Genomic DNA, 115,343 nt, shown 5'->3' with positions numbered 1-115,343 from the left:
GGTCGCCCGCGAGATCGTCCGCATCACCGGCGGCCAGCCGGTCTGGCGCGACGACGTGGTCACCGACAACGGCAACTGGATCCTCGACGTGCACGGCCTGGCGATCACCGACCCAGTCGGCATGGAGCGTGACCTGAACCAGATCCCGGGCGTGGTCAGCGTCGGCCTGTTCGCCCGCCGCCCCGCCGACGTGGTCATCGTCGGCGGCGAGCCGCCGGTGGTGCTGTAACCCGTTGATTCACCGTAGAGCGGAGCTTGCTCCGCTCAAATGCATTGCGCCGTAGAGCGGAGCTTGCTCCGCTCCCTTCTCCCGGGAAGGCATGAGCGGAGCAAGCTCCGCTCTACAGGAACGGCAGCAGCGGAGCCTGCTCCGCTCGAACCTTCGGACGAACGGAGCGGAGCAAGCTCCGCTCTACGAAAACCGGGGTGCCATAATCCCTGTCAGGCCCGTTCCGGCGAGCGGGCCCGCAAGATCGATCCTCCGAACACCCGCATGCCCGTTGGGGCGGACATGCCGCAGACCTGCCGTCTTCCTGCGAGCCGCCCCGTGACCCTGCGTTGCCTCTTCGTCGATTTCAATTCGTATTTCGCCTCGGTCGAACAGGAAGACGACCCGCGCCTGCGCGGCCGCCCGGTCGGCGTGGTGCCGGTGATGGCCGAAACCACCTGCTGCATCGCCGCCAGCGCCGAGGCCAAGGCGTTCGGCGTCTCGACCGGTACGCCTGTGTACGAAGCGCGCGAACGATGCCCCGACATCGTGCTGATCCAGGCGCGTCCGGCGCGCTACGTCGAAGTGCACCACCGGCTGATGGACGCGATCAACGATTGCATCCCGCGCGATCCAAAACCGCCCTCGATCGACGAAGTCCCGTGCTGGCTGATCGGCCGCGAGCGCAAGCGCGAGAACGCCGAGGCCATCGCCCTCAACATCAAGCGCACGATCGTCGAGCGCGGCTTCGAAGCGATCAAGTGCTCGATCGGCATCGCGCCGAACGAGTTCCTCGCCAAGACGGCATCCGACATGCAGAAGCCGGACGGGCTGACGGTGCTGGAGCTGTCCGACCTGCCGCACAAGCTGCACGACCTGAAATTGCGCGACTTCTGCGGCATCGGCCCATCGATGGAAAAGCGCCTGTGGCGCGCCGGCATCTACACCGTCGAGCAGCTGTGCAGCGCCACCCGCGAGCACCTGCGCGCCGCCTGGGGCAGCGTCGAGGGCGACCGCTACTGGCTGCAGCTGCGCGGCCACCATCTGCCCCGCCGCGAAAGCCCGCGCGCCTCGGTCGGGCATTCGCACGTGCTGGGCCCGGAGCTGCGTACCTATTCCGGCGCGCGCTCGGTGCTGTTCAAACTGCTCGCGAAAGCCGCGATGCGCCTGCGCCACGAGAAATTCCTCGCCGGCGGCCTGGCGATCCGCATGCGCTTCGTCGGCATGGACAAGCGCTTCGAGCGCGACCTCAGCTTCGCGCCGCTCGACGACACGCCCACCTTCCTGAAGCTGCTCGGCCACGAACTCGAAGCCCTGGAACGCGCCCTCGCCTCAGGCCGCTGGAACCCGAAGCGTCACCCGCCACTGTCGGTGTCGGTGACCCTGGTGCACCTCGAACCGCGCGGCAGCGTCACCGCCGAACTCATCCCCGAGCGCCGGCGCAGCCAGGAGATGAGCGCCGTGCTCGACCAGATCAACAAGCGCTACGGCAACAACGCCCTGTATTTCGGCGCGATGCAGGACGCGCTGTCGCAGCGCGCAGCGCCCATGCGCATCGCCTTCGGCCAGATCCCCGAGACCGCGCTGGAAGACGAAGCCACCGACACACCCGCACACGAGCTGTGGCTCAAGCGCGAACGCCAGTTCAAGGTCATGGCCGAAACCGCGCACCGCGAATCGCGCGACAAGCGCAAACCGCAAGCCCGATAGGGTGAACGTGAGCGCAGACGGGCACCTGATCCCACCGCATCCACCCGCGTCGCAACACAAGCACCGGCCGTGCAAGCGGCCGGTGTTTTGCATGCACAAGCGCGCGACGGCGACGCCATGCGGCCGCGCTGCGGTTGCACGCTGGTATCGCATGCGGCGCGGACTGGAACGATTTGGGTTCAGGCCCGCTCGTCGTGCGCCGCTTTTGCTATTGCTTCGGCGACGCGACAGCCCCGTCGCGTCCCTCCCCTTCATGGAGCCAGTCATGACGCGCCCCGAAGCCTCATCCGGCGAAGCACCGCCGCAACCTCTTCCGACAATGCATGTCGACGCGACCTTCGATGCATTCCCCGATCCAGCCCTGTACTGGAATCTCGTCGCACTGGACGTCAATCGCCTCGCACAAAGCCTGCGCGGCGCCCGCCAGGGCGGGCCGCCGATGAGCGCACGCGCGCTGGGGATCGTCCACCTGGCGATGCACGATGCCTGGTTCGGGATGGCAAAGAACCCCGCGCACTCCACCTGGCTCGATGCCGGGCCGACCATCCCCGAGAACCCGTTCGTGCTGCCCACGCCGCCCACCACCGGCGATGCCCGGATGGCCATCGCAGCAGCGGCCTACGCCGCGTTGACGCATCTGTACACCGTCGAGCCGGACGACGACTGTCCCGCTAGGACCAACGCGTCCACGCACATCGCCGGCTACCTGCGCGGCCGGCTCGCCGCCTTCGTTCCCCGGCCGGACATCGCCGATGCCGGCTTCCGTTTCGGCGAAAAGGTGGGGCGTCGCATCGCGGAACTGCTGGAAGTACGCGCCGACGAACCGGGCGTCGATGACGACTGCTACGCTCCGCAACAGGGCCACGGAAAGTACCGCGCGGATCCGCTCAATCCCATCGCGCCACCCAAGCCCTGCCCGAACGCGCAACCCAAGCCCTGCCCGAGCGCGCCACGGAAACTTGAGGAACACCACGGTCCCTTCTACGGCAGCAGCGCCGCGCGCATGTGCACGCAGACGACGCACCAGCTGGCCGATCCGCCGGCACCGCTGCGCACCGATCCGCAGTACGCACAGGCGTATGCGGCGGTCTACGGACTCGGTGGCGCGAAGACCCTGAACACCACGATCCGCACGCCGGACCAGACCGCCAGCGCCCTGTTCTGGGCCTACGACGGCGCCAACCTGCTGGGCACGCCACCACGCCTGTACAACCAGATCCTTCGCGTGGTCATCGCATCGAGGCGCGTCGGCACGACCTGGACACCGGCGCACACCGACGAGTCCCTGCGCCTGCTGACACTGGCCAACGTGGCCATGGCCGACGCCGGCATCTTCGCCTGGGCCGAGAAGTATCACTTCGAATACTGGCGTCCGCTGTCCGGCGTGCGCGAAGACGATGTGCGCACCGGCCCGGCAGGCACCGCCGGCACCAGCGCCGCGCTGTCGGGCGATCCCTTCTGGGAAACCCTCGGCGCACCGCGCACCAACACCAACGGCATTTCGTTCAAGCCGCCGTTCCCCGCCTATCCCTCCGGCCATGCCACCTTCGGCGCCGCCGCGATGCAGGTGGCGCGCCGGTTCTACGCCGACCGCGACGGCAAACCGCTCGACCCACGCGATGTCGACGACATCGCGTTCGACATGGTCTCGGACGAGCTCGACGGCATCAGCCGCGACCTCTACCAGCCCTACGACGAACGCCTGCCCATCAACGAACAACCGGGCGCCATCCGCACCCGCGTCGTGCGCCACTACGACAGCCTGTGGGAAGCCATTCGCGAGAACGCGCTGTCGCGAGTGTATCTCGGCGTCCACTGGCTGTTCGACAGCTTCGCGCAGGCCGATGGCATCGACGGGACGATCGCAGGCGACGGCCGCCTCGCGCTCAAGCCGATCGCCGACGTGCACTACGCAATCACGGGACCTCGCACCGATGCCGATGGCAACGTGATCGCGACGGGCTTGCCCATCGGCGGCGTGCCTCTGGGCCTCGATATCGGCGACGACATCTACGACAGCGGCCTGGTGCGCACGCCGCTCGCGCAGCAACCGGAAGAGATCCAGCGCCGCTGGGCCGAAGCAAGGCCCGCCTCGAAGATGACATCGGCGTTCGGCGCGATGGCTGCCGACTCACTGGAAGCCGTCGAAACGCGCGCACGCGGCAGCCGCAGGGGCAAGGCCAACGACACCCACATCCGCTGATTCCGGGAAGGGGCGGTGTCGCGCGATGTCCGAGCGCGCCGCCCCTCAAGCTCAGGGTGGACGCGCACCGGACAGGCGCTGTCGGGCAGTTGACTCGACTGCGCACCCCATTGCGTTGATACAGACACCGGTCGTGCAAGCGGCCGGTGTTTTTGTTCATACGACGCCGTATGGATCGGTACTGGGTAGAATCGCAAAACGGATGCACAACCCACGATGGCCGCACAACATCGCGTGGTCCTCAGACTGCAGATGGACCACTGCGGCCAATCACCGCCTCAGCCCCCCATCGAACACGTCCGCCCCCAGGCCAGAGACAAGTCCCATGACGCCACAACAACCCATCAGCCCCGAACTCCGGGCCAGGATCGATGCGCTGACCGACGATCGGCTGAAAGCCAACATCCTGAGAGTACTGAACAGCCCGGGCAACCAGTCGATCACCAACGAGCAGATATTCGAGAACATGGTGTCCAACCATGCACGCGTCGTGTCTGAGCGCGCGAAATGGCGTCAATGGGAAGATGATGAGGTTCGGGCATTTGCCGAGTACTTCAAGAAGGAAGCTCCCGAGGATTTCGCCGAATATCTCCGTCAGGAAAAGAACAATGGCGAGATCGAAAGCCTCCTCTCATGGAGAGTCCGTCACCTATCAAGCCAATGGATCGAAGACTTGGACTTCCATGACCGAACATTGTTGCTGGGGAAGCTTCGTGACCACATGCAAGCATTAACTCGTGCGCACCCGGAAGATCCGTCATGAATAACGGATATCTGCTTGCGGACACCAACAGCCTTGTTTACACATATCGTGCAGGCGGAACCGAACTGCTCGACTTGTATTTGAACTATGCTGCGAAGCAAGGCCGCAGAGTCGCAGTGACAGGCATCGTCTGGCATGAAGTCGACGAAGGACCGCTCAAGCACGAATTGATCGATTACATGTCAAGCAGGGGTATTGCTGTACTCCCCACCCCGTTGACCGAACAGAAATTTGGCACCACGCCAGTCTCGGCCAAAAGCGCCGGCGAGGAATCCATGCTGGAAGTCGCCAGACAGGAAGGCGAAGCGGGACGTGCCACGCGCATCTGGTCTGATGACAAGTTCTTCGATTCACCACAGATCGCAAACCAAAACCTCGACGCCCACCGCTCGATGAGCTCGGAGCTTCTGGACGAGGCCTACGACCAGAAATTCATCGATGCCGCCGACTACGAGAAGTATCGCGCGGGCTACACGGCGCAGCAGGTCTTCATCGACAGCCAGCGTCTGAATGGGTTTCGTTACGACCTCTCGTCGCGTGACATCGACGCGCCGCATGGTCCGCGCTTGCGCGGCGCGGCGGCCGGCATCGCCATCGAAGCGGCGATCACCGCGCATGAATGGGACGAGACGCGCCAGCGCGCACAGGTCTTCCGCGACACCCTGCATAACGACACAGCGTCGACGGATGCGTACCTGCAGCAGGGCGCGCAGATCACGGGCGCGCTGGCGGGAACTGCGGCTGGGGGCGCGACGGCGGTGGCGCTGGGCACGGGGACCGGCGGGACGGCGCTGCTGGTGGCGGGCGAAGGTTACCTGTTCGGCAAGGCGGCCGAGCGCGGCGTCGAGCTGTGGCAGCAGCACAGCGTCTACAACATCTCCAGCGAAGGCGTGGACTGGTCGTACAACGGCCGGCAGTGGATTCGCGATGACCTGCGCGCCGATCTCGTCGACGATGCGCGCGACCTGCCGCAACGCCAGGACTTCGCGGCGCCGCTGGACAAGGCGCGCGAACTGAGCGCGATGGCCAGCGTCGTGGCAGTGGAGCGTGCACTGGGCCAAGTGCCGACACCGCGCGACCCGTTCGTGCAGCCTGCAGGCGATGGCGGCGAGCCGTGGCGCTATCGACCGGATCGCGGCGCATGGGCGCGCGAGGTCGTGACCGCCTACGACATCAACAACCAGCCGAGCGCCAGGGACACCGTGGACGCGAACGGCGAGCAGGCCGCGCGGCTGAGCGCGGAGGCAATGCGGATCATCGATCGCAACCTCGCCGCCGGCCCGGCCGGGATCGCCGCGCAGTACCAGATCGGCCACAAGGCGCATGGCTACGACCAGACCCCTGCCGGCACGATGCCCGAGGCCGTCACCACGGCATTGAACCCCGACCTGCTGCAGGCCTCGGACGGCAGGCATTACCGACGCGATGCGCAGGGCGCGTGGACGCATGCAGGCAAGACCGCCGACGCCACGCGCGCGCTGGAACTCGAACTCACTCGCGAACGCCTGCTCCCGGCGCTGCAGGACCACCAGCAGCAGCTCGACCGCATGCCCACGTGGCAACCGCCGACACCGGAAGCACAGGACAAGGCCCTGCTGCGCGAGGCGTATCGCCACCACGGCATCGAACGCGAGACGCGCCAGGAGTACTTCGACGCGAGCTATCTCGCCGTGCAGCGCACGCGCGCCGAAACAGGCCTCACTGCGGCGACGACGTCGCTGGTGCTGGGCCAGGATGCCAGCGGGCGATTCACGCCCGACAGCCCGATCCATCATCTCCGCATGGATGGCGATGGCACTGTGCGCATAGCCGAGATCACGACGCCCGAGGACATCGCACGCGCGCTGGCCGACGTGCGGGCACGCGATCGCAGCGAGCACATCGCGCCCACGGACGACGCAGCGATCCGCGCCCGTCCCTCGACCGAACAGGCCGAGCCGGCGGCGCGCGCGCAACATGCGCCGCTGATCAACGCGCCCACGCATCCCGATGCCCGCATGTACCAGTCGATCCTGCATCACGTGCAGACCGAGGATCGTCGGCGCGGACGCGAGCCGGACGACATCAGCGAGCGACTGGCCGCAGGCCTGACCGTGGACGCCAAGGCGCGCGGCCTGCAGACGATCGGATTCTTCCGCATGAGCGACGACGGCACGCGTGCCTTCATGGCCGATACGCCGGACCCGAACACCCCCTGGGCCAGGACGGCCGTCAGCGACATCGCAGCCGCCGTGCGCCAGGACCTGCAGGCCAGCAGCGAAAAGGTGGCGGACATCAATCTGCAGCAAGGCATGCACCCGGCCCAACAGCAGAGCATTCAGGCGCAGGAAGCCGCAGGCGCAGGCCGGCCGCGCATGGCCTGAGCATGGCGACACAGAGGGCATTCGCGCCGGCCTTCGGCAAAAGCCGGCGCCCCGCTAGTTGCAAGCCCCCAAGTCACCCCCCAAGTCACTCCAACCCTCGCCTGTTGCCGGCGGCGCCCGGCCCGCCTCGCCAGCCCGGGCGCAGGCAGCACCTGCGCCCGGGCGGCGGTCATGCGGTGGTCTGGGGAAGCGGGTGGAGGCGGTCGTTTTCGTCGTAGCGCAGGCCGCAGACCATGGCGGCCATGCCGCGCAGGGCGACCTGCGGGCTGGCGCCGCTGTCTTCGCAGAGGGCGATGAACTGTGGGGGGACTTCGACAAGCAGGACGCAGGGCGCTTGCAGCTTCGACTTGGCGTTGGCTTTGGACATGGCGGAACTCCGTTTCGCCCGACGCCCGGAGTGGGCGCCGTTGGCGATTCAATTCCGCATCGCGCGCAGGCGCGTCAAGGTTTGCACAGCAATTCACCTCGACCTTGACGCGCCGAGCACGGTGCGACACTGGGACGACAACGGTGGGCACATCCTCGAATGACGCTCCGCAGTCGTAGGCTGGGGCATCGACCCAGCCTGCGGCGTTTGATTACCCACTCTTCGGCAGCGCAGCCGCGACATCACGGAACGCGGCCAGCGCCGCTTCCAGGTGATCGATGATCTCCTGCTGCAGCACATCCGGAGGCGGCAGGTTGTCGAGATTGTCGAGGCTGTCGTCCTTCAGCCAGAAGATGTCGAGGCTGGCCTTGTCGCGCGCGACCAGCGTCTTGAAGTCGAAGTATTTGAACCGCTCGGATTCCTTGCGCTTGTGGCGGTTGTCCGGGTTGTAGGCGGCGACGAAGTCCTGCAGGTCTTCGCGGCGCAGCGGCCGGGTCTTGAGCGTGAAATGCTTGTTGGTGCGCAGGTCGTAGATCCACACGCCCTTGGTCTGCACCTTGGGCGACTTGGGCTTGGCGTCGAAGAACAGCACGTTCGCCTTCACGCCCTGGGCATAGAAGATGCCGGTCGGCAGGCGCAGCAGGGTGTGCACGTCGCAGGTCTCCAGCAGCTTGCGGCGGATCTTCTCGCCGGCGCCGCCTTCGAACAGCACATTGTCGGGCAGCACAACAGCCGCCTGCCCGGTGGTGTTGAGCATCGAGACGATGTGCTGCAGGAAATTAAGCTGCTTGTTCGAGGTGGTCTGCCAGAAGTCGGTGCGCTCGTAGGTCAGCGCATCGCGGTCCTCTTCGCCGTCCTCGTTGGTGATGGTCATGCTGCTCTTCTTGCCGAAGGGCGGATTAGCCAGCACGTAATCGAAGGTGCGCGTCGGTTCGGAAATCAAGGCGTCCGAACGGTCCACGGTCGGTTCGCCGTCGAGGTCGCCGATGTTGTGCAGGAACAGATTCATCAGGCACATGCGGCGCGTGGAAGGAACGATCTCGTTGCCGAAGAAGGTCTTGTGCTTCAGGAACTTCTGCTGCTTCCTGTCCAGTTGTACGCCTTCACGCGTCAGCCAGTTGTAGACACCCAGGAAGAAACCACCGGTGCCGCAGGCCGGGTCGGCGATGGTCTTGCCCGGCTCGGGCCGCACGCATTCGACGATCGCGTCGATCAGCACGCGCGGCGTGAAATACTGGCCGGCGCCGCTCTTGGTGTCTTCCGCGTTCTTCTGCAGCAGTCCTTCGTACAGATCGCCCTTGGTGTCTTCATCGAGGCTGATCCAGTTCTCGGCGTCGATCATCTGCACCAGCCGGGCCAGCTTGGCCGGGTCCTGGATTTTGTTCTGCGCCTTGAAGAAGATCGCACCCAGCATGTCCGGCTCTTCGCCGAGCTTGTGCAGGACCTTCAGGTAATGCGCTTCCAGCGGCGCACCCGTTTTGCTGCGCAGACTCGTCCAGTCGCAGCTCTTGGGGATGTGGGTGTCGCGGTTGTAGGGCGGCTGCGAATACTCGTGCGCAAGCTTCAGGAACAACAGATAGGTCAGCTGCTCCAGGTAATCGCCATAGCCCACGCCGTCGTCGCGCAGGGTGTGGCAGAAATTCCAGATCTTCTGGACGAGGGTGCTGCTGTTCATTCTTCAATGTGCCCAGTATTGACCGAGGTATATGCCTGTCGGGGGTCGGTGACAGCCGGGTGGGCCTGCTTCAGCAGATTCGCCGCCACCATCGACTTGAGTACGCGCTGACCCAGATCATCGGCATTTCTGTCCAATAGGTGGGCGATCACATAGCGTCCCAGATAACGTCCAGCACAGAGCTGGACAATGATGTTCTGCAGGTCTCCCAAGGGGAGGCGGGCCTGGAGGCGTGCTGGGGCCGCAATCTGGAGCAGCTCAGCCTGTAAAAGCGGCGGAACATCTTTCCATTGCCTGAATGACGGAACCTCGGAAGCTCCATCGAACCCCTGTAGTTCACCAGGGAGCTCCTGAGGTTGGCTCAGGAGCTCCCGAGGTTCGCTGGCAAGCTCTACAGGTTCCTTGGTTGGGTCCCGGGCATCGAACAGGGAATCGCTCATGGGCCGCTGCCAGGGTAGGAAATAAACCGTCCCACGGCCGGCGCCATCAGGCACCAGTAGTCCCTCCTGAACCAAGGCACGAAGCCTCTTCGTCAGATCCGCCGGATGATCGGTCGTGATCTCCTTCAAGCGATCATGGCTGACGACGCCTTCTACTTGGGCTGTAATCAACGCCAGACGGTCCGTCTGCGGCAAGGCATTGAATCGCGGGCCAAGGTGCTCCTCAAGTGCGCGTACCGCATCGTCCGGCACAAGGCTGCTCATGCTGAGCTCCATCAGGGTTTGTTCGGGGTCGGCCAGCTCATAGAGCCTCGGCCGACGCCAGTGCTGACCAGCCCAATTCTTGTAGATTTTGGGAATGCCGGAACCCGCATGGTCGCCGTAACCCACCAGGGTGAACATGGTCTGCAAGCGTCGGTTGCGGCAATCGCTGTGACTGCCCTGAACCGCGAGCTCAAGAGGAATGCGCATCCGTCCTGGATTGCGAAAACCGAACATGTCTGGTCGTTTGACGACAAGTACCGATACTCGCCCCGAATAGTCCGCGTGGATCAGCGTGTTGACGAGCGCCTCCCGCAATGCTTCATGCACAGGCGTGTCGTCGACACGTTGCCCCTCCTGAAGCTGGAAGGGAACCTTCAGATTTGCGGTCAATCTGGGATAGACCTTGCGGAAGAAATCGTAGACGTTGCCGGACCACATGCCGTCAGGGACGATTCGATCGATCCAGCGCGGCTCCGCCTTGGGTTCCGGTCGCTCTTGATAGTCCACCATGTAGTGCGGGAAGGCATCGCGTATCGCATCCGCATGACCGAACATCAGCAAACCCGCCAGCCGCAAGCCACTGAAGCCTTCCTCGCGATCCTTGCCCCATGCCCCGATCTGCGTCAGAAATTCAGGTAAAGGCAGGTCCGTCCAGACATGCCCCGGCTTCACTGCCGAGAATCTGTTGCGGTAAGCCGCCACGGTCTCCATGTCGAGGTCGCTGAAATCGTAGCCCTTGAGGACACGATCATCGCGGGATTCCTCGACGCGTTCCGCCATCATTCGCCGTACGGATTCGTCGTCTGCCTGATAGTCGCCTTCATGACGGCGCAGGTAGCTGCCGCCGAATGGATTTCTGCCCAGATGCACCGGGCGAACCTGTCTCTGCGCGCGTGGAACGCGAACGCGCAGGACGCTTTTACCATCGATCTCGACCGGCACGACATCGCGCTCGGCAAGCAGATTGGCGCTGACCTTGTGCCGATCATGCAGCGAATCCCAGAGGGATTTTCGAACGCGTTCGATATCCCGGATTCCGAGCGCATGGAACACGCCGCGCGGCTTCTCCTGAACACCCAGCAGGATGACGCCGCCATCCGAATTCGCCATCGCGCAGTAGCTCTTCCAGAAATCCTCTGGCAGCTCCCCCTGACCATCCCGTCCCTGTGCGGATTTGCACTCAAGCTCACAGCCCTCCGCGAGCGTGACCAGGTCAATGACATCGAGTGTGTTGTTCATGGGTGATCCGCCTGCATGCAGTTTGATGGCGCCAGCACCGGGAATGATAAGCGGGCCCCAACCTGTAAGCAGCGCTTACAGGTTGGTACCTGCCCGCGACGTGCGGCCTTGTCGGCGCTGTAGATGCTCAGTTCGCCTTGGGTCTCGCTCATGCCATGGCCTTCGCCTTGCGGCCACGCTTGCGTGCGGGTGCGTCCGCGTTCGCCTCGCGCTGCGCGCGGATGCGCGCGAGCAGTTCACTGGCGGGTTCGTCGCTCGGGTCCTGTGGGACCAGCTGGCCTGAGAAGGCGGCTTTGAGGATGTTTTTGCGTTGGGCTGCGGCTTGTCTCAATCCACAGTCGATAGCATCTTCTTGCGTCGAAACTGCATTCATCATAGAGAATACAGCTGAGAGCAATTCTGAAATTTCCCCGCTGCTTGGGATAGGGATGACGACATTTTGTACCTGCTGGAGATTTAGCCCTGGCTTGCCAGCTCCATAGGCCGCCTTATCGAGCTGGCCGCGGCCACCGGCCTTACAAGTAAGAAACAAATGCAGGTAGTTGCTGTGTTCAAGCACCACAGGACGAATAAGAGCAACATGTTGACTTACATAAGCCTCTTCTAGCTCGACTTCTACGACAGCTGACTTGCCAACATTTGCTCCGGTAATCGTCAACAATAAATCGCCTTTTTGCACTCGAGTGCGCGCACCCTCAGTATTTCGCGGTGGATCGACGTGCGCAACATCAGAGAGATCAAGCCAATCGCGATTGATATTCTGCGAACGAATGAAGATAGCGCCACGTTTCGAATAGTGCTCGGCCCAACCACGGGATCCACTTGTTATGAATTCAACAAGTTGGTCAACACTCGCCCACACCCACCCCTCCGGCAGCGGCGGCAAATCGGTGAGATCCGGGGCTACAGGCTCCGGATACTTCTCCTGCCAGCCCTTGGGCGGCGTCTTGCCCTGCTCGGCGAACTTCCCGAGCTGCTTCTGTTCCCAGCGCGCGCGGCGCTCGCGCAGGATGCGCTGCAGCAGTTCGGCACCGGTCTCCTTTCCTTCGTCATCCCGGCGCAGGCCGGGATCCCGCTGTTGAGGTTGATCGTCATGGGAACGGCTGGGTCCCGGCCTGCGCCGGGACGACGTGCTTTGGGCCGCGCGCCAGTCAGCGGTCAGGGCACCTTCCACCGCCGCCTTCAGCAGCGACTGGCGGTACTGGGCCAGCTTGCGCTGCGCGGTCTTCAGTTCGGCGACGCCGGCATCGAGGTCGGAGAGCAGCTCTTCGAGTCTTTCGACGATGCGGGTTTGTTCTGCACGAGGAGCAACGGGAACGACATGAGCTGCTAGATCAGTGCTCTTGATGTTATTGATACTTGAGCCAGCCGAGATATCGGAGATCGCATCCCGATACTCTGGCGACTCGAAGTAATAGCCCAGATATCTCGAATCAATCTCTGTGACAGGTCGGATCCCAGTGCAGAACGCACCGAATGAATACCGTTCTCGCGCGGCTATGAGCTGGCCCGCCTTTCCGACTACGTCCTTGCTTCCACTAGATGATGCGATAACTATGTCGCCTTGCTGTAAGTGTTGCTCAGCGGAAACATAGTGACTCGGCACATAGACAAGGCTATCGAACGTCAACGAACTCCCTGTTACGTTTGTCGCACGTAGCAGGGGTATCGAATTGGTGAATTGAGACGTCGAGGAATCTTCCTTCTTGTAGGAAACGCCTCTGACCAGATCGGCCAATGCATAGAGTTCTGACCTCGACCAACTTGCGGGAAGGTCAGTTGCGGGATTACCACTCAAGCCACCAACTCCTCATTCATCTCATCCAGCAGCGCATCGAGCTGCCCGTCGAACACGGTCCACGCCTTCTGCAGGCCGCCCTTGCCAGCCAGCTGCGCGTAGTCGAAGTCATCGCGCTCGATGCGGCAGCTGGTGGCGATGTGGTCCTTGATCAGGCGCAGCCAGTCCATCTGCTCCGGCGTGAAGGCCGTGGCGCGGCGCGCATTATGCCGGAAGACCCAGTCGGCGAAGCGTTTGTCCACGCTGTCGGCGAAGGGGCGCAGTTCCTCGTCCTGCCCCAGCGCGAAGCGCACCAGCGACACCAGGTCGGTCAATTGCCGGCGCAGGCTGTTGCCGCGCACCTTGGTCTCCTGCACGCGGGCGTAGGCCGACCACAGCTTTTCGGTGGTCAACATCAGCGGCGGGCGCTGCAGGGCTTCGTGCAGTTCCTCGATCATCTCCAGGGTGAGCGCGCGGCGCTGATAGGGCTGGGCGTAGAAGAAGCCCAGCGCGGCGATCTCGTCACGGTGCTCTTCCAGGAACGTGCGGAAGCGACTGACCGCCTCTCCGGCGTTGGCCTGCGCCTGCGCGGCGAATTCGCTGCGGACCACGGTGTCCGGGTTGAGGGTGTCGATGACCTGCTCGCGGTCGCGGCGCGCGGACTCGATCAGATCGCGCAACGCCGGGTCGTCGAACGGCCGACACGCAGCTTCGACGCGCTTGCGCCGTGTGGCGTCGAGTTCGGATTCGGTGAGCGTGTCTTCGCTGCGGGTGATGCCTGCGGCCTTGGCCGTGTCCAGCGCATCGGCGACGACACGGTCGGGATCGAGCGCCTGCACCAGGCCGCGCGCGAGATCCTGCAGACCGATGCCGCCGCTGGCCTGCTTGATCTTCGCCAGGGCCTTGTCGTCGAGCCGCTTCGCCAGCCGGATCAACCGATTGCCGAGGCTGAGCACGGTGTCGTCGTCCTGCGACCCCATCGCAACGCCCTTGAGCAGGCTGTCAAGGCTCCACATGGGCTTGCGTTCCAGCGGCCGACTCTCGGTCTTCAGCGTTTTCTCTACGCCGACCGCATCGATCAGCACGAAATGGCTCTTGGCGCCCACGGCCGAGCCGGTGACCTTCTTCAGCGCTTCCGCGCCAAGGCTGCGCACGCCACGGCCCTTCATCTGTTCGTAGTAGCCCCGACTGCGCACGTCGCGCATGAACAGCAGCACTTCCAGCGGCTTCACATCGGTGCCGGTGGCGATCATGTCCACGGTGACGGCGATGCGCGGGTAGTAGTCGTTGCGGAAGCTGGTGAGGACGCTGTCGGCGTCGTCGCCGGCCACGGCCTTGCCGGTCTCGGGATCGGTGCCGGCGCGGTAGGTCACCTTCTTGCAGAAGGCATTGCCTTCGCCGTAGACCTCGCGCACGGTGCGGATGATGTCGTCGGCATGGCTGTCGGTCTTCGCGAAGATCAGGGTCTTGGGCGTTTCCTCGCGCTGCGGATAGATTTTCGTCTCCACGGCGGTCTTCATGGCCTGGATGACCTGACGGATCTGACTGGGGTTGACCACCGACCGGTCGAGCTGGGCGCTGCCGTAGACGATGTCTTCCTCGGTCTGCGCCCAGCGCTTGGCGCGGGTTTCGCGGTCGCGGTGGTCGACCCATTCCTTCGCCTTCACCTCAGCGCCCTTGGCGGTGATCTCGGTCTCGATCTCGTAGACGTCGTAGCCGACGTTCACACCATCGACAACGGACTGCTCGTAGCTGTACTCGGCGACGACGTTCTCGTTGAAGAAACCGTAGGTACGCTTGTCGGGCGTGGCGGTCAGGCCGATCAGGAAGGCATCGAAGTAATCGAGCACCTGCTTCCACAGGTTGTAGATGCTGCGATGGCATTCGTCGATGATGATGAAATCGAACTGCTCGATCGGCACCTGCGGGTTGTACTGCACCAGCTTCGCCTGCGTATCGCCCTGCCCGACTTCGTTGAGCGAAATGTCTTCGCTGGTTTCGGCCAGCTCGGTGCCGGAGAGGATCGAATACATGCGCTGGATGGTGCTGATGCACACCTGCGCATGCGGATCGATATGGCTGGAGCTGAGCCGCTGTACGTTGTAGAGCTCGGTGAAGGTACGGCCGTCGTCCGGCGGCGTGTAGGCCATGAATTCCTGATGCGCCTGCTTGCCAAGGTTGCGGGTATCGACCAGGAAGAGAATGCGCTTGGCGCCGGCGAACTTGAGCAGCCGGTAGACGGCGGTGATAGCGGTGAAGGTCTTGCCGGCGCCGGTGGCCATGTGGATCAGCGCGCGCGGCTTGTTCTTGGCGAGCGACTTCTCCAGCCCGGTCACGGCGCTGATCTGGCAGTCGCGCAGGTTGCGCTCGGGCAGCGGCGGCATGTGCTGGAGCCGACTGCGCAAAGTGTCGGGCTGCGCAGCCCAGTCAGCCAGCGTCTGTGGACGGAAGAAATGGAACAACTCGCGGGCGCGCGGCGCGGGATCGGCGCCATCGGTGAAATAGATGAGCTGCCCGGTGCCCTCGTAGAGAAAACGCAGCGGGGCCCCGGCCTTGCGCCATTTCAGGGTGGCGTTGGCGTAGCGCTGGGTCTGGGTTTCGTGAACGCTGAGGTTGTGGCCGGCATCGTCGCGCTTGGCTTCGATCACGCCGACCGGGTTTCGATCGACGAACAGCACGTAGTCGGCGGGACCGCTGTCGGTCGGGTACTCGCGGACCGCGACACCGGGTCCAGCGCTGAGATTCACTTGCTTGGTGTCCTGCACGATCCAGCCCGCAAGCACCAGCTTGCGGTCGATCTGTTCACGCGCCCTGGCTTCTGGTGTCATCCGTGTCGCCCCTGTTCGACGGTCTGGCTATGCCCTGCTGACTGTCTTCGGATGATAGGCGCTGGGACGGGCCGGGGCACCTGCCTGGCTGGTATCAAAAGCGCGAGATCGAACCGGATCGCGACCAACAAAAAACCCAGCCTTCGCAGGCTGGGTTTTTCGGTTTGGTGGAGCCAGGGAGGATCGAACTCCCGACCTCGTCATTGCGAACGACGCGCTCTCCCAGCTGAGCTATGACCCCGTGAAACTGGCTGCGAGGGGTGGGTTCCCTTGCGGCTGCGGGCCGTGGCCCGCGTCGGGGCGAAGTATAAGCCCGTGCCTCAGCGCTTGCCAATCGTGGCGAGGACGGGGGCGAGGGCGGGTTCGAGCTGGGTGCGGCGCCAGCCGGAGAGGGCGCCGGGCCAGTCTTCGCCGTCCTGCAGGGCTTCGAGCCAGCGGCGGGAGGCGAGTACGCCGTCGGGGAGGCCGAGTTCGGCGCTGCGGGCGGCGACGGCCTGCTGCAGCTGCTTGTAGGTGGCGCGGTCGCGGTCGTCGCCCTTGGCGGGGGGCATGTCGGCTTCGTCGGGCAGCGGGGTCTGGATGGCGGCGAGGATGAGGCTGGCGAGCTTGCGCGGGGCCTTGGGCGAGGCGTCGAAGGCGCGCTGCAGGTCGGCGAGGTCGCGCGGCGGGGTGCGGGCGAGACCGGCGGCGAGTTCGTTGTCGAGGATCCAGCTGCGCGGGCGATCGTGGTCGCGGGCGTAGGCGTCGCGCCAGCGCAGCAGGCGCAGCAGGCGGACCTGGCCGTCGCGGTCGAGGAACTGGGCGGTGCGCATGCCGAGGTGCGGCCAGCGGTCGCCCTCGTCCTGAGCGGCGTTGGCGAGCATGCGGGCGCAGTCTTCCTGCAGCCAGGGCATGCGGTCGAACAGGTCGAGCTTGTCGACGAGTTCGCGATGCAGGGCGTGGAGGTGGCGCACGTCGTCGGCGGCGTAGTGCAGCTGGGAGTCGGACAGCGGGCGGCGCAGCCAGTCGGAGCGGGTCTCGCCCTTGTCGACGTTCACGCCCAGCAGCTCCAGCAGGATGCGCTGGTAGCCCAGCCCTGCCCCGACGCCGGTCAGCGCGGCGGCGACCTGGGTGTCGAACAGGGGTTCGGGCAGGGCCTTGCAGGCGTGCTTGAAGGCGACGAGGTCCTCGCCGGCGCTGTGCATGACCTTGAGGATGCGGGTGTCGGCGAGGATCGCGGCCAGGGCCTCGGGCACGCCGGGGCACAGGGGGTCGACGAGGAGGATGTCGCCGTCGCTGGTGCTGATCTGCACGAGGGCGAGCTGCGGCCAGTAGGTGCGCTCGCGGACGAACTCGGTGTCGAGGCCGATGATCGGGGCTGTGCCGGCGGACGCGGCGGCGATGAGCGTGTCGTGCAGCGCGTTCAGCGGTGCGGGGGTGTCGATCCAGCGCGGCACGGGCTCGGTCCGGAAGTGAGGGGCCGTTATGCTACCGGAGTGCGGTCCGGGTCAGGCGTGACCCGCTACGGTGGCCGCCGGGCACGGGAGCAACGATTGAACGCGGGCACGAATCGACGGGCGAAGGCGGTGGCATGGCGGGGGCTGGCGTTGTCGGCCGCGCTGGGGCTGCTGGCCGCCTGCGGTGGCGACCGCGCGGACGGGGCGAAAACGCCCGACGGCGAGCCCCGGCGCGAGGGCCAGGTGACGATCGACGGCGACCATGCGATCGCCGAGCAGCTGACCTGGCGACGGCCGATCGCGGTGTTCGACCCGGCCAATCCGCAGGCCGCCCACCGCCGCGCAGCGGCGGCGCTGGCGCGGGACCATCTGTTCGAGGATGGCGAGGCGGCCATTCCGCTCTATCTCGCCCTGCTCGACTTCAACCACGAAGACGGCCAGGCGGCGCTGGGCCTGGAACGGGCGCTGGAGCGCCTGCGCGAGGCCGGTGACGAGGCGCTGGCGCAGGCCGGCGACGAGGAGGCGGCGCTGCGCCGGGCGCATGCGATCGCGGCGGTGATGCGCGCGGTGGAGATGCAGCGGACCGAGGACGGCGCGGCCTACCTGCAGCGCGTGGACCTGGCCGACGAGCTGTGGGCACTGAACGAGGCCGGCGAGCGCGCGCTGGCGGAAGACAAGCTGGGCGAACAGGGCGGCGATGGCGCGCTGCCGCTGTTCCGCAAGGCGCTGGCCCTGCAACCGGGGCAGCCGCGCGCGATGCAGGGCGTGGCGGCGGTGGAGAGCGGGCTGATCCGGCGCGCCGAGGAGGCGGCGGTGCGCGCGGACTTCGCGGCGGCCGAGCGCTGGCTGGCCGAGGCGGCGAAGGTGCGGCCGGGCTTCGGCGCGGTGCAGGCCGGGCGCGAGCAGGTCGAGGAGATCCGCCGCTTCCAGATCGCGCTGCTGCGCGACGAGGGTCTGGCGCTGCTGGCGCGGCCCGGGCAACGCAACAACCTCGAAAAGGCGCGCGAGCTGCTGGCGGTGATGCTGCGCATCGCGCCACCGGGTGATGCCTCGGCGAAGGAACTGCGCACGCGCATCGACATGGCCACGCACTACGGCCTGATGCGCCCGGGCCAGCGCTTCACCGATGCGCTGCAGAGCGGCGGGCGCGGGCCGCGCATGGTGGTGGTGCCGCATGGCGGTTTCCGCATGGGCGCGCGCGATGCCGAGCCGGATGCGAGCGGGTCGGAGCGGCCGTCGCGCTACGTGCGCTTCGACCGGGGCTTCGCGATCTCGGTCACCGAGACGACGGTGGGCGAATTCCGCCGCTTCCTGCAGGCGACCGGTCACAAGCCGCGCGCGGAACGGCGCGGGCATTCGCTGGTGTACGACGAACGCGGCGGCACCTTCGTGCGGCGCAGCGGCGTGGACTGGCGCCACGACCACATGGGCCGGCCGGCCGCGGACGACATGCCGGTGCTGCACGTCAGCGCGAAGGACGCCGAGGCCTACGCACGCTGGCTGTCGGAACGCAGCGGCCAACGCTATCGCCTGCCGAGCGAGGCGGAGTTCGAATACGTGCTGCGCGCGGGCCAGCCGGGGCGCTATCCGTGGGGCGACCTGCCGCCGACGCCGGGCACCGGCAACCTCACCGGCGGCGGCGACCGCTCGCCGGCAGGGCGCAGCTGGGGCAATGCCTTCGTGAGCTATCGCGACGGTTTCTGGGGGCCCGCGCCGGTGGCGCGCTTCCGTGCGAACGCGTTCGGTGCGTACGACATGGAAGGCAACGTGAGCGAGTGGGTCGCCGATTGCTGGCATGATGGCTACCGCCGCGCGCCCACCAACGGCGAGGCCTGGGTCAACCCGGGCTGCCGCACGCGCGTGGTGCGCGGCGGCGCATGGTCGAACGCACCGGCGCAGACGCGCGCGGCGTGGCGACGCCATGCGGAGTACGACAGCACCAACGCGGTGGTGGGTTTCCGCGTGGTGCGCGACATCTGAATCAATACGCGCCATCTATACGCGCCAAGCCGACAGGCCAAAACGAGGACGACACGATGCGACAGAACCCTTTCGGCGGCGGACAGCAGCATGGCGGACAGCGCCGCGGCGGGATCAACCCGCGCTTCATCATCCTCATCGGCTTCCTGCTGTACGGCGCGTACTACTGGTTCTCGAACCGCACCGAGGACCCGTATACCGGCGAGCAGGTGCTGATCGACAGCAGCATCTCGGTGAACGAGGAGAAGGCGCTGGGCCTGCAGGCGTACGAGGACATCCTGTCGAAGGAACGCCCGGTCGACCCGAACTCGCAGGTCGCACGACAGGTGCGCGAGATCGCGCGGCGGCTGATCGCGAAGGTGCCGGAAGTGGAAGCGGCGCTGGCAGCGGAGAACGGCAAGCAGCCGAACGGGTTCTGGCGCGAGTTCGAGTGGGACGTGAACGTGATCGAGTCGGAGCAGGCGAATGCGTTCTGCCTGCCCGGCGGCAAGATGGCGGTGTACACCGGCCTGCTGCCGGTGGCGCAGAACGCCGATGCGGTGGCGGTGGTGATGGGCCACGAGATCGCGCATGCCCTGCTCCGCCACGGCGCGCAGCGGATGTCGCAGCAGAAGCTCAGCCAGATCGGCCAGATGGCCGGCAGCATGAGCGGCATGGACCCGCAGCAGCAGCAGATGATCCAGGCGGCGATGGGCTACGGCTACCTGCTGCCCTACGCGCGCAAGCACGAAACGCAGGCGGACGAAGTGGGCCTGATGCTGGCCGCCGCCGCCTGCTTCGATCCGCAAGAATCGGTGCCGCTGTGGGAGCGCATGAGCCAGGCCAGCGGTGGCAAGGCCCCGCCGGAGTTCTCGTCCACGCATCCGAACCCCGGCACGCGCATCCAGAACCTGCAGTCGCTGATGCCGAAGGCGATGGAGTACCGGAAGAAGTTCTGCCGGGACGCGCAGACGCCTTGACCCGTAGCCCGGGTAAGCGCAACGCGCGCACCCGGGATGAATGTATCCGCGTATGCCGTTCATCCCGGGTGCGCGCGTTGCGCTTACCCGGGCTACGAATTCAAATCGGCGCACCCGGCGGAATCGTGGGCAGCGGGCGCAGCTTCACCGAGGCGGGATCGTCAAGATAGCGGCGCACGTGTGCAGCGGCGGCCTGGCGATCGGCGTCCTTCGCGCCGGAATGCGCATCGGCGAAGGCGCGCAGCGATGCGCGCCACTGCGCGGCGACGCCGGGATGCAGTCCGCCGCCGTCGAGCGCGAGCAGCGCGGCATCGAGCATCGTCCAGTTGCGCGAGGACTGCAGCAGCGCGCCCTGCCCCGCCGCCGGCGCTTCGCGCCATGGCCGTGCGACCAGCGCATCGAACACCTGCGCGGGTGACGGCACGGCGGCCTCCTGACCGTGCTGCCATGCGAGGCGATTGAGTCGCGCGGGATGGAAGCCCTGCTCCGCGACCAGCGCGGAGGCCACGGCGGCGGCCTGCACGGGATCGAACACCGGCGCCATGCGCGTACCGATGTATTCGACGCTGCGCGCGTATTCATTCGACGGCGGCGCCAGCACCGCGAGCACCGATGGCGGGAGCGCGAGCACGTCGAGCGAGAGCAGCGACGACGCGGCAGCCAGCGCCTTCGCCTGTCGGGTGCCGTCGGTGGCGCGCACGCCGCCGGGCTTGTCGCCGATCAATCCGTAACGATATTCGCCGCCGCCGAGCAGGCGCATCGCGGCTTCGGTCTGGTAGCGGTGCAGCAGGTAGATCGGCACCAGTCGGCGTTCGGCGTCGCCGGCCTGGCGATCCGGCGGCAGCGCGCCTTCGGCGAAGCGCGCGAGCGCGGCCTTGCGCACGCGCAGCAGGTGGTCGAGACCGTCGAACGGATCGCCGGGGATGTCCCACAGCACGCCCTCGGCATGCACGTCGCCACCGACGCGCGCATCGGGATCGGAGACGTAGGCGTAGCCCTTCGCCGCGATGTCGGCGCGCAGCCGCGCCAGCTCCGCCACTTCGCGGTCCGGCGGGAAGTCGCCATAGCCATGCGCGACGAGGAAGTGGTCCCAGTCGCTGGTGCCGGTGCGATAGGCCGAAGCGAGTCGCGGCTGGCCATCGGCGCCGAGCGCGATCATCGGATGCGGGTAGTCCAGCACCGAGCCCTCGCCGGTGCGGCTGGCGGCGAAGTTGTGCGCGAAACCGAGCGCATGCCCGACCTCGTGCGCGGACAGCTGCTTCAGGCGATCGAGCGCCATCCGCTTTGCTTCGTCCATCAGCGCGGGATCGGCACCCGGGCGATGCGGCGCGAGCAGGCCTTCGGCGATCAGCAGGTCCTGGCGCACGCGCTGCGAGCCGAGGTTGACGTAGCCCTTGATGATCTCGCCGGTGCGCGGATCGACGAGACCGCCGCCGTAGGACCAGCCGCGCGTGGCGCGATGCGTCCAGGTGATGGTGTTGTAGCGCACATCGCTCATCGACAGGCCTTCGGGCGCGAGTTCGGCGCGGAAGGCATCGATGAAGCCGGCGGACTCGAACGCGGCCTTCCACCAGTTCGCGCCTTCGAGCAGCGCGCTGCGGATCGGCTCGGGCGTGCCGCGATCGAGGTAGAACACGATCGGCTTCTTCACCCGGCTGCGCGGCGCAGTGGGATCGAGCTTTTCCAGTCGGAATCGAGGCTGCAGACGCACTTCGAGGTTGCGATCGATCGGCTGCGCGAAATCGAAGAACGCATGGCTGTAGGCACCGGAGCCGGGATGGTAGGCGCGCGGACGGTAACGTGCATCGGGCAGGCGCACGAAGCCCACGCGCTGTTTGACGGTGAGGCGCCGCGCGTCGGCAGCGGCCTGGCGCGCGAACGCGCCCTGCCCGTCACCGGTGAAGGTGAGCAGCGCGGCGAATTCGACGTTGTCGGGAAACACGCGGGTGTCTTCGGCGAGCACGGCGCTGCGTTCGGCGGACAGCGCATGCTTGCCCTGCTTCGTCGCGTCGAGGCGATCGGCGACGCCGATCAGGTCGCTGGCGAGCAGGCCGCCGATGTCGAGCCACTGCCGGCCGGCGGCATCGGTCGCGATCTCGCCGGACCAGATGACCGATTCGGCGAAGGCGTCGCGCGTTGCCGCAGCTTCGTCGGCATCGGCAGAGCGCGCGACGAAGCGCATGTTCTTCTGCACCAGCAGCGCGCGCTTGCCGGCGCGGCGGAATTCGACCAGCACCGGATCGACGTTCTGCGCGCGATCCAGGCCGATGTCATTGGAGCCGATGGCGCGCTCCAGCGTGGCGACCATGAGGAATTCGCCGGGCACGGTGGCGAGATCGATGCGGACGCGACCATTGGCGCGATCGGCATCGACGGCGGCGAAGCTGCCGGCGGCTTTCGATGCGGATGTCGTGGACGGGGCGGCCGGCGATGCGGCGAGGATCGGCGTCGCGGCGAGCAGGCCGGTGGCGCAGCACAGGGCGAGGAGCAGGCGATGCATCACGTTCTCGTTGTTCCGGGGCGACCCGGCGCACCGTAGCGCGGGGGTCTTCGACAAATCAAGGCCGGGGCATGGCGGGGCATCCCGGTGCATTCGCTTCAAGGGGATGTCGCGACTTGCGTCGCTCCCACAAGAGCGGCATGACCCTTGTGGGAGCGACGCAAGTCGCGAACGCTTTTGATCGGCAGCCAGCCAGGCAAAAAGCAACGTCGACCTCGCGCAAGCGAGGACCCATGCATGACTGCGGCGAGAGGTTGGGTCCTCGCTTGCGCGAGGATGACAATGGTGTTTCTCATGGAGTGAACCGCATCGGTTGGGTGTCGCGACTTGCGTCGCTCCCACGAGTGGGATGAGCGCTCTTGTGGAAGCGACGCAAGTCGCGACCGCATTCAAACAAATCACGCTTCACATCGCACGCACGCAAAAACGGGGCGGACGCGTCGTGCGCATCCGCCCCGGCCGCGAATCCGGCGCCCCGGGGGCGGTTAGCCGGCACCACATGGCGGCAAGACCGGCGGGCGTTGCCCGCCGGCGGAGTGAGTACTGCAGGAGGATCAGTACTCGGCACTCACCTTGACGCCGCTGAAGGTCGTGGCGGCGTGCAGCGATACGTACAGGTAACCCGAGGGCGGGTTGGCGATGACGATCGACTCGCCGTTGCCCGCGTTGCGCGACACGTAGCTCGACGAGGTGGTCGCCCACGACACCGTGCTCGCGTACAGGTCGGCATTGCCGGTGCCGCCCGACGCGGTCAGGCGCAGCTGCGACGTGCCCGGCGGGACCAGCAGGTACATGTAGACGTAGTTGCCCTGGGTCGCCGACAGGTTGCTGCGGCTGCAGTTCCTGCCCAGCTCGTCCGCGCGCGCAGCGGTGCACTCGGGCAGCGCGGTGCTTGCGGTGTAGCTGCCGGTGAGGCTGACGCCCGAGAACGTGCTGTACGCATTGACCATCACGTAGTAGCGACCGGCCTGCACGTTGGCGATGCTGCAGGTTTCGCCGTTGCCGCTGAGGTACGGACGGCAATCGTAGGCCGTGCTGGTCGGCGCCGAGCCGTAACGCACGTACAGGTCGGCATCACCGGTGCCGCCGGCCATCGTGAACTTCAGATTGGTCGCGCCGGCCGGCACGTCCATCACGAAGGCGAGCTTCTGCCCGGTCGCGGCAGCCAGGCCGGTCCGGGCGACGCCGTTGGCGAGCACGGTCTCGGTCGGCGGCGTCACTGCGGTGACCGTGACCGACTGCGTGCGCGTGGCAGTGGCACCGTTGTTGTCGGTGACCGTCAGCACGACGCTGTAGGTGCCGGCCGTGGCGTAGGTCTTGCTCGGGCTGGTCGCGGTGGAGGTGGTGCCGTCACCGAAGTTCCACGAACGCGAGGCGATGCTGCCGTCGGGATCGCTGGAGCCGTCGGTGAAGCTGGCCACCAGACCATTGGTCGTCACGCTGAAGTTCGCGACCGGCGGCGTGTTGACCGTGCCGCCGCAGCCGCTGGCGTTCGGGTTCGCGACGCAGGGCAGCCAGGCCTTGAAATCGGCGTTGTACTGCGTGCCGATGCCGTTCATGAAGCTTTCGTAGCCGTTGTAGTTGCCCGGGCGCACGAAGCCGAGGATCGACGTCACCTGCGGGCGACGCTTCTCGAACATGTAGCGCACCGCCAGGTAGCCCCAGTTGTAGACCCGGGTCTGGCCGCTGTTGTAGTCGTTCTGGAAGATCGTGCTGAGCGAGTACGTTCCGTTCGCCGCCTGCTGCTGCGCAGCGGTGTAGGTAAGGTTGCGGTACGAGTAGGACATGTACTCGGCCAGGCCTTCGATCCACCACACGGTCTTCTTGGCGATGGACGCGCCGAAGTCGCCGTAGAGGTTGAAGCGACCGTCGAGGTAGTGCACGTACTCGTGCGTGAGGTTCCAGATCTCGAAGCTCGGCAGCACCCACTCGGCCTCGTAGGCGATGAAGCGCGCCTGGTTGCCGACCGTGGCGGGATTGCCTTCCAAGTACATGCCGCCGTTGTTGGTGTCGATGCCGAAGATCGCGCCGGCATAGGTGCCGTAGTCGGTGCTGCTGTTGAAGACCACCATTTCCAGCGCGGTATTGTTGTCGTTCGCCACCGGGGTGCGGCCGGTGGCCAGCTGGTTGTGGAAGTAGTTTTCCTGACCGGCAACGATGCTGCAGGTGCTGGACAGCTCCGAGGCAGTCATCGACTGCGCGCGGATCTTCAGGGTCGGACTGCAGGTGTGCGTGATCGGCAGGGCCGCGGCCTCGACGCGCGCCTGGAAGTTGCACATGCTGTAGTAGCTGCAGTTGGCGGCGTCGTAGTAATTCACCAAGTCGCCGAGCCCGACCCACAGCGGCGCCGAGACACCGGTGATCGAGGAACGATCGCCCAGCGCCTTCACCCGCGAGCTGGCCAGCGTCTTCAGGCTGCCGGTGTACTGCAGGAAGCGCGCGGCTTCGCGACCCGCGTTCACCACCATGTAGTCCTCGGCGGTACCGAGCCGCGAGAAGTTGGCGTTGGCGAAGTTGTACAGGCTGTCGACGATGGAGGTATCGCTCTGCACCAGCGTGCGGAAGTCCGCGTTCTGGTGGCCGCGGAACATCACCGTGAAGGTGTTGTTCACCGCGACCTTCATCCAGTAGTAGGCGTTGTGGCCACTGCCGTAGGACGACAGCAGGCGCTTGACCGCCGGCAGCATCCGCGCGTTCTCGGTCGAACTGTCGATCAGGGTCACGTACTCGGCGAGGATTTCGCCGTGCGTGTCATTGACCAGACCGAAATTCGCGTTGTTGTAGAAGGCATCCAGCGCCGGACCGATGGCGCTCTTCAGCGGTTGGCCGTAGCTGCCCACCGCCGGGTCGTAGAACTGCACGTAGTAGCCCGCGCGCAGGAACACGATCAGCTGCAGCGTGCTGTCGGCATTGGTGCCGTTGTAGGCGCTTGCCGAGCCGCGCAGCGCGTTGGCGATCGTCACCATCTGCGATTCGCGGAAGGTGTTGAACGCAGTGCTGCCCGAGAGGCTGAACAGCTCGTTGATGCAGGTGACGTCGGCGGACTTCACCGCCGACACCAGCGCCGAACCGCTGAGGCTCTGGAACGAGGTGGGGCTGCACACTGCCGCGATCGATGCGGCGCGGCCAGTGCGCAGGCGATAGGCGTGGGGCGTGCGGAACGAGGGCCGGCGCAGCATGTCCTTGCGCGAATGGCCATGGTCGTAGCTGGTGTGCTCGCGCGCGACCGCCGGCTGGCGGGGCATGCGCGCGTTCGCGCTCAGCGGCCTGGTCTGGATGTGGCCGCCGACGATCTGGTCTTCGAGGCTGGGCATGCGCCGCGATGCCGATGCGACGAACGGCGAGCCCGGCATGCGTGCGTGTTCATTGGCGTGCGCCGCAGGGGCAGCATGCGCGGCGCCTGCATGCTGCACGCTGGCGTGCATCGCCCCGCCCTGCCCCGCGCGGGTCTCAGCCGCGAACCACTGTCCCGTGGTCGCGGCATAGCTCAATACCGCTACTGCGGCGGCCGAAGCCCCCAGCAGCAGCGCCTTGCGTTTGTTCTGTACGAAAGACATCGGTCTCCCCTCTTTTCTGTCGAGAAATTGGAACAACGAGAGAGACGTCGGCGCACCCGATGCGCCCGGAGCTGCGCCTGCGGCGCGCCCTCTTGTGGTGTCGTCCGGCGCGTGGCGCGCCGTCGCGGTGTGTCGCACGGGTTGTCGACGTCGATGAACGGAACCCGTGGAGGCGTTCCGCGACTGCCGCACCGGGTCATGCGTCTTCGCACGGCCCGATGCATCGGCACGAGGCTGCAAGGCCCCATTCCGGCGGTCGTCGACGCAACGGCTGCCCCCAGCCCCGTGCGACGGCCTGATGCGTGTCCGTGCCGTGCGATCCGCGCTTGCTCTTCGGCATTCGCGCGCATCACGGCATCGGTGGATCAGTTCGGCGTGCGCATCACCCCCGCAATCCGAAGGGATCGACGAACGAGGTCGCAGGCGGCGTGAACCAGCGCGCACCGTCGTCGGTGACATGGAAATGGTCTTCGAGGCGGATGCCGAAACGCTCCGGCACCACGATCATCGGTTCGTTGCTGAAGCACATGCCGCGCCCCAGCGGACGCGTGTCGCCCTGCACCAGATAGGCCGGCTCGTGGATCGACAGACCGAGGCCGTGGCCGGTGCGATGCGGCAGACCCGGAAGACGATAGGCGGGTCCGTAGCCGTTGCGCGCCAGCGTGCGACGCGCCACCGCATCGACCTCCTCGCACGGCACGCCCGGACGCACGGCATCGAACGCCGCCTGCTGCGCCTCGCGCTCGTGCGCCCACGCTTCCGCGTGCTGGGCCTGCGGTCGGCCGAACGCGTAGGTGCGTGTGATGTCGGAGTGGTAGCCGTCGACGGTGCAGCCGGTGTCGATCAGCACCAGATCGTCGGCCTGCAGCGTCTGTTCGCTAGGCAGGCCGTGCGGATAGGCGGTGGCGACGCCGAACTGCACCGCGCAGAAAGTGCTGCCGCCATCGGCACCGAGCGCGCGATGTGCCTCGTCGATGAAGCGCTTCACCTCACCGGTGGTGATGCCCGGTCGCAGCAGCATCGCCGCCTGGCGATGCACTTCCAGCGTCATCGCCATCGCCTGGCGGATCAGTGCGAGTTCCGCTTCGGACTTGTACATCCGGCAGCCGTCGATTAGCGGCGCACCGTCGAGCAGGCGCACCGCCGGGGCATGACGCTGCATGCCCTGCACCAGCCGCCACGGCAGCTCCGGATCGAGCGCCAGCGACGCGACGCCCCGCTCGCGCAGCGCGGCGGCGAGGACCGCACAGGGATCCTCGTGCTCCTCCCAGCCGAGCTGCGCCAGCGGCAGCTGGCTGGCCGCGACCAGCGAACCCCGCTCGAATTCCGGGCCGATCAGGAACGGCGCACCGCTCTGCGGCACCAGCAATGCGACCAGGCGCTCGGTCGCACCCCACGGAATCCCGATGAAATAACGCAGGCTGGCCCCGGCATGGACCAGCAGCGCATCCACGCCGGTCCCCGCCATCGACGCCTGCACCCGGGCGATGCGGCCTTCACGCTCGGCCGGACCGATGCGCTCGGCGCGCTCGCGCCAGGGACGCAGCGCCACCAGCAGGCGCTGGCCGTCGGCGTGGGATTGCGGCACCTTGGCTGTCATCAAACGGACCCTGAATGATCGTATACGATATATTTTCTATACGACGACTCAGACCATTGCAAGCCTTGGACGCGGTTTCGATGCCGCTGTCACGGTTTTCCCTGCAGCGTCAGGGATACCCATCATGCAGATCGCTGGATTCCTGCCGCATCGCAGCATGCGCGCGCGCTGACTGCCGATAACGCGGCGTCTCTTCACGGCCCACGATCACGAGAGTGAGCGCGCGAGGGCGGGAAATCCTTCCCGGGAAGCAATATGGGGAGTGGTGGGCCGTGAAGGGCGAAGCGGCGCGCCTGCGAGCCACTGCCTCGCGCGCCGGCGAGCGCCCGAGCGCTGCGCGCGAGGGCCGGAAATCCTTCACTGGGAATGCTTCTGGAGAAGTGGTGGGCCGTGAAGGGCGAAACGGCGCGCCTGCGAGGCACTGCCTCGCGCGCCGATGAGCGCCCGAGCGCTGTGCGCGAGGGCCGGAAATCCTTCACTGGGAATGCTTCTGGGGAAGTGGTGGGCCGTGAAGGATTCGAACCTTCGACCAAAAGATTAAAAGTCTTCTGCTCTACCGACTGAGCTAACGGCCCATTGTCCGGACATGCCGGCCCGGCCTTGCACCGGGGCGCGCATTCTAGCTCAAACCTGCGGGATGGTCAGCAGGGGCCATTCCATTCAGACATAACGCGTGGGATCGGCCACGCCGGCTGCGGCGAAACCCTCGGCGCGCAGGCGGCAGGCATCGCAATGCCCGCAGGCCCGGCCGTCGGCATCGGCCTGGTAGCAGGAGACGGTCTCGCTGAAATCCACGCCCAGACGCAGGCCCTCGCGGACGATGTCGGCCTTGCTCATGCGCAGCAGCGGCGCGTGGACGCGGAAGCCCGCACCTTCGACGCCGGCCTTGGTCGCGAGGTTGGCCAGCGCCTGGAAGCCGTCGATGAACTCCGGCCGGCAGTCGGGATAGCCCGAATAGTCGACCGCGTTGACGCCGCAGAACAGGTCGGTCGCGCCCAGCACCTCGGCCCAGCCCAGCGCGACTGACAGCATGATCGTGTTGCGCGCTGGCACGTAGGTCACCGGGATGTCCGCGCCGATCACGTGGCCATCGGAATCCACAGGTACGTCGATGTGCTCGTCGGTCAGCGCCGAGCCGCCGATGCTGCGCAGGTCGACATGCACGGTCTTGTGCGCGGCGGCACCGAGGCTCGCGGCGACACGCGCGGCGGCATCCAGTTCGGACGTGTGACGCTGGCCGTAGCGCACGCTCAGCGCATGCGGCGCGAAGCCCAATTCGCGGGCGATGGCGAGCACGACGGCGGAATCCATGCCTCCGGAGACGAGGACGACGGCGGGTTTCATGCGGGCATTCCTTCTTTTTCTTCGTTCAACGACCGGGCTCGTCGTTCCACAGGATCTTGTGCAGCTGCATCTGGAACTTCACCGGCAGGCGATCCTGGACGATCCAGTCGGCGAGGTCGCGGGCGGAGAGCTCGCTCTTGCTCGGCGAGAACAGCACGTCGCAGCGCTCGTGCAGGCGATGCTCGCGCAACACGTCGCGCGACCATTCGTAGTCCTCGCGACCACAGATGACAAACTTCACCTGGTCGTGCGCGGTGAGCAGAGGCAGGTTTTCCCAGCGGTTGCGCGCCACTTCGGCGGAACCGGGCGTCTTGATGTCGAGCACGCGCGAGACGCGCGGATCGACGTCGGCGATGTCGATCGCGCCTGAGGTTTCCAGCGAGACGACGTAGCCGGCATCGCAGAGTCGACGCAGCAGGTCGAGGCAGCGCTTCTGCGACAGGGGCTCGCCGCCGGTCACGCAGACGTGGCGCACGCCATGCGAGGCGACCTCGGCGAGCAGGTCGTCGATCGACCGCCATTCGCCGCCGAAGAAGGAATAGGTGGTGTCGCAGTACTGGCAGCGCAGCGGGCAGCCGGTCAGGCGGACGAAGACCGTCGGCCAGCCGGCGTCGCGGGCCTCGCCCTGCAGCGAGAGGAAGACTTCGGTGATCTTGAGGCGGTCCGCCGGTACGGCGGGCGCGGCGGGCGCGTCGTTCATCGGCGCATTTTACCGTCCGCCACCGCATTGCGCCGGGCTTTCCACCCGGCGCGGTCCCGGCGGGTGCGCTCAGCGCACCTTCAACAGCTGGATCGCGCGCAGGCGGTCGTCGGCGACGCGGGCGGCCTCGGTGCCCGGATAGCGGCCGAGCACCTGGTTGTAGCTGGCTTCGGCGGCATCGAGCTGACGCAGACCCTGCTGGCACAGGCCGACCTTGAGCAGCGCGCCGGCCGCCTTGTCGTGGGTCGGATACCGGTCGAGCAGGCCCTGGAACTGTTCCTGGGCCAGCGCGTAGTTCTGGGTGACGTAGTAGCTCTCGCCCAGCCAGTACATCGCGTTCGGCGCGTAGGTGCCGGCGGGATGACGGTCGAGGAAGGCCTGGAACTGGCGCGCGGCATCGGCGTAGCGACCGCCCTTGAGCGTCTCGAAAGCAGCGTTGTAGGCGTTGCGCTCGTCGACGCCCGTGCCGAGCGTGGCGGCATCGCCGTACACACGCGGCGGAGTGTCCTGATAGGCCGGCACTGCAGGCGCCGGCGAGGCCGGGGCTGCGGCAGGTCGCGCAGGCGTGGCGGGCGTGGCACCGATGGCCGGCGTGTCGGTCGTCGGCGTGGACGGACCGGCGGCACCGCTTTCCAGCCGTTCCAGGCGGCTGTCGAGATCGAGGTACTGCGACCGGCCGCTCTGGGTCTGCTGTTCGAGCTTTTGCTGCAGTTCCTCGATCTGCGCGCGCTGCGCCTGCACTTCGGACTTCAGTTCGCCGATCTGGTTGAGCAGGTCGAGATTGCCCGAACGCATCGCTGACAGCTGCTGTTCGAGCGCGGCGAGGCGGTCGGCGGTGCTCACGCGCTGCGCATGGGCAGGCGCGACCAGCAGGCAGGCGAACAGGAATGCGGCGATCAGAGGAATGCGTCGGAGGTTCACGTCGGGCACGGCTCGTTGCAGTGGGAACACGTGGTTGCGGGCGTCACGGGGGCATCGTCACCGATGCCCCCGCGCGGTGCGCATCACTTCGCGGTGTAGACGATCTCGACGCGACGGTTGCGGCCCCAGCAGTCTTCGTTCGAATCGGTGCAGGTCGGGCGCTCTTCGCCGTAGCTGACGACGGTCATCTGGCTGCCCGAACCGCCGTTGGCCTGCACGGCGGAGGAGACGGCATTGCCGCGGCGCTCGCCGAGGCCGAGGTTGTATTCGCGGCTGCCGCGTTCGTCGGCATTGCCTTCGAGGGTCATGCGCGCGCTCGGACGATCGCGCAGGTACTTGGCATGGCAGGCGACGATGTTCTGGAATTCCGGCTTCAGCGCATCCTGGTCGAGGTCGAAGTAGACCACGCGCTGGCGCAGGCAGGCGTCGGTGTCGAGGTCGCCCGGGCCGTAGGCGCCGCTGGCGGTCGGGCCGGTGTCGCGCACGGTGCCGGCGGAGGTCGACGGGCCGCTGCTCGGCGTGCCGGCATCGGGGGTTTCCTTCACCTTCTTGGAACAGGCGGCGGCCGTCACGCACAGGATCGCGGTCAGCAGGAGTTTGGTCGTCGTGTTCATCGTGTCCTCGTCAGGTCTGTCGGGTGTCGCGGGAAGTTGGTGCCCGATGGGCGATGGAAATGCGTTCGGATCGTGGATTCGGATCTTGGATTCGGATCAGCGCGGCAGGCGGTACGGCCCCCAGGCCGGTTCGCGCACGTCGCCACCGGACACCACCAGGCGCTGGCGCACGCGCGCGTCGGCGGACACCGCATACAGCACGCCGCGCCCGCCTTCGCTGGCAGCGTACAGGACCATCGCGGCGTTCGGCGCGAAGCTCGGCGACTCGTCCTGGCTGCCCGGCGAGAGCATCGACCAGCGCGCCGTACCGAGGGTGCTGTCCATCAGTGCAATGCGGTAGGTGTTGCCGCTGCCCTGCGCCATCGCGATCTTCCTGCCGTCGGAAGACACCGTCGGGCGTGCGTTGTAGCTGCCCTGGAAACTCACGCGCGTCGCCGAACCGCCTGTCGATGCGACCTGGTAGATCTGCGGGCGACCGCCACGGTCCGAGGTGAAATAGATGCGGCTGCCGTCGGCGCTCCAGGTCGGTTCGGTGTCGATGCCGAACTGGTTGGTGAGCTGGGTCAGCGCGCGGCTGCCGAGGTCCATCACGTAGATCTCGGGATTGCCGCTGCGTGACAGCGCCATCGCGAGCTTGCGGCCATCCGGCGAGAAGCTCGGCGCGCCGTTGATGCCCTTGAAGCTGGCCACGGTCTCGCGCGCGCCGGTGGCGATGTCCTGCACCACGATCGAGGAATTGCCGCGCTCGAAGCTTACGTAGGCGAGCTTGCGACCGTCGGGGCTCCACGCCGGGGACATCAGCGGCTTGTCGGAACGCACCACGGTCTGCGGGTTGTAGCCGTCGGCGTCGGCGACATAGAGCGCGTACTGCGCGCCCTTGCCGACACCGGTCTGCACGACGTAGGCGATGCGCGTCCAGAACGCGCCGCGCACGCCGGTGATCTTCTCGTAGATCGCGTCGGCGATCTGGTGGGCGACGTCGCGCATCGCATTGGCGCGCGCGGTGAGCGCGAAGGCGAGCATGCGGTTCTTCGCGATGTCGTACAGCTCGTACTCGACGCGGTAGCTGCCGTCGGCGGCATCGAGCACGCGGCCGACGACGATGTAGCTCTGCTTGGCCTGCTGGAAGAAACCGAAGTCGATCTCGCTGCCCCGGGTCGGACGCTGCGTGCCCAGACCGCTGCCGGTGAGCGTGCGGAACTGGCCGGAGCGCGCCAGGTCGGCGGCGACGACCTCGGCGATGTCGGTCTGCGGGGCCGCAGCGGCGCCCTGGTAGGGCATCGGCACCACGGCGATCGGCAGGGCTGCGGCATTGCCGCCGACGATGTCGATCTCCAGCCCGCGGCTCTGGGCGAAGGCGAAGAGCGGCGCCAGGAGGCACAGCAGCGCCAGCAGGGCGGCCGGGAAAGCGGGACGGAACGCAGCGGGGGATGGGGTCATCATGGGTCCAGGCGAAACGGCGCAGTCGTGGGAACGGTCATTCGGAGGACTCGCCGGAGCCCGTGCCTCGGGTCGCCGACGAGGGGACAGCTTGGCCGCGAACGCGGTCAGAAAGATGAACGAAAACGGACTTGTATGAACCGCCGAGGCACATCACGGGTCTTCGGCGCGGAAATTCAGGGTGACGGTGCGGCTGAACACGCTCTCGAAGCCCTTGTACGGCAAGGGCTGGGCCAGCAGCACGGCGCGTTCGACCGAGCGCCGGCCGGGTTCGTCGAAGGGGCAGCTCGGGTCGACCTGGGCCTCGATCACCTGCCCGCCCGGGATCTGCCGGATCACGATCTTGCAGCGCTGGCCGAGGGGAACGCTCTCGGGACGGGTCCAGTTGGCGAGGATCGCCTGCTGCAGCGCCTGCTGATAGGCCGCGAGGAGATTCGGCCCCGCCCCGCCCTGCCCCGGTGGCGGGCTGGCGTTGCTGTTCGCCGCCGATGAAGCCTGCCGCGCGCGCGCATCGGCGAGCTGCTGCAGCTTGGCCTGGGCCAGTTCGGCTTCCCGCTGCGCCTGCGCGCGCTGGCGACGGATGTCCTCCAGCTGCTGTTCGCGCTGGCGTTGCATCTCGTTCTTCGCGCGCTGCTCGGCCTGCTGCTGCCGCTCGCGCTCGGTCAGGTCGACCTGGCCCTGGCGACGCTTGGCCTCCTGCTCGCGCTGCGCGGTCTCGGCGGAGGTCGCGTCGGCCTTCACTTCCTGCTGATCGACGGTGTCGGGATCGACCAGTTGCTCCTGCGGCTTGAGCTGCTCTTCGACGACCGCTTCCGGCAGAGGATCGGGCAGCGGCGCCTCCGGCAACGGCTCCTCGACTGGCTCGGGCTCGGCCGGCTCGGGCAGCGGGACGGGGTCGGCGCGCAGCGCGGCGCGCATGCGGGCCGAAAGCGTGTTGGGATCGACGACATCGGCGCTGATCGGCTCGCCTGCGGCCAGCGACGAGGCCGGACGGAACCACGAACCGACGACCAGCAGCAACAGCAGCACGCCATGCAGGAGCACGGCGATGACCACGGCGAGGACGGTGTCGGCGCGGTTTTCCCGCATTTACTTGCCGTCCTTCGGCAGGCTGACCAGGCTGACCTTGGCGATGCCCGCGTCCTTGATGAGGTCGATGCCGGACATCACGGTCTGGTAGCTGGCGTCGCTGGCGCCATTGACCAGGACCACGGCGTCCTTGTTCTGCGCGTGGATCGCCTTGAGTTCGGCGACCACGTCGGCGGCGGCCAGTTCTCGGTTCTTGCCGCGCTCGAGCATCAGCGCGTAGCGGCCGTCGGCATAGATGCTGACGACGATCGGGTCCTTCGGGGTTTCCAGCGACTTGGCGCGCGACTGCGGCAGGTTGATGTCGGTACCGAGGTTCAGCAGCGGCGCGGTGACCATGAAGATGATCAGCAGCACCAGCATCACGTCGATGTAGGGCACGACGTTGATCTCGGCCTTCAGCTTGCGCTTGCGGTGGCGGCGCGCGGTGGTGAGTGCCATGGAAAGTTCTCGGAAGTCTGGGCGTCAACGGATCGTCGGCGGTGACGGGGTCGCGGCGATCAGGCGTCCTCGATATGCGCCTGGCGCTGCAGGATCGAGGAGAACTCCTCGGCGAAGGTGTCGTAGCGCGAAGCGATGCGCTCGACCCGCGTGGCAAAGCGGTTGTAGGCCCACACCGCCGGGATCGCGGCGAACAGGCCCATCGCGGTGGCCAGCAGCGCTTCGGAAATGCCCGGTGCGACGGTGGCGATGGTCGCTTCCTTCATGGTCGCCAGGCCGTGGAACGACATCAGGATGCCGAGCACGGTGCCGAACAAGCCGACGTAGGGGCTGATCGAGCCGACGTTGGCGAGGAATTCGAGGTTGTGTTCGAGCGCATCGAGTTCGCGCGAGGACGCGGCGCGCATCGCGCGCTGGGCACCTTCGAGCTGCGAACGCGCATCGATGCCGCGACGCTGGCGGACGCGGTTGAACTCGCGCAGGCCGCCTTCGAAGATCGCCTCCAGGCCACCGATCTCGCCCTTGCGCTGCGCGGCTTCGTTATAGAGGCGACCGAGGTCGCCGCCAGCCCAGAAGCGCTCTTCGAACAGGTCGGCTTCCTTCTGCGCCCGGTCGAGCACGCGCTTCTTGCGGAAGATGATGACCCAGGACGCGAACGAGGCCAGCAGCAGCAGCGCCATCACCACCTGCACCGGCAGGCTGGCCGCGGCGATCAGTTCGAGATAGTTCAGTCCACCGCCGTGAAGGGTCGCGGCCTGCGCGGCGACCGGTGCGGCCGCCGAAGCCGCATCCGCCGCTTCGGGCAGCGGTTCGATGGCGGTGGCCTGCAGGGACATGCTCGGAAGAAGCGTGAGGCTCGGCAAGAGCGTGGGCAGAAGGGACATCCGGTGACTCCGCGTTCGATTCGAGGTGGGGCTATTCGGTGGAGGACGAAGGCGCGCGCGTTTCGAGCGCCTTCAGCCGGGCATGCATCGCGTCGGGCATCGGCCGGGGCCGGAAGTCGCTGGCGCGCAGCACCGCGCAACGGACTTCCGCATCCAGCAGACGCTCGCCGTCGCGCTCGATCGACTGCACCAGCACCAGGCTGGCGCCACGACACGCGGTCAGGGCGACGGAAACGCGCAGCGCGTCGTCCAGTCGCGCAGGCCGGCGGAAGTCGATCGACATCGCGCGCACTGCGAACACGAGATCGTATTCGCGGCGCAGCAGTTCCTGGTCGTAGCCGAGATCGCGCAGCCATTCGGTGCGCGCGCGTTCGAGGAACGCCAGGTACTGCGCGTGGTAGACCACGCCGCCAGCATCGGTATCTTCCCAGTAAACCCGGACGGGATGGGTGAACATGGCATTCATCTTCTGGGTTGGGCTCCGTGGTCCATGGCGCGGGATCCGCTGCGCGTGCACGATGCGCCGCGTCGGGCGCAGGCGAACGATGCGCGGTCACGCATCCGGCGCATCCGCTGCATCCGCGAAGAGGTCGGCCGGGCCGCTGGTGCCGGGCTTCGGCTTGAGTCCGAGATGCAGGTAGGCCTTGCGCGTGGCCATGCGACCGCGTGCGGTGCGCACGAGATAGCCCTGCTGGATGAGATACGGCTCGATGACATCTTCCAGCGTGCCGCGCTCCTCGCTCAGCGCTGCGGCCAGCGATTCGACGCCGACCGGGCCGCCGTCGAAGTTGTCGATGATCTGGTGCAGCAGGCGGCGGTCGAGGTCGTCGAAGCCTTCCGGATCGACCTTGAGCATCTTCATCGAGGCCGCGGCAACGTCGCGATCGATGCGGCCGTCGGCCTTGACCTGGGCGAAGTCGCGCACGCGGCGCAGCAGGCGGTTGGCGATGCGCGGGGTGCCGCGCGCGCGGCGGGCAATCTCGCCGGCGCCCTCGGGCTCGCAGGCGATGCCGAGGATCTGCGCGGAGCGGCGCACGATGCGGGTCAGCTCCTCGGCGCTGTAGAACTCCAGGCGCTGGACGATGCCGAAGCGGTCGCGCAGCGGCGCGGTGAGCAGGCCGGCGCGGGTGGTGGCACCGATCAGGGTGAACGGCGGCAGGTCGAGCTTGATCGAACGCGCGGCCGGGCCCTCGCCGATCATGATGTCGATCTGGAAATCCTCCATCGCCGGGTACAGCACTTCCTCGACCATCGGCGAGAGGCGGTGGATCTCGTCGACGAACAGCACGTCGTGCGGCTGCAGGTTGGTCAGCAGCGCGGCAAGGTCGCCGGCCTTCTCGATCACCGGGCCGGAGGTGACGCGCAGGTTCACGCCCAGTTCGTTGGCGATGACATGGCTGAGGGTGGTCTTGCCCAGGCCCGGCGGGCCGAAGATCAGCACGTGATCGAGCGCTTCGCCGCGTCGCTTCGCGGCCTCGATGTAGATCGACATCTGCTCGCGGACCGGCACCTGGCCGAGGTATTCGTCGAGGCGCTTCGGGCGGATGCTGGCGTCGACGACGTCGTCTTCGCGGGTGGCGCCGGAGGCGATGATGCGGTCTGTGCTCATCCGCGCATTATGCATCGCCCGGCGGAGGAGCGGCCCGAGGCCGGCCCTCCGCCGGGCGGACCGGCATCAGATCTGCACCTGCGCGCCCAGTTCGACCAGGCGGTTGCCCGGGATGCGGAAGAACCCGGTCGCCGGCGCGGCATTGCGGTGCATCAGCGCGAACAGCTTGTCGCGCCAGATCGGCATGCCGCGATGGGCGCTGGCGACAATGGTCTCGCGGCTGGCGAAATAGGTCGTGTCCATCGGGTCGAAATGGATCCCGCCCTTGTCGCAGCTGCGCATCAGCGCCAGCGGCACGTCGGGCGTTTCCATGAAACCGAAGCGAATGATGACGCGGTAGAAGTCGTTGCCGATCGACTCGATCTTCAGGCGCTTGTCCTTCGGCGCGTACGGCACGTTGAGCGTGTCCACCGTCAGGAACACGTTGCGCTCGTGCAGCACCTTGTTGTGCTTGAGGTTGTGCATCAGCGCATGCGGCACGACGGTCTTGTCGGCGGTCATGAACACCGCGGTCCCGGGCACGCGCACCGGCGGCGCCAGCATCAGGCCGGGCAGGAAGCTGTCGAGCTGGATGCCTTCCTTGCGGATCTCGGCATGCAGCAGTTCGCGGCCGCGGCGCCAGGTGCGCATCATCGTGAAGGCGGTGATGCCGATGAACAGCGGCACCCAGGCGCCGATGCCGCTGAGCAGCTTGGCGCCGTTGGCGAACAGGAAGGCCAGGTCGATGAAGAGGAACAGCGCGCACAGCGGCAGCACCCAGCGCCGGGTGTCCGGCCAGCGGGTGTAGGCGACGATCGCCAGCAGCAGGGTGTCGATCAGCATGGTGCCGGTGACCGACAGGCCGTAGGCCGTGGCCAGCGCGGTGGAGCTGCGGAAGCTGAAGACCAGCAGGATGACCGCGCCGAACAGCATCCAGTTGACCGAGGGCACGTAGATCTGGCCGATCGTGTCCTTCGAGGTGTACTTGATCGCCAGGCGCGGCATGTAGCCGAGCTGGATGGCCTGGCGGGTGACCGAAAATGCGCCGGTGATCACCGCCTGCGAGGCCACCGCCGCCGCCGTGGTGGCCAGCACCAGCATCGGGATCTGTGCCCAGCCGGGGATCGACATGTAGAAGGGATTGGCCACGGCGGCCGGGTTTTCCAGGAGCACTGCACCCTGGCCGAAGTAGTTGAGCGTCAACGCGGGCAGCACGAACCCGAACCAGCCCCAGCGGATCGGCGCCTTGCCGAAGTGGCCGAGGTCGGCGTACAGCGCCTCGCCGCCGGTCACGGTCAGCACGACCGCACCGAGGATCAGCACCGCATGCCAGTTGTGCGTGGCGAAGAAATGCCAGGCCCAGTAGGGGTTCATCGCCTTCAGCACGATCGGGTTCTGGGCGATGTTCCACAGGCCGAACGCGGCGATGACCACGAACCACGTGATCATGATCGGACCGAAGGCCTTGCCGACCTTCGCCGTGCCGAAGCGCTGGAACGCGAACAGCCCGGTGAGGATGACCACGCTGATCGGCAGCACCCATTCCTTGAAGACCGGCGAGATCACTTCCAGGCCCTCGACCGCGCCGAGCACGGTGATCGGCGGGGTGATCATCCCGTCGCCGAAGAACAGCGCGGCACCGAAGATGCCGAGGATGCCGACCGTGTAGCTGAGTCGCGACCCGGGTTTCAGGCTGCGCTGTGCCAGCGCCGTGAGCGACATGATGCCGCCCTCGCCTTCGTTGTCGGCGCGCATGATCACGATCACGTACTTCAGCGTGACCACCAGCAGCAGCGACCAGAAGCCCAGGGACAGCAGGCCTTTGACCGTTTCGGCATCGGGCGTGAGGCCGAAGTGCGGGTGGAACATTTCCTTGATCGTGTAGAGCGGGCTGGTGCCGATGTCGCCGAACACCACGCCGACCGCACCGGCGACGAGCGCCGCCATGCCTGCCGCGCCGTGACCGCCATGGCCATGGCCTGGATTGGCGGTTTCCTGGGAAGAAGAAGTACTCATCGGAGAAAGCCGGAAGGCCCTCGGTCAGGATGGAATGCGGGAGGCGTCAGCGCAGTGCGGACTGCAGCGCCTTGCGGATGATGGTCGCGGTGTCGTCGCCGGCGGCCGTGGCGTCGCGCGCCATGCGCGCGGCCTCGGCGGGCTTGTAGCCCAGCTGCTGCAGCGCGATCACGGCTTCGGACTGCGCATCGGCGGGCACGCCCGACATGGGCGTGCTGTTGCCGGTTGCGAAGTCGGTGGCGCGGTCGCGCAGCTCGACGATGATGCGCTCGGCGGTCTTCTTGCCGATGCCGGGGATGCGGGTGAGCGCGGCGACGTCGCCGGTCTGCACCAAGCGCGCGAATTCGTCGACGCTGGCGCCGGACAGCACCGCCAGCGCGATCTTCGCGCCGATGCCGCTGACCTTCTGCACTTCGCGGAAGAGGCGACGCTCGGATTCGCGCAGGAAGCCGTACAGCGACACGCTGTCTTCCTTCTGCGCGTAGTGCGTGAACAGCACGACTTCGCGGCCCACTTCGGGCAGATCGAAGATCGTGCTCATCGGCGCTTCGAGTTCGTAGCCGACGCCGTGGACGTCGACCATCAGCCAGGGCGGCTGCTTGTGGACCAGGATGCCTTTCAGGCGGCCGATCATGGATTCACTTCCTCCACGCCTGGCGCGCGCTGACGCCCAGGCGTTGCGCGGTCGCGCGGACATGCGCATGGGTGATGGCGACGGCGAGGGCGTCGGCGGCGTCGGACTGCAGCTTGCCCTTGAGGTTGAGCATCATCCCGACCATGTGCTGGATCTGGGATTTCTCAGCGCCGCCGGTGCCGACCACGGCCAGCTTGATTTCCTTGGCGGCGTATTCGTGCACCGGCAGGTCGCGCAGCACTACCGCGCAGAGCGCTGCGCCGCGGGCCTGGCCGAGTTTCAGCGCGGAGTCGGGGTTGCGCGCCATGAAGACTTTCTCGATCGCCACTTCGTCGGGGCGGTGGGTGTCGAGGATATCCCCCAGCGCGTCGAGCAAACGCTTCAACCGCAGCGGGAACTGTTCCTTGGTCTCGTCGGCGGCCAGCAGGTTCAGCGGCGCGTGGAAGACGTGGGTGGCGCGGCCGGCGGCGTCGACATCGATGATCCCCACGCCGGTGCGCTGCGAGCCCGGGTCGATGCCGAGGATACGCACGCTGCCCGCGCCGGTGCCGGACCCGGCGCCGGGAAGGGTGAATCGTGCAGCGAGGGTGGCCAAGGGGCTGGGCTCGGCGATTCAGGGGCGGGAGGCGATCCGGGGGCGAGGCGGCGGGCGCATGGCGTCCGCGTCCCTGCGCCCGCATCCGGCCTCACGCATAGGCGTCCGCGCCGAGTTCGGCGTTCGAATACACGTTCTGCACGTCGTCCAGATCCTCCAGCCAGCGCAGCAGCTTGACCACCTGCTGCGCGGTGTCGCCGGCGACCGGGCTGTCGTTGTCGGCGCGATAGGTGACCTCGGCGATGTCGGCCTTGAGGCCGGCGGCCTCCATGGCGGCCTTCACGTCAGCGAAGGCCTCGGGGGCGGTCAGCACGTCGATGGCGCCATCCTCGGGGTAGACGACCACGTCGTCGGCACCGGCCTCGATGGCGACTTCGGTGACCTTCTCTTCGTCCGCGCCGCCGGCGAAGGACAGCACGCCGAGCTTGCGGAACATGAAGGAGACCGAGCCTTCCGTACCCATGTTGCCGCCGCACTTGCTGAAGGCATGGCGCACGTCGGCGACGGTGCGGACCTTGTTGTCGGTCAGGCAGTCGACGATCACCGCGACGCCGCCGGGGGCGTAGCCCTCGTAGCGCACTTCCTCGTAGACCACGCCTTCCAGCTCGCCGGTCGCCTTCTTGATGGCGCGCTCGATCACGTCCTTGGACATGTTGACCGACAGCGCCTTGTCGATGGCGGTGCGCAGGCGCGGGTTGCCGGCGGGATCGCCGCCCCCGGCGCGCGCGGCGACGCCGATCTCGCGAATGATCTTGGTGAAGATCTTGCCGCGCTGCGCGTCGACCGCGTTCTTGCGGGCTTCGATGGAAGGACCTCTACCCATGCCGCACCTGTAGACCTGTTGCGAATGCCGAGCCCGGCATTTTACCCCAAGCGCCGCCGCCGCCCGCCATCCCCGTGCATATCCAGATGGATCAGCCTGCGAACCGTCCGTGGCGGAGGAATCGTGCCGCCCGGCGCGCGGCCTCGGCGGACAGCACCAGGCCCGTGTGGCTGGCCGGCACGACGCAGTGGTCGGCGATGCCCGGCAGGCGGGTCTCGGACACGGCCACGGTGCCATCGGACGGGCCGTCCATCCGCGTGAACAGGCCGCCGACGCCGCGGGCATGGCCGCCGGCGACCACGCCGACCTCGGCCCGCCCGTCCCAGGGCGCGCAACCCCGCACCAGCAGGTCGCGGCTGCGGCCCAGGGCCCAGGACAGGCCGGGCCGGTCGCCCAGCGCGGCCGCCACGCCGCTGCCGTTGAGCGGCGAGCCGAGGCAGACCACCCGTTCCACCGGCAGGTCCGGCGCGCGACGCAGGGCCTCAAGGATGACCAGGCCGCCCAGGCTGTGGCCGACCAGCCATGCCGTGGGCTTCCGCCGGAGGTGCTCGACCAGGCGCTCGGCGCCGGTCTCCGCGCCAGCGAGGATGCTGGCGTAGCCGAACAGCTCGGGGGCGAGGCCCTCGCGGCGCAGGCGCAGGGCGAACGGCGCCAGCCAATGACGGGCATTCCAGATGCCGTGGACGAGCAGGACGTTCTGGGCAGCAGGGGATGTCGGCATGCGGGAGGCCTGCGTCGCATGGGCGGGTGCGACCAGGGACCGACATGGGCCCCGGCGCGCCCGTTCGCAAGTGCGCCCCGCCCTCAGGCTTGGCGGCGGAAGATGAATTCGTGGTCGCGGGTCGCGCCGACCGGGAACAGGTACTCGCCCGCCTTGTCGAAGCCGTAGCGCGCGTAGAAGCGCTGCGCGCCGAAATTCTCGCTCCACACGCCGACCCACAGCGTGCGCGGACCGTCGCGCAGCAGCCAGTCCATCGCGGTCTGCATCAATTTCGCGCCCCAGCCGCCGTTGTGGGCGTGACTGAGAATGTAGAGCCGCTTGATCTCGCCGTGCGCCTCGTCCGCCTCGGGATGCGGCAGGCCGCAGGGACCGACGTAGACATGCCCGATCGCCTCGTCGCCGTCCTCCAGCAGCCAGATCGCGCTGCGCGGGTCCTCCAGCGCCTCGCGCTGGGTGTCGGGCGTGTAGCAGGTGCGCAGGAAGTAGTCGAGATCCTCCGGCGGATACATGTGGCCGAAGGTCTCGGTGAAACAGCGACAGGCGAGATCGGCGACGCGCTCGGCATCGGCGGGGGTGGCGCGGCGGATGGCGTACGACATCACGGATGATCCTGTCTTGTAGAGCGGAGCTTGCTCCGCTCACGCTGTTCGCGGGAAATGCGAGCGGAGCAAGCTCCGCTCTACAACAGCGTGGCGATCAGGCCTCCGTCGGACGCACCTGCACATGCACCTCGGCCAGCTGCGCATCGGGGATCGGTGACGGCGCGCCGGTCATCAGGCACTGCGCGGTGGTGGTCTTCGGGAAAGCGATGACGTCGCGGATCGATTCGCTGCCGGCCATCAGCGCGGCGATGCGGTCGATGCCGAAGGCGATGCCGCCGTGCGGCGGCGCGCCGTACTTCAGCGCGTCGAGCAGGAAGCCGAACTTCAGCTCCGCCTCTTCCTTGCCGATGCCCAGCAGGTCGAACACCGCGCTCTGCATCGCCGAGTTGTGGATGCGGATCGAACCGCCGCCGATCTCGTTACCGTTGAGCACCATGTCGTAGCCGCGCGACACCGCAGTCTTCGCGTTCGCGCGCAGGTCGCCGATGTCGTCCACCGCAGGCGCGGTGAAGGGATGATGCAGCGCGACGTAGCGCTGGGCCTCGGCATCCCACTCGAACATCGGGAAATCGACGACCCACAGCGGCTTCCAGCCGTCCTCGACGAGACCGAGGTCCTTGCCGAGCTTCAGGCGCAGCGCGCCCATGAAGTCGCTGGCGGTCTTGTAGTCGGCGGCGCCGAAGAAGATCGCGTCGCCGGTCTGCGCGCCGGTGGCCTGCACGATCGCGGCGAGCGTGGCGTCGTCGAGGAACTTGGCGATCGGCGAGGTGATGCCCTCGCGGCCCTTCGACGCGTCGTCGATCTTCATCCACGCCAGGCCCTTGGCGCCGTACTTGGCGGCATGCGCACCGCACTCGTCGATCTGCTTGCGCGAGAACGCGGCGGCGCCCGGCGCGCGCAGCGCGATCACGCGGCCGTCTTCATGGTTCGCCCAATCAGTGAAGACCTTGAACTCGCAGGTCTTCACCAGGTCGGCGATGTCGACGAACTCCAGCGCGATGCGCAGGTCCGGCTTGTCCGAGCCATAGCGGCGCATCGCTTCGGCATAGGTCATGCGCGGGAACTCGCCGAGGTCGACGTCCATCACTTCCTGGAACACTTCGCGGATCATCGCTTCGGTGGCGTCCTGCACGTCGCGCTCGCCGACCCAGGCGAACTCCATGTCGAGCTGGGTGAATTCCAACTGGCGATCGGCGCGCAGCGCTTCGTCGCGGAAGCAGCGGGCGATCTGGTAATAGCGGTCGAAGCCCGCCATCATCAGGATCTGCTTGAACAGCTGCGGCGACTGCGGCAGCGCGTAGAACTCGCCCGGATGCATGCGCGCCGGCACGAGGAAGTCGCGCGCGCCCTCGGGCGTGGCCTTGGTGAGGATCGGCGTTTCGATGTCCTGGAAACCGCGCGCGTCCAGCCAGCGGCGCAGCGCCTGCACCAGGCGGATGCGCGTGCGCATCGCCTGCTGCATCTCCGGACGGCGCAGGTCGAGGTAGCGGTACTTCAGGCGTACGTCCTCGCCCGGGTTCTCGTGGGCGTGGAACGGCAGGGCCTCGGCCTTGTTGAGGACTTCGATGGCGGTCGGCACGATCTCGATCTTGCCGGTCCGGATCTTGTCGTTCGGCGCGTAGCGCGCGCGGACGGTGCCGGTCACGCGTACCGCATCCTCGGCGCCCAGCGTCCCGGCGATCGCGAACAGCTCGGGCTGGTCGCTTTCCACCAGCACCTGCACGATGCCTTCATGGTCGCGCACGTCGACGAAGGCCTGGTGGCTCTGGACGCGGGCCTTGTTGACCCAGCCGCAAACGGTGACGGTCTGGCCGATGAGGGTCTCGTGAACGAGACCGCAGAAATGGGTGCGCATGGGGGAAGCTCCGGGGTAGGATCGCCCGGCAGAGGCCGGAGGGACCCGACATTTTAGCGGTTGCGCCGGCCGCGTGCCTTGGCCTCGCCCACCGGGCGGGCGGCACGATCCCCCAACCCATCCAAGGATCCCCCATGACGACCCTCTTCCGGACCCTCACCCTGTGCGCGATGGCCGGCCTTGCCTGGTCGGCCGCACCCGAGGCCCACGCCCAGTTCGGCAGCAAGGACAGCGTGCGCTGCGAGAGCAAGGACAACCGCCGCGAGACCTGCGACACCAAGTGGCCGGGCCAGACCGAGCTGACCCGCCAGCTGTCCGACACCCGCTGCGTGAAGGGCAGTACCTGGGGTGCTAGCCCGGGCAAGGTCTGGGTGTCCGGTGGCTGCCGCGCCGAATTCGGCCCGCAGTACAGCGGCAAGGTCATCAAGTGCGAGAGTTCGGACGGCAAGTACAAGACCTGCGGCAGCAACCTCTACGGCAATCCCGACCTGATCCGCCAGCTCTCGGGCACGCCGTGCCAGCAGGGCGTCAGCTGGGGCCTGCGCAACGGTTCGATCTGGGTCGACAAGGGCTGCCGCGGCGAATTCCGCATCGGCGAGAGCAGCGGCCGCTACAGCGTCACCTGCGCCAGCGAGAACGGCCGCCGCGCCAGCTGTGCCTGGGACGCGCGCAAGGGCCAGCCCAGCCTGCTGGAAACCCTGTCGAAGTCGCCCTGCGTGCAGGGCCGCAGCTGGGGCTACGACAAGAAGGCCGGCCTCTGGGTCGACGAAGGCTGCCGCGGCCGTTTCGGAGTACGCTGAACTACCGGCTGAACACTGATCGGCGCCCCGGCGACCGCAGGGGCGCCACCTTTCCGATCCATCGATGGGAGACGCACGCATGACACGGTTCACGATCCCGTTGTTGCTGTCCGCAACCTTGGCTGGCGCCGTCGTCGCGGCCCTGCCGATCACCTCCGCCCATGCCCAGATCGGCGCGCGCGCCTACGCGCCGGAACGTCTCTGGGAACTGTCGCCTGCCGAGCAGCGGCGGGTGATTTCGCTGGAGTATTCGGAACAGTCCGGCGGGCGGCGCATCCCCGAAGACCAGATGCGCTTCTACCTCGACCAGGTCCGGCTCTCACGCTGGACCTTCAGCCGCGTGAAGGCCGACATCGCCGAATCGCTGGGCTATCAGGGCGGAGGCAGCTACCCGCCCGGCCAGGGCAACGGCAACACCATCCGCTGCGAAAGCCGCGACAACCGCCAGCAGACCTGTCGCACCCCGTGGCGCGGCCGCTCGGAGCTGGTGCGCCAGCTGTCGGGCACCCCCTGCAATGAAGGCCAGAACTGGTCCAGCAGCAATGGCCAGGTCTGGGTGCGCGGCGGGTGCCGGGCGGAATTCCGCGAAGCGCGCTGGGACAACGGCGGTGGCGGCATCGGCACCGACATCCGCTGCGAAAGCGCCGATGGACGCTATCGGCAGTGCGGCGGCAATCTCTACGGCACGCCGCGCCTGGTCCGCCAGCTGTCCGACACGGCCTGCCGCGAAGGCCAGAACTGGGGCCTGCGCAACGGCTACCTGTGGGTCGACAACGGCTGCCGCGGCATCTTCCGCGTCGACCGCAACGGCGGCGGTGGCGGCGACTACAGCGTGACCTGCACCAGCGAGAACAACCGCTACACCACCTGCGCCTGGGATCGGAATCGCGGCGTGCCGCGCCTGATCCAGCAGCTGTCGGACAGCCCCTGCATCGAAGGCAGCAGCTGGGGCTACGACTGGCGCAACGGCCTGTGGGTCAACCGCGGCTGCCGGGCCCGCTTCGGCGCGCGCTGACCGAAGCCTTCCCTGCAAACGCACGAGCCCCGCTTCGGCGGGGCTCGTCGTTGATGCGGACCGTCAAGGCACGATGTCGCTGGCGCCCCAGGGCGGTGGCGGTGCCGGCACGGGCCGATCGAGGTCGAAAACGACCCGGAACAGGCGTCCGCCCGGACGCGACAGCTCGTAGACGAAGCGGTTGTCGGACAGCTCCACCGCCCAGGTATTGGTCGTCGACACCGCGCGACCGCCGGCCTGGAACATGGCGATCGACTCGGCATCCACCGGGAAGGCGATCCGCAGCGAGGACGGTGCCGGAGCACGCGCCACGGCCGCATCGCCGCCGTACATCGTCAGCGCATCCGGGCTGCCGTCGGCGTGGCGGTGATCGTGCTTGAACCGCAGCCCGGACGGCGTACGCGTGAACACCCAGGTCCGGGAACGATCCTCGCCGACATGGAACGGCACCCGCACGGCCCCGGTCCCGCATTCGCGGACATGCATCACCAGCGGCTTGCCCGCGAAAGTCGAGTCGGTGCTCGCGGGCACGTCGATCTCGACGACACCGGCGTACGCCTGTCCGCAGCGGCGCGACAGGCCCGCCAGGAAGGCATCGATCGACGCCTGGAGTGGCAGATCCGCATGGCCGGCCAGGGCCGGCGACGGCACGCCCGCCTCTGCGAGGGCCTGCGGCGGTGCAGGCGTCGACGCACACCCCGCGAGCAGAGCGACCAGCAGGCCGCCGCATGCCCCGCGCCGCAGGTGGCGGCCGCTCATGTCGACGAGGAGGAGGACGACGCCGGAGCAGGCGCGGGGGCCGCCGCCGGCGCGGCCGGGGCGTCAGACTTGCCGCCGCCCGAGGACGACTCGGCCAGGTTGCGCTTCTTGTCGCCGTCCTTCTTGAAATCGGTCTCGTACCAGCCACCGCCGGCCAGCCGGAACGACGGCGCGGTCAGCTGGCGCTTGACCCGCAGCGCACCGCAGGACGGGCACTCGGCCGGATCGGGGTCGGACATCTTCTGGAGGCGGTCGAAGGCGTGACCGCAGGCTTCGCATTCGAAGGCGTAGATGGGCATGGGTGTGCTTGGCTCGTTGTGGGCCGCCGGGAATCCGCCGGTGGCCGCCATTCTGGGGCCCAGCGCCCCGGATTCAAGCCCCGCGCATCCACCGAACGGGCATGCGCAGGCATCGACGCCGGATCGATGCAAAACCTCGCGATCATCCAGTCCACCTATCGAACCGACACGGACGACCACATCCTGCCGCGCAAATCGCACGATGCGGCCCGTGCCGATGTCGCTGCGGCCGCAATCTGCCCTGTCGCGTCACTCCGGAGGTGGACCACACCGGAAACACATTGCCTGAGACGCCGAACACGCTGTCCGGCATCGCCGCAGGGGCTGGGCGTACAGCAAAAGGGGCTTCGATCGCGACGCATCGGCCTGATCGTGCGCAGTCGCGAGAGGCGGATACGGCGCCATCGACGCGACGCATGCTCCGATATGCGACGACACCCACAGATTCCGGGCCATGTATGGCATCGCGCTTGCGCAAGCGTTCGCAGGGAGCGCCGAAAGACGCTTCGCACATCGCGGGCACGGAGCTGGAGCGCATCGACGCCGTGCACGCCATGAACGACATCGACGCGCACAGACGGCCGGGCAGGCAGCCCAAGGAACCAGATCCATGCTTTCGCTCCACATCCGCGACACCGAAGACGCCTCCCTCCACGCGCCTCAGGCCAACAGCCCCGATCCGCGCTTCGCGTACGACCCCGACCTAGTCAAGCACCTGGCAGCGGACCACGCCACGCTGCAGGCCACGCTGGCCCGGCTGGAGGACCATGCGCGCCATCGCCAGTTCGCGAAGATCCCGGCGGCGCTGGAGCGTTTCCGCATCGATCTGCTGCGTCACATCGAAGACGAGGACATGCATTTCTACGCCTACGTCGAACGCGCCCTGCGCGACGACCCTCTGGTATCCGAACGCCTGGAGCGCGCCCGCGCGCGCATGGCGGGGATCGCGCGGATGGTCGCGCTGTTCGCGCGTCGCTATACCGAACTGCGGGTCACGCCGTCCACGCGCGAGGCCTTCCTGCGCGACCTGGACGTGATCGCTTCGCTGCTGGGCGACCGGATCGCGCTGGAAGAAACCGTGCTCTACGCGCTGTACCAGCCACCGCACCGGGCCGGCGAACTGCCCGACGAAGACTGCCTGCTCAGCCTGGAATCCTCGTCAGCCTGAAAGAGCGGTGGTCGCGCTCAGCCGTACAGCGCCAGCAGCTCCGCTTCGGCCGATTCGAGCTGTGCGCGCAGCGTCTGCTGTTCGCGGCCGAGGTCGTTGGCACGCTTGCCGCCGTCGGCGTAGGCGGCGGGATCGGCCAGCGCGGTCTCTATGTCGGCGAGCTTCGCTTCGATCTCGGCCACGCGCGCCTCGGCCTTGGCCAGCTTGTGCGGGTTGATCTTCTTCGTGGGCACGGTGGGCGCAGCGGGCGCCGGCGCGGGTGCAGGCGGAGCCGCCGCTGCCTTCGCCTGCGCCTTGGCTTCGCCCTTCTTCTGCTCGCTGCCGCTGCGCGAGCGTAGCCAGGCCGCGTATTCGTCGAGATCGCCGTCGAAGGGTTCGACCACGCCATCGGCGACGCGCACGAACTTGTCGCACACCAGGCCGATCAGATGCCGGTCATGCGACACCATGACGATCGCGCCGTCGAAGTCGCTCAGCGCTTCCGCCAGGGCCTCGCGCATGTCGAGGTCGAGGTGGTTGGTCGGTTCGTCGAGCAGCAGCACGTTCGGCTGGCGCCAGGCGATGAGGGCCAGCGCGAGTCGCGCCTTCTCTCCGCCGGAAAAGCCGTCGATCACCTCGAACGCGCGATCGCCCGGGAAATACCACTTGCCGAGGAAATCGCGGAACGCCTGCGTCGGTGAATCGGGCGAAAGCTCGCGCAAATGGTCGATCGGCGACGTGCCTTCGACCAGGGATTCGACCGTGTGCTGCGCGAAATAGCCGATGCGCAGGTCCGGATGCGCATAGCGCTCGCCGGACAGCAATGACAGCTCGCCGACCAGCGATTTCACCAGCGTCGACTTGCCGGCGCCGTTCGGGCCGAGCAGGCCGATGCGGTCGCCAGCCTCCAGGCCGAAGCCGACGTTGTGGAGGATCGTTGTGGGAGCGACGCCAGTCGCGACTCGCGTCGCTCCCACAGAAGCAGTCCCATCGGCTGCCGATCCGCCATAACCGCAGTCGGCATCGTTCAGGCGCATCAGCGCGAACGGCATCCTCGCCGGTGCCGGGAATTCGATGCGGAACTCGCGCTCGGCGCGCACCGCCTCGGTGCCGGCCAGCTTTTCCAGGCGCTTCATGCGCGATTGCGCCTGCTTGGCCTTGCTCGCCTTGGCCTTGAAGCGATCGATGAACTTCTGCAGGTGCGCGCGCTCGGCCTGCTCCTTCTCGAACGCGATGTTCTGCTGACGCAGGTGCTCGGCGCGCTGGCGTTCGAACTGGGTGTAGTTGCCGGTGTACAGCTTGGCCTTGCCGTCGTGCAGGTGCAGGGTGTGGGTGGTGACGTTGTCGAGGAACTCGCGGTCGTGCGAGATCACCAGCAGCGTCCCGGGATAGCGACGCAGCCACTCTTCCATCCACACCACGGCATCGAGGTCGAGGTGATTGGTCGGTTCGTCGAGCAGCAGCAGGTCGCTAGGCGTCATCAGCGCGCGCGCGACGTTCAGGCGCACGCGCCAGCCGCCGGAGAAATCCGACACGGCCTTGGGATGGGTCTCGGCCGGAAAGCCCAGGCCGTGCAACAGGCGTCCGGCGCGCGCGCTGGCGTCGTAGCCGTTCACTTCCTCAAGCCGCTGGTGGGCCTCGGCCACCGCTTCCCAGTCCTCGGCGGCGAAGGCGTTCGCCTCGGCCTGCACCGCCGCGTGCACCTCGGCATCGCCGCTGAGCACGAAGTCCAGGGCCGGATCGGGCAGCGACGGGGTTTCCTGGGCCACGCTGGCGACGCGCGCCTTGCCGGGCAGGTCCAGATCGCCCTTGTCGGGTTCGATCTCGCGCATCAGCGCGGCGAACAGGGAGGACTTGCCGGTGCCGTTGCGGCCCACCACACCCACGCGCCAACCGGCGTGCAGGGCGAGGTCGACATCGGACAGGAGCAGGCGCTCGCCCCGGCGGAGGGCGAAATTGCGGAAGGAAATCATGGGGATGGCGGGATGCGGTGCCGGAGAGGCCGGCCGGTCGGCGATTTTACGCTGGTCACCGCCCGGACGGGGCATCGATCAGCCGCAGATCGACCGCAGCCCCGGCGTGACCGCCATCGCTTCATGCGGATATGTGGATTGACCCCTCTCCGAAGCCCGTGCTACACCCGGTTGGACAGGATTTCCCCACATGGATGCATTGACGATGAAACGACACCCCCTTTCGTTCGGTCTGCTCGTGGCCCTCGCGGCCGGTCCCGCCCTCGCCCAGTCCCCGCCGCCCGCCGAAAACGACCCGGACACCGGCGCCCTCGACACCATCGTCGTCACCGGCACACGCACCTCGAACCGTACGGTCGCGGAGTCCAGCTCGCCGATCGACGTGATTACCCCGCAGGCGCTGGAAGCCACCGGCACGACGGAACTGGCCACCGCCCTGTCCCGCGCCCTGCCCTCGCTGAATTTCCCCCGCCCGGCCATCACCGACGGCACCGATGCCGTCCGCCCGGCGCAGCTGCGCGGCCTGGCCCCGGACCAGGTGCTGGTGCTGGTCAACGGCAAGCGCCGCCACACCACCGCGCTCATCAACCTCAACGGCAGCCAGGGCCGCGGCGCCTCGCCCGTGGACCTCAACGCGATCCCCGTGTCCGCCATCCAGCGCGTCGAAGTGCTGCGCGACGGCGCCTCGGCACAGTACGGCTCCGACGCCATCGCCGGCGTCATCAACATCGTCCTCAAGGGCAGCGACAGCGGCGGCTCGGCCTCGCTGACCGGCGGCCAGTACAGCGCCGGCGACGGCCGCACCGTCCAGGCCTCGGGCGATGTCGGCTTCGCGCTGGGCGAGCGCGGCGCATTGCACCTGGCCGCCGAAGTCCGGGACCAGGACCAGACCGATCGCGCGCAGCCGTACGTGCTGACGCCGGGCACGACCGTGCGCCCGGCGACGGCGCCGCCGCCGGGCCAGGTGGTGCAGCGCTATGGCGACCCCGAGATCGAACAGTACGCGGTCTCGGCGAACGCCTCGTTCGAGGTCAACGAAGCGCTGAGCTTCTACGGCTTCGCCAACGCCAGCCGCCGCGACGCGCTGTCGAACGGCTTCTTCCGCACCGCGCTCGACACGCGGAACATCCAGGCGATCTACCCGGACGGCTTCCTGCCGCAGATCCGCAACATCGCCGAAGATCGCGCGCTGGTCGCCGGCCTGCGCGGCCTGACCGTGCTCGGATGGGACGTCGACCTCAGCTATAACTACGGCGAAAACGACCTGAGCTTCGGCGTCGAGAACAGCCTCAACCGCAGCCTCGGCCCGACCTCGCAGCGCAACTTCCATGCCGGCGACCTGGAAATCTCCCAGCACCTGCTGAACGTCGACGTGACGCGTTCGTTCGACCTCGGCTGGCTGTCGTCGCCGCTCAACGTCGCCTGGGGCCTGGAATGGCGCGGCGAGAACTTCCGCCAGCGCGCCGGCGAAACCGCGTCCTGGATCAACGGCGGCGCGCTGCTGCCGGGCGGCGTGCCGGCGCCCTCGGGTTCGCAGGTCTTCCCGGGTTTCCGCCCGTCCGACGCCGGCGATTTCAATCGCGAGAGCTACGCGGCCTACCTCGACCTGGAAGCCGACATCACCGACCGATTCAACCTCGGCGTCGCCGTGCGCAGCGAGGAATACAGCGACTTCGGCAGCACAACTTCGGGCAAGGTCTCCGGCCGATTCGCCTTCAACGACAAGGCCGCGCTGCGCGGCACCGTCGCCACCGGCTTCCGTGCGCCGTCGCTGCAGCAGCAGTTCTTCCGCTCGACCGCCACCAACTTCATCGGTGGCGTGCCGTTCGACATCCGCACGTTCCGCGTCAACGACCCGGCCGCGATCGCGCTCGGCGCCGAACCGCTGAAGGCCGAGGAATCGACCAACCTCAGCCTCGGCCTGGTGCTGCAGCCGGTCGAGAACCTGTACATCACGCTCGACGCGTACCGCATCGACATCGACGACCGCATCATGCTGTCGGAAAACCTCACCTCGACCGCGGTGCGCAACTTCCTCAACGCCACCGTCGATCCGGCGCTGGGCGGCGGCCGCTACTTCACCAACGCCATCGACACCCGCACCCGCGGCGTCGACCTGATCGGCACCTACCGCTGGGACATCGGCGACGGCAAGCTCGACATGACGCTCGGCTACAACTGGAACAAGACTACCGTCGAACGCATCGCGCCGAATCCCGCCGCGCTGTCCGCCATCGATCCCACGGCGGTGCGCATCGGCCGCGTCGAAGTCGGCCGCCTCACCGTGGGCGCGCCGCGCGACAAGTTCCAGTTGGGCGGCAACTACAGCCACGGCAACTGGCGCTTCGGTGCGAACGCCACGCGCTACGGCGAGTTCAGCGTGCTGTTCGGCAACAACCCGGCCGACACCTCGCGCGACCAGACCTTCGACGCGCAGTGGACGCTGGACCTGTCCGGCAGCTACAGCCTCGGCAACTGGGACTTCACGCTCGGCGCCGACAACGTGCTGGATTCGTATCCGGACGAGGTGCTGTTCGCGAACTCGACCAACGGCCAGCTGCCCTACAGCGCAAGCTCGCCGAACGGCTTCAATGGTGCCTACGTCTATGCGCGCATCGGCTACGCGTGGTGATGCTGCGGTGACCCCGCACTGAGGACGCAGCGAGGCCCCGGCGACCCCGGGGCCTCGTTCGTCGGGTCGGCCGCCGTGACTGAACGGGCAGACAGGAAGCGCGCGTCCGATCCCGTATATTCGCTGAATGCCGCATCACACCTCACTCATCGCCATGCTGTGCGTGGGCTTCGTGCTCGCGTTCGTCTTCGGCCTGCTCGCCACCCGCCTGCGCCTGTCGCCGATCGTCGGCTACCTGTTCGCCGGCGTGCTGGTGGGCCCGCACACCCCCGGCTTCGTCGGCGACCAGACCCTCGCGCCGCAGCTCGCCGAAATCGGCGTGATCCTGCTGATGTTCGGCGTCGGCCTGCATTTCTCGATGCGCGACCTGATCTCGGTGCGCAAGATCGCCGTGCCCGGCGCGCTGGTGCAGATGGCAGCGGCCACGGCGATGGGCTGGTTCCTCGGCACCCGGCTGGGCTGGTCCGACGCGGAAGGCCTGCTGTTCGGGCTGTCGCTGTCGGTGGCGAGCACGGTGGTCCTGCTCGCGCGCTCGACAGCGCCCGCCTCCTCGACAGCGAACGCGGCCGCATCGCGGTCGGCTGGCTGGTCGTGGAGGATCTGGCGATGGTGCTCGCCCTGGTGCTGGTACCGGCGATGGCCGCGAGCGCCGGTCCCGATACCGGCAGCTCCCTGGGCGCCGCACTGTTCGCGACCCTGCTGAAGGTCGGCGGCTTCATCGCACTGATGCTGATCGTCGGTCGCCGCGTGCTGCCGTGGATGCTGGAACGCGTGGCCGGCACCGGCTCGCGCGAGCTGTTCACCCTGTTCGTGCTGGCCTGCGCGATGGGCGTGGCCTTCGGCGCCGCCGAGCTGTTCGGCGTGTCGTTCGCCCTCGGTGCGTTCTTCGCCGGCATGCTGCTCAACGAGTCGCCGTTCGGGCACAAGGCCGCCGAGGATTCGCTGCCGCTGCGCGATGCCTTCGCGGTACTGTTCTTCGTCTCGGTGGGCATGTTGTTCGATCCGACGATCCTGGTCGAGCAGCCGCTCGAAGTCCTCGAAACCCTCGCGATCATCGTCGTCGGCAAGTCGCTGGCGGCCTGGGCGGTAGTCCGAATGCTGGGCAGGACCAACGAGATCGCGCTGACCATCGCCGCCAGCCTGGCGCAGATCGGGGAGTTCTCCTTCATCCTGATCGGTCTGGGCGTGTCGCTCGGCGTGATGGGCGAGGACGCGCGCGACCTGGTGCTGGCCGGCGCGATCCTGTCGATCATGCTCAACCCGCTGCTGTTCGCCCTGCTCGCCCGGCGCCAGCAGCGCAAGGCCGTGGCGCCGCAGCCTTCGATCATCGATGCCCCGCCGCCGCTCGAATACGTGCTGCTGATCGGCTACGGCCGGGTCGGCATCAAGCTCGCGGAGCTGCTGGCCCGCGACGGCGTGCCGTTCGTGGTCGTGGATACGGACGCGGATCGCATCGAAGCCGCCCGCAGCGCCGGCCACCAGGCGGTGCGCGGCAACGCGGCGGACGACGATGTGCTGGCCGAAGCCTCGCCGGAACACGCGGCGCTTGCGGTGATCACCGTGCCCGACCCGCTGGAGGCCGGCAAGGTGGTCCAGCAGATCAAGTCCGGACCGACGCCGATCCCGGTGCTGGCGCGCGCGCACAGCGACGCGGGCGTGAAGCACCTGCTGGAACGCGGCGCCGATGCCGCGATCCTGGCCGAGCATGCGCTGGCGCATTCGCTCAGCGAGATGGTGATGTCGGCGCCGCCGTATCGGAAGATGCGGACGGTGCCCCAGGGATGAGCGCGGGGACCGGGCTCAGTTCGCTTCGATGGTGAACTTGCTGAAGGCCACGCCCAGCGACCAGCCCTTGCCCTTGCCCGACAGCGCCAGCGACACCTCGCCGTTGGTCATCGCCTGCGCCGAGGCGCTCTTTTCCGCAGCGGCATGGGCTTCGGCGGTGGCGTAGCTGCCGAGCACGTCGCGAATGTCGCCGACGTTGGCGAACTCGCCGAAGCCGTTGACGATCTTGTACTTGCCGAAAGTGACGCCGCCGCCCTTGGTGCGGATCTTCACGGCCAGGCTCTGGCCGTTGCTGCAGCTCACGGTGCCGGTGCCGGAGGCGGTCTTGTAGAACGCGGACCAGCCGGAGAGGCTGTAGTTCATCTTGCAGGTGAGGTCACCGCCGGCCATCGCGGCCGGACTGAGGATCAGGGCCGCGCACAGCGCGAGGCCACGGGGGATCGCATGACGCATGGAGGTGTCTCCTGTGGAGGCGGGTCCAGCCCGCGACCGCGCCAGCTTGCCCCATCCGGGATGAATCGTTCATCAAGCCGGCTAGAATCCCCGGCCAGTCTTCCGCCGAGCCCCGCATGGACACTTCCCCGGACACCGCACAGGACACCGCCCCCGCCGCACCGGCGCTGACGCCCGTCGAGGCGCGCATCCTCGGCAGCCTGGCCGAGAAGGCGGCGACGACGCCCGACGTCTATCCGCTGACGCTGAACAATCTGGTCATGGCCTGCAACCAGAAGACCGCGCGCGAGCCGGTGACGAACCTGTCTTCCGGCGAGATCGGCCATGCGCTGCGCCAGCTGGAGCCGCGCGGCCTGGTGAAGTCCGAGTACGGCGCGCGCGCCGAGCGCTACCACCACCGCATCGACCGCGTCTTCGACCTGACCTCGGCGCAGACCAGCCTGATGGCGCTGCTGTTCCTGCGCGGCCCGCAGACCCTGCACGAACTGCTGGCGCGCAGCGAGCGGATGCACCGCTTCGCCGACGCAGACGACGTGCGCCACGCCCTGGAACGACTGGCCGAACGCGATAAACCCCTGGTCCGTCGCCTGCCGCGCGGCGCGGGACAGCGCGAGGATCGCTACGCGCACCTGCTCTGCGGCGAGCCGGTGATGCCGGAACGCGACGACGACGGCCCGGCCGGTCGCGCGCACGACGCCCGCCCCGACACCGATGCCCTGCTGGCCCGCATCGAGGCGCTGGAAGCCCGTGTCACGGCACTGGAAGCGGCGGCGGCCGGCCAGGACGGCTGAGCCTGATTCTCAGCGCGGGGTCGCATCGTCTTCCATCTCAGGGGATGGCGCGCCTCGTCAGGGGACTCACCGGGCGCCGCCGTATGGTCCGGCGCGCGCCCGGCGTCGGCGAACTCAGTCCTTGCCGAACACCAGCCGTCCGCCCTCGGCGCCGACGCGGACCGTGTCGCCCTGGCCGTAGTCGCCTCCGAGGATCTTCTGCGCCAGCGGATTTTCGAGCTGCTGCTGGATCGCGCGCTTCAGCGGCCGCGCGCCATAGACCGGGTCGAAGCCGACATTGCCGAGGAAATCCAGCGCGGTCTCGGCCAGCGACAGACGGATGCCGCGCTCGGCGAGGCGCTTCTCCAGCCCGCGCAGCTGGATCCTGGCGATCTCGCGGATCTGCGCCTTGTCCAGCGGGTGGAACACCACGATGTCGTCGAGGCGGTTGATGAACTCCGGACGGAAGTGCGCCTGCACCACGCCCATCACCATCGCCTTCATCTTGGTGTAGCCCTCGGGCGTGTCGTCGACGGAATGCTCCTGGATCATCTGCGAACCGAGGTTCGAGGTCATCACGATCACGGTGTTGCGGAAGTCCACGGTGCGACCCTGGCCGTCGGTCAGGCGGCCGTCGTCGAGCACCTGCAGCAGGATGTTGAACACGTCCGGATGCGCCTTCTCGACCTCGTCGAGCAGGATCACGCTGTACGGACGACGACGCACGGCTTCGGTGAGATAACCGCCTTCCTCGTACCCGACATAGCCCGGAGGCGCGCCGACCAGGCGGCTCACCGAGTGCTTCTCCATGAATTCGCTCATGTCGATGCGCACCATGGCGTCCTGGCTGTCGAACAGGAACTCGGCCAGCGCCTTGCACAGTTCGGTCTTGCCCACGCCGGTCGGGCCGAGGAACAGGAACGAACCGCTCGGGCGGTTGGGATCGCTCAGGCCCGCTCGAGAGCGACGCACGGCATCCGAGACGACCTTGATCGCCTCTTCCTGGCCGACCACGCGGCCATGCAGCGCGCCTTCCATCTTCAGCAGCTTCTCGCGCTCGCCTTCCAGCATCTTGCTGACCGGGATGCCGGTCCAGCGCGACACCACTTCCGCGATCTCCTCGTCGGTGACCTTGTCCTGCAGCAGCTGGAAGCCCTGCGTCTCGGCCTGCTGCGCGGCGTGCAGCTGCTTCTCCAGCTCGGGAATCCGCCCGTACTGGATCTCGCTCATCTTCGCGTAGTCCTGGCGGCGCTGCGCGGACTCGAGTTCGAGCTTCGCGGCCTCGATCTGCTCTTTCACCTTGGTCGTGCCCTGCACCGCCGCCTTCTCGGCCTTCCAGATCTCTTCGAGGTCGTTGAAGGCGCGTTCGAGCACGGCGATCTCGGCTTCGAGATCGGCCAGGCGCTGCTTCGAGGCCTCGTCCTTTTCCTTCTTGAGCGCCTCGCGCTGGATCTTCAGCTGGATCAGCCGGCGCTCCTTGCGATCGAGCTCCTCCGGCTTGCTGTCGATCTCCATGCGGATGCGCGACGCCGCCTCGTCCATCAGGTCGATGGCCTTGTCGGGCAGCTGGCGGTCGGCGATGTAGCGATGCGACAGCGTGGCCGCAGCGACGATCGCCGGGTCGGTGATCTCCACGCCATGGTGCACGGCGTACTTTTCCTTCAGGCCGCGCAGGATCGCGATCGTGTCCTCGACACTGGGCTCGCCGACGAAGACCTTCTGGAAGCGGCGTTCGAGCGCGGCGTCCTTCTCGACGTACTTGCGGTATTCGTCGAGCGTTGTCGCACCGATGCAGTGCAGCTCGCCGCGCGCGAGCGCAGGTTTCAGCATGTTGCCGGCGTCCATCGAACCCTCGGCCTTGCCCGCACCGACCATCGTGTGCAGTTCGTCGATGAACAGGATGATCTGGCCTTCGTTCTTGGCCAGGTCGTTGAGGACCGCCTTCAGGCGCTCCTCGAATTCGCCGCGAAACTTCGCGCCGGCGATCAGCGCGCCCATATCGAGCGACAGCACGCGCTTGCCGCGCAGGCCTTCGGGCACTTCACCGTTGACGATGCGCTGCGCCAGGCCTTCGACGATCGCGGTCTTGCCGACGCCGGGTTCGCCGATCAGCACCGGGTTGTTCTTGGTGCGACGCTGCAGCACCTGCACGGTGCGGCGGATTTCCTCGTCGCGGCCGATGACCGGGTCGAGCTTGCCCGACTCGGCGCGCGCGGTGAGGTCGATCGTGTACTTCTCGAGCGCCTGCCGGCTCTCCTCGGCGTTTTCGCTCTGCACCTTCTCGCCGCCGCGCACGGCGTCGATGGCGGCTTCGAGCTTCGCCTTGTTCGCACCGGCGGCCTTGAACGCGCGGCCGGCGTCGCCACCGTCTTCGAGCAGGGCGAGCAGGAACAGTTCGCTGGCGATGAACGCATCGCCGCGCTGCTGCGCCAGCTTGTCGGTGAGGTTGAGCATGCGGGCCAGGTCGTTGCCGACGCCGACGCTGCCGGCCTGACCGGAGACCTTCGGCAGCTTGTCCAGCGCTTCGCCGACGCGTTCGCGCAGCACGGGGACGTTGACGCCGGCCTGTGCGAGCAGCGGGCGCGTGCCGCCGCCTTGCTGGTCGAGCAGCGCCGCGAGCAGATGCACGGGTTCGATGACGTTGTGGTCGCGCCCAACGGCCAGCGACTGTGCGTCGGCGATGGCCTGCTGGAACCGCGAGGTGAGTTTGTCCATGCGCATGGCGGGGACTCCACGAAGAGAAAGGGCGGCCGGGCCGCGATGCCCATGACATAGGGGCCCGCGACACGATTCCAAGGCCTGACCAGCCCAGCGGTCTTGACGCCGGTCAAACGGTCGATCAACCGGTGCGCATGCGATCGATGCTTACAGCTCGGCCAGGGCTGCCTTGGCTTCCTTGAACTTCGGATCGATCTTCAGCGCCGCCTGCATGTTCGCACGGGCCTCGTCCTTGCGCCCCGCCTTGGCCAGCACCAATCCGAGGCGGTAGTAGGCATGCTGGCTGGCCGGATCGTCCTTCCCGCGCGGCAGCTTGAGATAGGCGCGCAGCGCGGCCTCGCCTTCCTGCAGGTATTGCCCGGACAGCGAGGCCATGCGGCCGAGCTGGTATTTCGGCTTCACCGCATTCGGGCTCTCGGTGCTCCACTTGCGGATCGCGTTGTAGGCATCGGCCCAGCGCTTTTCCTGCTGGTACAGCAGGATCAGTCCCAGGCGCAGGCCGTCGTCGCCGGGCTTCGAGGCAGCGGCGGACTCGTAGGCCTTGATCGCCTGGTCGAATTTCTTCTCCTGCATGGCGATCTGCGCCTGCGCCAGGAAGCCCTTCGCACGGTCGTACTTCGCGATGGCAGCGGCTTGCGCGCGGGCCTTGTCGACGCCGCCACCCATGGCACTCGGCGCCTGCAGGTAGAACAGGACCAGCGCATTGCGCGCATCGACCAGGGTCGGATCGAGTGCGACGGCCTGCTCGAAGGCATCGCGCAGCTTCGGCGCCATGGCCATCTTCGACAGCATCCCGACTTCGCCGATGCGGTTGCCGTAGGCATTGCCCAGCCAGAGGAAGGCCTGCGCGTTCTTCGGCCCTGCTTCGGTCGCCCGCTCGCCGGACTCGATCGCCGCCTCGGCCTTGCCCGCCTGCAGGCGCGCGCGGGTCAGCGCGATCCATGCCCCCGCATCCTTCGGCGTCGCCTTCGCCAGCGCTTCGGCGGCCTTCAGCGCCGACGGGTTCCGCGCCTCCAGCAGGGACTGGACTTCGGACAGGGTGGCGGCCTCCGCGCCGGGCGCAACGGAGGCGAGCAGCAGGGACAGGCTGAGCAGTGCGGGGGCGATACGCATTCGGAGGCAGACCGTGGATGGCGGGAACACGGACTCTACCGGCCGTGCCGCCAAGCTCGGCAATGCCGGACGTCATCCGCACGAGATCGGTTCAGCCGTGGGCCGTGTTCGCCCACCGGCTACCATGGGGTCATGCGCATCCTCGTCCTCGGCGGCTACGGCCTGTTCGGCAGCCGCATTTCCCGCACGCTCGCCCGCGATGCCGGCCTGACCGTGATCGTCGCAGGCCGCGACCGCGCGCGCGCCGAACGCCTGGTCACCAGCATCGACGCGCCGCAGGCACGGCTCGAGACGGCGGAGATCGACACTGCCGCCCCGGACTTCGGCGCGCGCCTCGCCGCCTTGCGCCCGGATCTGGTGATCGACACCGCCGGACCGTTCCAGGGTCGCGACTACCGCGTGGCCGAGGCCGCGCTGAACGTCGGCGCGCACTGCGTCGACCTCGCCGACGGTCGCGCCTTCGTGGGCGGCATCGGCACGCTCGACGAACGGGCGCGCGCAGCGGGCTGCTGGGTTGTGTCGGGCGCGAGCAGCGTGCCGGGGCTGCATGCGGCAGTGATCGCTGCGCACCAGCATCGTTTCTCCCGACTCGAACACATCGAGACCGCGATCGCGCCCGGCAACCGCACGCCGCGCGGCTGGGCGACGACGCTGTCGATCCTCGGTTACGTCGGCCACCCGTTCCGCATCCTGCGCGACGGCGTCTGGCGCACCGCATACGGCTGGCAGTCGCTGCGACGCCTGAAGGTCGACGGCGTCGGCGCGCGCTGGGCCGCACGCTGCGAGGTGCCCGACCTCGACGTGCTGCCCGCACGCTACCCGGATCTGCGCACGCTGGACTTCCGCGCAGGCCTGGAACTACGGCGCATGCATTTCGGCCTGTGGCTGGCGAGTTGGGCGGTGCGCGCGCGCCTGCTGCGCAGCATGCTGCCCTTCGCGAAACCGCTGTTCGCGATGAGCGAGTTCTGGCAGGACATCGGCAGCGACACCGGCTTCATGCAGGTCTCGATGCACGGCGCCGGCCGCGACGGCGCACCTCTGCGCCTCGACTGGACGCTCGTCGCGCGCGCAGGCGACGGCCCGCAGATCCCCGCCACCGCCGCCATTGTCCTCGCGCGCAAGCTCGCGCGCGGCGAGCTGCCCGGCGGCGGCGCGCGGCCCTGCCTCGACCTGTTCACGCTAGAGGAGTTCATGGCGGCGCTGGAGGGGTTCGCGATGACGGCGACGCTGCGAGAAACAACCCGAGGAGCGTGACTTCCCTTGTAGAGCGGATCGAAGATCCGCTGCGCACCTTCCGCAAACCGCCGAACCTGCCGTCGCGGTGGCGGTACAGGCGTCGGCGAGGGTGCAGCGGAGCTGCGCTCTGCTCTACAAACGCGGGTTGCTTTCCATAGAGCGGATCGAAGATCCGCTGCAGCATCGGAATACACCGCTTAACAAGGCGAGGCAGCGGGTCTTCGACCCGCTCTACAACAACCGCTTCTAGAGAAAACGCGCGCGCTCTTCGGGTGTCGGCACCATGCAGACGTCACGCCGCCCGAACAGGCGATAGCGGTTGCGCGCGATGAGGCGATACAGCGGATCGCGCACGAACCCCGGCAGCACGGCGGCGAGATGCGCGACACGCCAGAGGCCACCGAGCCCGGCGAGCACGCGGCGGATCGCGGTGCTGTCGGTCGAGACACGCGGCGCTGCGGCGTATCCCGGCGCGAGGTCGTATTCGACGAGCAGGAACGAGACCGGATCGTCCGGATCGAGGCCGTGGCGCGCGAGCAGCGCACGCCCGGCCTCGCCCTGCATCGCCGCGAAGCGGTAGCGCTGCCGGCGATCGTGGCGCAGCAGGAAGCGCACCCAGCCATTGCAGAGCACGCAGACGCCGTCGAAGACGATGACCGCGCCCGTGTCGGGTGGCCGCACGGGATCGCTCATGCGACTTCCAGCCAGCCCCGGTAGTGCACAAGCGGTCCCGCCAGCGGCAGCGCGGCGACTACTTCGAAGCGATAACGCTCGCCGTCGGCGAATTCCCGCGCACGCACCTGCGAGAACCACGCGACCGGCAGCGGCAGCAGGCCGAACACGCGCACGCCGGCGACGGTCCACACGATGTCGTGATCGAGGCTGGCCAGGCGGAAGCGGAAATCGACCAGGCCCAGGCGCTCGTTGAGCAACCCGTCGCCGGCCCACAGTCGGGAACGCATCGCGTGGCCGGCGACATGGCGTGTCCACTGCTCGCGGCCCTGCGCGGCGATGATCTCCACCTCGATCGGGCCAGTACCCGCTGGCGGCAGGCGCGTGGCCCAGGCGCAGAAGCGCGACAGCAGGCTGCGACCGCGGATCACCTCGACCTCGCCGCGCCACAGCGCGCGACCATCGCGCAGGTGAAGGATGCGCAGCGGCGCCGGCAATGCATCGAAGGCTGGGCCGAGTAGAGAAGCGAAAAGCGATGTATGCGGAATCACGTGCGTCGACATGCGTGCCCCCCTTGCCTGCGAGCCAACATCATCCAGCATCTCGATGCATCCTGCACGATCTGTCGTGCAGAATGCCGTGCGCACGGTCGTTTTCGGCCCCGTTTTCCAGCGCCATGCGTGCAGGAATCACATCATGCGGGCACGATGCGCACAGTTGACGATTCCGTAACGCTTATGCCATTAGTCTGATCATCATGGATGGTCTGGATGCAACACGACCACCTCCGCCCGCGCTGCATCGCGACCACGCACTGTTCCTCGACATCGATGGCAGCCTGGTTGAATTCGCATCGCGTCCGGAGTCGATAGTCGTTCCCGCAGCGCTTCGATCGACACTATCGCGACTGAGCGAATGGCTCGATGGTGCGCTCGCCCTGGTGAGCGGGCGCGAGGTGCACACGATCGACACCCTGTTCGCGCCCCTGCGCCTGCCTGTAGCCGCGTTGCATGGACACGCGCTGCGCACCGCCGACGGCGTGCTGCGGCAGACCACGCCCATCGCGGCCATGCCGGCGGTAGTCGCCGATGCGGCCACGCTGTGTCGCCAGCATGCCGGTGCGCTGGTCGAGGACAAGGGGGTATCGATCGCCCTGCACTGGCGCAACACCCCCGCCGCCGAGATCCCACTGCGCGCGTTCGCCGAAGCCGCACTGGCGCGCCTGCCGGGCTATCGACTGCAACCGGGCCATTGCGTGATCGAACTGGTCCCGGCGTGCGCGGACAAGGGAAGCGCCATCGCCGCACTGCTCGAAGAACCGCCCTTCCACGGCCGTCGACCGGTGTTCGTCGGCGACGATCTCACCGACGAACCCGGGTTCCGCACAGTCAACGCGCGTGGCGGCATCAGCGTCCTGGTCGGTGTACGCGCGGACAGCGCGGCCCGTCACGCCCTGCCCGATCCGGCGTCGGTACGCGACTGGCTGGGTTCGCTCACACACGGAGAATCCGCATGACCGACGCCACTGGCGCTGCATCGGAACGTGCCACGCTCGACCTCGGCATCATCGGCAACTGCAGCATCAGCGCCCTGATCGACGCGCGCGGGCGCGTGGTCTGGTCGTGCCTGCCGGCCTTCGATGGCGACCCCGTGTTCTGTGCCCTGCTCTCCCCGAAGATCGGCGGCGGCGTGCATGCCGTCGAGATCGAGGGGTTCTCGCATGCAGAACAGGCCTATCTCGGCAACACCGCCGTGCTGCGCACGGTGCTGTACGACGAGGATGGCGGGGCGCTGGAGATCATCGACTTCGCGCCGCGCTGGCGCGAGCACGAGCGGTTCTATCGCCCGGTGATGCTGGTGCGGCGCATCCGTCCGCTGCAGGGCCGCCCGCGGATCCGCCTCCGCGTCGAACCGCTGACCGGCTGGGGCGAACGCGTACCCGAACGCACCTGGGGCAGCAACCACGTGCGTTTCCTGCTCGACGGCATGACCGTGCGACTGAACAGCGATGCGCCGGTGCGGATGCTGCTGGACGCGCTGCCGTTCGTGCTGGATCGCGAATTGAACCTGATCCTCGGTCCCGACGAGACGCTGACGCAGCCGATCGCGCGCTTCGCGCAGGATGCCGAAAGACGCACGCGCGACTACTGGCACGAATGGGCGCGCACGCTGTCGATTCCGTTCGAATGGCAGGACGCGGTGATCCGCAGCGCGATCACGCTGAAGCTGTGCCAGTACGAGGACACCGGCGGCATCGTCGCGGCGATGACGACCTCGATCCCGGAAGCGCCGGACAGCACGCGCAACTGGGATTACCGCTATTGCTGGCTGCGCGATGCCGCGTTCGTTGTGCGCGCGCTGAACCGGCTGGGTGCGACGCGCACCATGGAAGACTACCTGCGCTACCTCTCCAACCTCGCGGTCAGCGAGGACGGCGACCTGCAGCCGGTGTTCGGCATCGCCTTCGAGCGGGAACTGCACGAGGACACGGTCGACGCCCTGGCCGGATATCGCAGCATGGGCCCGGTCCGGCGCGGCAACCTCGCCTGGATCCAGCCGCAGCACGATGCGTACGGCAGCGTGGCGATGACCTCGACCCAGCTGTTCTTCGACCAGCGGCTGAGCGCGCCGGGCGACGAGGCGCTGTTCAACCGTCTGGAAGGCCTGGGCGAGCGCGCATGGGCGCTGCACGACCAGCCGGATGCCGGACTGTGGGAGTTCCGCGGGCGCGCCGAGGTACACACCTATTCCACGGCGATGTGCTGGGCCGCCTGCGACCGTCTGGCGAAGATCGCGGGGCGGCTCGGCCGCGTCGAACGACAGGGCTTCTGGCGCACGCGCGCGGATGCGATCCGCGCACTGGTGCTCTCGCGCGGCTGGAACGCGGAACGCGGCCACTTCGTCGACGTGCTAGGCGGCGAGCGGCTCGATGCGAGCCTGCTGCTGCTCGAAGACATCGGCCTGGTCGCGGGCGACGACCCGCGCTATGTCGCGACGGTCGACGCCATCGGCCGCGAACTGAAGCGCGGCGATGCGCTGTTCCGCTATGTCGCCCCCGACGACTTCGGCGCGCCTGAAACCAGCTTCACCATCTGCACCTTCTGGTACATCGACGCGCTCGCGGCGATCGGCCGCATGGACGAGGCGCGCGCCCTGTTCGAACGCGTACTGCAGCGGCGCAACCCGCTGGGCCTGCTCTCCGAGGACCAGTCGTTCGAGGACGGCGAGGCCTGGGGCAATTTCCCGCAGACCTATTCGCACGTCGGCCTGATCATCGCAGCGATGCGCCTGAGCCGGCCCTGGCGGGAGATGGTATGAGCCGTCTGGTCATCGTCTCGAACCGGGTCGCGCTGCCGCAGGAAAGCCGGGCCGGCGGCCTCGCCGTGGCCCTGAACGCCGCGCTGCGCGAAGGCGGCGGACTGTGGTTCGGCTGGAGCGGGCGGCGCATGCGCGAGGCGTCCGGCACGCTGCACGAGGTGCGCGATGGCGATCTGCGCTTCGTCACCATGGACCTGTCCAACGAGGACCACGACGCCTACTACAGCAACTTCGCCAACCGCAGCCTGTGGCCGATGCTGCATTTCCGGCCGGACCTGGTCGACTACACCCGCGAGACCCACGCCGGCTACCAGCGCGTCAACGCCCTGTTCGCCGAGCGGCTGGCACCCCTGCTGCGCGAGGACGATACGCTCTGGGTGCACGATTACCACCTGATCCCGCTGGGCCGCTACCTGCGCGAGCGCGGCATCGGCTGCCGCATGGGCTTCTTCCTGCATGTGCCGCTGCCTTCGTCCGACCTGGTGTCGGCGCTGCCAGGGCATCGCGAGCTGTTCGGCGCGCTGGGGGCCTACGACCTCGTCGGCTTCCAGACGCGGCGCGACGTTGAGCGCTTCCGCGACTATGTGCGCCTGTTCGGCGAAGGGCATGCGCTGGAAGGCGACTGGCTGGCGAATTCCGACGGCCGCCGCTTCCGTGCCCGCCACTTCCCGATCAGCATCGACACCGCCGGCATCGCCGCGCAGTCCGCAGCCGGCGTGCGGCGCACCAGCGTGCGCCGGCTCCGCGCCAGCCTCGGCGATCGCGCGCTGGCGATCAGCGTCGATCGCCTCGACTATTCCAAGGGGCTGCCCGACCGCTTCCGCGCGGTGTCGCGACTGCTCGAACGGCACCCGCAGCATCGCGGACGGCTCACCTGCCTGCAGATCGCGCCGGCCTCGCGCAGCGACGTGCCCGAGTACCAGACGCTGCGCCGCGAACTGGCGGAACTGACCGGCCACATCAACGGCCGCCATGCCGAGCCGGACTGGACGCCGCTGCGCTACGTCAACCGCAATTTCTCCCACGACGTGCTGACCGGCTACTACCGCATCGCCCGACTGGGCCTGGTCACCCCGCTGCGCGACGGCATGAACCTGGTCGCGAAGGAATTCGTCGCCGCGCAGGATCCGCAGGATCCCGGCGTACTGGTGCTCTCGCGCTTCGCCGGTGCCGCGAACGAGCTGGGCGGCGCGCTGATCGTCAATCCCTACGACCTCGACGGCGTCGCCGATGCCATCGATACCGGCCTGGGCATGCCGCAGGCCGAACGCATCCAGCGCTGGCGCGCGATGATGGACACGCTCGAACACCACGACATCACCCGCTGGCGGCGCAGCTTCCTCGACGCACTGGCGGCGACGGACGGCTGAGCGACCGTGTCCTCACGAGGCGGGGGACGGATCGATCCAGACCAGCGTCACCATCCGCCCGGTGCGGGCGTCGCGACGATGCGAGAAGAATCGCTGCGGATCTGACAGCGTGCATACGTCGCCGCCGTACACCCGCGCCACGCCGGCACGAGCGAGGCGCATGCGCGCGATGGCGAACAGGTCCACGCGCCAGTGACCCGGACGGGTCGGCACGAAAGCGGTGTCGACGCAGGCATCCCAGGCGAGGAAGCGGTCGCGGACCTCGGCGCCGATCTCGTAGCGCTCCGGCCCGGCGGCGGGGCCGATCCAGGCGACCAGCCGATCCGGCGGCGTGCGCATCGCTGCGACCGTGGCTTCGAGCATGCCGGCGGACAGGCCCGGCCAGCCGGCGTGCGCAGCCGCGACCTCGCTGCCATCGTCGGCAGCGAAGACCACCGGCAGACAGTCGGCGGTGAGGATGGCGAGCACGGTGCCGGGCGTCGAGGTGACCGAGGCATCGGCGGCGGGTTCGGCGCCCTGCCCCGGGCCGTCGACGCGGACCACGTCGATGCCGTGCACCTGGCGCAGCCAGTGCGGCTCGGCCGGCAGGCCCGCGATCCGCACCAGTTCGGCGCGGTTGCGCTCGACCACCGCCGGCGCGTCGCCCTCGGCGGCGTAGCGGTTGCCGAGGTTGAAGGTGTGGAACGGCGCCTGCGAAGCACCCGCGCCGTGACGCAGCGTGGTGAAGGCGTGGATGCCGGGCGGCGCCGGCCAGTCGGCGTGGAGGAACGGACCCGGCCGCAGCGCCTCGCTCACCGCGCGCGCTCCTCGGCTTCGGCGGTGTCCTGGCGCAGGGTCGCGACCAGGGCCTGCATGTCGGCCGGCATCGGCGCGGAGCAGCGGATCGGCTCGCCGCTGACCGGGTGGGCGAATTCCAGCGTCTCGGCATGCAGGGCCTGGCGCTTGAAGCCGCGCAGGGTTTCGACCAGTTCGGTGGTCGCGCCCTTGGGCAGCTTCAGCGGCCCGCCGTACAGCGGGTCGCCGATGATCGGATGCTTGATGTGCGCCATGTGCACGCGGATCTGGTGCGTGCGCCCGGTCTCCAGCCGGCATTCCAGCAGGGTGTGGGCGCGGAAGCGTTCGCGCAGGCGGTAGTGCGTGATCGCCTCGCGGCCGTCCTCGCGCACCGCCTGGCGCAGGCGGTCACGGGGGTGGCGATCGATCGGCGCGTTGACCGTGCCGCCGGAGACCAGCGCGCCCAGCACCACGGCCAGGTACTGGCGGTGGACCTCGCGCGCCGAGAGTTGCTCGACCAGCGCGGTGTGCGCCGGCAGGGTGCGGGCGACGACCATGACCCCGGAGGTGTCCTTGTCGAGACGGTGGACGATGCCGGCACGCGGCAGCGTGGCCAAGGCCGGGTCGCGGTGCAGCAGCGCGTTGACCAGGGTGCCGGCCGGGTTGCCGGCGCCGGGATGGACTACCAGGCCGGCCGGCTTGTTCAGCACGAAGACGTCGGCGTCCTCGTGGAGGATGTCCAGCGCGATGTCCTCGGGCTCGGAATGGGTCTGGATCTCCAGGACCACGGTCAGGGTGACGGTCTCGCCGCCGCGCACCGGGTCGCGTGGCCGGGCCTCGCGGCCGTCGAGCCGGGCGTCGCCGGACTTGATCCACTCCGCCAGCCGCGACCGCGAGTATTCCGGGAACAGTTCGGCCAGGACGGCATCGAAGCGTCGGCCGGACGCGGCATCGGGCACGACAGCCGTGCGCGGCGTGGACTCCGGGATGGCAGCGGCAAGGGGGGAGGTGGTCATCGGAACTCCAGGCGAGCGGCGGTCGAACGGCGGGGCGGACGCCGCGGGCAGCGCGCGGCGGTCGGGACGGGGCCCGGGCGGCCGGTTGGGCCGGGTTAACGGGTCGCACCCGCCGGGGCTGGTATTATCGCCCGCTCACCCGTCCAGCAGCAGCCCGCATGCCCCACCTCCGCCTGTCCCTGTCCGCCCTCCTGCGTCCGTCCCTGCTGCTGGTCCTCGCCCTCGCCGTGGGCACCTCCGGTTGCGCCAAGCTCAAGGGCGCGTTCAAGGACGAGAAGGAAAACGAGGGCCTGCCGGTCACCGAGCTGTACAACAAGGCGCAGCGCTCCGTCTCCAACCGCAACTACGATGCCGCAGTGCGCACCTTCAAGCGTCTGGTCGCGCAGTATCCCTACGGCGCGTACACCGAGCAGGCGCTGATCGAAACCGCCTACGCGCAGTACAAGATGGGCAGCAACGAGGACGCGATCTCCACGATCGATCGCTTCCTGCGCACCTATCCGACGCACCGCAACGCCGCGTACCTCTACTACCTGCGCGGCCTGGTCAACTCCAGTCGCGACACCGTGTTCCTGCAGCGGGTGTGGAAGCTCGACGCCAGCCGTCGCGACCTGGCCACGCCGCAGCAGGCCTACAACGACTTCAAGCTGGTGGTCGAACGCTATCCGAACTCCCGCTACGCCGCCGACGCCACCAAGCGCATGGGCGAGCTCAGCGACCTGTTCGCCCGCCACGAGATCGAAACCGCGCTCTACTACCTCCGCCGGGGTGCATGGGTCGCCGCCGTCGAGCGCGCCGAGTACATGGCCGACACCTATCCGCAGAGCGCCTACGATGCCGACGGCATCGCGGTGAAGGGCGTGGCCTACACCGCGCTGGGCAACACCGCCCTGGCGAACAGCGCGCGCGAACAGCTGCGCCAGCGCGCACCGCAGCACCCGTGGCTGGCCGACGACGGCAAGTGGCCGGACCATCCGTCGAACTTCCGCAAGCTCAATCCGTTCGCCAGCGAGAAGTCGGCGATCGACCGCGACCGCAAGGACAAGGACGACTGAGGCCGCGACTGCGGCCGGGTCGATCCACAGAAAAGCCGCCGGCTCCCACCGGCGGCTTTTTTCATGCCATCGCAATGACTGCGGGCGTCACAGCCGGTCGGCGGCGGCCAGGCACTGCGCCTCCTGCTCGACGAGCTCGCCGACCAGCCACTGGCTGAAACCGGTCGATTCGAATTCCAGAAAGCCCTCGGGCCAGCCTACATCGATGCGCCAGCGCCACGGGCCCATGTCTTCGCGCTCATCGTTTTCATGCGTATCGTCTTCGGTACGCAACGAAACACGGGTGATGCCACCGATGGCGAACGCGCTCATGCCAGCACTGCAGGCGACGTAATCCAGCGCGAAACGCAGGCCGAACACCTCGTGGAACTGCAGCATCGCCTGGGCAACGCGATACGGACCGCCGGCCCGATCCGGGTGCGCCACGATGAAGTCCAGATCCAGCTGCAGCTCGGCGGTGCCGTCGCCGTTGTCGAACATGCGGAACCCGTGCGCATGCACGCCCTGCCAGGAGAGCGCATCGAAATCGGCGGTATGCCAGCGCACGGGCGTGCGGCGGTTACGCGATGTAGCCGTTGGTGATCGGATAGCGCCGCTCGCGGCCGAACGCTCGGCGCGACACCTTCGGTCCTGGCGCGGCCTGGTGGCGCTTCCACTCGGAAATGCGCACCAGTTTCAGCACGCGGTCGACCGTGGCGCTATCGAAGCCGGCACGGACGATCTCGTCGCGCGACTGTTCCTGGTCGATGTGGCGCTGCAGGATCGCGTCGAGCACGTCGTAGGGCGGCAGCGAATCCTCGTCCCTCTGGTTCTCGCGCAGTTCGGCGGTCGGCGGACGCGAAATCACCGCCGGAGGAATGACCGGTGCGCCGCCGACGGTGTTGCGCCATTTCGACAGAGAAAACACTTCGGTCTTGTACAGGTCCTTGATCGGCGCGTAGCCGCCGCACATGTCGCCGTAGATCGTCGCGTAGCCGACCGCGTACTCGCTCTTGTTGCCGGTGGTCAGCAGCAGGCCGCCGAACTTGTTCGCCAGCGCCATCAGGATCGCGCCGCGCGTGCGCGACTGCAGGTTTTCCTCGGTCACGTCGACCGCCTGCCCATCGAACGCCTGCGCCAGCGAATCGAGATAGCCCTGGAACGGTTTCTCGATCGGCACGGTCAGCATCTTCACGCCCAGCGCGCGGCACTGCTCGTCGGCCAGATCGTTGGACAGTCCGGCGGTGTAACGCGACGGCAGGCGCACGGCGGTGACGTTGTCCGCGCCGAGCGCATCCACCGCCAAGGCGAGGACCATCGACGAATCGATGCCGCCGGACAGGCCCAGCCAGGTCTTCGTGAATCCGTTCTTGCGGCAGTAGTCCTGGATGCCGCGCACGATCGCGCGCCAGGCCAGGGCATCGCGGCTCTCGTCGCCGTCGTCGATCCACTGCACCGGCAGGAAACTGCGCGCCTCGCGGTCGTAATCGACCACCAGCCACTGGTCGGTGAACGCGGCTGCGGCGGGATGCACGTTGCCATCGCCGTTGGCGACGACCGAAGCGCCATCGAACACCAGCGCGTCCTGCCCGCCGACCACGTTGAGGTAGGCGATCGCCGCACCGGTCTCCTGCGTGCGCTGCGCGAGCAGGGCATCGCGCTGGGCGTGCTTGTCGCGCTCGAACGGCGAGGCGTTCGGCACCAGCACCAGTTCGGCGCCCTTGCGCACGGTGCTGGCGATGGGCTCGGCGAACCACAGGTCTTCGCAGATGATCAGCCCGACCGGCACGCCCTTGACCTCGAACACGCAGTCCTCGCGGTCGGGATCGACATCGAAGTAGCGGCGTTCGTCGAACACCGCGTAGTTCGGCAGTTCGCGCTTGCGATAGGTGCATTCGACGCGGCCGTCGCGCAGCACGCTGGCGGCGTTGTAGACCACGCTGCCGGCGGCCTCGGGCCAGCCGACCACGGCCGTGATGCCGCCGGTCGCCGCCTTCGCCACCGTCTCGATGGCCTGCGCGCAGTCGCGCAGGAAACCGGGGCGGATCAGCAGGTCCTCCGGCGGATAGCCGCACAGCGCCAGCTCCGGGAAGAGCACGATGTCCGCGCCGTACTCGTCGCGGGCCTCGGTGATCATCATCGCGATCCGCTCGGCATTGGCGCGCACCGCACCGACGGGAAAATCGAATTGGGCGAGGGCGATCCGGAGGGTCATGCGCGGCTCCACTGTGCGATGGCGCACAGTGTACCGCTGCCCGACTCACCCGCCGACCGCTGCCGGCCTGCCCGCCTCATCCAGCGCGATCATGGTGAATCGCCCCCGGGTGCACAGCCGCCGGGTACCGGCGAACGCGTCCTCGGTGTGCAGCTCGACATCGATCTGCATCGAGCTGCGTCCCACCTCGGTCACGCGGGCGATGAGTTCGAGCAGTTGCCCCTGGCGCACTGGCACATGGAAGTCGACCTGTTCGGAGCGCGCGGTGACCACGGTCCGGCGGGCAAACCTGGTCGCCGCGACGAACGCGGCCTTGTCCATCCACGCCAAGGCCTGGCCGCCGAACAGGGTGCCGAGGTGGTTGGTGTGGTCGGGGAACACGATTTCCCAGAATCGAGCCTCACGGGGTGCTTCCACGGGCTCAGAACGCATCGTCGAACGCTACGGCACCGCTGATGCCGACCTGGTAGGCCGAGACGCGACGCTCGAAGAAGTTGGTCAGTTCCTGCACGTCCTGCAGATCGAGGAAGGGAAACGGATTCTTCGCGCCGAACTCCGGCCCGAGGCCGAGCGCGGCGAGGCGCTGGTCGGCGACATAGCACAGGTACTGGCGCATCTCGCCCGGCGACAGGCCGTTCACCCCGCCCGACAGCACGTCGTCGGCGAACGCGGCTTCCACCTCGATCGCTTCGTGCAGCATCCGGCGCACGTCGCGCTCCATCCCGGCATCGAACAACCCGGGATCCTCCTGGCGCGCGGTGCGGATCACCTCGAAGGCGAAGGCCATGTGCCCCGACTCGTCGCGGAACACCCAGTTGGTGCCGGCAGCGAGGCCCGGCAGGAGGCCGCGCGAGCGCAGGAACCAGACATAGGCGAAGGCGGCGAAGAAGAACAGGCCTTCGATGCAGCAGGCGAAGCAGATCAGGTTGAGCAGGAACTGCCGGCGCTGTTCACGCGTGTCCAGTCGCTCCAGCGACTGCACCGAATCCATCCAGCGGAAACAGAAGTCGGCCTTGGCACGGATCGAGGGAATGTTCTCGATGGCAGCGAAGGCTTCGTTGCGCCGCTGCGGATCCGGGATGTAGGCATCGAGCAGCGTCAGGTAGAACTGTACGTGCAGCGCTTCCTCGTAGAGCTGGCGCGACAGGTACATCCGCGCCTCCGGCGCATTGATGTGTCTGTAGAGATTCAGCACGAGGTTGTTGGCGACGATGCTGTCGCCGGTGGCGAAGAACGCGACGAGACGCTCGATCAGGTGACGATCGGATGGCGACAGTTTGTGCTGCAGATCGTTGAGGTCGATGCCGAAATCGATCTCCTCCACCGTCCAGGTGTTACGAATCGCATCGCGGTACATCTCGTAGAAGGTCGGGTAGCGCATCGGCCGCAGGGTGAGCGCGAAGCCGGGATCGAGCAGGTGTTGCGTGGTCATGGTGTTCTCCCCTCCCCCGCCACGCGGGGAAGGATTGGGATGTGGGCTTTCGTAGAGCGGAGCTTGCTCCGCTCGCTTTTCCTGCAAAACATGGGCGGAGCTTGCTCCGCTCGCTTTTCCGCGAAACATGAGCGGAGCAAGCTCCGCTCTACAGCGCGGCGGGTTCGGGCTCGCCTACTGGCAGGCCTCGCAGGCTTCCGGATTCTCCAGCGAGCAGGCCAGCGCTTCCTGCGGCGTGTACGCCGGCTGCGCTGCCACTGTCGCCTTGGCGATGCGCGTGGCCGGTCGCGAGCGCAGGTAATAGGTCGTCTTCAGCCCGGATTTCCAGGCATACATGTACATCGACGACAGCCGGCCGATGTTCGGGCTTTCCATGAACAGGTTCAGCGACTGCGACTGGTCGAGGTACGGTCCGCGCGCAGCGGCGAGATCGATCAGCGCCTTCTGCGGCAGTTCCCACGCCGTGCGGTACACCTGCTTCAGCAGATCGGGAATGCCGTCGATGCCCTGCACCGAACCTTCGGCGAGCTTGATGGCATCGCGCGTCGCATCCGTCCACAGGCCGAGGCGCTTGAGCTCCCAGACGAGGTAGCGGTTGATCTGCAGGAAATCGCCCGACAGCGTCTCGCGCTTGAACAGGTTGCTCACCTGCGGTTCGATGCACTCGTAGCAGCCGGCGATCGAGGCAATGGTCGCGGTCGGCGCGATCGCGATCAGCAGCGAATTGCGCAGGCCATGTTCGGCGATGCGCGACTTCAGCGCGGCCCATGCAGCGGGTTCCGACGGGGTCACGCCCCACAGATCGAACTGCAGCGCACCGAGCGCGGCACGGGTATCCCGGTAGGCCGGATGCGCGCCGTGGCGCTCGGCCAGGTCGCACGAGGTCTCCAGCGCATGCAGGTAGATGCGTTCGGCGATGCGCGTCGACAGCGACAGCGCCTCGGCCGAATCGAAGGGCAGGCGCATGCGGAAGAACACATCCTGCAGGCCCATCACGCCCAGCCCGACCGGACGCCAACGCAGGTTGGAGCGGCGCGTCGATTCGATCGGATAGAAATTCAGGTCGATCACGCGATCGAGCTGACGCACGGCGACGCGCACGGTCTCGGCGAGCTTGTCGAAGTCGAAGTGCCAGGCACCGCGCTCGTCCTCGACCAGGTGCTGGGCGAGGTTGACCGAGCCAAGGTTGCAGACGGCGGTTTCGTCGGCCGAGGTCACTTCGATGATCTCGGTGCACAGGTTCGACAGATGCACGGTACGGCCCGGGCCGACCTGGTTGCAGGTGCGGTTCGACGCATCCTTGAAGGTCATCCAGCCGTTGCCGGTCTCGCCGAGGACTTTCATCATCCGCGCGTACAGGTCCCGCGCCTTGACCGTGCGTGCGGCGATGCCCTGCTGTTCCGCCTGCACGTAGGCCTGCTCGAAGGCCTCGCCCCAGAGGTCGACGAACTCGGGCACGGTGTTCGGATCGAACAGCGACCAGTCGCCGTCGCTCTCCACGCGGCGCATGAACAGGTCCGGCACCCAGTTGGCGAGGTTGAGGTTGTGCGTGCGACGCATCTCGTCGCCGGTGTTGTCGCGCAATTCGAGGAATTCCTCGATGTCGGCATGCCAGGTTTCGAGATAGATGCAGGCCGCGCCCTTGCGCTTGCCGCCCTGGTTCACCGCCGCGACCGAGGCGTCCAGCGTCTTCAGCCAGGGCACGATGCCGTTGCTGCGGCCGTTCGTGCTGCGGATCAGCGCGCCGCGCGAGCGGATCCGCGAGTACGACTGGCCGATGCCGCCGGAGAACTTCGACAGCTGCGCCACGTCGCCGTAGCGCGCGTAGATGTCGGCCAGTGAATCCTGCGGCGAGTCCAGCAGGAAGCACGAAGACAGCTGCTCGTGGCGGGTGCCCGAGTTGAACAACGTCGGCGAGCTGGGGATGTAGTCCAGCGACGACATCAGCCGGTACAGTTCCAGCGCCTCGCCCGGGGTTTCGGTCAGCGCCACCGCGATGCGCATGAAGAAGTGCTGCGGCGTCTCGATGACCGTGCGCCGCTGCGGATGCTTGAGCAGGTAGCGGTCGTACAGGGTGCGCAGGCCGAAGTACTCGAAGCGGCGGGTCTGCGCGATGTCGATGGCGTCGTTGAACTTGCGCGCATGGGTTTCGACCGACTGGCGCACGCGGTCGTTGATCAGTCCCAGTTCCGCGCCCAGCGCGATCGACTGCGAGAACGAATGCACGCCCTGTCCCGCGACTTCCTTGTCGATGTAGCCCGACAGCAGGCGTGCGGCGAGGCGCGCGTACTGCGGCTCGTCGGCCGTGAACGCGGCGGCGGTGCGGATCGACAGCTCGTCGAGTTCGCGCGTGGTCGCACCGTCGTAGATGCCGGCGATGGTCTTCAGCGCGACGCGCATCGGATCGATGTCGTCCAGGCCCTCGCAGCAGCGCTGCACGGCGCGCACGATCTTGCCGACGTCGACCGGCTCGCGGCGACCGTCGCGCTTGGTGATCGTCATGCTGGTCGCCGCATGCGGCGGGGTAAGGGCGAAGTCGGCCTGCGTGGCGGCGGGCGCGATGCGCCGGGCGACGGGCGGGGCGTCGGCGGCGTGGCGCGTGGTGTCGGTGGTCATGGTCTCTCCGATGGGAAATGGAGAGAAAGCGAAAGCGGGCCGACACGCGCACCGGCCCGGCACGCGACCGGACGACGGGACACCGCGACGGCACCGGCCCTCGCCCCCTCGGGCGAGCCTGCGTCGACGCGGATGTGGAGGATCGACGACGACACGGCGGCCCGACGGGCCGTCCTCGTGCTGCCTCGACCTGCGCTCCCCGCGGAGACGGTTGGCCAGACTTCGCCGGATGGCGAAGGTCGAGGCAGGTCTTCGGGCTCATGGGCACGCGGCCGAGGCCGCTCCTACTGCGCGTCGCTTCCCGGCCGGCCCGTTGCGGGCGAAGCCAGTGCCATTGACGCGGGTCGTTCCCAACTACCGCTGCGGGGCAGCTCCGGATTCGATTGGACAGGCCTCCAGGCCCATCCGGCTCTTGCCGGATTCCCATTTCAGTCGACTCCGGGCGGAGCCGACACCTTCGACGCGCACAACATAATGGGCTCGCCGGCAGGGGTCAACACAAAATGTCGTGGCATCCATGAAACGCGGCCAAAACAAAGGCCGCCCGGAGGCGGCCTTCGTGGTACTGCGCGAACAGCGCGTCTGGCGCGGACTTACTTGGCCAGGCGCTTGGCGATCGCGGCGCCGAGGTCGCCCGGCGAACGCACGGTGGTGACACCGGCCTTCTCCATCGCGGCGAACTTGCCTTCGGCCGTGCCCTGGCCGCCCGAAGCGATCGCACCGGCGTGGCCCATGCGCTTGCCGGCCGGGGCCGAGGCGCCGGCGATGAAGCCGACCACCGGCTTGGTCACGTGCTTGGCGATGAACTCCGCCGCTTCCTCTTCGGCCGAACCGCCGATTTCGCCGACCATGATGATGCCCTCGGTCTGCGGATCGTCCTGGAACAGCTTCAGCGCGTCGATGAAGTTGGTGCCGTTGATCGGGTCGCCGCCGATGCCGATGCAGGTCGACTGGCCGAGGCCGGCGTCGGTGGTCTGCTTCACGGCTTCATAGGTCAGCGTGCCCGAGCGCGACACGATGCCGATCTTGCCCGGCATGTGGATGTGGCCCGGCATGATGCCGATCTTGCACTCGCCCGGGGTGATCACGCCGGGGCAGTTCGGGCCGATCAGCACGACGTCCGGGTAGCCCTTGAGCGTGTTCTTCACGCGGAGCATGTCGAGCACCGGGATGCCTTCGGTGATGCAGACGATGACCTTGATGCCGGCGTCGGCCGCTTCGAGGATCGCGTCGGCCGCGAACGGCGGCGGGACGTAGATGACCGAGGCGTCGGCGCCGGTGGTCTTCACGGCTTCGGCGACGGTGTTGAAGACCGGCAGGCCGATGTGCTGCGTGCCGCCCTTGCCCGGGGTGACGCCGCCCACGACCTGCGTGCCGTAGTCGAGCATCTGCTGCGCGTGGAAGGTGCCCTGCTGGCCGGTGAAGCCCTGGACGATGACCTTGGTGTTCTTGTTGACCAAAACGCTCACGTTATTTCCTCTCGTCCTGGATCAGGCAGCGACGGCCGCGACGGCCTTCTTGGCGCCGTCGTTGATGTCGTCGGCGGGGGTGATGGCCAGGCCGGAATTCTTCAGGAGTTCCTTGCCGGCTTCGACGTTCGTGCCTTCGAGGCGCACGATCACCGGCACCTTCACGTCGACTTCCTTCACCGCGGCGATGATGCCCTCGGCGATCATGTCGCAGCGGACGATGCCGCCGAAGATGTTCACGAAGATCGCCTTGACCTTGTCGCTCGACAGGATGAGCTTGAAGGCCTCGGTCACGCGCTCCTTGGTGGCGCCGCCGCCGACGTCGAGGAAGTTCGCCGGCGAACCGCCGTTGAGCGAGATCACGTCCATCGTCGCCATCGCGAGGCCGGCGCCGTTAACCATGCAGCCGATGTTGCCGTCCATCGTGACGTAGTTGAGGTCGTGCTGGCTGGCCTTGACCTCGGTCTCGTCTTCCTGGCGGATGTCGCGCATCGCGGCCAGTTCCGGATGACGGAAGGTCGCGTTGTCGTCGGAGTTGATCTTGCCGTCGAGGACGGCGAGGTTGCCGTCGGTGAGGATCGCCAGCGGGTTCAGTTCGACCAGCGCCAGGTCCTTCTCGTTGAACAGCTTGTACAGGCCCAGCATGATCTTGCTCAGCTGGCCGACCTGCTTCGCATCCAGGCCCATCGCGAAACCGAGGTCGCGGCACTGGTAGGGCTGCAGGCCCTGCACGTAGTTCACGTGCAGCGCGTGGATGGCTTCGGGCTTCTCGTGCGCGACCTGCTCGATGTCCATGCCGCCTTCGGCCGAGGCGATGAAGGTGATGGACTTGCTGCTGCGGTCGACGAGCACCGACAGGTAGAGTTCCTTGGCGATGTCCGTGGCCTGGGTGACCAGCACGGTGTCGACCGGCAGTTCGACGCCGGCGGTCTGGTAGGTGGCCATCTTCGTGCCGAGCATGCCCTTGGCGTAGTCGCGCACTTCGTCGTAGGTCTTGGCGAGCTTGACGCCGCCGGCCTTGCCGCGGCCGCCCGCGTGGATCTGGGCCTTGACCACCCAGAAGTCGCCGCCGATGGCCTTGGCGGCATCGACCGCCTCTTCGGGGGTGCGTGCGACGCGCCCGGCCGGTACCGCAATGCCGTAGTCGGCAAACAACTGCTTCGCCTGGTATTCGTGGAAATTCATGTGGGTTCCATACGGGATGAAGACGTGCCGCACCCGGACGTGCTGCACCAGGCGCAGGGAGCCGCGCCGCCGGAAAGACCCGGATCGCCGCGGACAGACCGACATTGTCGCCCATGGATCGGCCCGGGGCTACCCCGGACCTTGGTCGGAGCCCCCGCGAGGCCTCGCACGAAGCACGGGCCGCCCGCCTATACTGGCCCGACGCCGCCCCGGATCCGCCATTTGAGCCGCAGCCCCCAGCCACGCCCGGCCACACCCGATTACCAGCACAGGGAGCTGTCCCTGTTCTCGCTCTATCGGGTCCTCCAGGCCGGCGTCCTGGTCACGCTGACCTTCGGTCCTGTCGCCGCCCTGGCCCCCAAGCCGGGGCACGAGACCCAGCTGGCCATCGTCTCGATCTTCTACCTCGTCGCCTCGATGGCCCTGTTCGTGATGGCCCGGCGCGCACGCAACCTGACCCCTCCCACGATCATCGGCATCTGCATCGACGTGCTCGTCGCCTCGCTGGTGGCCCACGCGGCGCCATCGGCCACCGCCGGCGTCGCGCTCATGCTGCTGTTCCATGTCGGTGCCTCATCCCTGCTGCTGTCGCTGCGCGCGGCGCTGGGCATCGCGGTGCTGGCCGGCGCCGGGCTGTCCGCAGCGTTCCTGTGGACGCTGCTGGTCGAACAGCAGACGCCGCGCCCGTTCGCGGAGCTGATGATGTTCACCGTCAGCTATCTGGCGATCGCCGCGCTGACCCACCAGCTGCGCAACCAGATGCGCGCGACCGAGGCCCTGGCCGAACAGCGCGGCGCCGATGCCGTCCGCCTTGCCGAAGTCAACGAGCTGATCATCCGCCGCATGCGCACCGGCGTGCTGCTGGTCGATCGCGAAGCGCAGATCAGCCTGGCGAACGAAGCGGCGATGCTCCTGCTCGGCGAAGGTGCGGCCGGCACCCGCAATCTCGCCGAAGCCGCGCCGGAACTGGCGCTGCGCCTCAGCGAATGGCTGCGCAACGGCCTTGCGAACGACACGCCCCTGCGCCTGGGCAGCGACCAGTTCGAGGTCGTCCCGCGCTTCGCGCGTCTGCTGGCCAACAGCGACAACACCCTGATCTTCCTCGACGACACCTCGCTGGTGTCGCGCCGCGCCGAATCGCTCACTCTGGCCGCGATGGGCCGCTTCTCCGCCAGCCTCGCCCACGAGATCCGCAACCCGCTGGCGGCGATCAGCTATGCCGCGCAGCTGCTGGAAGAGTCCAGGGAGCTGCCCGACGTCGACCGGCGCATGGTGCAGATCATCCTGCAGCAGTGCATGCGCACCAACACCATCGTCGAAAGCGTGCTCGGCCTCGCACGCCGCGAGCGCGCCACCGCCGAGCACATCGAACTGGTGGCGTTCCTGCGCAATTTCATCGAGGAGTTCAGGCAGAGCGTGCCGGACGAGACCGACAACATCTCGCTGGCCGTGAGCCAGCCGCTGGTGTCCGCCCTTGTCGATTCGCGCCACCTGCACCAGGTGCTGACCGCAATGGTGCAGAATGCCCGTCGTCACGGGCACATGCCGGGGCAGCCGGCGCGCATCACCCTGCACGCCTACCGCCTCGACGAGACGCCGGTCATCGACGTGATCGACCGCGGCCCGGGCATCCCGGAGTCGGTGGTGCCGCAGCTGTTCCGGCCGTTCTTCACCACGTCCGAGCACGGCACCGGCCTCGGTCTGTACATCGCCCGGGAGCTGTGCCGCGCCAACGGCGCCTCGCTGGACTACGTGCCGCTGCCCGGTGGCGGCTGCTGCTTCCGGATCACGATGCCCGGCCAGCACTCCCTGTTGCCCGCCTGATGCCCATCGCACGCGGATCGAGGAGGGGCGGCTGTCGCCCCTGCCGCAAATGGGCTAAAATTGACGCAGGAGGGCACCATGTCTGAACAACGCAGCGCGCTGATCGTCGACGATGAACACGACATCCGCGAGCTTCTGGTGGTGACGCTGGGCCGCATGGGACTGCGGACCGACACCGCCCCGAATCTCGCCGTGGCAAGGGAAATGCTGAGCACGGTCGCCTACGACCTGTGTCTGACCGACATGCGCCTGCCCGACGGCTCCGGCCTGGACCTGGTCTCGGAGATCGCGACCCGGTTCCCGACCACCCCGGTCGCGGTGATCACCGCCTACGGGAATGTCGAGGCCGCCGTCGAAGCGCTCAAGAGCGGCGCCTTCGACTTCGTCACCAAGCCCGTCGACCTGACGGTCCTGCGCGGCCTGGTCCGCCAGGCGCTCGATCTCAACACCCGCCGCCAGGCCAACCCCGAAGGCACGACCCTGCTGCTGGGCGACTCGCCCGCCATGGTCGGCCTGCGCGACACCATCGCCAAGGTCGCGCGCAGCCAGGCACCCGTGCACATCAGCGGCGAGTCCGGCACCGGCAAGGAACTCGTCGCCCGCACCATCCACGCCCAGGGCTCGCGCGCGGCCGGGCCGTTCATCCCGGTCAACTGCGGCGCGATCCCGTCCGAGCTGATGGAAAGCGAGTTCTTCGGCCACAAGAAGGGCAGCTTCACCGGCGCGCACACCGACAAACTCGGCCTGTTCCAGGTCGCCGACGGCGGCACGCTGTTCCTCGACGAGGTGGCCGAGCTACCGCTTGCGATGCAGGTCAAGCTGCTGCGCGCGATCCAGGAAAAGACGGTGCGCCCGGTCGGCGCGAACACCGAAGCCGCGGTCGACGTGCGCATCCTGTCCGCCACGCACAAGGACCTCGATGTGCTGGTCGCGGAAGGCAAGTTCCGCCACGACCTGTTCTACCGCATCAACGTCATCGAGCTGGACGTGCCGCCGCTGCGCGAACGCACCGGCGACCTGCCGCTGCTGTCGGACGCGATCCTCAAGCGCCTCGCCTACGCGATGAAACGCCGCGCGCCCACCCTGTCGCGCGAAGCGCAGGCGGCGCTGGAGATCTATCCGTTCCCGGGCAACGTGCGCGAGTTGGAGAACATCCTCGAACGCGCCCTGGCCATGGCCGACGGCGACACCATCGACGCCCAGGACCTGCGCCTGCCCCACGCCGTGCCTCAGGTCGCAGCCACCGCTCTGCCTCCCGCGCCCGTCGCACCGTCACCGGCGTCCGCGCCGCTCCCGGCAGCACCCGCCGCGCCGGGCGTCCCGCCCCGTGACACCGGCACCGCCGCCCTGCCCTCCTTCATCGAGGAGATCGAGCGCAACGCGATCCAGCAGGCGCTGCAGGAACACCGCTACAACAAGACCAAGACCGCCGCCGCGCTGGGCATCACCTTCCGCGCCCTGCGCTACAAGCTGAAGAAGCTGGGCATCGAGTAATCCGGGATTGGACCAGGCGCCTGCCGGCTTGCCGCCGGCCCGGGGCTGCGCATAATCACGCGCAGCCCCACTTCGCTGCAGCGCTGCCATGACCCGCTGGAAAGCCTCCGGATTCCACTTCGCGATCAGCTTCGCCGTTCTCGCCAGTCTCTTCACCATCATCCTGTTCCGCTGGTACCCGCCCGCCCTGTTCGGGATGGCCAAGGCCGGCCCCCTGCTGGCCGTGCTGGCGGGCGTGGACCTGGTCCTGGGCCCCCTGCTGACGCTGATCATCTACCGCCCGGGCAAGAAGGGCCTGAAATTCGATCTCGTGGTCATCGCCATCCTCCAGGTGGCGGCGCTGGCCTTCGGCCTGCATACGGTCTGGCAATCCCGTCCGGCCTACATCGTGGCGACGACGGACCGCTTCCACCTGGTCTTCGCCAACGAAATCGATGCGGCCAGCGCCGCGAAGGCAGCCCCCGAATACAGGCAGGCGCCCTGGCTCGGACCGCTCCAGGTGGCCGCGCCGCTGCCGGAAGACCCCAAGGCGCGCATGGAAGCCATGATCGAAGCGATGACGGGCCTGGAGATCCAGCTCCAGCCCTCGAAGTACCGCCCCTACCCCGGCCCCAACAAGGATCCGATGCCTGCGGCCATTTCCATCAAGGACGCACTGGCGCTGGCCTCGGCCGACAGCCGCGCCACCCTGGAGCGCATCGCGTCGCGCCATGGCAATCCGGACACACTGGCCCTGCTGCCGCTCAAGTCGACGCGCGGCAGCGCGGGTGTACTGGTCGAAAGCAGGAACGGTGCGATCGTCGATTTCGTCGGCATCGATCCCTGGCCGATCTTCGACGCCCACCACGCGCGCAAGCAGGCGAAAGCCGCGGAGTCCGCGCAAACCACGCGATGAGGTGATTCCGCACAGCCGGGGAGGATGCCGCGCTGACAGCCGGAATGACGCTGGCGCGGATCAGCCCGCGCCAGCAGTCTCAGCCGACCGACTCAGCGGGCAGCCGTGGCGGTCGCACCGGTCTTGGCGTTGGCTTCCGCCCACGCGGACAGATACGCGCGCGCCAGACCGTAGAAGTTGTTGCTGACCTTGACGGATGCGCCATGCACATCCTCCAGCTTGCGGACGCGTGCCAGATCGCCCTCGCCGACAGCGCCCAGCATCGCGATGACCAGCAGGTGGTCGCGCAGGAGGTTCGGCGCCAGCCCCTGCGGCAGGACCTTGAGGGCAGCGATGCCGGTCGTCGACATCGCCGCAGCATCACGACGGGATGCTGCGGCGTACGCCGACAGCAGGGCCGCGACCCTGGGATCCGAGGCGCGATCGCCGACCCAGACGGGATCGATCCAGACGCCCTGCAGGTCTTCCGGCGTGAGGTAACCCAGACTGAAATCGGCGATGACCGATGCCGCATCGAGCCAGGCAGGAAGCGGCGTGGCGGGATCGCGCAGCAGCTTCAGCTTTTCGACGATCGGGGCGTCCAGTCCCTTGCCGGTACCGGTGCCGAGCAGCACTTCGCGCACGCGACGCGCGTTGACGTGGTCCTTCGCCGCCGGACTCGCGTCCGTCGCCGCGACCTGCGCGGACACCGGCACCGGGCGTCGACCGCCGGTCATTTCCAGCAGCGGCATGCCCACGCCCATCAGGGTGCTCACGCTCAGCACGGATTCGCCCTTGAAACGCGAGCGCGGCGCATGCAGCGCGACACTGGGCAGGTAATCCGTGTGCACCGGCGCATCGAACAGTTCGATCAACCCCTTCAGCACGGCGCGATCGGCGAATCGGCGTACCTGGTGGTCGCCCGCCGTGGCGAGCCCGGTGCGCTTGAGGTCCGCGGCGAGCGGCATCTCCTGCAGGCGCGCGGCATCGTAATCGCGGATCGGCGCATAGGACGCGATGAAGATCACGTCGGCGGAATTCGTGAGATACGCATGCACGTACGGGTATTCCTCGATCAGCGCCGCGACCATCGAGTAGAACAGCCTGTCGTTCAGCTCGTAGGTCTGGATCCACTGCACCAGGATGCCGCGATCGCCCAGATGCTTGCCGAGGAAGCGGTAGAACTCGCGCGTGAACAGGCTCGAGACACCGCTGACCCACGGATTCGACGGCTCGGACACGATCACGTCGTAGCCCTTCGCACTGGCGGAGAAATAGGTCCGTGCGTCGTCGACGCGCAGATGACCGCGCGGATCGGTGTACGCACGCTTCACGCTGTCGCCGTAGAGGCGCGCGCCGGTGACCATCGCCGGCTCGATCTCGATGGTGTCCACCAGCTTCGGCGCGCTGCTGCCCAGGATGGTGTGCGTGGTCAGGCCGGAGCCCCAGCCGATGATGGCGATGCGCTCCGGATCGGGATGCAGCGCCAGCGGCAGGCTGGCCGCCATCACCATCGTGTACTCGTCGTCCATCGGCTCGCCCGCGGCGAGATTGATCGACGCGTCCGGCTTGCCGTTGGTGGCGATGGTGCCCATCGCCCCCTGGGTATAGAACGACACCGTTGCGGTCTTGCCGTCGCGCAGGAACCGCACGTCCGCCAGATCGCCCAGCCTTTCGTTGCCGTAACGGAAGACACCGGAGGCCTGCGCCTTGGGATCCGGCGCGCCGAACAGCAGGCTCACGGCACAGACGGCGAGCGTCGCGAACAGCGCGGCGAAATACGGACGCTGGCGGTATTCGACGACGAAGCCACGCAGCAGCACCAGACCGAGCAGGATGTCGGCCAACGCCGCGAGGGTGACCGCCAGGCGCAGGCCCATCAACGGGATCAGTACATGCACGGCGAGCATCACGCCGGCGATCGCGCCGAGGGTGTTGGCCGCATAGATGCGACCGATGCTGCGCTCGCCCGCGCCGCGCCGCAGCAGGGCCATCGTGAACAGGGGGAGCGTCATGCCAGCGAAGAACGCGGCGGGGAACATGATGGCGAGGGAAATCGCCGCGCTGCCCAGCGCATACAGGTCGTACCCCGTATCGGTACGGGGCAGCACCTTCATCAGCGCGCCCACCCAGGCGAAGCTGTTGGCGAACAGCGGCAGCGACACCAGCGCCGCCAGGCCCATCAGCACCTGCGCCCAGCCCGCGGCATTGACCGGGTCGACGATGCGCGCGCTGCGCTTGCGCACCCACAGGCCACCGAAAGCCAGGCCGAGGATGAAGGCGGAGAGCATCAGTTCGAACGAATGCACCGTGGCGCCGAGCGCCTGGTTGAGCATGCGGATCCAGCCGATCTCGTACACGAACGAACTGGCGCCGGTGATGCCCGCTCCGAAGAGCAGCAGCGTCGAGAACCGGCCGAGCGACTTGCGCTCGGACTGCTCGACGGAGGTTTCGGGCGCCACGATCGACGGCGCCTCGACAGCCGGAGCCGCCGCGGCCTCGGCACCGATCGACACCCGCCACGCCAGCAGGCCCACCAGGACATTGATGACACCGGCGACCATGATCGCGCCGGGCATGCCGATCCACGGCAGCAGCAGGAAGGTCGCGACCAGCGCACCCGCCGCCGCACCGATGCTGTTGGTGAAGTACAGGCCGCCGAGAATCTGGCCATCCTGACCCGGGGCCACGCGCAGGTAGCCGCCGCTCATCAGCGGGAAGGTCATGCCCAGCATCACGCTCTGGGGCGCGATCATCAGTGCCGCCGTGCCCCACTGCCACAGCCGGATGGTGGACTCGCCCTCGAGCGCCGGCAGCACCGTCTCCTGCGACAGGGACATGTAGCCGACGAACATGGGATGGAACACCAGCGCCGTGGCGCCGATCACCAGTTCGACGATCGCGTAGGCCCGGATCAGGCCCGCCCAGCGCCCACCCCGGGCGCTGACCAGCCAGGCCCCGAGGGCCATGCCGCCCATGAAGATCGCCAGCACCAGGGTCTGCGCATACGCCGCATGCCCGAGCACCAGGCCCAGGTAATGCGACCAGATCGCCTGGTACACCAGGCCCGCGAAGCTGGACGCGACAAACAGGAGAAGCAGCATCCGCTCCAGGCGGGCAGCAGGCATCGGCATGTACGGACTCCACTCATTTAATTGAATGCGAGGTGAAGAATAGCCGAAAGGTCGGAGCGATCACCGCCCGTCGGCGACAGCCCTCATGCCGCACCGCAACAAGCGCGAACAGCATCACAACCTATCGACAGCGCCCCAAGACGCGCCCAATATTGTGATCGCGAGCACGCGAATGACTGTTGTGGTCAACCCGGCAGCAATCTGACGTTTTTTGTCAGATTCTGCCCTGTGGAGAAATGTGAAGGGGTTCTCATACGCGAGTGCGCTCCGGGACGGGAGTCGCGTCACATCATTTGGCATGGCTTGTGCGTATGCTTTGCCTGCGCGTGCTCGGCAGCACGAGCGCCCAAGGACCCGGATCCGCCAGGCCAAGGGCACGTGAATGGTTCGCAACACAACACTCCCGAGGGATCTCCCATGAAGAAGCAGCAAGGTTTCACCCTGATCGAACTGATGATCGTCGTCGCGATCATCGCCATCCTGGCCGCCATCGCGCTGCCCGCCTACCAGAACTACGTCGCCAAGTCGCAGGCCACCTCCGGTCTGGCCGACATCCGCGGCGGCGTGACCGCCTATGAAGAAGGCGTCCAGGGCGGCGAGAAGACCGGCGCCATCGCCGGCCCGGCCGACATCGGTCTGGATGCCGCTGGCACCCCGCGCTGCACCTTCACCGTCACCGGCAACTGGGACGCGGCCAGCGGCCAGAAGATCCAGTGCAAGCTCAAGGGCAACCCGAACGTGGTCAACAAGGTCATCAACCTGACCCGCAACACCACCGGCCAGTGGCCCTGCACCACCGACATCGCCGACACCAGCCACCGTCCGAACGGCTGCACGCCGTAATCCCGACTGGCGGTTTCTGCCCGGAAAAGGGGCTTCGGCCCCTTTTCTCCAATCAACATCGAGGACTCCCTCATGAAGAAGCAGCAAGGTTTCACCCTGATCGAACTGATGATCGTCGTCGCGATCATCGCCATCCTGGCCGCCATCGCGCTGCCCGCCTACCAGAACTACGTCGCCAAGTCGCAGGCCACCTCCGGTCTGGCCGACATCCGCGGCGGCGTGACCGCCTATGAAGAAGGCGTCCAGGGCGGCGAGAAGACCGGCGCCATCGCCGGCCCGGCCGACATCGGTCTGGATGCCGCTGGCACCCCGCGCTGCACCTTCACCGTCACCGGCAACTGGGACGCGGCCAGCGGCCAGAAGATCCAGTGCAAGCTCAAGGGCAACCCGAACGTGGTCAACAAGGTCATCAACCTGACCCGCAACACCACCGGCCAGTGGCCCTGCACCACCGACATCGCCGACACCAGCCACCGTCCGAACGGCTGCACGCCGTAATCGCCGACGACGCGACTGTCAGTGAATCGGAAAAGGGGTGCTTCGGCACCCCTTTTCCTTCCCCCCTCCCCCGGCCTCCTGCTCTGCTGCGACCTGTCCCACGGAGAATCGCCATGTCCCGTCCGCGTCCGCGCCAGCAAGGCTTCACCCTCATCGAATTGATGATCGTGGTTGCGATCATCGCCATCCTCGCGTCCATCGCCCTGCCCGCCTATCAGATCTACATCGCCAAATCGCAGATGTCCGCCGGCCTGGCCGACCTGCGCGGCGGCGTCGTGATCTTCGAGGAAGGCATCCAGAATGGCGACAAGACCGGCAGCCCGGCCAGCGCCACCGAAATCGGCCTGAGCACCAGCACGGCACGCTGCAGCAGCATCACGCCCGGCGGCAGCTGGACGGCCACGAACGGCCAGACCATCACCTGCGTCCTGGCTGGCAATCCGAACGTGGCCGGCCAGAACCTGGTGCTGACCCGCACCAGCGAAGGCCAATGGAACTGCAGTTCCACCGTCGCGTCGCTCTATCGACCCAACGGCTGCTCCGGTCCCTGAGCGCCCTCACGCCGAGGGTGTGCGCGAAGTCTCGAATGGTCATTCCGGGACGGCCGCCACCCTCCACCTGCAGCCCTTTCGATGTTATCGTCGTAAATGCATGATCCGACCGTGGATCAGCGGGCGAGGGGTCGTCAAAAGTGAATGTCGCGCACACTTCTAATCTGATCGGCATCACCGGCATCGCCCGGCGTCTGGTGCTGGACGGAGCCCTTGAAGAGGCGGCAGCACGCGAAGCCCTCGACACCGCAACCCGCGAGCGCAAGCCGATTGCGGTTTACCTCCGCGAACACAAGCTGGTCACTCCGCAACAGCTCGCCGCCGCCAACTCCATCGAGTTCGGCATGCCGCTGTTCGACCCGGCCGTGATGGATCCAAACCAGAGCGCCATTCGCCTGGTCAAGGACGAATTGCTGCAGAAGCACCATGTGCTGCCGCTGTTCAAGCGCGGTGGGCGCCTCTTCGTCGGTGTCGCAGACCCTACGAACACGGCAGCCCTCGACGAAGTCAAGTTCCACACCAATCTCGCGGTGGAACCGATCCTCGTCGACGAGGACACGCTGAAACGCACGATGGAGTCGTGGCTCAGCGCCAACGACTCCATGGGCGACATGGACGATGCCGAAGGGCTCGACAACCTGGATGTATCCAGTGGCGACGACGATGCCGGCGGCGACAGCGGTGTCGATGCCAAGGGCGACGACACGCCGGTGGTGAAGTTCGTCAACAAGGTGCTGGTCGACGCGATCAAGCGCGGCGCATCCGACATTCACTTCGAACCCTACGAAACCGATTACCGCGTCCGCCTGCGCATCGACGGCATCCTGCGCCAGGTCGCCAAGGCGCCGGTCAAGCTGAGCCAGCGCATCGCCGCACGCCTCAAGGTGATGTCGCAGCTCGACATCGCCGAAAAGCGCGTGCCGCAGGACGGCCGCATCAAGCTCAACCTGTCCAAGACCAAGCAGATCGACTTCCGCGTCAGCACGCTGCCGACCCTGTTCGGCGAGAAGATCGTGCTGCGTATCCTCGACGGCAGCGCGGCGAAGCTGGGCATCGAGAAGCTCGGTTATGAACCGGAACAGCAGGCGCTGTTCCTGGATGCGATCAAGAAGCCCTACGGCATGGTCCTGGTCACCGGTCCAACCGGCTCGGGCAAGACGGTGTCGCTGTACACCGCGCTGGGTATCCTCAACGAGGAGGAGCGCAACGTCTCCACCGTCGAGGACCCGGTCGAAATCCGACTGCCCGGCATCAACCAGGTACAGCAGAACGCCAAGCGCGGCATGACCTTCGCGGCCGCGCTGCGCAGCTTCCTCCGCCAGGATCCGGACGTGATCATGGTCGGCGAAATCCGCGACCTGGAAACCGCCGAGATCGCGGTCAAGGCCGCGCAGACCGGCCACATGGTGCTCTCGACCCTGCACACCAACGACGCGCCGCAGACCATTTCCCGACTGATGAACATGGGCATCGCGCCCTTCAACATCACGTCCTCGGTCTCGCTGGTGATCGCGCAGCGCCTCGCGCGCCGCCTGTGCCCGAGCTGCAAGCGCGAACAGCACCTGCCCGAGCACGCCCTGCTTGCCGAGGGATTCTCCCCGGACGACGTGCGCGCCGGCTTCACGCTCTACGAAGCGGTCGGCTGCAACGAATGCACGGGCGGCTACAAGGGCCGTACCGGCATCTACGAGGTCATGCCGATGACCGAACAGATCCAGGCGATCATCCTGCAGGGCGGCAACGCCATGCAGATCGCCGAAGCCGCACGCGCCTCGGGCGTCAACAGCCTGCGCCAGTCCGCATTGCTCAAGGCTCGCAACGGCTTGACCAGTCTTGCCGAAATCAACCGCGTCACCAAGGAATAAGCCATGGCCGCCTCCCGCACCGTCGCCAAGAACGCCCCCGCCGAACGCGCCGGCAACACGATGCCCCTCTATGTCTGGGAGGGCACCGACAAGCGCGGCGTGAAGATGAAGGGCGAGCAGCAGGCCAAGAACACCAACATGCTGCGCGCCGAACTGCGCAGGCTGGGCATCACGCCGACCGTGGTCAAGCCCAAGCCCAAGCCGCTGTTCGGTGCCGCAGGCAAGAAGATCAGCGCACGCGACATCGCCATCTTCAGCCGCCAGATCGCCACGATGATGAAGTCCGGCGTGCCGCTGGTGCAGTCGCTGGAGATCATCGGCAACGGCCAGAAGAACGTGCGCATGAAGAACCTCGTCGAGTCCGTGCGCACGGACATCGAAGGCGGCTCCTCGATCTACGAAGCGATGTGCAAGCATCCGATCTATTTCGACGAGCTGTATCGCAACCTCGTGCGTGCGGGCGAATCCGCGGGCGTGCTCGAAACCGTGCTCGACACGATCGCGACCTACAAGGAAAACCTCGAGACCCTCAAGGGCAAGATCAAGAAGGCGCTGTTCTACCCGGCGATGACCATCGTGGTCGCGATCCTGGTCAGCTCGGTCATGCTGATCTACGTCGTGCCGCAGTTCGAGGACGTGTTCAAGAACTTCGGCGCCGAACTTCCGGCCTTCACGCAGATGATCGTGGCGGCGTCGAGGTTTCTGGTGTCCTGGTGGTGGCTCATGCTGTTCGTCGTCGGCGGCGTGCTGATCAGCTTCTTCTTCGCCTACAAGCGCTCGGCCAACTTCCGGCACACGCTCGACAAGCTGATCCTCAAGGTCCCGGTGATCGGCCTGATCATGCACAACTCGGCGATCGCGCGCTTCTCGCGCACGCTGGCGGTGACGTTCCGTGCGGGCGTGCCGCTGGTCGAGGCGCTGGAAAGCGTCGCAGGCGCGACCGGCAATGCCGTCTACGAAAAGGCCGTGTGGCGCATCCGCGACGACGTGTCGGTGGGTTACCCCGTCAACATGGCGATGAAGCAGGCCAACCTGTTCCCGCACATGGTCATCCAGATGGCCGCCATCGGCGAAGAGGCCGGTGCGCTCGACTCGATGCTCTTCAAGGTGGCCGAGTTCTACGAGCAGGAAGTGAACAACTCGGTGGACGCGCTGACCAGCCTGCTGGAACCACTGATCATGGTGATCATCGGCGTGCTCGTGGGCAGCATGGTCGTCGGCATGTACCTGCCGATCTTCAAGCTCGCCGCCACCATCGGCTGATCGAGACAGAGACCGGATCCGCGCATCGATGGCATTCCTCGACCAGAACCCGGCCCTCGGTTATCCGATCGCGGCCGGGCTCGGCCTCCTCGTGGGCAGTTTCCTCAACGTCGTCATCCTGCGCCTGCCGCGCAAGCTGGAATGGGAATGGAAGCGCGACGCGCGCGACGAGCTGGAACTGCCCAACGACATGTACGATCCGCCGCCGCCGGGGATCGTGGTCGAGCCATCGCATTGCCCGCACTGCCAGCACAAGCTGTCGTGGTACGAGAACATCCCGGTCTTCAGCTGGCTGGCGTTGGGCGGCAAATGTCGCAAGTGCAGGACGCCGATCTCCTTCCAGTACCCGGCCGTCGAACTGCTGACGATGCTGCTGGTCGTCGCCTGCGTGTGGCGCTTCGGTTTCGGCTGGCAGGGCTTCGGCGCCTCGCTGCTCAGCTGCTTCCTGGTCGCGGGCGCAGGCATCGATCTGCGCAAGCAGCTGTTGCCCGACCAGATCACCCTCGTCCTGCTTTGGCTGGGGTTGATCGCCAGTGTCGACAACCTGTTCGTGCCTGCGAAGGCGGCAATCGCCGGCGCGGTACTCGGCTATGTCTCGCTGTGGACCGTCTACTGGGTCTACAAGCAGCTCACCGGCAAGGTCGGCATGGGCCACGGTGACTTCAAGCTGCTTGCGGCGCTGGGCGCCTGGGCCGGCTACAAGGCGCTGCTGCCCATCGTGCTCGTCGCGTCCCTGGCCGGCGCGATCATCGGCTCGATCTGGCTGTTTTCCAAGGGCCGCGACCACAGCATCCCGATTCCGTTCGGCCCCTACCTCGCCGCCGCCGGCTGGATCGTCTTCCTCTGGGGCGGCGATCTGATGGCCCTGTACCAGCGCGTGCTGCCCTACTGATCTCCCGATGGCGACGTACTGCATCGGGCTGACCGGCGGCATCGCCTCGGGCAAGACCGCAGTGACCCGCGCGTTCGAAGCCCTGGGCATCGTGGTCGCGGACGCCGACATCGCCGCGCGCGATGCGGTGGCACCGGGCAGCGCAGGCTTGGCGGAAATCGTCGAGGTCTTCGGCCACGACGTGCTCGATGCCGACGGCAAGCTCGATCGCGCCGCGATGCGCAAACGGGTGTTCGACGATGCCGATGCGCGCCGCCGCCTCGAAGGCATCGTGCATCCCCGCGTGCGCGCGCTGCTCGTCGAGCAATGCGAAGCCGCCACCAGTCCCTACGCCATCGCCGCGATCCCGCTGCTCGCAGAAGTCGGCGGACGCGCGGCCTATCCCTGGCTGCAGCGGATTCTGGTCGTCGATGTCCCGGTCGAAACGCAGCGGCAGCGACTGATCCAGCGTGACGGCATCGACGCCACGCTCGCGGACCGGATGATCGACGCTCAGGCCACACGCGCACAGCGCCTCGCCATCGCGGATGACATGATCGTCAATGCGGGAACGCTGGAAGATCTGCAGCGGCATGTCGCGGCGCTGGATGCGCGCTATCGGCGACTGGCCGCCCCGGGATGAGGCATGGTGCCGCGCATCCTTGCGCGGACCTGCAGGCGAGCGCCCGATTACTGCTCGCGCGCGACTACCCCACCCTTCATCACGAACCCGACCCGCTCCAGCGCGGTGACGTCGGTCGAAGGATCGCCCGGCACGGCGACCAGGTCGGCATAACGACCTGCTTCGATCACGCCGATGTCGTTGCGACCGAGCGCCTCTGCGGCGTTGAGTGTCGCAGCCTGGATCGCCTGCACCGGCGTCATGCCGTAACGCACCATCACCGCGAACTGCTTCGCGTTGTCGCCGTGCGGGAAGATGCCGGCGTCGGTGCCGTAGACCATCTTCACGCCGGCCTGGTGGGCGCGGCGGAAGTTCTGTCGCTGCAGTTCGGCGATTTCGCGATCCTTGCGCAGGTTGTCCTCGAGCACGCCGTTCTTCGCGCCTTCGGCCTGCGTGTAGTCGGTGTTGTAGATGTCCATCGAGAGATAGGTGCCGTTCTGCTTCGCGAGGCGGATGCCTTCGTCGTCGATCAGGCTGGCGTGCTCGATGGTGTCGATGCCAGCGCGGATCGCTTCGCGGATACCGGTCGTACCGTGCGCGTGCGCAGCAACCTTCAGCCCCCACATGCGCGCTTCGTCGGCGACCGCCTTCATCTCGGCATAGGTCATCTGCTGCTGACCGGGTTCGGTGTTGCGCGAGAACACGCCGCCGGTGGCGCAGATCTTGATGACCTGTGCGCCGTACTTGCGCACTTCGCGCACGGAGCGACGCGCTTCTTCGGCATTGTCGGCGTTGTATTCGTTGCGGTCGCGCATCGACGGCGGGAAGTAGGTCGAGTCGCAGTGTCCGCCGGTGGCGCCGAAGGCGTAGGCCGCCGGCACGATACGCGGACCGACGACGCGTCCCTGGTCGATCGCCTGCTGCAGGCCGACGTCGTTCCAGTCGTCGGCGCCAAGGTTCCGGATGGTGGTGAAGCCGGCCATCAGCGTCTTCTGCGCATGCGTGACCGACACCGCGGACCAGAAGCGGTCGTTGAACTGCAGGTAGGAATAGCCGCTGAAGGTCGGGTCGCTGTCGATGTGCACGTGCATGTCGATCAGGCCCGGGAGCACGGTCATGTTGCCGAGGTCATGACGGGGCAGGCCTGCCCCGCCCTCCAATGCACGACCATCGCTGGCGACCTGCTTGATGCGGCCGTCCTGGACGAGGATCTGCACGTCCTTCAGCATGCGGCCGCTGCGCACGTCGAGCATGCGCGCGGCGGTGACGACACTGCCCCGGGCCTCCGGCGCAGGCGCTGCGGATGCGGCGAAGCTCAGGGACAGGATGGCGGCAGACAGCAGCGACAGGCACGCACGGCGCATGGAACGACCCTCGACATTGGATCGTCCAAGCGTAGCGCCGCAGCCGGGATGGGTCGAGTGACCGTCCGGAGACGGGCAAGCACGATCAACGCGAGGTCAATCCGTTATCAGCCGGCGGGCTGCAGCTCGAAGGCCGGCACCGGCGCCAGCAGGGGCATCAGCCAGTGGTCCAGCAGCAGGAAGGCGAACAGCGCCATCAGGTACACGATCGAGTAATTGAACGTGCGCATGGCGAAGAAATCGTCCGGCGGATCGAGCAGGCGCCACGCGTACCAGAGGAACACCGCGCCCAGCACCAGCGCGCCACCGAGGTAGAAGGCACCGCTCATCTTCACCGCATAGGGCAGCACGGTCACGATCACCAGCAGCACCGTGTACAGCAGGATCTGCCAGCGCGTGTACTGCACGCCGTGCGTCACCGGCAGCATCGGCACCAGCGCGCGCGCGTAGTCGTCGCGGCGGAAGATCGCCAGCGCCCAGAAATGCGGCGGCGTCCAGACGAAGATGATCAGCACCAGCAGCAGCGCGTGCGCCCAGTCCCACTCGTTGCGCATGCCGGTGACCGCAGCCCAGCCCAGCAGCGGCGGCGCGGCGCCGGCGATGCCGCCGATGACGATGTTCTGCGGCGTGGCGCGCTTGAGCCAGGCGGTGTAGACGATGGCGTAGCCGATCAGAGACGCGAAGGTGAGCGCGGCGGTGATCGGGTTCACCATCGAGATCAGCATCGTCATCGACAGCGCGCCGAGGAACACCGCGAAGGCCAGCACCTGCGCGGGCTTGAGCGCCCCGGTGGCCAGCGGGCGGTGCTGCGTGCGCGCCATCACCCGGTCGATGCGCTGGTCGATCAGGTGGTTGATCGCCGCCGCACTCGACGCCGCCAGCCAGATGCCGAGGAAACCGAACACGCTTTCGCGCAGCGGCGGCAGTCCCGGTACGGCCAGGAACATGCCGACGAAGGCGGTGAACACGATCAGCGCCACCACGCGCGGCTTGGTCAGCGCCCAGTATTCGCGCATCGGAAAGGCCATGGTCAGCGGTTATTCCGTAGGACGGCGCAGCCGCGCCAGCAGGCTGACCAGCAGCAACAGCAGCAGCGCGGCACCGGCGTTGTGCAGGGTGGCCACGGCCAGCGGCAGGCCCAGCTTCACGTTGGCGATGCCCAGGCCGACCTGGATCAGCGTGAGCGCAGCGAGCACGACGCCGGTCAGCCACAGCCCCGGCGTGCGGATCAGCTTCACCGCCAGCGCAAGCAGGTAGGCGAAGACCACGATCGCCATGATCCGATGCGCGAGCTGGATCGCGATGCGCGATGCGCCGTCGAGCACGCCGCCTTCGTAATCCACGCCGACGCCGCGCCACAGGACGAAGCCTTCGCGGAAGTCCGTCGGCGGCACCCACTTGCCGACGCAGGTCGGGAAATCGTTGCCGCAGGCCAGCGCGGCGTAGTTGGCGCTGACCCAGCCGCCGAGCGCGATCTGCACGCCCACGACGAATACGGCGCCGATCAGCCACCAGCGCATCGCGGTGGCGCCGGCGATGCGAATCGGCCGGTCGGTGGCGCGCCATGCCATCCACGACAGCATCGCCAGGGTGGTCATGCCGCCGAGCAGATGCCCCATGACGATGACCGGCTTGAGCAGCATCGTCACCGTCCATTTGCCGAGCAGCGCCTGGAACACGATCAGCATCAGCGTGAAGGCCGCCGCCCTCGCGAGGTCGTCGTTGCTCCATCGCAGCGCCGCGACGAGCAGGATCAGTTCGCCGATGACGGCGGAGGCCAGCGCCGCAGCGATGTAGCCGTGCATGTACAGCGGGATGCCGGCGGCGACGAAGCCGGAGGCGACGAGGATCTGGGCGATACCGAGCTTGCGCTTGCGCGCGGCCAACAGGCTGAGGATCAGCACCAGCAGGCCCAGCGTGGCGGCAGCATGACGGTGGACCTGCTCGCGCCAGGCCTTGTGGGTCTCGAACGGGCGGATCTCGCTCGCCGAATGCGCCGCGGCTTCGGAGACTTCCTTGGGCCACGCCGCACGGCCGTAGCAGGTCGGCCAGTCGGGACAGCTCAACCCCGCGTCGGAGAGGCGCACGAAGGCGCCGAACACGATCACGCACAGCGTGAGCGCGACCGCGAGCCATGCGATCCGGTGGAAATGCTTATGGACAGCAGGTTTATGGACGGCGGGCCTGGCAGCGGCAGGCTTGGAGGCGGCGGGATTATTCACGGCAGGCCGATGATCAGGGGGGCGGGACGAAGGCGAAGTGTCGGTGGCGTCGGTCATTTCAGTTTCAGCAGCCTGGCCACGTCGGTACGCAGATGCCCGGGATCGAAGCCGGGAGCGTAGCGCAGAATGACGAAGCCGTTGGGGTCGATGACATAGACGGGAACGCCCTTGGGGTCATCCACGCGCGGCAGCCCGGCTCGCAGGGCCGGCTCGTCGCGGAGCAGACGCAACGCCGGGGAGCGCAGGCCTTTTTCCGGGAATTCGCCGATCCACAGCAGGTGGACGTGATCGGCGCGCTGCGCGAACAGTTCGCGCACCAGTTCGAGGTCCTGGGTCAATTTGACGCAGGGCGCATCGCAGCCCGGTGGCGCGGCGACGACGATCCGCCACATGCGTTCGCCCGGGTTCCAGCGATATTCGCCGCCATCGACCAATGTCGGCACGACCTGGCGCAGGTCGCCGGGAGGATCGAGCAGTTCGCCGTGGTTCTTCATGCCCTCCGGGCGCCAGCCCGAGAAGCGCAGCAGGCCTGCGACGAGGAAGCCGCCGAAGAACATGGCGAAGATCGCGATCAGCGCGAGACGGTTGCGGTTGCGTCGGGACGGATCGGGCGTGGTCATTGCAGCGTTACTCAGGCGTGTGTCCAGGAGACGAACGAAGGCGACGGGCACGGCGCACGGTCAGCAGCACGGCGGTCACCAGCACTGCCAGTGCGAGCGCGAACCACTGCACGGCGTAGCCGAGATGCTTTTCCGGCGGCAGCGTGTTGGGGAGGATGTCGAAATCGCGCCGGTAGCCGAAGCCGGCCTCCGCTTCCGGCCGCAGCACGCGCGGCGCGAGGCCGGGCAGGCGCAGCGCGCGAGCGATGGCGTCGGGCTCGACCTGCGTCGCCAGGAGGCTGCCATCGGGCTGCGGCTGCGGCTCGCCGAGGCGCAGGCCGCTGCCCGGCGGCGGCAGCAGCAGGCCGCGCAGTGCATCGCGTGCGGGATCGCGCGGCACCTGCGGCAGGGTGCGATCGGGCGGCAGGGCGACCCAGCCGAGATCGACGAGCAAACGAACGCGGGCCTCGGTCTCGAACACGCGATACGCACGCACGCCGACACGGCCCTGCAGTTGCTGGTTGTCGAGCAGCACCGCAGGGGCATCGAGGAAACGCCCCCTGATCTCGACCCAGTCGTAGGCATCGGCGCGCGCGGAATCGACGATCACGCTGGCAGGCTGCGCGGTGCGCGCGGTGAGGGCACGCTGCGCGTCGGCGAGCATCTCGCGCTTGATCTCGGCGCGGCCGAGCTGCCACACGCCCAGCGATGCGAAACCCGCCATCGCCAGCAACGCGAACGCCCACAGCAACACCGGATGTCGGCGCAATCCGGACATCACCCCCTCGCCTCCATCGCCTGCGATAATGCACGGCACAACGGGCGCAACCGCGCGCCTGCGGAGGTGGTCATGAGCGATTCGTTGAAGACCCTGCTCATCGTCGGGTTTCTGATCCTGATTCTGTGGAACCTGGGCGCCGGGCTCTATTACATGCTGGTCGACAAGGGGCAGACCAAACGCACGGTCAACGCCCTGACCAAGCGCATCGCCTTGTCCGTGGCGCTGATCCTGCTGCTGATCCTGGCCATCTACATGGGATGGATCGAGCCGCACGGCGTGGGTCGCAACCCGGCCGGATGAACCCGTCGAACGGATTTGCAGCCCGCGACACCGATACGGAACACGGGCAGTGACGGATTCGAACGCGACGCAACACCGATGACCCAGACACGAAGGCCGGCGCAATGCCGGCCTTCCGCGTTTCCGTCGAACGAAGACCGCTCCGGCGCGACGCCGGAGCAGCCCGGGATCACAGGACGTAGACGAAGAGGAACAGGCCCAGCCAGACCACGTCGACGAAGTGCCAGTACCAGGCCACCGCTTCGAACGCGAAGTGGTTTTCCTTGGTGAAGTGGCCCTTGGCGCAGCGCAGCCACATGATCGCCAGCATGATGGTGCCGAGGGTCACGTGCGCGCCGTGGAAGCCGGTGAGCATGAAGAAGGTCGAGCCGTAGATGCCAGAACCCATGGTCAGGTTCAGCTCGTTGTAGGCGTGCATGTATTCCTCGACCTGCAGCACGAGGAACACGCAGCCCAGCAGCACGGTGGCGCCCAGCCAGAACAGCAGGGCCTTGCGCTGCGCGGCCTTCAGCGCATGGTGCGCCAGGGTCACGGTGACGCCGGAGGTCAGCAGGATCAGGGTGTTGATCAGCGGCAGGCCCCAGGCCGGGATCGTCTGGAAGGTGCCACCGACCTGGCCCGGGCCGCTGCTCGGCCAGGCCGCCGTAAAGTTCGGCCACAGGGTCGCATTGGTCATCGCGCCGTCGCCTTCGCCGCCGAGCCACGGCAGCGCGAACTGGCGGGCGTAGAACAGCGCGCCGAAGAAGGCTGCGAAGAACATCACTTCCGAGAAGATGAACCAGACCATGCCCATGCGGAAGGACACGTCGACCTGCTTGTTGTAGAAGCCGCTGACCGATTCGAGGATCACGTCGGCGAACCACTTGAACAGGATGCCGGCCAGGCCGAGCAGGCCGACATAGAAGGTCGCCTTGCCCCAGCTGGCATGGTTCAGCCAGCTGGCGAGGCCGAGCATGGTGACGAACAGGAAGACCGAGGCGAAGACCGGCCACTTGCTGCTGTGCGGCACGAAGTAGATCGCGGAATCGTGGTGGTCGGCGTGCGCTTGGGCCATGGCGGTCGTCTCGCGTGGGGCTGTCGGAATGGGTGGAGAACAGGTCAGGGCGCGCTGCGCGGCGCACCTGCCGCGCCGGCCGCAGGCTCGGAAAGCCTGGCGGTCAGCACGTCGTTCTTGAAGAAAGTGTAGGACAAGGTCACGGTCTTCACGTCGTCGGGCAGGCCCGGGTCGACGATGAAGCGCACCGGCATGTCGCGCGATTCGCCGGCGGCGAGGGTCTGCGCGGTGAAGCAGAAGCATTCGGTCTTGTTGAAATACTGCGACGCGCGGGCCGGCGCCACCGATGGCGTGGCGCTGCCGACGATGTCGCGGTCGCTGCGGTTGCGGGCCACGTAGGTCGTCTCGTAAGGCTCGCCCGGACGCACCTGCATCGTCAGCACGTGGGGCTGGAATTCCCACGGCAGCTTGGAGTTGACGTTCGAATCGAAGACCACGGTGACCATGCGGTCATCGCGCACGGCGGCGACGGCGTCGCCCTCCGCGGCCGGCCCACGCTCGAGGCGGATGCCGAACACCTTCTCGCAGGCGATGCGGTACAGAGGCACCAGCGAGAAGCTGAAACCGAAGGCCAGCAGGGTCACCGCAACCATGCCGCCGATGCCGATGCGATGTCGCTTCGCGCTCATTTGGCCACCGCGTTCAGCACGATGAAGCCCACGTAGACCGCGAACGCGATCGACGCGAACACCAGCGCGGTCCGCCGCGCCGAAGCGCGACGGGCAGCGACCTGTTCCTGCGTAAGGGGCGCTTGCGTGCTCATGCCTGCCGTGGGACGCCGATCAATGGGTTCAGTGGGTGATGTCGCCGTGGGCGAGATCGCCGTCCTTGATCACCGGCGGCGTGGTGAAGGTGTGGTGCGGCGCCGGCGACGGCACGGTCCACTCCAGGCCCTTCGCACCTTCCCACGAGCGGGCTTCCGCCTTGGCGCCGTGCTTGAGCGAATGCCACAGCACGAAGGCCATGATGAACGGCGTGGCGAACATGCCGAAGGCGCCGATCGAGCTGATCAGGTTCCAGTCGGCGAACACGACGTTGTAGTCCGGAATGCGGCGCGGCATGCCGGCCAGGCCCAGGAAGTGCTGCGGGAAGAACAGCAGGTTGACGAAGATCATCGACCACCAGAAGTGGAACTTCGCCAGCTTCTCGTTGTACATGCGGCCGGTCCACTTCGGCCACCAGTAGTACACGGCGGCGATGATCGCGAACAGGGCGCCGGTGACCAGCACGTAGTGGAAGTGCGCGACGACGAAGTAGGTGTCGTGGTACTGGAAGTCCGCCGGGACGATCGCGAGCATCAGGCCCGAGAAACCGCCGATGGTGAACAGGATGACGAAGGCGATCGCCCACAGCATCGGCGATTCGAAGCTGATCGAGCCGCGCCACATCGTGGTGACCCAGTTGAACACCTTCACGCCGGTCGGGACCGCGATCAGCATGGTCGCGAACATGAAGTAGATCTCGCCACCGAGCGGCATGCCGACGGTGAACATGTGGTGCGCCCACACGATGAACGAGAGGAAGGCGATCGACGCGGTTGCGTACACCATCGCCTGGTAACCGAACAGCGGCTTGCGGCTGAAGGTCGGGATGATTTCCGACACGACGCCGAAGGCCGGCAGGATCATGATGTAGACCTCGGGGTGACCGAAGAACCAGAAGATGTGCTGGAACATCACCGGGTCGCCGCCGCCGGCCGCGTTGAAGAAGCTGGTCAGGAAGAACTTGTCGGTGAGCAGCATGGTCACCGCGCCGGCGAGCACCGGCATCACCGCGATCAGCAGGAAGGCGGTGATCAGCCAGGTCCAGCAGAAGATCGGCATCTTCAGCAGGTCGACGCCCGGGGCGCGCATGTTGAGGATGGTCGCGATGATGTTGATCGCGCCCATGATCGAGCTGATGCCCATCATGTGGATGGCGAAGATCGCGAACGACAGGTTGAAGCCGCCCTGCAGCGACAGCGGCGGATACAGCGTCCAGCCGCCGGCAGGCGCGCCGCCCGGCAGGAAGAACGTCATGAGCAGCAGCGCGAAGGCGAACGGCATGATCCAGAAGGACCAGTTGTTCATGCGCGGCAGGGCCATGTCGGGCGCGCCGATCTGCAGCGGCACCATCCAGTTGGCCAGGCCGACGAAGGCCGGCATGACGCCGCCGAAGATCATCACCAGCGCGTGCATGGTGGTCATCGAGTTGAAGAACTCGGGGCTGACGTGCTGCAGGCCCGGGGTCATCAGCTCGGTGCGGATCACCACGGACATCGCGGCGCCGATGATGAACATCACGAAGCTGAACACGAGGTACAGCGTGCCGATGTCCTTGTGGTTGGTCGAGAAGAACCAACGATCGATGAAGCCCTGCTTGTGGCCGTGGTCGTCGTGATGGTCAGCGGCGTGGTCGGCGTGAGTGGTGGCCATGACTTACCTCGAATGTGATGCGATCAGCCGGCCGACTTGGCGGCGGCTGCGGGGGCGTTCTGTTCGGCGGCGGCGGTCACCGGCGCGGCGGCTTCGGCAGCCGGCACGGCTTCGGTGGCCGGGGCCTCGGCGGGCGCTGCCGGCGCGGCGGGGGCCGGCGGCGCGTTCTTCGCGCGCTGCTCGGCGGCCCACTGGGCGAACTCGGCCTTGCTCACGGCCTTGACCACGATCGGCATGAAGCCATGGTCCTTGCCGCACAGCTCGGCGCACTGGCCGCGGTAGATGCCCGGCGTCTTGATCTCGGTCCAGGCTTCGTTGGTGATGCCCGGGATCGCGTCCTGCTTCCAGCCCAGCGCCGGCACCCACCATGCGTGGATCACGTCGTCGGCCTGGATGAGGAAATGGATCTTGGTGTCGACCGGGACGACCAGCGGGTTGTCCACGTCGAGCAGGTAGTGCGCATGGCCGGCGGTGCGGGCATCGACCTTGCTCTGGCGGATCTGGTCGCTCTTGCGGTCGAGGCGGCTGGTGAAACCGAAGGACTCGCCCGGTTTGGTGCCCGGGTACTCGTACTTCCAGAGCCACTGGTAGCCGGTGATCTTGATCGTCATCTCCGCGTTGCGGGTGTCGTACATCGCGATCAGCTTCTTGGTGGCCGGGAAGGCCATCGCCACCAGCAGCAGGACCGGCACGGCCGTCCAGACGATCTCGAGCTTCGTGCTGTGGGTGAAGTCCACGTCGGGCTTGGCGCCCTTGGACTTGCGGAACTTGAACATGGCGTAGGCCATGGCGCCGAACACGATCACGCCGATGACCACGCAGATCCAGAGCGCCAGCATGTGCGCTTCGTAGGCGTGTTTCGACGATTCGGTGACACCCTGCCCCATGTTCAGCTGCCAGGGCTTGGGATCGGCCGCCTGGGCCATCGCCGCCACCGGCACCAGGAGCGAAGCCAGGGCGATCATCGCCCGACCCCACGTTGTCCAACACGCACGCGTTTGCACCATGGCCCAAAACCCCAAAAGTCTGACTGCCCGAGTCTTCATAGGTTGCTAGGGAGGCCGAAGGACGCGTGTCGTGCCGACTGGACAGGCGCACGAGCGTCGATTCGACCCCGGGGAACCGAAGAATGGTATCCGTTCGCGCCCCGCACGAGCAAGCAAACCCCGCCGTTCTGCCATACCGTTATAAGCTCGGGGGTACGGAAACGCGTGCGCCCACGATAGAATCCGCGGCTTCCTTCCGCACGCCGGGCTCCTGCCAACGTGACCGCCGATCCGATCCTGTCCCCCGAACTTCCGGCCCGGCCGGATCCGCTGCGCGCGGCGATCACCGCCGCCTGGGTCCGCGACGAGGCCGAGCATGTCCGCGAACTGCTCGCGGACGCCCGCCAGCCCCATCCCGACTGGAGCGCGGCCGACCGCGCCGCCGTCCAGGCCACCGCGGCCGACCTCGTGCGCCGGGTGCGTGCGCGGGCGCAGGACCAGGGCGCGATCGAAGCCTTCATGCGCCAGTACGACCTGGGCAGCGAGGAAGGCGTGCTGCTGATGTGCGTGGCCGAGGCCCTGCTGCGCATCCCGGACCAGGACACCGCCGACAAGCTGATCCGCGACAAGCTCGGTGAGGCAGACTGGAAACGGCATCTGGGCCAGTCCGACTCCGTGCTGGTCAATGCCTCGACCTGGGGCCTGATGCTGACCGGCACCCTGGTCAATCTCGCCGACGACACCAAGCGCGACGTGCACAACGCCTTCAAGCGCCTGATCAGCCGCGTCGGCGAGCCGGTCATACGCCTCGCGGTGCGCCAGGCGATGCGGATCATGGGCCATCAGTTCGTCATGGGCCGCACCATCGACGAGGCCCTCGCCCGCAGCCGCAAGGGCGACAACGCGAACTACCGCTATTCGTTCGACATGCTCGGCGAAGGCGCGCTGACCACGAAGGACGCGCAGCGCTACCTCGAGGCCTACCGCATGGCAATCCACGCCATCGGCAAAAGCGGCCCGAACGGCCATTTCCGCGATGCCGACGTGTTCGCCACGCCCAGCATCTCGGTCAAGCTGTCCGCGTTGCATCCGCGCTACGAGCACGCCAAGCGCGCCCGCGTGTTCGCCGAACTCGGCCCGGGCCTGCTGGAGCTGTCGCAGCTGGCGAAGCAGTACGGCATCGGCCTGACCATCGACGCAGAAGAGACCGACCGCCTCGAGCTGTCGCTCGACCTGATCTTCGGCGTGCTCGCCGATGCCTCGCTGCAGGACTGGAACGGCTTCGGCATCGTGGTCCAGGCCTACCAGAAGCGCGCGCCGTTCGTGATCGACTTCATCGCCGACCAGGCCCGTCGCCTTGGCCGCATCATTCCGGTGCGCCTGGTGAAGGGCGCCTACTGGGACAGCGAGGTCAAGCGCGCCCAGGTCGATGGCCAGAGCGGCTATCCGGTGTTCACGCGCAAGCCCAACACCGACGTGTCCTACCAGGCCTGCGCCTGCCGCCTGCTCAAGGCGACCGACGCGGTCTATCCGATGTTCGCCACGCACAACGCGCAGACCATCGCCGCTATCCACCGCATGGCCGCGACCGTGCTCGGCGCCGGCGCGGCGTCCGGCAACGCGACGTCGAAGTACGAATTCCAGAAGCTGCACGGCATGGGCGACGATCTCTACGCCGAGGTCATCCCGGCCGACCGTCTGAACGTGCCCTGCCGCGTGTACGCGCCGGTGGGTTCGCACGAGGACCTGCTGCCGTATCTCGTGCGCCGCCTGCTCGAGAACGGCGCCAATTCCAGCTTCGTGAACCGCATCACCGACGAGGCCGTGTCGATCGACGATCTGATCCGCGATCCGATCGAAGTCGCGTCCGCCTTCGACAGCATTCCGCATCCGCGCATCCCGCTGCCCGTGGATCTGTTCCGCAGCCAGGGCCATGAGAGAGACAATTCGATGGGTATCAACCTCGCCAACGACGCGCAGCTGCGCGCCCTCGCCGACCAGATCAACGCCGCCGTCACCGGCGACTGGACCGCAGCGCCGCTGGTGCCGGGCGCCAGCGCCTCCGGCACGAAGATCGCCGTGACCAATCCCGCCGACCGCCGCCAGACCGTCGGCCACTGGCAGGCTGCCGACAGCGCCACCGTCGAGCAGGCGCTGCAGAACGCGGTCGCCGCGCAGCCTGCATGGGATGCCACCCCGGCCGCCAGCCGCGCCGCGATCCTCGAACACGCCGCCGCGCTGCTCGAAGCGCGCATGCCGGCCTACATCGCGCTGTGCACCAAGGAAGCGGGCAAGACCATTCCCGACGGCGTCGCCGAAGTGCGCGAAGCGGTGGACTTCCTGCGCTATTACGCCGGCCAGGCGCGCAAGCATTTCGCGCCCGAGGCCCTGCCCTCGCCCACCGGCGAATCCAACACCCTGCAGCTCGCCGGTCGCGGCGTGTTCGTCTGCATCTCGCCGTGGAACTTCCCGCTGGCGATCTTCATGGGCCAGGTCGCCGCCGCGCTCGCCGCAGGCAACAGCGTGATCGCCAAGCCCGCCGAGCAGACCAACCTCGTCGGCTACGCCGCCGTGAAGCTGCTGCACGAAGCCGGCATCCCGGAGGCCGTGCTGCAGTTCCTGCCCGGCGATGGCGCCACCGTCGGTGCCGCCCTGACCCGCGACCCGCGCGTGGCCGGCGTCGCGTTCACCGGTTCGACCGACACCGCCCGCGCGATCAACCGCGCCATGGCCGCGCGCGACGCCGCGATCGGCGTGCTGATCGCCGAAACCGGCGGCCAGAACGCGCTGATCGCCGACTCCTCGTCGCTGCCGGAACAACTCGTCAAGGATGCGGTCTCCTCCGCGTTCACCTCCGCCGGCCAGCGCTGCTCGGCCGCGCGCGTGCTGTTCGTGCAGGACGACATCGCCGACAAGGTCGTGCACATGCTCGCCGGCGCGATGGCCGAGCTGAAGGTCGGCGACCCCGGCCTGCTGTCGACCGACGTCGGCCCGGTGATCGACACCGACGCCCTGGCGCTGCTCGAAGACCATGCTGCGCGCATGGCGAAGGAAGCGAAGCAGATTGCCGTTGCCACCACCGACGACTCGGTCGCGCACGGCAGCTTCTTCGCCCCGCGCGCCTGGGAACTGACTTCGCTGTCGCAGCTGACGCGCGAGAACTTCGGTCCGGCCCTGCACGTGATCCGCTGGAAGGCCAACCAGCTCGACCAGGTCGTCGACACCATCAACGCCACCGGCTTCGGCCTGACCCTCGGCATCCACTCGCGCATCGACGAAACCATCGACCGCATCGTGCAGCGCGCCAAGGTCGGCAACATCTACGTCAACCGCAACCAGATCGGCGCGGTCGTCGGCGTGCAGCCCTTCGGCGGCCAGAACCTGTCCGGCACCGGCCCCAAGGCCGGCGGCCCGCACTACCTGCCGCGCTTCGCCACTGAGAAGACCGTCACCGTGAACACCACGGCGGCCGGCGGCAATGCGTCGCTGCTGACGCTGGGCGATTGATTCGCCGCCACACCGTTCCATGCGTCATCGACACGGGCCGCATATGCGGCCCGTGTCGTTTTCTTCGATCACATCCGTATTGGCGAAGCATCAAAAGCATCGTCATCCTCGCGCAAGCGAGGACCCACGCTTGATCGCCACTGATGGCTGGGTCCTCGCTTGCGCGAGGATGACGAGGGGCTTTCCTCTCCGGAAACACAGCACATCCCCCGCCCCGGCGCCAGCCTGTACGCGCACAGCCAGCGCGGTGACAATCCGACCTCAGTCGTTCAACCGCGAAGTCCCGATGTCCAGCACCACCGCCGCACCCGAAAGCCTGCCTGCCCCCGTCCGCTCCGCCGCCAGCATCGCGGCTGTCATCGCGGAGACCATCGCCGCCGAGATCGAGGCCAAGCCGGCGCAGGTGCGCGCGGCGGTCGAGCTGCTCGACGAGGGCGCGACCGTGCCGTTCATCGCGCGCTACCGCAAGGAAGTCACCGGCGGGCTGGACGACACCCAGCTGCGCAATCTCGAAACGCGCCTGGGCTACCTGCGCGAGATGGAAGATCGCCGCGACGCGATCCTCGCGTCGATCGCCGAACAGGGCAAGCTGACCAAGGCACTGCTCGGCGACCTGCTCGCTGCGGACAGCAAATCGCGCCTGGAAGACCTCTACCTGCCCTACAAGCCGAAGCGCCGCACCAAGGCGCAGATCGCGCGCGAAGCCGGGCTGGAACCGCTGGCCGATGCGATCCTCGCCGATCCCTCGATCGATCCGTCCGAACGCGCGAAAGCCTTCGTCGACGCCGACAAGGGCGTGGCCGATGCCGTCGCCGCACTCGACGGTGCCCGGGCCATCCTGATCGAACGCTTCGGCGAAGACGCCGCACTGGTCGGCGAGCTGCGCACCTGGCTGCAGCAGAAGGGCGTGCTGCGCGCGAAGGTGATGCCGGGCAAGGAACACGAGGGCGCGAAATACCGCGACTACTTCGACCACAGCGAGCCGCTGTCGACGATTCCCTCGCACCGCATGCTCGCGCTGCTGCGCGGTCGCCGCGAGGAAATGCTGTCGGTCGATCTCGAACCGACGACCGATGTCGAACAAGGCAATGCCTATGCCGAGGGCCGCGTCGCGCTGGCCGCCGGCATCGCCGCACAGGGCCGCCCCGCCGACAAGTGGCTCACCGACACCTGCCGACTCGCGTGGCGCGGCCGCCTGCTGATGACGCTGTCACTCGAACTGGTCGCCGCCGCGCGCGAAAAGGCCGAAGCCGAAGCGATCGCGGTGTTCGGCGACAACCTCAAGGACCTGCTGCTCGCCGCACCCGCAGGCCCGCGTTCGGTGCTCGGCCTCGACCCCGGCCTGCGCACCGGCGTGAAGGTCGCGGTGGTCGATTCGACCGGCAAGCTGGTCGCGACCGACACCATCTATCCGCATGAACCCAAGCGGCAGTGGGATGCCTCGATCGCCACGCTGCGGAAGCTCTGCGCCGCGCACAAGGTCGAACTGGTCGCGATCGGCAACGGCACCGCCTCGCGCGAGACCGACAAGCTCGCCGCCGAACTGATGTCGAAGCATCCGGAGCTGAAGCTCACCAAGATCATGGTCAGCGAAGCCGGCGCGTCGGTGTATTCGGCCTCGGAGCTGGCCGCGAAGGAATTCCCCAGCCTCGACGTGAGCCTGCGCGGCGCGGTGTCGATCGCACGCCGCCTGCAGGATCCGCTCGCGGAACTGGTGAAGATCGAGCCCAAGGCGATCGGCGTCGGCCAGTACCAGCACGACGTGAACCCGTACGCGCTGGCGCGTTCGCTCGACGCCAGGGTGGAGGACTGCGTGAACGCGGTCGGCGTGTACGTGAACACCGCCTCGGCGCCGCTGCTGGCGCGCGTGTCCGGCCTGTCGTCGACCGTCGCCGAGAACATCGTCGCGTATCGCGACCAGCACGGCGCGTTCAAGTCGCGCCGCGAACTGCTGAAGGTGCCGCGCCTGGGCGACAAGACTTTCGAACAGTGCGCCGGCTTCCTGCGCATCGCCGACGGCGACCAGCCGCTCGATGCCTCGGCCGTGCACCCGGAAGCCTATCCGGTGGTCGAACGCATCGTGAAGGCCTGCGGCCGTCCGGTCGCGCAGCTGATCGGAGACGCCTCTGCACTGCGCAACCTGAAGCTCGAAGACTTCACCGACGAACGCTTCGGCCTGCCGACCGTTCGCGACATCGTCAAGGAACTGGAAAAACCCGGCCGCGACCCGCGCCCCGAATTCAAGGCCGCGCGCTTCACCGACGGCATCGAGACCATCGCCGACCTGCAGCCGGGCATGGTACTGGAAGGCGTGGTCACCAACGTGGCCGCATTCGGCGCCTTCGTCGACGTCGGCGTGCACCAGGATGGTCTCGTGCACATCTCCGCGCTGTCCGACAAGTTCGTGAAGGATCCGCGCAGCGTCGTGAAAGTCGGCGACGTGGTGAAGGTGAAGGTGATGGAGGTCGACGTGCCGCGCAAGCGCATCGGCCTGAGCTGCCGCCTCGATGACGTGCCCGGCGAAACCCGCAAGGACGCGCGCGGTGGACAGCGCGACGACGCACGCGGCAGCGGCTCGGCGCGTCCGCAGTCGCGCGACACGCGCGGCGCCCCGCAGAAGCCGCGTCCCGGCCAGTCCGCACCGCCCGCGAACACAGCGATGGCCGACGCGCTGCGCGCGCTCAAGCGCTGATCGCCAGCGCCCGCCGCAGACGCGGGCGCCCCCCTGCACCTGCCCATCCCCCTTGTGTATGCTCGGCCGCAGGGGGATCGGGCGTGCCGTAGGCAGAGACAACGCCATCCCGCACCGCCACGCGCATGGCTGGCTGCTCACAGGGAGGATGGCATGTCCGCAGGATTCGAACCGATCGTCGCCGCCTTGTCCGGAAGGGCACCCGCATGAGCACGTTCACCGAGCTTCTCGCGCAACTCGAAACCGCCGTGCGCGCCGGCGATCGTGCGCGCGCGCTGGAGCTGGCCCGCGTGATCCAGCAGCAGCTGGTCCAGGCCGGGCAGGAACGCGCTGCGGTGGAACGCCAGGTGCGGGCCCTGCTGGCCGAACTGGAGGCGGCACAAACCGCTGGCAAGGACCTCAAACGGCTGGAGTGGGACATCAGGACCCTCCGGGACGGCAACAAGGCCATGCCGGGCGATGCCGTGCATCCGCGCAACGCGGCGCAGGACGAGGACATCGTCTATCCGGTGTGGTTCGGTACCAATCGCCGGCAGGAGGCCGACGGCAGCTTCGGCGCACGGCGCAGCAGTCAGACCACCCGCGGGCGGGTGGACGTGTTCGTGCCGGAGGCGCATCGCTTCGGAGAAATCGGCACGCCGTTCTGGAAGAAGCTGCTGCGCCGCGACCTGCGCGACGACACCCTGCGCATCCAGGGCACCGCCACGCAGTCGCACCAGGCGTGGCTGGAGGAACTGCGGCAGACGCTGCGCGACGCCGCCGCTGCCGGCGACGAGACGCACGCACTGGTCTTCATCCACGGCTTCAACGTCACGTTCGAGGAGGCTGCGATTCGTGCTGCGCAGATCGGCGTGGACCTCGATGTGCCGGGCGCCACCGCCTTCTTCAGCTGGCCCTCGCGCGGCAACGTGATCGATTATCCGGTCGACGAGGCCTGCATCGAGGCCAGCGAGCGTGCGATCACCGACTTCCTCGTCGATTTCGCCGCCGAGGTCGGCGCGCGGAAACTGCACCTGATCGCGCACAGCATGGGCAATCGCGGCCTGCTCCGCGCCCTGCAGCGCATCGCGGCGAATGCGCAGACGCGCGGCAAGGTGAAGTTCGACCAGATCTTCCTGGCCGCACCGGACGTGGACCGCGACCTGTTCCTGGACCTGGCCGCGCTCTACGGCGAACACGCCGCGCGCACCACGCTCTACGCTTCCGATGCCGACCTGCCCGTGCACGTGTCCTCGGAACTGCACCAGGCGGCGCGCGCCGGCTATTTCGAGCCCTACACCGTCGCACAGGGCGTGGACACCATCGCGGTGCCGGACTTCGATCTCGACCTGCTCGGCCACTCGTACTTCGCGCAGGCCGAATCGCTGCTGTACCACATGCGCGAATTGATGCTGCATGGCAAGGCCAAGGTCACGGCATCGCGACTGAAGCCCGCGACCGACGTGTCCGGCGCGACCTTCTGGAAACTCAGGCGCTGAGTTGCGGCGGAATCGCCGATCGCACGATCACGCGAACACGCCCTCGCGCAGCCATTTGGTCGCCACCCACTTTTCGCCGGACTGCACCGGTGCGCCGCCGTGCAGGCTCTTCGACGAGGGGTCGGGCACGGGATAGCTGAAGAACAGCGCGCTGCCGCGCTTCGGCGCGAAGCTCAGGCCGAGGTCCGGGAAGGTGGTATCGCCGCCGCGCTCGGGCTCGCGCAGATACATCAGGAAAGTGGCGACGCGCTGGCCGCCGCGCGCCAGCAGCGGCGCTGCGCCGGGCTGGGTGGGATCGAAATAGTCGTAGTGCGGCTCGTAGCGGTCGCCGGGTCGGTAGTGCAGCACCTGCAGGTGTTCGCCATGGGACACCGGCCACTGCAGCAGCTTCGCGATGCGCGCCTCGATCGTGCGCACCAGCGGCGTCTCGTCGCGATGGAAGAACATGCCGCGACTGGTGCGCACCGTGTCGACCATCGTCTCGCCGGTGCGCGGATCGGCAGTCATCGAGCGCTGCATGCGCGGCCGCGCCGCCTCGATCAGCCGGTCGCATTCCTGTTTGCTCAGGAAATCCCCGAACAGCACGATCCGCGGCGTCGGCAGGTGCATCAGCACCGGCACGCGGCGGTCACCGACATCGACATACAGCGCGCCGTCGTCGATCGCGGGCACGGGCATCGGTTTCGCGACCTCCGGCGCACCATGCAACTCTGCTCTCTCCGGCGCTGCCGCCGTCGCAGGCGAGGCCCCGGGATCCGCAGGTTGGCCCATCGCCTGCGCGATCAGCCCCATCGCGACATCCCGCCGCCAGCCGCGATCGCACATCGCCTGCAGCAGCACGTGCGAGGGTTGCCCCGCGCGGATCTGCTCGACCAGCCAAACCGTGATATTGCGATACTGGGTGTCGTTCATTCTCGGTGCCGCTGCCTGTTGCGCGGCATCGCTGCCGCCGCCTCGTATACGGTCCACGCGCGAATCGGAGCGCGGGTTGCCGGTTAGAATGCCCGGATGTCCAGCCGCTCCGCCAGCATCGCCGCCGAACACCTGCGCTTGTCCGTGGCGCCGATGATGGACTGGACCGATACCCACTGCCGCAACTTCCATCGCCTGCTCGCGCCGCACGCCCGGCTCTACACGGAGATGGTGCACGCCAACGCGGTGATCCACGGCACGGCGGACGAGAAAGGCCGCGAGAAGCTGCTGGGCAAGGACGACAGCCAGCATCCGGTCGCGCTGCAGCTCGGCGGCAGCGACCCGCACCTGCTCGCGAAGGCCGCGCGCATCGGCGCGGACCATGGCTTCGACGAGATCAACCTCAACTGCGGCTGCCCCTCGGACCGCGTGCAGGCCGGGCGCTTCGGTGCCTGCCTGATGCGCGAGCCGACCCTGGTCGCCGACTGCGTCGCCGCCATGATCGAGGCCGCGCCGGACACGCCGATCACGGTGAAGTGCCGGCTCGGCGTCGACGACGACCACGAATGGGACCGCTTCCGCGCCTTCGTCGACGCCATCGCCGATGCCGGCTGCAACCTGTTCGTGGTGCACGCACGCAACGCCTGGCTCAAGGGCCTGTCGCCGAAGGAAAACCGCGAAGTTCCGCCGCTGCGCTACGACTGGGCCTACCGGCTGAAGCGCGAGCGTCCGGACCTTCAGGTCATCGTCAACGGCGGCATCGCCGACGCCGAGGAAGCGACAGCGCACCTCGACTACACCGATGGCGCCATGCTCGGTCGCGCGGCCTACCACGATCCCTACCTGCTGCATCGCCTCGACATCCGCTGGTTCGGCGGCGAAACGCGGTCGCGCGCCGACCTGCTGCGCGCATGGAAGCCCTACGTCGAAGGTCAACTGGCGCGCGGCGTCTACCTGAAACACATGGCACGCCACATCCTCGGCCTGTTCCATGGCGAACGCGGCGGCCGCGCGTTCCGCCAGATCCTCAGCGAAGGCGCGCACCGCCCCGGCGCGGACTGGTCGCTGGTCGAGCAGGCGCTCGCCGCGACGGCCATGCACGACTTCGTCTTCTGTCCCCCTGCTGCCTGAGCACCACGACGCCACCATGCTGACCCGCGATTTCAACGCTTTCCTCGACTTCGCGCGTCACTGCGCGCCCGACTTCGGCCCGTCGACCGCGAACGCCGCCTTCCTGGTCGCGCCCGACGGCTTCGGTCGCGCCATCGAATCGGCGTCCGACAACCACTACATGGCCGATGCCGCCGCGTTCGACGCCGTCCGCGCCTCCACGCAGCATCGCGAACTGCAGCGCGCGCTGTCCGACGTGCTGCCGACGATCTGCTTCTCCGGCGATCCCGCGATGCCCGACGCGGTGTTCCCGAACAACGTCTTCGGCACCGCCGCCGGCCGCCTGGTCGTGGGCCGCATGCGCCACGCCGTGCGCCAGCGCGAGGCCGGCCGCTCCGACATCCGCCAGTTCTTCGGCGACACCCTGGGCTATGCCGAGGTCGACCTGTCGCACCAGGAACATCCCTGCGAGCTGACCGGCGCCCTGGTCATCGACCGCGCGCGCGGCCTGGGCTTCTGCGGCCTGTCCGAACGCTGCGACGAAACCGGCGCGGCCCTGATGCACGAGGCCTTCGGCCTGCGCGCGACGCTGATGTTCGACCTCGCGCCCAGCGAGTACCACACCAACGTGGTCCTCGCGATCCTCGCCGGCCGCGCCGCGCTGATCTGCCCGGACGGTTTCGCCGACCCGGCCGCCGTGGATGCGATCGCCGCCTGCTATGCGCCGCACGCGATCCGCCTGACCGCCGCCGAACGCGCAGCCTACGCCGGCAACGCCATCGCCCTGTCCTCGGAGAGCGTCTGGATGAGCGCCACCGCCGCCGCCGGCCTGAGCGACGCCTCGCGCGCCGCCCTCGCAGATGCCGGTTTCGCGATCCGCAGCGTCGAACTGGACGCCATCGAGGCCGCCGGTGGCTCACTGCGCTGCTGCGTTGGCGAGATCTACTGACCACGCCCCGATCCGCAACGTGAACCTGCGGCATGGCGTAAAAAAAAGTTAAGGACGGATTCACCCCCCCCTGCCGAGAATGCCCCTCCAGAGTACGGCCAGCCCTCCGCAACGCCGTGCGTCCGCAGCAGAGCCTCCGATATGTCGCTTGTCCGCCGTTTCCCGTTGTCCAATGCCCTCGCCGTCGCGATCGTCGTCGCCCTCGCCGCCCCGGCCGCCATGGCCCAGCAGCGCGACCGGGACCGCGACGACCGCCCGTCGCCGCAGGACCGCACCCGTTCCGAAGACAGCCGCCACCTGTCCGACGCCGTGCGCCGCATCGAACGCGCCAATCGCGGCCAGGTGCTGAGCGCCGAACGCATGCAATACGACGGCCGCGACGTGAACCGGATCAAGGTGCTCGACGACGAAGGCCGTGTGCGCATCTACATGGACGAGCCCGCCCCCACGCAGCGGCGCAACGACGACCGGCCTCCGCGGCCGCGCAACGACGACTGACGTCGGCCCTTTTCCCCATCCCGACAGGCGAGCCCCGGCTCGCCTGTCTTCGTTTGGCGGCCGTGAGGCGCCCCGCCACCCGAACCTCCCCGGATATGCGGATGTGTCTGATCCGACAGCGATTAAGCGAAATATGAACGAGCCGGCCGGGGAATGACCGGCACAGCGCCCCGCGCGGCTATCCTGCAATCCTGAACAAGAAAGCCGGCCTCCTGTCGGCGATGGAGTGATCGATGCGAATCCTTCTGGTCGAAGACGAAGCCCCCCTGCGCGAGACCCTGGCCGCGCGCCTGAAGCGCGAAGGCTTCGCGGTGGATGCCGCCCAGGACGGCGAAGAAGGGCTCTACCTGGGCCGCGAAGTGCCGTTCGACATGGCGATCATCGACCTCGGCCTGCCGAAGATGTCCGGCATGGAGCTGATCCAGGCGCTGCGCAACGAAGGCAAGCAGTTCCCGGTGCTGATCCTGACCGCGCGTTCGAGCTGGCAGGACAAGGTCGAGGGCCTCAAGCAAGGCGCCGACGACTACCTGGTCAAGCCCTTCCACGTCGAGGAACTGCTGGCGCGCATCAACGCGCTGGTGCGCCGCGCCGCCGGCTGGAGCAAGCCGGCGCTGGAATGCGGCCCGGTGACCCTGGACCTGGCCGCGCAGACGGTCAGCGTGCATGGCGCCAACGTCGACCTGACCAGCTACGAATACAAGGTGCTGGAGTACCTGATGATGCACGCGGGCGAGCTGGTGTCGAAGGCCGACTTGACCGAGCACATCTACCAGCAGGATTTCGATCGCGATTCCAACGTGCTGGAGGTCTTCATCGGCCGCCTGCGCAAGAAGCTCGACCCGGAAGGCACGCTCAAGCCGATCGAGACCGTGCGCGGTCGCGGCTACCGCTTCGCGATCGCACGCACCGGCGAAGCCTGATCGACGCATCGGCGAGTGCCCGCGAACGCCGGCCGCAGCAGCGGACCGGCGTTCGCGCTGCCGACACCCCTTGTTCCTGCAAGATGACCTGCACGACGCCTCGCCATGCCCTCGCGTGATCGACTCTCCCGCTGGCGTCCGCGCTCCCTGCAGACCCGCCAGCTGCTCGCCGCCAGCCTGGGCCTCGTCGCCTTCCTCGCGCTGGCCGGCTATGCGCTGGACCGGGCCTTCCTGAGCACCGCCGAGAACGTCCTGAGCGACCGCCTGCGCGATTACGCGCTCGATTTCGCCCGCGAGACTGAATTCAGCCGCGGCGGCGACCTGGTTCCGCCGTTCGACGACAAGCTGCCCGATCCGCGGTTGAAGCGGCCCGGCAGCGGCCTGTACGCGCAGATCGTCCTGCCGTTCGTGCTGTGGGAATCGGATTCGGCGCAGGGCCCGGAACTGCCCGAGGTCCGCATGCTCGGCGCCGGCGAACAGACCTTCGAGGGGCCGCTGACGCTGGTCCGCTCGAACGGCGAAGTGAGCCAGGCCTATCGCTACGGCTACGGCATGGTCTGGCCGGGCGACGACATGTCCGACGAAGTGCCCTACACGATCTACGTGCTGGAAGACACGGCGCGACTGCAGAACCAGCTCACCGTGTTCCGGCGCGCGCTGTGGGGCTATCTCGGCGGCGCGGCCTCGATCCTGCTGCTGCTGCAGATGGTGATCCTGCGCTGGAGCCTGCATCCGCTGCGCCGGGTGATCGAGGAACTCAAGCGCGTGCAGCGCGGCATCGCCACGCGGATGAGCGAGCGCCATCCGCGCGAACTGGAGCCGCTGACCGAAAGCATCAACGCCTTCATCGAAAGCGAGCGCGAGAACCTGGAGCGGCAGCGCAACATCCTGGCCGATCTGGCGCACAGCCTGAAGACGCCGCTGGCGGTGCTGCGCACGCGCCTGGAGAACGGCGCGGATGGCCCGGAACTGCGCGCGGAACTGGGCGAGCAGCTCAAGCGCATGAACGACCTGGTGGGCTACCAGCTCAGCCGCGCCGCATCCGGCGGCCACAAGCTGTTCGCCGCGCCGCTGCCGATCGAGGAGAACGCCGAGGAGATCGTGCGCGGGCTGGAGAAGGTCTACGCGTCCAAGGGCGTGCTCTGCGAGTTCGAGATCGATCCGGAGGCGCGTTTCTATGGCGAGAAGGGCGATCTGCAGGAACTGCTCGGCAACCTGCTGGAGAACGCGTTCAAGTGGGCGCGTTCGCGCGTGCTGCTGACCGCGCGCGCCGGTGCGCCCGCCCCCAACCGGCGACCTGGGCTGGTGCTGATGGTGGAAGACGATGGCCCGGGCATTCCCGACGACCGGATCGCGCTGGTGCTGCAGCGCGGCGTGCGCGGCGACGAACGCGTGCAGGGCCACGGCATCGGCCTGGCGATCGTGCAGGACATCGTGCGCAGCTATCGCGGCGAACTGAACGTCGGCGATTCGGACGAACTCGGCGGCGCCAGTTTCGAAGTGGTACTGCCGCCCGGGCTCTGACCGGCCGGCACGCGATCAGGCGAGCGGCGGCGGTCCGTAGAAACGCGCGAGGTGCGCGGCGACCTCGGGGAACGCGCTGCGCAGCAGGCCGGGATCGCTGAAGTGGTATTCGGTGCAGACCGCGAAGAATTCCTCGGGGCACTCGGCGGCGTAGGGGTCGATCGCGGTGTCGTGCCCGGCATCGACCGTTTCGACGAAGGCATCGTAGGCGCGCTGGAAATCGTGGGCCCAGCGCCGCTGCCAATCGCGCGGCAGCGGCG

92 protein-coding genes, 2 tRNA genes, 1 pseudogene and 1 riboswitch (2 of these 96 running past the window's edge) are annotated in these 115,343 nt (G+C 67.6%); of the genes and pseudogenes, 37 read left to right on the top strand and 58 right to left on the bottom strand.

Going from position 1 to position 115,343, the window contains the following annotated elements:
- From rpiA to ACFQ0E_RS09420, 5 genes are all read left to right on the top strand, one after another.
- A protein-coding gene (gene rpiA, locus ACFQ0E_RS09440) for a ribose-5-phosphate isomerase RpiA (protein ID WP_386823400.1) crosses the window boundary here: on the top strand, window positions 1-229 show its 3' portion. Its footprint begins 419 nt before the window's first position; 229 of the gene's 648 nt are visible here — the last part of the coding sequence; its start codon lies off the left edge, out of view; its stop codon occupies window positions 227-229.
- A gap of 318 nt (window positions 230-547) precedes the next feature.
- Complete coding sequence (locus ACFQ0E_RS09435; RefSeq protein WP_386823399.1) at window positions 548-1,918, top strand: DNA polymerase Y family protein; 1,371 nt, start codon at window positions 548-550, stop codon at window positions 1,916-1,918.
- 265 nt (window positions 1,919-2,183) lie between these two features.
- A complete protein-coding gene (locus ACFQ0E_RS09430; protein WP_386823398.1) occupies window positions 2,184-4,121 on the top strand; it encodes a vanadium-dependent haloperoxidase in 1,938 nt (645 codons plus the stop codon).
- 325 nt (window positions 4,122-4,446) lie between these two features.
- Window positions 4,447-4,884: a hypothetical protein gene (locus tag ACFQ0E_RS09425; RefSeq protein ID WP_386823397.1), complete on the top strand. Its 438-nt coding sequence runs from the start codon at window positions 4,447-4,449 to the stop codon at window positions 4,882-4,884.
- A gap of 392 nt (window positions 4,885-5,276) precedes the next feature.
- On the top strand, window positions 5,277-7,247 hold the full coding sequence (locus ACFQ0E_RS09420; RefSeq protein WP_386823396.1) for an XVIPCD domain-containing protein: 1,971 nt from the start codon (window positions 5,277-5,279) through the stop codon (window positions 7,245-7,247).
- Between the two features lie 169 nt (window positions 7,248-7,416).
- Here the strand turns inward: ACFQ0E_RS09420 and ACFQ0E_RS09415 are convergent, their stop codons facing one another.
- The 7 genes from ACFQ0E_RS09415 to rnd form a co-directional block, all read right to left on the bottom strand.
- On the bottom strand, window positions 7,417-7,614 hold the full coding sequence (locus ACFQ0E_RS09415; RefSeq protein ID WP_386823395.1) for a hypothetical protein: 198 nt from the start codon (window positions 7,612-7,614) through the stop codon (window positions 7,417-7,419).
- Between the two features lie 211 nt (window positions 7,615-7,825).
- Window positions 7,826-9,289 (bottom strand): class I SAM-dependent DNA methyltransferase, encoded by a 1,464-nt coding sequence (locus tag ACFQ0E_RS09410; protein ID WP_386823394.1) that lies wholly within the window; start codon window positions 9,287-9,289, stop codon window positions 7,826-7,828.
- A complete protein-coding gene (locus ACFQ0E_RS09405) occupies window positions 9,286-11,232 on the bottom strand; it encodes an RNA-binding domain-containing protein (protein ID WP_386823393.1) in 1,947 nt (648 codons plus the stop codon). The genes ACFQ0E_RS09410 and ACFQ0E_RS09405 overlap by 4 nt, the downstream gene beginning before the upstream one ends.
- 148 nt (window positions 11,233-11,380) lie before the next feature.
- Window positions 11,381-12,970 (bottom strand): restriction endonuclease subunit S, encoded by a 1,590-nt coding sequence (locus tag ACFQ0E_RS09400; RefSeq protein ID WP_386823392.1) that lies wholly within the window; start codon window positions 12,968-12,970, stop codon window positions 11,381-11,383.
- 56 nt (window positions 12,971-13,026) lie between these two features.
- Window positions 13,027-15,837 (bottom strand): type I restriction endonuclease subunit R, encoded by a 2,811-nt coding sequence (locus ACFQ0E_RS09395; protein WP_386823391.1) that lies wholly within the window; start codon window positions 15,835-15,837, stop codon window positions 13,027-13,029.
- A gap of 165 nt (window positions 15,838-16,002) precedes the next feature.
- Window positions 16,003-16,078: transfer RNA gene (locus tag ACFQ0E_RS09390), tRNA-Ala, on the bottom strand.
- Between the two features lie 79 nt (window positions 16,079-16,157).
- Complete coding sequence (gene rnd, locus ACFQ0E_RS09385; protein WP_386823390.1) at window positions 16,158-17,273, bottom strand: ribonuclease D; 1,116 nt, start codon at window positions 17,271-17,273, stop codon at window positions 16,158-16,160.
- Between the two features lie 96 nt (window positions 17,274-17,369).
- On the opposite strand from rnd, the gene ACFQ0E_RS09380 reads away from it, so the two are divergent.
- Together ACFQ0E_RS09380 and ACFQ0E_RS09375 are read left to right on the top strand one after the other, a co-directional pair.
- The gene (locus tag ACFQ0E_RS09380; protein ID WP_386823389.1) at window positions 17,370-19,253 is read left to right on the top strand and encodes an SUMF1/EgtB/PvdO family nonheme iron enzyme; all 1,884 of its coding nucleotides are present in this window, start codon (window positions 17,370-17,372) and stop codon (window positions 19,251-19,253) included.
- Window positions 19,254-19,309: 56 nt separating this feature from the next.
- A complete protein-coding gene (locus ACFQ0E_RS09375; RefSeq protein WP_386823388.1) occupies window positions 19,310-20,212 on the top strand; it encodes a M48 family metallopeptidase in 903 nt (300 codons plus the stop codon).
- A gap of 100 nt (window positions 20,213-20,312) precedes the next feature.
- On the opposite strand, the gene ACFQ0E_RS09370 is transcribed toward ACFQ0E_RS09375, so the two are convergent.
- From ACFQ0E_RS09370 to aspS, 21 genes are all read right to left on the bottom strand, one after another.
- Window positions 20,313-22,712: a zinc-dependent metalloprotease gene (locus tag ACFQ0E_RS09370; RefSeq protein ID WP_386823387.1), complete on the bottom strand. Its 2,400-nt coding sequence runs from the start codon at window positions 22,710-22,712 to the stop codon at window positions 20,313-20,315.
- 554 nt (window positions 22,713-23,266) lie between these two features.
- Complete coding sequence (locus ACFQ0E_RS09365; protein WP_386823386.1) at window positions 23,267-26,269, bottom strand: collagenase; 3,003 nt, start codon at window positions 26,267-26,269, stop codon at window positions 23,267-23,269.
- A gap of 382 nt (window positions 26,270-26,651) precedes the next feature.
- On the bottom strand, window positions 26,652-27,869 hold the full coding sequence (locus tag ACFQ0E_RS09360) for a M24 family metallopeptidase (RefSeq protein WP_386823385.1): 1,218 nt from the start codon (window positions 27,867-27,869) through the stop codon (window positions 26,652-26,654).
- Window positions 27,870-28,368: 499 nt separating this feature from the next.
- Window positions 28,369-28,444, bottom strand: a tRNA-Lys gene (locus ACFQ0E_RS09355).
- Between the two features lie 85 nt (window positions 28,445-28,529).
- The gene (gene queC, locus ACFQ0E_RS09350; RefSeq protein WP_386823384.1) at window positions 28,530-29,213 is read right to left on the bottom strand and encodes a 7-cyano-7-deazaguanine synthase QueC; all 684 of its coding nucleotides are present in this window, start codon (window positions 29,211-29,213) and stop codon (window positions 28,530-28,532) included.
- Between the two features lie 25 nt (window positions 29,214-29,238).
- A complete protein-coding gene (gene queE, locus ACFQ0E_RS09345) occupies window positions 29,239-29,913 on the bottom strand; it encodes a 7-carboxy-7-deazaguanine synthase QueE (RefSeq protein WP_386823383.1) in 675 nt (224 codons plus the stop codon).
- Between the two features lie 69 nt (window positions 29,914-29,982).
- Window positions 29,983-30,834: a tol-pal system protein YbgF gene (gene ybgF / locus ACFQ0E_RS09340; RefSeq protein ID WP_386823382.1), complete on the bottom strand. Its 852-nt coding sequence runs from the start codon at window positions 30,832-30,834 to the stop codon at window positions 29,983-29,985.
- A gap of 83 nt (window positions 30,835-30,917) precedes the next feature.
- Window positions 30,918-31,448 carry a peptidoglycan-associated lipoprotein Pal gene (gene pal / locus ACFQ0E_RS09335; protein ID WP_386823381.1) on the bottom strand — a complete coding sequence of 177 codons (531 nt, stop codon included), beginning with the start codon at window positions 31,446-31,448 and terminating at the stop codon, window positions 30,918-30,920.
- Between the two features lie 96 nt (window positions 31,449-31,544).
- Window positions 31,545-32,888 carry a Tol-Pal system beta propeller repeat protein TolB gene (gene tolB / locus ACFQ0E_RS09330; RefSeq protein ID WP_386823380.1) on the bottom strand — a complete coding sequence of 448 codons (1,344 nt, stop codon included), beginning with the start codon at window positions 32,886-32,888 and terminating at the stop codon, window positions 31,545-31,547.
- 153 nt (window positions 32,889-33,041) lie between these two features.
- The gene (locus ACFQ0E_RS09325) at window positions 33,042-33,977 is read right to left on the bottom strand and encodes a TonB C-terminal domain-containing protein (RefSeq protein ID WP_386823379.1); all 936 of its coding nucleotides are present in this window, start codon (window positions 33,975-33,977) and stop codon (window positions 33,042-33,044) included.
- Complete coding sequence (gene tolR, locus ACFQ0E_RS09320; RefSeq protein WP_386823378.1) at window positions 33,978-34,415, bottom strand: protein TolR; 438 nt, start codon at window positions 34,413-34,415, stop codon at window positions 33,978-33,980.
- 59 nt (window positions 34,416-34,474) lie between these two features.
- Window positions 34,475-35,251 (bottom strand): protein TolQ, encoded by a 777-nt coding sequence (gene tolQ / locus ACFQ0E_RS09315; RefSeq protein ID WP_386824095.1) that lies wholly within the window; start codon window positions 35,249-35,251, stop codon window positions 34,475-34,477.
- Between the two features lie 79 nt (window positions 35,252-35,330).
- A complete protein-coding gene (gene ybgC, locus ACFQ0E_RS09310; protein WP_386823377.1) occupies window positions 35,331-35,765 on the bottom strand; it encodes a tol-pal system-associated acyl-CoA thioesterase in 435 nt (144 codons plus the stop codon).
- Between the two features lie 87 nt (window positions 35,766-35,852).
- A complete protein-coding gene (ruvB, locus tag ACFQ0E_RS09305) occupies window positions 35,853-36,908 on the bottom strand; it encodes a Holliday junction branch migration DNA helicase RuvB (protein ID WP_386823376.1) in 1,056 nt (351 codons plus the stop codon).
- A gap of 66 nt (window positions 36,909-36,974) precedes the next feature.
- Window positions 36,975-38,903 carry a potassium transporter Kup gene (locus ACFQ0E_RS09300; RefSeq protein WP_386823375.1) on the bottom strand — a complete coding sequence of 643 codons (1,929 nt, stop codon included), beginning with the start codon at window positions 38,901-38,903 and terminating at the stop codon, window positions 36,975-36,977.
- 46 nt (window positions 38,904-38,949) lie between these two features.
- Window positions 38,950-39,537, bottom strand: coding sequence for a Holliday junction branch migration protein RuvA (ruvA, locus tag ACFQ0E_RS09295; RefSeq protein ID WP_386823374.1), 588 nt, complete (start codon window positions 39,535-39,537; stop codon window positions 38,950-38,952).
- Window positions 39,538-39,541: 4 nt separating this feature from the next.
- Window positions 39,542-40,069, bottom strand: a complete 528-nt coding sequence (gene ruvC, locus ACFQ0E_RS09290; protein WP_137850961.1) for a crossover junction endodeoxyribonuclease RuvC — start codon at window positions 40,067-40,069, stop codon at window positions 39,542-39,544.
- Window positions 40,070-40,223: 154 nt separating this feature from the next.
- Window positions 40,224-40,955 (bottom strand): YebC/PmpR family DNA-binding transcriptional regulator, encoded by a 732-nt coding sequence (locus ACFQ0E_RS09285; RefSeq protein ID WP_386823373.1) that lies wholly within the window; start codon window positions 40,953-40,955, stop codon window positions 40,224-40,226.
- Between the two features lie 91 nt (window positions 40,956-41,046).
- The gene (locus tag ACFQ0E_RS09280) at window positions 41,047-41,676 is read right to left on the bottom strand and encodes an esterase/lipase family protein (protein WP_386823372.1); all 630 of its coding nucleotides are present in this window, start codon (window positions 41,674-41,676) and stop codon (window positions 41,047-41,049) included.
- Between the two features lie 83 nt (window positions 41,677-41,759).
- The gene (locus ACFQ0E_RS09275) at window positions 41,760-42,275 is read right to left on the bottom strand and encodes a GNAT family N-acetyltransferase (protein ID WP_386823371.1); all 516 of its coding nucleotides are present in this window, start codon (window positions 42,273-42,275) and stop codon (window positions 41,760-41,762) included.
- Between the two features lie 97 nt (window positions 42,276-42,372).
- The gene (gene aspS, locus ACFQ0E_RS09270; RefSeq protein WP_386823370.1) at window positions 42,373-44,133 is read right to left on the bottom strand and encodes an aspartate--tRNA ligase; all 1,761 of its coding nucleotides are present in this window, start codon (window positions 44,131-44,133) and stop codon (window positions 42,373-42,375) included.
- A 134-nt stretch (window positions 44,134-44,267) separates the two neighbouring features.
- Between aspS and ACFQ0E_RS09265 the strand changes: the two genes are divergently transcribed.
- On the top strand, window positions 44,268-44,933 hold the full coding sequence (locus ACFQ0E_RS09265) for a DUF3011 domain-containing protein (protein ID WP_386823369.1): 666 nt from the start codon (window positions 44,268-44,270) through the stop codon (window positions 44,931-44,933).
- Window positions 44,934-45,012: 79 nt separating this feature from the next.
- Window positions 45,013-45,948, top strand: a complete 936-nt coding sequence (locus ACFQ0E_RS09260) for a DUF3011 domain-containing protein (RefSeq protein WP_386823368.1) — start codon at window positions 45,013-45,015, stop codon at window positions 45,946-45,948.
- A gap of 63 nt (window positions 45,949-46,011) precedes the next feature.
- Here ACFQ0E_RS09260 and ACFQ0E_RS09255 read toward each other — a convergent pair whose 3' ends face one another.
- Together ACFQ0E_RS09255 and ACFQ0E_RS09250 are read right to left on the bottom strand one after the other, a co-directional pair.
- The gene (locus tag ACFQ0E_RS09255; protein WP_386823367.1) at window positions 46,012-46,707 is read right to left on the bottom strand and encodes a hypothetical protein; all 696 of its coding nucleotides are present in this window, start codon (window positions 46,705-46,707) and stop codon (window positions 46,012-46,014) included.
- A complete protein-coding gene (locus ACFQ0E_RS09250; RefSeq protein ID WP_386823366.1) occupies window positions 46,704-47,006 on the bottom strand; it encodes an FmdB family zinc ribbon protein in 303 nt (100 codons plus the stop codon). The genes ACFQ0E_RS09255 and ACFQ0E_RS09250 overlap by 4 nt, the downstream gene beginning before the upstream one ends.
- A gap of 610 nt (window positions 47,007-47,616) precedes the next feature.
- Between ACFQ0E_RS09250 and ACFQ0E_RS09245 the strand changes: the two genes are divergently transcribed.
- Window positions 47,617-48,174, top strand: coding sequence for a hemerythrin domain-containing protein (locus ACFQ0E_RS09245; RefSeq protein ID WP_386823365.1), 558 nt, complete (start codon window positions 47,617-47,619; stop codon window positions 48,172-48,174).
- 17 nt (window positions 48,175-48,191) lie between these two features.
- On the opposite strand, the gene ACFQ0E_RS09240 is transcribed toward ACFQ0E_RS09245, so the two are convergent.
- A complete protein-coding gene (locus tag ACFQ0E_RS09240; RefSeq protein ID WP_386823364.1) occupies window positions 48,192-50,126 on the bottom strand; it encodes an ABC-F family ATP-binding cassette domain-containing protein in 1,935 nt (644 codons plus the stop codon).
- Window positions 50,127-50,331: 205 nt separating this feature from the next.
- Here ACFQ0E_RS09240 and ACFQ0E_RS09235 point away from each other — a divergent pair, with 205 nt between their 5' ends.
- Entirely contained in the window at window positions 50,332-52,758 is a 2,427-nt protein-coding gene (locus tag ACFQ0E_RS09235; RefSeq protein WP_386823363.1) for a TonB-dependent receptor plug domain-containing protein, read from the top strand.
- 127 nt (window positions 52,759-52,885) lie between these two features.
- A pseudogene (gene ybaL, locus ACFQ0E_RS09230) lies at window positions 52,886-54,543 on the top strand (YbaL family putative K(+) efflux transporter).
- A 15-nt stretch (window positions 54,544-54,558) separates the two neighbouring features.
- Here the strand turns inward: ybaL and ACFQ0E_RS09225 are convergent.
- Entirely contained in the window at window positions 54,559-54,996 is a 438-nt protein-coding gene (locus ACFQ0E_RS09225) for a hypothetical protein (RefSeq protein ID WP_386823362.1), read from the bottom strand.
- Between the two features lie 116 nt (window positions 54,997-55,112).
- Here ACFQ0E_RS09225 and ACFQ0E_RS09220 point away from each other — a divergent pair, with 116 nt between their 5' ends.
- Window positions 55,113-55,787 carry a YceH family protein gene (locus ACFQ0E_RS09220; protein ID WP_386823361.1) on the top strand — a complete coding sequence of 225 codons (675 nt, stop codon included), beginning with the start codon at window positions 55,113-55,115 and terminating at the stop codon, window positions 55,785-55,787.
- Between the two features lie 114 nt (window positions 55,788-55,901).
- Here the strand turns inward: ACFQ0E_RS09220 and clpB are convergent, their stop codons facing one another.
- Entirely contained in the window at window positions 55,902-58,487 is a 2,586-nt protein-coding gene (gene clpB / locus ACFQ0E_RS09215) for an ATP-dependent chaperone ClpB (RefSeq protein ID WP_386823360.1), read from the bottom strand.
- 144 nt (window positions 58,488-58,631) lie between these two features.
- Window positions 58,632-59,597 (bottom strand): tetratricopeptide repeat protein, encoded by a 966-nt coding sequence (locus tag ACFQ0E_RS09210; protein WP_386823359.1) that lies wholly within the window; start codon window positions 59,595-59,597, stop codon window positions 58,632-58,634.
- A gap of 132 nt (window positions 59,598-59,729) precedes the next feature.
- Here ACFQ0E_RS09210 and ACFQ0E_RS09205 point away from each other — a divergent pair, with 132 nt between their 5' ends.
- Window positions 59,730-60,851 (top strand): saccharopine dehydrogenase family protein, encoded by a 1,122-nt coding sequence (locus ACFQ0E_RS09205; RefSeq protein WP_386823358.1) that lies wholly within the window; start codon window positions 59,730-59,732, stop codon window positions 60,849-60,851.
- A gap of 228 nt (window positions 60,852-61,079) precedes the next feature.
- Here ACFQ0E_RS09205 and ACFQ0E_RS09200 read toward each other — a convergent pair whose 3' ends face one another.
- Together ACFQ0E_RS09200 and ACFQ0E_RS09195 are read right to left on the bottom strand one after the other, a co-directional pair.
- A complete protein-coding gene (locus ACFQ0E_RS09200; RefSeq protein WP_386823357.1) occupies window positions 61,080-61,526 on the bottom strand; it encodes a thiol-disulfide oxidoreductase DCC family protein in 447 nt (148 codons plus the stop codon).
- Window positions 61,523-62,068, bottom strand: coding sequence for a DUF4166 domain-containing protein (locus tag ACFQ0E_RS09195; RefSeq protein WP_386823356.1), 546 nt, complete (start codon window positions 62,066-62,068; stop codon window positions 61,523-61,525). Before ACFQ0E_RS09195 ends, ACFQ0E_RS09200 begins: the two co-directional genes overlap by 4 nt.
- 194 nt (window positions 62,069-62,262) lie before the next feature.
- On the opposite strand from ACFQ0E_RS09195, the gene otsB reads away from it, so the two are divergent.
- Genes otsB through ACFQ0E_RS09180 form a run of 3 tightly spaced genes read left to right on the top strand, consistent with a single transcriptional unit; the run spans window position 62,263 to window position 66,193 of the window.
- Window positions 62,263-63,021, top strand: a complete 759-nt coding sequence (gene otsB, locus ACFQ0E_RS09190) for a trehalose-phosphatase (protein WP_386823355.1) — start codon at window positions 62,263-62,265, stop codon at window positions 63,019-63,021.
- The gene (locus ACFQ0E_RS09185) at window positions 63,018-64,823 is read left to right on the top strand and encodes a glycoside hydrolase family 15 protein (protein WP_386823354.1); all 1,806 of its coding nucleotides are present in this window, start codon (window positions 63,018-63,020) and stop codon (window positions 64,821-64,823) included. Before otsB ends, ACFQ0E_RS09185 begins: the two co-directional genes overlap by 4 nt.
- Entirely contained in the window at window positions 64,820-66,193 is a 1,374-nt protein-coding gene (locus ACFQ0E_RS09180; protein WP_386823353.1) for an alpha,alpha-trehalose-phosphate synthase (UDP-forming), read from the top strand. Before ACFQ0E_RS09185 ends, ACFQ0E_RS09180 begins: the two co-directional genes overlap by 4 nt.
- 12 nt (window positions 66,194-66,205) lie before the next feature.
- Here ACFQ0E_RS09180 and pgeF read toward each other — a convergent pair whose 3' ends face one another.
- Window positions 66,206-66,988: a peptidoglycan editing factor PgeF gene (gene pgeF / locus ACFQ0E_RS09175; RefSeq protein ID WP_386823352.1), complete on the bottom strand. Its 783-nt coding sequence runs from the start codon at window positions 66,986-66,988 to the stop codon at window positions 66,206-66,208.
- Window positions 66,985-67,983 carry a 23S rRNA pseudouridine(1911/1915/1917) synthase RluD gene (rluD, locus tag ACFQ0E_RS09170; protein ID WP_386823351.1) on the bottom strand — a complete coding sequence of 333 codons (999 nt, stop codon included), beginning with the start codon at window positions 67,981-67,983 and terminating at the stop codon, window positions 66,985-66,987. The genes pgeF and rluD overlap by 4 nt, the downstream gene beginning before the upstream one ends.
- 158 nt (window positions 67,984-68,141) lie before the next feature.
- Between rluD and ACFQ0E_RS09165 the strand changes: the two genes are divergently transcribed.
- Window positions 68,142-69,038 (top strand): outer membrane protein assembly factor BamD, encoded by an 897-nt coding sequence (locus tag ACFQ0E_RS09165; RefSeq protein WP_386823350.1) that lies wholly within the window; start codon window positions 68,142-68,144, stop codon window positions 69,036-69,038.
- An 87-nt stretch (window positions 69,039-69,125) separates the two neighbouring features.
- On the opposite strand, the gene ACFQ0E_RS09160 is transcribed toward ACFQ0E_RS09165, so the two are convergent.
- The 7 genes from ACFQ0E_RS09160 to sucC form a co-directional block, all read right to left on the bottom strand.
- The gene (locus ACFQ0E_RS09160) at window positions 69,126-69,518 is read right to left on the bottom strand and encodes a hypothetical protein (RefSeq protein ID WP_386823349.1); all 393 of its coding nucleotides are present in this window, start codon (window positions 69,516-69,518) and stop codon (window positions 69,126-69,128) included.
- 79 nt (window positions 69,519-69,597) lie between these two features.
- Window positions 69,598-71,232: an NAD+ synthase gene (locus tag ACFQ0E_RS09155; RefSeq protein ID WP_386823348.1), complete on the bottom strand. Its 1,635-nt coding sequence runs from the start codon at window positions 71,230-71,232 to the stop codon at window positions 69,598-69,600.
- A gap of 45 nt (window positions 71,233-71,277) precedes the next feature.
- Window positions 71,278-71,664, bottom strand: coding sequence for an acyl-CoA thioesterase (locus ACFQ0E_RS09150; RefSeq protein WP_386823347.1), 387 nt, complete (start codon window positions 71,662-71,664; stop codon window positions 71,278-71,280).
- Window positions 71,654-72,664, bottom strand: a complete 1,011-nt coding sequence (locus ACFQ0E_RS09145) for a ribonucleotide-diphosphate reductase subunit beta (protein ID WP_386823346.1) — start codon at window positions 72,662-72,664, stop codon at window positions 71,654-71,656. Before ACFQ0E_RS09145 ends, ACFQ0E_RS09150 begins: the two co-directional genes overlap by 11 nt.
- A 174-nt stretch (window positions 72,665-72,838) precedes the next feature.
- Window positions 72,839-75,166, bottom strand: coding sequence for a ribonucleoside-diphosphate reductase subunit alpha (locus ACFQ0E_RS09140; RefSeq protein WP_386824093.1), 2,328 nt, complete (start codon window positions 75,164-75,166; stop codon window positions 72,839-72,841).
- Window positions 75,167-75,506: 340 nt separating this feature from the next.
- Window positions 75,507-75,755, bottom strand: a riboswitch (cobalamin riboswitch).
- Between the two features lie 118 nt (window positions 75,756-75,873).
- Complete coding sequence (sucD, locus tag ACFQ0E_RS09135; RefSeq protein ID WP_386823345.1) at window positions 75,874-76,749, bottom strand: succinate--CoA ligase subunit alpha; 876 nt, start codon at window positions 76,747-76,749, stop codon at window positions 75,874-75,876.
- A 21-nt stretch (window positions 76,750-76,770) separates the two neighbouring features.
- Complete coding sequence (gene sucC, locus ACFQ0E_RS09130; protein WP_386823344.1) at window positions 76,771-77,934, bottom strand: ADP-forming succinate--CoA ligase subunit beta; 1,164 nt, start codon at window positions 77,932-77,934, stop codon at window positions 76,771-76,773.
- Window positions 77,935-78,156: 222 nt separating this feature from the next.
- Here sucC and ACFQ0E_RS09125 point away from each other — a divergent pair, with 222 nt between their 5' ends.
- The 3 genes from ACFQ0E_RS09125 to tfpZ all read left to right on the top strand — a co-directional run bounded on the left by ACFQ0E_RS09125 (window position 78,157) and on the right by tfpZ (window position 82,147).
- Window positions 78,157-79,758: a sensor histidine kinase gene (locus ACFQ0E_RS09125; protein WP_386823343.1), complete on the top strand. Its 1,602-nt coding sequence runs from the start codon at window positions 78,157-78,159 to the stop codon at window positions 79,756-79,758.
- 78 nt (window positions 79,759-79,836) lie between these two features.
- Window positions 79,837-81,252 carry a sigma-54-dependent transcriptional regulator gene (locus ACFQ0E_RS09120; RefSeq protein ID WP_386823342.1) on the top strand — a complete coding sequence of 472 codons (1,416 nt, stop codon included), beginning with the start codon at window positions 79,837-79,839 and terminating at the stop codon, window positions 81,250-81,252.
- Window positions 81,253-81,340: 88 nt separating this feature from the next.
- Window positions 81,341-82,147, top strand: coding sequence for a TfpX/TfpZ family type IV pilin accessory protein (gene tfpZ, locus ACFQ0E_RS09115; protein ID WP_386823341.1), 807 nt, complete (start codon window positions 81,341-81,343; stop codon window positions 82,145-82,147).
- A gap of 92 nt (window positions 82,148-82,239) precedes the next feature.
- Here tfpZ and ACFQ0E_RS09110 read toward each other — a convergent pair whose 3' ends face one another.
- Entirely contained in the window at window positions 82,240-85,260 is a 3,021-nt protein-coding gene (locus ACFQ0E_RS09110) for a fused MFS/spermidine synthase (protein WP_386823340.1), read from the bottom strand.
- A 417-nt stretch (window positions 85,261-85,677) separates the two neighbouring features.
- Between ACFQ0E_RS09110 and ACFQ0E_RS09105 the strand changes: the two genes are divergently transcribed.
- From ACFQ0E_RS09105 to coaE, 7 genes are all read left to right on the top strand, one after another.
- Window positions 85,678-86,103 carry a pilin gene (locus ACFQ0E_RS09105; RefSeq protein WP_386823339.1) on the top strand — a complete coding sequence of 142 codons (426 nt, stop codon included), beginning with the start codon at window positions 85,678-85,680 and terminating at the stop codon, window positions 86,101-86,103.
- 72 nt (window positions 86,104-86,175) lie between these two features.
- Window positions 86,176-86,601, top strand: coding sequence for a pilin (locus ACFQ0E_RS09100; RefSeq protein WP_386823339.1), 426 nt, complete (start codon window positions 86,176-86,178; stop codon window positions 86,599-86,601).
- A gap of 113 nt (window positions 86,602-86,714) precedes the next feature.
- Window positions 86,715-87,152 carry a pilin gene (locus tag ACFQ0E_RS09095; protein WP_386823338.1) on the top strand — a complete coding sequence of 146 codons (438 nt, stop codon included), beginning with the start codon at window positions 86,715-86,717 and terminating at the stop codon, window positions 87,150-87,152.
- Between the two features lie 140 nt (window positions 87,153-87,292).
- Window positions 87,293-89,017, top strand: coding sequence for a type IV-A pilus assembly ATPase PilB (pilB, locus tag ACFQ0E_RS09090; protein ID WP_386823337.1), 1,725 nt, complete (start codon window positions 87,293-87,295; stop codon window positions 89,015-89,017).
- 3 nt (window positions 89,018-89,020) lie between these two features.
- Complete coding sequence (locus ACFQ0E_RS09085; RefSeq protein WP_386823336.1) at window positions 89,021-90,280, top strand: type II secretion system F family protein; 1,260 nt, start codon at window positions 89,021-89,023, stop codon at window positions 90,278-90,280.
- A gap of 28 nt (window positions 90,281-90,308) precedes the next feature.
- The gene (locus tag ACFQ0E_RS09080) at window positions 90,309-91,172 is read left to right on the top strand and encodes a prepilin peptidase (protein WP_386823335.1); all 864 of its coding nucleotides are present in this window, start codon (window positions 90,309-90,311) and stop codon (window positions 91,170-91,172) included.
- Window positions 91,173-91,179: 7 nt separating this feature from the next.
- Window positions 91,180-91,794: a dephospho-CoA kinase gene (gene coaE, locus ACFQ0E_RS09075; protein ID WP_386823334.1), complete on the top strand. Its 615-nt coding sequence runs from the start codon at window positions 91,180-91,182 to the stop codon at window positions 91,792-91,794.
- Between the two features lie 47 nt (window positions 91,795-91,841).
- On the opposite strand, the gene ACFQ0E_RS09070 is transcribed toward coaE, so the two are convergent.
- The 5 genes from ACFQ0E_RS09070 to ACFQ0E_RS09050 form a co-directional block, all read right to left on the bottom strand.
- The gene (locus ACFQ0E_RS09070; RefSeq protein ID WP_386823333.1) at window positions 91,842-93,137 is read right to left on the bottom strand and encodes a Xaa-Pro dipeptidase; all 1,296 of its coding nucleotides are present in this window, start codon (window positions 93,135-93,137) and stop codon (window positions 91,842-91,844) included.
- A 107-nt stretch (window positions 93,138-93,244) separates the two neighbouring features.
- Entirely contained in the window at window positions 93,245-94,165 is a 921-nt protein-coding gene (cyoE, locus tag ACFQ0E_RS09065) for a heme o synthase (RefSeq protein WP_386823332.1), read from the bottom strand.
- 9 nt (window positions 94,166-94,174) lie between these two features.
- The gene (locus ACFQ0E_RS09060) at window positions 94,175-95,359 is read right to left on the bottom strand and encodes a COX15/CtaA family protein (RefSeq protein ID WP_386823331.1); all 1,185 of its coding nucleotides are present in this window, start codon (window positions 95,357-95,359) and stop codon (window positions 94,175-94,177) included.
- A 53-nt stretch (window positions 95,360-95,412) separates the two neighbouring features.
- On the bottom strand, window positions 95,413-95,979 hold the full coding sequence (locus ACFQ0E_RS09055; protein ID WP_386823330.1) for a hypothetical protein: 567 nt from the start codon (window positions 95,977-95,979) through the stop codon (window positions 95,413-95,415).
- A 7-nt stretch (window positions 95,980-95,986) separates the two neighbouring features.
- Complete coding sequence (locus ACFQ0E_RS09050; RefSeq protein WP_386823329.1) at window positions 95,987-96,736, bottom strand: SURF1 family protein; 750 nt, start codon at window positions 96,734-96,736, stop codon at window positions 95,987-95,989.
- A 72-nt stretch (window positions 96,737-96,808) separates the two neighbouring features.
- On the opposite strand from ACFQ0E_RS09050, the gene ACFQ0E_RS09045 reads away from it, so the two are divergent.
- Window positions 96,809-97,039, top strand: a complete 231-nt coding sequence (locus ACFQ0E_RS09045) for a twin transmembrane helix small protein (protein ID WP_386823328.1) — start codon at window positions 96,809-96,811, stop codon at window positions 97,037-97,039.
- A gap of 169 nt (window positions 97,040-97,208) precedes the next feature.
- On the opposite strand, the gene ACFQ0E_RS09040 is transcribed toward ACFQ0E_RS09045, so the two are convergent.
- The 5 genes from ACFQ0E_RS09040 to coxB are packed head-to-tail and all read right to left on the bottom strand — an operon-like array spanning window position 97,209 to window position 101,472.
- On the bottom strand, window positions 97,209-98,093 hold the full coding sequence (locus ACFQ0E_RS09040; RefSeq protein WP_386823327.1) for a cytochrome c oxidase subunit 3: 885 nt from the start codon (window positions 98,091-98,093) through the stop codon (window positions 97,209-97,211).
- 44 nt (window positions 98,094-98,137) lie between these two features.
- Window positions 98,138-98,722 (bottom strand): cytochrome c oxidase assembly protein, encoded by a 585-nt coding sequence (locus tag ACFQ0E_RS09035; RefSeq protein WP_386823326.1) that lies wholly within the window; start codon window positions 98,720-98,722, stop codon window positions 98,138-98,140.
- The gene (locus tag ACFQ0E_RS09030; RefSeq protein ID WP_386823325.1) at window positions 98,719-98,856 is read right to left on the bottom strand and encodes a hypothetical protein; all 138 of its coding nucleotides are present in this window, start codon (window positions 98,854-98,856) and stop codon (window positions 98,719-98,721) included. The genes ACFQ0E_RS09035 and ACFQ0E_RS09030 overlap by 4 nt, the downstream gene beginning before the upstream one ends.
- A gap of 28 nt (window positions 98,857-98,884) precedes the next feature.
- Window positions 98,885-100,507: a cytochrome c oxidase subunit I gene (gene ctaD / locus ACFQ0E_RS09025; protein ID WP_386823324.1), complete on the bottom strand. Its 1,623-nt coding sequence runs from the start codon at window positions 100,505-100,507 to the stop codon at window positions 98,885-98,887.
- Window positions 100,508-100,530: 23 nt separating this feature from the next.
- Window positions 100,531-101,472: a cytochrome c oxidase subunit II gene (gene coxB / locus ACFQ0E_RS09020; protein ID WP_386823323.1), complete on the bottom strand. Its 942-nt coding sequence runs from the start codon at window positions 101,470-101,472 to the stop codon at window positions 100,531-100,533.
- Between the two features lie 300 nt (window positions 101,473-101,772).
- Between coxB and putA the strand changes: the two genes are divergently transcribed.
- The 3 genes from putA to ACFQ0E_RS09005 all read left to right on the top strand — a co-directional run bounded on the left by putA (window position 101,773) and on the right by ACFQ0E_RS09005 (window position 109,170).
- Complete coding sequence (gene putA, locus ACFQ0E_RS09015; RefSeq protein ID WP_386823322.1) at window positions 101,773-105,000, top strand: bifunctional proline dehydrogenase/L-glutamate gamma-semialdehyde dehydrogenase PutA; 3,228 nt, start codon at window positions 101,773-101,775, stop codon at window positions 104,998-105,000.
- 286 nt (window positions 105,001-105,286) lie between these two features.
- On the top strand, window positions 105,287-107,692 hold the full coding sequence (locus tag ACFQ0E_RS09010; protein WP_386823321.1) for a Tex family protein: 2,406 nt from the start codon (window positions 105,287-105,289) through the stop codon (window positions 107,690-107,692).
- Between the two features lie 206 nt (window positions 107,693-107,898).
- On the top strand, window positions 107,899-109,170 hold the full coding sequence (locus ACFQ0E_RS09005) for an alpha/beta hydrolase (RefSeq protein ID WP_386823320.1): 1,272 nt from the start codon (window positions 107,899-107,901) through the stop codon (window positions 109,168-109,170).
- A 27-nt stretch (window positions 109,171-109,197) separates the two neighbouring features.
- On the opposite strand, the gene ACFQ0E_RS09000 is transcribed toward ACFQ0E_RS09005, so the two are convergent.
- A complete protein-coding gene (locus ACFQ0E_RS09000; protein WP_386823319.1) occupies window positions 109,198-110,082 on the bottom strand; it encodes a 2OG-Fe(II) oxygenase in 885 nt (294 codons plus the stop codon).
- 96 nt (window positions 110,083-110,178) lie between these two features.
- Here ACFQ0E_RS09000 and dusA point away from each other — a divergent pair, with 96 nt between their 5' ends.
- The 5 genes from dusA (at window position 110,179) to ACFQ0E_RS08975 (ending at window position 115,083) form a co-directional block, all read left to right on the top strand.
- Complete coding sequence (dusA, locus tag ACFQ0E_RS08995) at window positions 110,179-111,213, top strand: tRNA dihydrouridine(20/20a) synthase DusA (protein ID WP_386823318.1); 1,035 nt, start codon at window positions 110,179-110,181, stop codon at window positions 111,211-111,213.
- 16 nt (window positions 111,214-111,229) lie between these two features.
- Window positions 111,230-112,141: an arginine deiminase-related protein gene (locus ACFQ0E_RS08990; protein ID WP_386823317.1), complete on the top strand. Its 912-nt coding sequence runs from the start codon at window positions 111,230-111,232 to the stop codon at window positions 112,139-112,141.
- 141 nt (window positions 112,142-112,282) lie between these two features.
- Window positions 112,283-112,639: a PepSY domain-containing protein gene (locus ACFQ0E_RS08985; RefSeq protein ID WP_386823316.1), complete on the top strand. Its 357-nt coding sequence runs from the start codon at window positions 112,283-112,285 to the stop codon at window positions 112,637-112,639.
- Window positions 112,640-112,872: 233 nt separating this feature from the next.
- Window positions 112,873-113,559 (top strand): response regulator transcription factor, encoded by a 687-nt coding sequence (locus ACFQ0E_RS08980; RefSeq protein ID WP_137850864.1) that lies wholly within the window; start codon window positions 112,873-112,875, stop codon window positions 113,557-113,559.
- A gap of 105 nt (window positions 113,560-113,664) precedes the next feature.
- The gene (locus tag ACFQ0E_RS08975; protein ID WP_386823315.1) at window positions 113,665-115,083 is read left to right on the top strand and encodes an ATP-binding protein; all 1,419 of its coding nucleotides are present in this window, start codon (window positions 113,665-113,667) and stop codon (window positions 115,081-115,083) included.
- A gap of 15 nt (window positions 115,084-115,098) precedes the next feature.
- Here the strand turns inward: ACFQ0E_RS08975 and ACFQ0E_RS08970 are convergent, their stop codons facing one another.
- Window positions 115,099-115,343, bottom strand: the 3' portion of a protein-coding gene (locus tag ACFQ0E_RS08970; protein WP_386823314.1) for a M90 family metallopeptidase. The gene runs 523 nt beyond the window's last position; the window shows 245 of its 768 coding nt (coding positions 524-768); the start codon falls outside the window, past its right edge; its stop codon occupies window positions 115,099-115,101.

Source organism: Lysobacter brunescens (genome assembly GCF_042677005.1).
Classification (GTDB): Bacteria; Pseudomonadota; Gammaproteobacteria; order Xanthomonadales; family Xanthomonadaceae; genus Lysobacter_I; species Lysobacter_I brunescens.
This window is presented reverse-complemented; position numbering and strand designations above follow the sequence as displayed.

What these genes read in the sequence shown, in the direction of transcription:
- rluD (WP_386823351.1), bottom strand. Translation starts at nt 67,983, where the DNA reads ATGACCACCTCCCCCCTTGCCGCTGCCATCCCGGAGTCCACGCCGCGC.
- coxB (WP_386823323.1), bottom strand. Translation starts at nt 101,472, where the DNA reads ATGATCGCCCTGGCTTCGCTCCTGGTGCCGGTGGCGGCGATGGCCCAG.
- ACFQ0E_RS09080 (WP_386823335.1), top strand. Translation starts at nt 90,309, where the DNA reads ATGGCATTCCTCGACCAGAACCCGGCCCTCGGTTATCCGATCGCGGCC.
- ACFQ0E_RS09000 (WP_386823319.1), bottom strand. Translation starts at nt 110,082, where the DNA reads ATGAACGACACCCAGTATCGCAATATCACGGTTTGGCTGGTCGAGCAG.
- ACFQ0E_RS09195 (WP_386823356.1), bottom strand. Translation starts at nt 62,068, where the DNA reads ATGTCGACGCACGTGATTCCGCATACATCGCTTTTCGCTTCTCTACTC.
- sucC (WP_386823344.1), bottom strand. Translation starts at nt 77,934, where the DNA reads ATGAATTTCCACGAATACCAGGCGAAGCAGTTGTTTGCCGACTACGGC.
- ACFQ0E_RS09370 (WP_386823387.1), bottom strand. Translation starts at nt 22,712, where the DNA reads ATGCATCGCCTGCTCCTCGCCCTGTGCTGCGCCACCGGCCTGCTCGCC.
- tolB (WP_386823380.1), bottom strand. Translation starts at nt 32,888, where the DNA reads ATGACCCCATCCCCCGCTGCGTTCCGTCCCGCTTTCCCGGCCGCCCTG.
- ACFQ0E_RS09185 (WP_386823354.1), top strand. Translation starts at nt 63,018, where the DNA reads ATGACCGACGCCACTGGCGCTGCATCGGAACGTGCCACGCTCGACCTC.
- ACFQ0E_RS09410 (WP_386823394.1), bottom strand. Translation starts at nt 9,289, where the DNA reads ATGAACAGCAGCACCCTCGTCCAGAAGATCTGGAATTTCTGCCACACC.
- ACFQ0E_RS09105 (WP_386823339.1), top strand. Translation starts at nt 85,678, where the DNA reads ATGAAGAAGCAGCAAGGTTTCACCCTGATCGAACTGATGATCGTCGTC.
- ACFQ0E_RS09240 (WP_386823364.1), bottom strand. Translation starts at nt 50,126, where the DNA reads ATGATTTCCTTCCGCAATTTCGCCCTCCGCCGGGGCGAGCGCCTGCTC.
- ACFQ0E_RS09205 (WP_386823358.1), top strand. Translation starts at nt 59,730, where the DNA reads ATGCGCATCCTCGTCCTCGGCGGCTACGGCCTGTTCGGCAGCCGCATT.
- ACFQ0E_RS09085 (WP_386823336.1), top strand. Translation starts at nt 89,021, where the DNA reads ATGGCCGCCTCCCGCACCGTCGCCAAGAACGCCCCCGCCGAACGCGCC.
- tolQ (WP_386824095.1), bottom strand. Translation starts at nt 35,251, where the DNA reads ATGTCCCTGCAGGCCACCGCCATCGAACCGCTGCCCGAAGCGGCGGAT.
- ACFQ0E_RS09300 (WP_386823375.1), bottom strand. Translation starts at nt 38,903, where the DNA reads ATGAGTACTTCTTCTTCCCAGGAAACCGCCAATCCAGGCCATGGCCAT.
- ACFQ0E_RS09100 (WP_386823339.1), top strand. Translation starts at nt 86,176, where the DNA reads ATGAAGAAGCAGCAAGGTTTCACCCTGATCGAACTGATGATCGTCGTC.
- coaE (WP_386823334.1), top strand. Translation starts at nt 91,180, where the DNA reads ATGGCGACGTACTGCATCGGGCTGACCGGCGGCATCGCCTCGGGCAAG.
- ACFQ0E_RS09150 (WP_386823347.1), bottom strand. Translation starts at nt 71,664, where the DNA reads ATGCGTTCTGAGCCCGTGGAAGCACCCCGTGAGGCTCGATTCTGGGAA.
- ACFQ0E_RS09040 (WP_386823327.1), bottom strand. Translation starts at nt 98,093, where the DNA reads ATGGCCCAAGCGCACGCCGACCACCACGATTCCGCGATCTACTTCGTG.
- ACFQ0E_RS09030 (WP_386823325.1), bottom strand. Translation starts at nt 98,856, where the DNA reads ATGAGCACGCAAGCGCCCCTTACGCAGGAACAGGTCGCTGCCCGTCGC.
- tfpZ (WP_386823341.1), top strand. Translation starts at nt 81,341, where the DNA reads ATGACCCGCTGGAAAGCCTCCGGATTCCACTTCGCGATCAGCTTCGCC.
- queE (WP_386823383.1), bottom strand. Translation starts at nt 29,913, where the DNA reads ATGAACGACGCGCCCGCCGCGCCCGCCGTACCGGCGGACCGCCTCAAG.
- ACFQ0E_RS09070 (WP_386823333.1), bottom strand. Translation starts at nt 93,137, where the DNA reads ATGCGCCGTGCGTGCCTGTCGCTGCTGTCTGCCGCCATCCTGTCCCTG.
- otsB (WP_386823355.1), top strand. Translation starts at nt 62,263, where the DNA reads ATGGATGGTCTGGATGCAACACGACCACCTCCGCCCGCGCTGCATCGC.
- pal (WP_386823381.1), bottom strand. Translation starts at nt 31,448, where the DNA reads ATGAACACGACGACCAAACTCCTGCTGACCGCGATCCTGTGCGTGACG.
- ACFQ0E_RS09425 (WP_386823397.1), top strand. Translation starts at nt 4,447, where the DNA reads ATGACGCCACAACAACCCATCAGCCCCGAACTCCGGGCCAGGATCGAT.
- ACFQ0E_RS09110 (WP_386823340.1), bottom strand. Translation starts at nt 85,260, where the DNA reads ATGCCGATGCCTGCTGCCCGCCTGGAGCGGATGCTGCTTCTCCTGTTT.
- ACFQ0E_RS09260 (WP_386823368.1), top strand. Translation starts at nt 45,013, where the DNA reads ATGACACGGTTCACGATCCCGTTGTTGCTGTCCGCAACCTTGGCTGGC.
- ACFQ0E_RS09140 (WP_386824093.1), bottom strand. Translation starts at nt 75,166, where the DNA reads ATGACGATCACCAAGCGCGACGGTCGCCGCGAGCCGGTCGACGTCGGC.
- ACFQ0E_RS09265 (WP_386823369.1), top strand. Translation starts at nt 44,268, where the DNA reads ATGACGACCCTCTTCCGGACCCTCACCCTGTGCGCGATGGCCGGCCTT.
- ACFQ0E_RS09055 (WP_386823330.1), bottom strand. Translation starts at nt 95,979, where the DNA reads ATGACCACGCCCGATCCGTCCCGACGCAACCGCAACCGTCTCGCGCTG.
- ACFQ0E_RS09200 (WP_386823357.1), bottom strand. Translation starts at nt 61,526, where the DNA reads ATGAGCGATCCCGTGCGGCCACCCGACACGGGCGCGGTCATCGTCTTC.
- ACFQ0E_RS09050 (WP_386823329.1), bottom strand. Translation starts at nt 96,736, where the DNA reads ATGTCCGGATTGCGCCGACATCCGGTGTTGCTGTGGGCGTTCGCGTTG.
- ACFQ0E_RS08980 (WP_137850864.1), top strand. Translation starts at nt 112,873, where the DNA reads ATGCGAATCCTTCTGGTCGAAGACGAAGCCCCCCTGCGCGAGACCCTG.
- ACFQ0E_RS09095 (WP_386823338.1), top strand. Translation starts at nt 86,715, where the DNA reads ATGTCCCGTCCGCGTCCGCGCCAGCAAGGCTTCACCCTCATCGAATTG.
- ACFQ0E_RS09285 (WP_386823373.1), bottom strand. Translation starts at nt 40,955, where the DNA reads ATGGGTAGAGGTCCTTCCATCGAAGCCCGCAAGAACGCGGTCGACGCG.
- ACFQ0E_RS09045 (WP_386823328.1), top strand. Translation starts at nt 96,809, where the DNA reads ATGAGCGATTCGTTGAAGACCCTGCTCATCGTCGGGTTTCTGATCCTG.
- ACFQ0E_RS09225 (WP_386823362.1), bottom strand. Translation starts at nt 54,996, where the DNA reads ATGCGTCATGCGATCCCCCGTGGCCTCGCGCTGTGCGCGGCCCTGATC.
- ACFQ0E_RS09415 (WP_386823395.1), bottom strand. Translation starts at nt 7,614, where the DNA reads ATGTCCAAAGCCAACGCCAAGTCGAAGCTGCAAGCGCCCTGCGTCCTG.
- ACFQ0E_RS08990 (WP_386823317.1), top strand. Translation starts at nt 111,230, where the DNA reads ATGCTGACCCGCGATTTCAACGCTTTCCTCGACTTCGCGCGTCACTGC.
- clpB (WP_386823360.1), bottom strand. Translation starts at nt 58,487, where the DNA reads ATGCGCATGGACAAACTCACCTCGCGGTTCCAGCAGGCCATCGCCGAC.
- ACFQ0E_RS09245 (WP_386823365.1), top strand. Translation starts at nt 47,617, where the DNA reads ATGCTTTCGCTCCACATCCGCGACACCGAAGACGCCTCCCTCCACGCG.
- ACFQ0E_RS09375 (WP_386823388.1), top strand. Translation starts at nt 19,310, where the DNA reads ATGCGACAGAACCCTTTCGGCGGCGGACAGCAGCATGGCGGACAGCGC.
- ACFQ0E_RS09420 (WP_386823396.1), top strand. Translation starts at nt 5,277, where the DNA reads ATGAGCTCGGAGCTTCTGGACGAGGCCTACGACCAGAAATTCATCGAT.
- aspS (WP_386823370.1), bottom strand. Translation starts at nt 44,133, where the DNA reads ATGCGCACCCATTTCTGCGGTCTCGTTCACGAGACCCTCATCGGCCAG.
- ctaD (WP_386823324.1), bottom strand. Translation starts at nt 100,507, where the DNA reads ATGGCCACCACTCACGCCGACCACGCCGCTGACCATCACGACGACCAC.
- ACFQ0E_RS09165 (WP_386823350.1), top strand. Translation starts at nt 68,142, where the DNA reads ATGCCCCACCTCCGCCTGTCCCTGTCCGCCCTCCTGCGTCCGTCCCTG.
- ACFQ0E_RS09120 (WP_386823342.1), top strand. Translation starts at nt 79,837, where the DNA reads ATGTCTGAACAACGCAGCGCGCTGATCGTCGACGATGAACACGACATC.
- ybgC (WP_386823377.1), bottom strand. Translation starts at nt 35,765, where the DNA reads ATGAATGCCATGTTCACCCATCCCGTCCGGGTTTACTGGGAAGATACC.
- queC (WP_386823384.1), bottom strand. Translation starts at nt 29,213, where the DNA reads ATGAAACCCGCCGTCGTCCTCGTCTCCGGAGGCATGGATTCCGCCGTC.
- ACFQ0E_RS09010 (WP_386823321.1), top strand. Translation starts at nt 105,287, where the DNA reads ATGTCCAGCACCACCGCCGCACCCGAAAGCCTGCCTGCCCCCGTCCGC.
- ACFQ0E_RS09360 (WP_386823385.1), bottom strand. Translation starts at nt 27,869, where the DNA reads ATGACAGCCAAGGTGCCGCAATCCCACGCCGACGGCCAGCGCCTGCTG.
- ACFQ0E_RS09365 (WP_386823386.1), bottom strand. Translation starts at nt 26,269, where the DNA reads ATGTCTTTCGTACAGAACAAACGCAAGGCGCTGCTGCTGGGGGCTTCG.
- ACFQ0E_RS09210 (WP_386823359.1), bottom strand. Translation starts at nt 59,597, where the DNA reads ATGCGTATCGCCCCCGCACTGCTCAGCCTGTCCCTGCTGCTCGCCTCC.
- ruvB (WP_386823376.1), bottom strand. Translation starts at nt 36,908, where the DNA reads ATGAGCACAGACCGCATCATCGCCTCCGGCGCCACCCGCGAAGACGAC.
- ACFQ0E_RS09430 (WP_386823398.1), top strand. Translation starts at nt 2,184, where the DNA reads ATGACGCGCCCCGAAGCCTCATCCGGCGAAGCACCGCCGCAACCTCTT.
- ACFQ0E_RS08985 (WP_386823316.1), top strand. Translation starts at nt 112,283, where the DNA reads ATGTCGCTTGTCCGCCGTTTCCCGTTGTCCAATGCCCTCGCCGTCGCG.
- ACFQ0E_RS09280 (WP_386823372.1), bottom strand. Translation starts at nt 41,676, where the DNA reads ATGCCGACATCCCCTGCTGCCCAGAACGTCCTGCTCGTCCACGGCATC.
- dusA (WP_386823318.1), top strand. Translation starts at nt 110,179, where the DNA reads ATGTCCAGCCGCTCCGCCAGCATCGCCGCCGAACACCTGCGCTTGTCC.
- ACFQ0E_RS09180 (WP_386823353.1), top strand. Translation starts at nt 64,820, where the DNA reads ATGAGCCGTCTGGTCATCGTCTCGAACCGGGTCGCGCTGCCGCAGGAA.
- ACFQ0E_RS09250 (WP_386823366.1), bottom strand. Translation starts at nt 47,006, where the DNA reads ATGCCCATCTACGCCTTCGAATGCGAAGCCTGCGGTCACGCCTTCGAC.
- tolR (WP_386823378.1), bottom strand. Translation starts at nt 34,415, where the DNA reads ATGGCACTCACCACCGCGCGCCGCCACCGCAAGCGCAAGCTGAAGGCC.
- ACFQ0E_RS09395 (WP_386823391.1), bottom strand. Translation starts at nt 15,837, where the DNA reads ATGACACCAGAAGCCAGGGCGCGTGAACAGATCGACCGCAAGCTGGTG.
- ACFQ0E_RS08975 (WP_386823315.1), top strand. Translation starts at nt 113,665, where the DNA reads ATGCCCTCGCGTGATCGACTCTCCCGCTGGCGTCCGCGCTCCCTGCAG.
- ACFQ0E_RS09405 (WP_386823393.1), bottom strand. Translation starts at nt 11,232, where the DNA reads ATGAACAACACACTCGATGTCATTGACCTGGTCACGCTCGCGGAGGGC.
- ACFQ0E_RS09145 (WP_386823346.1), bottom strand. Translation starts at nt 72,664, where the DNA reads ATGACCACGCAACACCTGCTCGATCCCGGCTTCGCGCTCACCCTGCGG.
- ACFQ0E_RS09275 (WP_386823371.1), bottom strand. Translation starts at nt 42,275, where the DNA reads ATGTCGTACGCCATCCGCCGCGCCACCCCCGCCGATGCCGAGCGCGTC.
- ACFQ0E_RS09160 (WP_386823349.1), bottom strand. Translation starts at nt 69,518, where the DNA reads ATGTTCGACAACGGCGACGGCACCGCCGAGCTGCAGCTGGATCTGGAC.
- ruvA (WP_386823374.1), bottom strand. Translation starts at nt 39,537, where the DNA reads ATGATCGGCCGCCTGAAAGGCATCCTGGTCCACAAGCAGCCGCCCTGG.
- ACFQ0E_RS09235 (WP_386823363.1), top strand. Translation starts at nt 50,332, where the DNA reads ATGAAACGACACCCCCTTTCGTTCGGTCTGCTCGTGGCCCTCGCGGCC.
- ACFQ0E_RS09325 (WP_386823379.1), bottom strand. Translation starts at nt 33,977, where the DNA reads ATGCGGGAAAACCGCGCCGACACCGTCCTCGCCGTGGTCATCGCCGTG.
- ACFQ0E_RS09155 (WP_386823348.1), bottom strand. Translation starts at nt 71,232, where the DNA reads ATGACCCTCCGGATCGCCCTCGCCCAATTCGATTTTCCCGTCGGTGCG.
- ACFQ0E_RS09005 (WP_386823320.1), top strand. Translation starts at nt 107,899, where the DNA reads ATGAGCACGTTCACCGAGCTTCTCGCGCAACTCGAAACCGCCGTGCGC.
- ACFQ0E_RS09035 (WP_386823326.1), bottom strand. Translation starts at nt 98,722, where the DNA reads ATGAGCGCGAAGCGACATCGCATCGGCATCGGCGGCATGGTTGCGGTG.
- cyoE (WP_386823332.1), bottom strand. Translation starts at nt 94,165, where the DNA reads ATGGCCTTTCCGATGCGCGAATACTGGGCGCTGACCAAGCCGCGCGTG.
- ACFQ0E_RS09255 (WP_386823367.1), bottom strand. Translation starts at nt 46,707, where the DNA reads ATGAGCGGCCGCCACCTGCGGCGCGGGGCATGCGGCGGCCTGCTGGTC.
- ACFQ0E_RS09220 (WP_386823361.1), top strand. Translation starts at nt 55,113, where the DNA reads ATGGACACTTCCCCGGACACCGCACAGGACACCGCCCCCGCCGCACCG.